The 115343-nt window shown below is 60.4% G+C and carries 109 protein-coding genes and 3 tRNA genes (1 of these 112 running past the window's edge); 71 read left to right on the top strand and 41 right to left on the bottom strand.

Annotation, left to right across the window (positions count from 1 at the left end):
• Positions 1-270, bottom strand: the 5' portion of a protein-coding gene (locus HKD21_RS11210; protein WP_194255778.1) for an HdeD family acid-resistance protein. 294 nt of this gene lie to the left of the window's left edge; the window shows 270 of its 564 coding nt (coding positions 1-270); it begins with the start codon at positions 268-270; the stop codon falls past the left edge of the window.
• A 271-nt stretch (positions 271-541) separates the two neighbouring features.
• On the opposite strand from HKD21_RS11210, the gene accD reads away from it, so the two are divergent.
• The 3 genes from accD to HKD21_RS11195 are packed head-to-tail and all read left to right on the top strand — an operon-like array spanning position 542 to position 4292.
• Positions 542-1411, top strand: a complete 870-nt coding sequence (gene accD, locus HKD21_RS11205) for an acetyl-CoA carboxylase, carboxyltransferase subunit beta (RefSeq protein WP_194255777.1) — start codon at positions 542-544, stop codon at positions 1409-1411.
• Complete coding sequence (locus HKD21_RS11200) at positions 1411-2733, top strand: bifunctional folylpolyglutamate synthase/dihydrofolate synthase (protein WP_194255776.1); 1323 nt, start codon at positions 1411-1413, stop codon at positions 2731-2733. Before accD ends, HKD21_RS11200 begins: the two co-directional genes overlap by 1 nt.
• Before the next feature lie 44 nt (positions 2734-2777).
• On the top strand, positions 2778-4292 hold the full coding sequence (locus HKD21_RS11195; protein WP_194255775.1) for a replicative DNA helicase: 1515 nt from the start codon (positions 2778-2780) through the stop codon (positions 4290-4292).
• 551 nt (positions 4293-4843) lie between these two features.
• Here HKD21_RS11195 and HKD21_RS11190 read toward each other — a convergent pair.
• Complete coding sequence (locus tag HKD21_RS11190; RefSeq protein WP_011252760.1) at positions 4844-5152, bottom strand: helix-turn-helix domain-containing protein; 309 nt, start codon at positions 5150-5152, stop codon at positions 4844-4846.
• A gap of 72 nt (positions 5153-5224) precedes the next feature.
• Here HKD21_RS11190 and HKD21_RS11185 point away from each other — a divergent pair, with 72 nt between their 5' ends.
• The 24 genes from HKD21_RS11185 (at position 5225) to HKD21_RS11070 (ending at position 24973) form a co-directional block, all read left to right on the top strand.
• Positions 5225-5653: a hypothetical protein gene (locus tag HKD21_RS11185; protein WP_228121381.1), complete on the top strand. Its 429-nt coding sequence runs from the start codon at positions 5225-5227 to the stop codon at positions 5651-5653.
• A gap of 53 nt (positions 5654-5706) precedes the next feature.
• A complete protein-coding gene (locus tag HKD21_RS11180) occupies positions 5707-6219 on the top strand; it encodes a hypothetical protein (protein WP_407646571.1) in 513 nt (170 codons plus the stop codon).
• Between the two features lie 192 nt (positions 6220-6411).
• Positions 6412-6759, top strand: a complete 348-nt coding sequence (locus tag HKD21_RS11175) for a hypothetical protein (RefSeq protein ID WP_322782932.1) — start codon at positions 6412-6414, stop codon at positions 6757-6759.
• Positions 6760-6801: 42 nt separating this feature from the next.
• Entirely contained in the window at positions 6802-7254 is a 453-nt protein-coding gene (locus HKD21_RS11170; RefSeq protein ID WP_194255771.1) for a hypothetical protein, read from the top strand.
• The gene (locus HKD21_RS11165; protein WP_194255770.1) at positions 7238-8551 is read left to right on the top strand and encodes a phage terminase large subunit; all 1314 of its coding nucleotides are present in this window, start codon (positions 7238-7240) and stop codon (positions 8549-8551) included. Before HKD21_RS11170 ends, HKD21_RS11165 begins: the two co-directional genes overlap by 17 nt.
• A 46-nt stretch (positions 8552-8597) precedes the next feature.
• Positions 8598-10016, top strand: coding sequence for a phage portal protein (locus HKD21_RS11160; RefSeq protein ID WP_194255769.1), 1419 nt, complete (start codon positions 8598-8600; stop codon positions 10014-10016).
• On the top strand, positions 10013-10528 hold the full coding sequence (locus tag HKD21_RS11155) for a phage scaffolding protein (protein WP_228121379.1): 516 nt from the start codon (positions 10013-10015) through the stop codon (positions 10526-10528). The genes HKD21_RS11160 and HKD21_RS11155 overlap by 4 nt, the downstream gene beginning before the upstream one ends.
• A 70-nt stretch (positions 10529-10598) precedes the next feature.
• Entirely contained in the window at positions 10599-11978 is a 1380-nt protein-coding gene (locus HKD21_RS11150) for a DUF4043 domain-containing protein (protein WP_194255768.1), read from the top strand.
• 54 nt (positions 11979-12032) lie between these two features.
• A complete protein-coding gene (locus HKD21_RS11145; protein ID WP_194255767.1) occupies positions 12033-12434 on the top strand; it encodes a hypothetical protein in 402 nt (133 codons plus the stop codon).
• A gap of 10 nt (positions 12435-12444) precedes the next feature.
• Positions 12445-13044, top strand: a complete 600-nt coding sequence (locus HKD21_RS11140; protein WP_194255766.1) for a hypothetical protein — start codon at positions 12445-12447, stop codon at positions 13042-13044.
• A gap of 12 nt (positions 13045-13056) precedes the next feature.
• Complete coding sequence (locus HKD21_RS11135; protein WP_194255765.1) at positions 13057-14043, top strand: hypothetical protein; 987 nt, start codon at positions 13057-13059, stop codon at positions 14041-14043.
• A gap of 95 nt (positions 14044-14138) precedes the next feature.
• On the top strand, positions 14139-15626 hold the full coding sequence (locus HKD21_RS11130) for a phage tail sheath protein (RefSeq protein ID WP_194255801.1): 1488 nt from the start codon (positions 14139-14141) through the stop codon (positions 15624-15626).
• Positions 15627-16052, top strand: a complete 426-nt coding sequence (locus HKD21_RS11125; RefSeq protein ID WP_062108428.1) for a hypothetical protein — start codon at positions 15627-15629, stop codon at positions 16050-16052.
• Positions 16049-16366, top strand: coding sequence for a hypothetical protein (locus HKD21_RS11120; protein ID WP_194255764.1), 318 nt, complete (start codon positions 16049-16051; stop codon positions 16364-16366). The genes HKD21_RS11125 and HKD21_RS11120 overlap by 4 nt, the downstream gene beginning before the upstream one ends.
• Positions 16367-16925: 559 nt before the next feature.
• A complete protein-coding gene (locus tag HKD21_RS11115) occupies positions 16926-17378 on the top strand; it encodes a hypothetical protein (protein WP_194255763.1) in 453 nt (150 codons plus the stop codon).
• 18 nt (positions 17379-17396) lie between these two features.
• A complete protein-coding gene (locus HKD21_RS11110; protein ID WP_194255762.1) occupies positions 17397-18311 on the top strand; it encodes a hypothetical protein in 915 nt (304 codons plus the stop codon).
• A gap of 4 nt (positions 18312-18315) precedes the next feature.
• Positions 18316-18528, top strand: coding sequence for a hypothetical protein (locus tag HKD21_RS11105; protein ID WP_228121377.1), 213 nt, complete (start codon positions 18316-18318; stop codon positions 18526-18528).
• Positions 18525-19586 carry a hypothetical protein gene (locus HKD21_RS11100; RefSeq protein ID WP_194255761.1) on the top strand — a complete coding sequence of 354 codons (1062 nt, stop codon included), beginning with the start codon at positions 18525-18527 and terminating at the stop codon, positions 19584-19586. The genes HKD21_RS11105 and HKD21_RS11100 overlap by 4 nt, the downstream gene beginning before the upstream one ends.
• The gene (locus tag HKD21_RS11095; RefSeq protein ID WP_194255760.1) at positions 19583-20206 is read left to right on the top strand and encodes a baseplate assembly protein; all 624 of its coding nucleotides are present in this window, start codon (positions 19583-19585) and stop codon (positions 20204-20206) included. Before HKD21_RS11100 ends, HKD21_RS11095 begins: the two co-directional genes overlap by 4 nt.
• A complete protein-coding gene (locus HKD21_RS11090) occupies positions 20203-20562 on the top strand; it encodes a phage tail protein (RefSeq protein WP_194255759.1) in 360 nt (119 codons plus the stop codon). Before HKD21_RS11095 ends, HKD21_RS11090 begins: the two co-directional genes overlap by 4 nt.
• Before the next feature lie 44 nt (positions 20563-20606).
• Positions 20607-21746: a baseplate J/gp47 family protein gene (locus HKD21_RS11085; protein WP_194255758.1), complete on the top strand. Its 1140-nt coding sequence runs from the start codon at positions 20607-20609 to the stop codon at positions 21744-21746.
• A gap of 41 nt (positions 21747-21787) precedes the next feature.
• Positions 21788-23026 carry a hypothetical protein gene (locus HKD21_RS11080; RefSeq protein ID WP_194255757.1) on the top strand — a complete coding sequence of 413 codons (1239 nt, stop codon included), beginning with the start codon at positions 21788-21790 and terminating at the stop codon, positions 23024-23026.
• Positions 23027-23030: 4 nt separating this feature from the next.
• Entirely contained in the window at positions 23031-23717 is a 687-nt protein-coding gene (locus HKD21_RS11075) for a hypothetical protein (protein WP_194255756.1), read from the top strand.
• Positions 23717-24973, top strand: a complete 1257-nt coding sequence (locus HKD21_RS11070; protein ID WP_194255755.1) for a glycine-rich domain-containing protein — start codon at positions 23717-23719, stop codon at positions 24971-24973. The genes HKD21_RS11075 and HKD21_RS11070 overlap by 1 nt, the downstream gene beginning before the upstream one ends.
• Positions 24974-24978: 5 nt before the next feature.
• Here HKD21_RS11070 and HKD21_RS11065 read toward each other — a convergent pair whose 3' ends face one another.
• The 9 genes from HKD21_RS11065 to HKD21_RS11025 all read right to left on the bottom strand — a co-directional run bounded on the left by HKD21_RS11065 (position 24979) and on the right by HKD21_RS11025 (position 35527).
• Positions 24979-26292 (bottom strand): cytochrome c, encoded by a 1314-nt coding sequence (locus tag HKD21_RS11065; protein ID WP_194255754.1) that lies wholly within the window; start codon positions 26290-26292, stop codon positions 24979-24981.
• Positions 26289-28064 (bottom strand): GMC family oxidoreductase, encoded by a 1776-nt coding sequence (locus tag HKD21_RS11060; RefSeq protein ID WP_407646568.1) that lies wholly within the window; start codon positions 28062-28064, stop codon positions 26289-26291. The genes HKD21_RS11065 and HKD21_RS11060 overlap by 4 nt, the downstream gene beginning before the upstream one ends.
• Complete coding sequence (locus HKD21_RS11055) at positions 28064-28774, bottom strand: gluconate 2-dehydrogenase subunit 3 family protein (protein WP_322782931.1); 711 nt, start codon at positions 28772-28774, stop codon at positions 28064-28066. The genes HKD21_RS11060 and HKD21_RS11055 overlap by 1 nt, the downstream gene beginning before the upstream one ends.
• A 146-nt stretch (positions 28775-28920) precedes the next feature.
• Positions 28921-29739 (bottom strand): hypothetical protein, encoded by an 819-nt coding sequence (locus HKD21_RS11050; RefSeq protein ID WP_194255752.1) that lies wholly within the window; start codon positions 29737-29739, stop codon positions 28921-28923.
• Between the two features lie 19 nt (positions 29740-29758).
• A complete protein-coding gene (locus HKD21_RS11045) occupies positions 29759-30718 on the bottom strand; it encodes a hypothetical protein (RefSeq protein WP_194255751.1) in 960 nt (319 codons plus the stop codon).
• Positions 30715-31644, bottom strand: coding sequence for an Hsp33 family molecular chaperone HslO (gene hslO / locus HKD21_RS11040; RefSeq protein ID WP_194255750.1), 930 nt, complete (start codon positions 31642-31644; stop codon positions 30715-30717). Before hslO ends, HKD21_RS11045 begins: the two co-directional genes overlap by 4 nt.
• Positions 31644-32588 (bottom strand): ornithine carbamoyltransferase, encoded by a 945-nt coding sequence (argF, locus tag HKD21_RS11035; RefSeq protein ID WP_194255749.1) that lies wholly within the window; start codon positions 32586-32588, stop codon positions 31644-31646. Before argF ends, hslO begins: the two co-directional genes overlap by 1 nt.
• Positions 32585-33781: an aspartate aminotransferase family protein gene (locus HKD21_RS11030; protein WP_194255748.1), complete on the bottom strand. Its 1197-nt coding sequence runs from the start codon at positions 33779-33781 to the stop codon at positions 32585-32587. Before HKD21_RS11030 ends, argF begins: the two co-directional genes overlap by 4 nt.
• Before the next feature lie 168 nt (positions 33782-33949).
• On the bottom strand, positions 33950-35527 hold the full coding sequence (locus tag HKD21_RS11025; RefSeq protein WP_194255747.1) for a D-aminopeptidase: 1578 nt from the start codon (positions 35525-35527) through the stop codon (positions 33950-33952).
• Positions 35528-35592: 65 nt separating this feature from the next.
• Here HKD21_RS11025 and HKD21_RS11020 point away from each other — a divergent pair, with 65 nt between their 5' ends.
• The 8 genes from HKD21_RS11020 to HKD21_RS10985 all read left to right on the top strand — a co-directional run bounded on the left by HKD21_RS11020 (position 35593) and on the right by HKD21_RS10985 (position 42421).
• Entirely contained in the window at positions 35593-36207 is a 615-nt protein-coding gene (locus HKD21_RS11020; protein WP_194255746.1) for a regulatory protein RecX, read from the top strand.
• Between the two features lie 2 nt (positions 36208-36209).
• Positions 36210-36686, top strand: coding sequence for a CHAP domain-containing protein (locus HKD21_RS11015; RefSeq protein ID WP_194255745.1), 477 nt, complete (start codon positions 36210-36212; stop codon positions 36684-36686).
• Positions 36687-36767: 81 nt separating this feature from the next.
• Positions 36768-37022 carry a twin-arginine translocase TatA/TatE family subunit gene (locus tag HKD21_RS11010; RefSeq protein ID WP_194255744.1) on the top strand — a complete coding sequence of 85 codons (255 nt, stop codon included), beginning with the start codon at positions 36768-36770 and terminating at the stop codon, positions 37020-37022.
• Positions 37022-37648 carry a methylthioribulose 1-phosphate dehydratase gene (locus tag HKD21_RS11005; protein ID WP_194255743.1) on the top strand — a complete coding sequence of 209 codons (627 nt, stop codon included), beginning with the start codon at positions 37022-37024 and terminating at the stop codon, positions 37646-37648. The genes HKD21_RS11010 and HKD21_RS11005 overlap by 1 nt, the downstream gene beginning before the upstream one ends.
• Before the next feature lie 2 nt (positions 37649-37650).
• Positions 37651-38196 carry a 1,2-dihydroxy-3-keto-5-methylthiopentene dioxygenase gene (locus HKD21_RS11000; protein WP_194255742.1) on the top strand — a complete coding sequence of 182 codons (546 nt, stop codon included), beginning with the start codon at positions 37651-37653 and terminating at the stop codon, positions 38194-38196.
• A gap of 9 nt (positions 38197-38205) precedes the next feature.
• The gene (gene mtnC, locus HKD21_RS10995; protein WP_194255741.1) at positions 38206-38889 is read left to right on the top strand and encodes an acireductone synthase; all 684 of its coding nucleotides are present in this window, start codon (positions 38206-38208) and stop codon (positions 38887-38889) included.
• Complete coding sequence (locus HKD21_RS10990) at positions 38886-39809, top strand: bifunctional riboflavin kinase/FAD synthetase (protein WP_194255740.1); 924 nt, start codon at positions 38886-38888, stop codon at positions 39807-39809. Before mtnC ends, HKD21_RS10990 begins: the two co-directional genes overlap by 4 nt.
• A 215-nt stretch (positions 39810-40024) precedes the next feature.
• Positions 40025-42421, top strand: a complete 2397-nt coding sequence (locus HKD21_RS10985; RefSeq protein ID WP_194255739.1) for a TonB-dependent receptor — start codon at positions 40025-40027, stop codon at positions 42419-42421.
• On the opposite strand, the gene HKD21_RS10980 is transcribed toward HKD21_RS10985, so the two are convergent.
• Both HKD21_RS10980 and HKD21_RS10975 read right to left on the bottom strand, forming a co-directional pair.
• Positions 42415-43194, bottom strand: coding sequence for a tetratricopeptide repeat protein (locus HKD21_RS10980; protein WP_194255738.1), 780 nt, complete (start codon positions 43192-43194; stop codon positions 42415-42417). The two genes, HKD21_RS10985 and HKD21_RS10980, sit on opposite strands and share 7 nt — an antisense overlap.
• A complete protein-coding gene (locus HKD21_RS10975) occupies positions 43194-44159 on the bottom strand; it encodes a TraB/GumN family protein (RefSeq protein ID WP_322782930.1) in 966 nt (321 codons plus the stop codon). The genes HKD21_RS10980 and HKD21_RS10975 overlap by 1 nt, the downstream gene beginning before the upstream one ends.
• 182 nt (positions 44160-44341) lie before the next feature.
• On the opposite strand from HKD21_RS10975, the gene ileS reads away from it, so the two are divergent.
• The 5 genes from ileS to dld all read left to right on the top strand — a co-directional run bounded on the left by ileS (position 44342) and on the right by dld (position 52139).
• A complete protein-coding gene (gene ileS / locus HKD21_RS10970) occupies positions 44342-47212 on the top strand; it encodes an isoleucine--tRNA ligase (protein ID WP_194255798.1) in 2871 nt (956 codons plus the stop codon).
• The gene (gene lspA, locus HKD21_RS10965; RefSeq protein ID WP_194255736.1) at positions 47212-47736 is read left to right on the top strand and encodes a signal peptidase II; all 525 of its coding nucleotides are present in this window, start codon (positions 47212-47214) and stop codon (positions 47734-47736) included. The genes ileS and lspA overlap by 1 nt, the downstream gene beginning before the upstream one ends.
• A 77-nt stretch (positions 47737-47813) precedes the next feature.
• Positions 47814-48386 (top strand): DUF3035 domain-containing protein, encoded by a 573-nt coding sequence (locus HKD21_RS10960; RefSeq protein ID WP_194255735.1) that lies wholly within the window; start codon positions 47814-47816, stop codon positions 48384-48386.
• Between the two features lie 99 nt (positions 48387-48485).
• Positions 48486-50327: a DNA mismatch repair endonuclease MutL gene (gene mutL, locus HKD21_RS10955; protein WP_194255734.1), complete on the top strand. Its 1842-nt coding sequence runs from the start codon at positions 48486-48488 to the stop codon at positions 50325-50327.
• Positions 50328-50408: 81 nt separating this feature from the next.
• Entirely contained in the window at positions 50409-52139 is a 1731-nt protein-coding gene (gene dld / locus HKD21_RS10950; RefSeq protein WP_194255733.1) for a D-lactate dehydrogenase, read from the top strand.
• Between the two features lie 31 nt (positions 52140-52170).
• On the opposite strand, the gene HKD21_RS10945 is transcribed toward dld, so the two are convergent.
• From HKD21_RS10945 to HKD21_RS10925, 5 genes are all read right to left on the bottom strand, one after another.
• The gene (locus tag HKD21_RS10945; RefSeq protein ID WP_194255732.1) at positions 52171-54309 is read right to left on the bottom strand and encodes a TonB-dependent receptor; all 2139 of its coding nucleotides are present in this window, start codon (positions 54307-54309) and stop codon (positions 52171-52173) included.
• Between the two features lie 113 nt (positions 54310-54422).
• Entirely contained in the window at positions 54423-54881 is a 459-nt protein-coding gene (locus tag HKD21_RS10940) for a DUF2946 family protein (RefSeq protein WP_228121373.1), read from the bottom strand.
• An 80-nt stretch (positions 54882-54961) separates the two neighbouring features.
• Positions 54962-55852: an EamA family transporter gene (locus tag HKD21_RS10935; protein WP_194255731.1), complete on the bottom strand. Its 891-nt coding sequence runs from the start codon at positions 55850-55852 to the stop codon at positions 54962-54964.
• A 2-nt stretch (positions 55853-55854) separates the two neighbouring features.
• Entirely contained in the window at positions 55855-57870 is a 2016-nt protein-coding gene (gene parE / locus HKD21_RS10930; RefSeq protein WP_194255730.1) for a DNA topoisomerase IV subunit B, read from the bottom strand.
• An 80-nt stretch (positions 57871-57950) separates the two neighbouring features.
• On the bottom strand, positions 57951-58511 hold the full coding sequence (locus tag HKD21_RS10925; protein WP_194255729.1) for a hypothetical protein: 561 nt from the start codon (positions 58509-58511) through the stop codon (positions 57951-57953).
• A gap of 216 nt (positions 58512-58727) precedes the next feature.
• Here HKD21_RS10925 and HKD21_RS10920 point away from each other — a divergent pair, with 216 nt between their 5' ends.
• Positions 58728-59369, top strand: coding sequence for an Ig-like domain-containing protein (locus HKD21_RS10920; RefSeq protein WP_228121371.1), 642 nt, complete (start codon positions 58728-58730; stop codon positions 59367-59369).
• Between the two features lie 137 nt (positions 59370-59506).
• Here HKD21_RS10920 and HKD21_RS10915 read toward each other — a convergent pair whose 3' ends face one another.
• The 9 genes from HKD21_RS10915 to gltX form a co-directional block, all read right to left on the bottom strand.
• A complete protein-coding gene (locus HKD21_RS10915; protein ID WP_194255728.1) occupies positions 59507-60655 on the bottom strand; it encodes an OmpA family protein in 1149 nt (382 codons plus the stop codon).
• A gap of 155 nt (positions 60656-60810) precedes the next feature.
• Positions 60811-61152 carry a DUF1491 family protein gene (locus HKD21_RS10910; RefSeq protein WP_194255727.1) on the bottom strand — a complete coding sequence of 114 codons (342 nt, stop codon included), beginning with the start codon at positions 61150-61152 and terminating at the stop codon, positions 60811-60813.
• 25 nt (positions 61153-61177) lie between these two features.
• Positions 61178-62944, bottom strand: coding sequence for a S41 family peptidase (locus HKD21_RS10905; protein WP_194255726.1), 1767 nt, complete (start codon positions 62942-62944; stop codon positions 61178-61180).
• A 177-nt stretch (positions 62945-63121) separates the two neighbouring features.
• Positions 63122-65818: a type I DNA topoisomerase gene (topA, locus tag HKD21_RS10900; protein WP_194255725.1), complete on the bottom strand. Its 2697-nt coding sequence runs from the start codon at positions 65816-65818 to the stop codon at positions 63122-63124.
• A 25-nt stretch (positions 65819-65843) separates the two neighbouring features.
• Complete coding sequence (gene dprA / locus HKD21_RS10895) at positions 65844-67028, bottom strand: DNA-processing protein DprA (RefSeq protein WP_194255724.1); 1185 nt, start codon at positions 67026-67028, stop codon at positions 65844-65846.
• A 46-nt stretch (positions 67029-67074) separates the two neighbouring features.
• Positions 67075-67707, bottom strand: a complete 633-nt coding sequence (gene plsY / locus HKD21_RS10890) for a glycerol-3-phosphate 1-O-acyltransferase PlsY (RefSeq protein WP_194255723.1) — start codon at positions 67705-67707, stop codon at positions 67075-67077.
• A complete protein-coding gene (locus HKD21_RS10885) occupies positions 67704-68990 on the bottom strand; it encodes a dihydroorotase (protein WP_194255722.1) in 1287 nt (428 codons plus the stop codon). Before HKD21_RS10885 ends, plsY begins: the two co-directional genes overlap by 4 nt.
• Entirely contained in the window at positions 68987-69928 is a 942-nt protein-coding gene (locus HKD21_RS10880; protein ID WP_194255721.1) for an aspartate carbamoyltransferase catalytic subunit, read from the bottom strand. Before HKD21_RS10880 ends, HKD21_RS10885 begins: the two co-directional genes overlap by 4 nt.
• Positions 69921-71339, bottom strand: a complete 1419-nt coding sequence (gene gltX, locus HKD21_RS10875; RefSeq protein WP_194255720.1) for a glutamate--tRNA ligase — start codon at positions 71337-71339, stop codon at positions 69921-69923. Before gltX ends, HKD21_RS10880 begins: the two co-directional genes overlap by 8 nt.
• Positions 71340-71517: 178 nt before the next feature.
• On the opposite strand from gltX, the gene HKD21_RS10870 reads away from it, so the two are divergent.
• From HKD21_RS10870 to HKD21_RS10855, 4 genes are all read left to right on the top strand, one after another.
• Positions 71518-72105 (top strand): cupin, encoded by a 588-nt coding sequence (locus tag HKD21_RS10870; RefSeq protein WP_194255796.1) that lies wholly within the window; start codon positions 71518-71520, stop codon positions 72103-72105.
• On the top strand, positions 72102-72827 hold the full coding sequence (locus HKD21_RS10865) for an NADPH-dependent F420 reductase (protein ID WP_194255719.1): 726 nt from the start codon (positions 72102-72104) through the stop codon (positions 72825-72827). The genes HKD21_RS10870 and HKD21_RS10865 overlap by 4 nt, the downstream gene beginning before the upstream one ends.
• Positions 72828-72899: 72 nt before the next feature.
• Positions 72900-75101, top strand: coding sequence for a ComEC/Rec2 family competence protein (locus HKD21_RS10860; RefSeq protein WP_322782929.1), 2202 nt, complete (start codon positions 72900-72902; stop codon positions 75099-75101).
• Between the two features lie 65 nt (positions 75102-75166).
• The gene (locus HKD21_RS10855; protein WP_194255718.1) at positions 75167-75688 is read left to right on the top strand and encodes a hypothetical protein; all 522 of its coding nucleotides are present in this window, start codon (positions 75167-75169) and stop codon (positions 75686-75688) included.
• 9 nt (positions 75689-75697) lie between these two features.
• Here the strand turns inward: HKD21_RS10855 and nth are convergent, their stop codons facing one another.
• Positions 75698-76396: an endonuclease III gene (gene nth, locus HKD21_RS10850; protein WP_194255717.1), complete on the bottom strand. Its 699-nt coding sequence runs from the start codon at positions 76394-76396 to the stop codon at positions 75698-75700.
• Positions 76397-76573: 177 nt separating this feature from the next.
• On the opposite strand from nth, the gene HKD21_RS10845 reads away from it, so the two are divergent.
• Both HKD21_RS10845 and HKD21_RS10840 read left to right on the top strand, forming a co-directional pair.
• Positions 76574-78412: an ABC transporter ATP-binding protein gene (locus HKD21_RS10845; RefSeq protein WP_194255794.1), complete on the top strand. Its 1839-nt coding sequence runs from the start codon at positions 76574-76576 to the stop codon at positions 78410-78412.
• Between the two features lie 122 nt (positions 78413-78534).
• Positions 78535-79914: an amidohydrolase family protein gene (locus HKD21_RS10840; RefSeq protein WP_194255716.1), complete on the top strand. Its 1380-nt coding sequence runs from the start codon at positions 78535-78537 to the stop codon at positions 79912-79914.
• On the opposite strand, the gene HKD21_RS10835 is transcribed toward HKD21_RS10840, so the two are convergent.
• From HKD21_RS10835 to rph, 3 genes are all read right to left on the bottom strand, one after another.
• A complete protein-coding gene (locus tag HKD21_RS10835) occupies positions 79915-81138 on the bottom strand; it encodes a cation:proton antiporter (RefSeq protein ID WP_194255715.1) in 1224 nt (407 codons plus the stop codon).
• A 173-nt stretch (positions 81139-81311) separates the two neighbouring features.
• Positions 81312-81908, bottom strand: coding sequence for an RdgB/HAM1 family non-canonical purine NTP pyrophosphatase (rdgB, locus tag HKD21_RS10830; protein WP_194255793.1), 597 nt, complete (start codon positions 81906-81908; stop codon positions 81312-81314).
• On the bottom strand, positions 81908-82630 hold the full coding sequence (gene rph, locus HKD21_RS10825) for a ribonuclease PH (protein WP_194255714.1): 723 nt from the start codon (positions 82628-82630) through the stop codon (positions 81908-81910). Before rph ends, rdgB begins: the two co-directional genes overlap by 1 nt.
• An 83-nt stretch (positions 82631-82713) precedes the next feature.
• On the opposite strand from rph, the gene hrcA reads away from it, so the two are divergent.
• From hrcA to HKD21_RS10785, 8 genes are all read left to right on the top strand, one after another.
• Positions 82714-83784: a heat-inducible transcriptional repressor HrcA gene (hrcA, locus tag HKD21_RS10820; RefSeq protein ID WP_194255713.1), complete on the top strand. Its 1071-nt coding sequence runs from the start codon at positions 82714-82716 to the stop codon at positions 83782-83784.
• A gap of 107 nt (positions 83785-83891) precedes the next feature.
• Positions 83892-86537, top strand: coding sequence for a penicillin-binding protein 1A (locus tag HKD21_RS10815; RefSeq protein ID WP_194255712.1), 2646 nt, complete (start codon positions 83892-83894; stop codon positions 86535-86537).
• A gap of 40 nt (positions 86538-86577) precedes the next feature.
• A protein-coding gene (gene prfB / locus HKD21_RS10810) for a peptide chain release factor 2 (RefSeq protein WP_194255711.1) occupies positions 86578-87709 on the top strand; the annotation gives its coding sequence in 2 pieces (ribosomal slippage) (positions 86578-86646 and positions 86648-87709; 1131 coding nt in all).
• 381 nt (positions 87710-88090) lie between these two features.
• Positions 88091-88759, top strand: coding sequence for an energy transducer TonB (locus HKD21_RS10805; protein ID WP_194255710.1), 669 nt, complete (start codon positions 88091-88093; stop codon positions 88757-88759).
• Positions 88760-88897: 138 nt separating this feature from the next.
• Positions 88898-90004, top strand: a complete 1107-nt coding sequence (locus HKD21_RS10800; RefSeq protein WP_194255709.1) for a MotA/TolQ/ExbB proton channel family protein — start codon at positions 88898-88900, stop codon at positions 90002-90004.
• A gap of 4 nt (positions 90005-90008) precedes the next feature.
• Entirely contained in the window at positions 90009-90434 is a 426-nt protein-coding gene (locus HKD21_RS10795; protein WP_062028222.1) for an ExbD/TolR family protein, read from the top strand.
• 72 nt (positions 90435-90506) lie between these two features.
• A complete protein-coding gene (locus tag HKD21_RS10790) occupies positions 90507-90941 on the top strand; it encodes an ExbD/TolR family protein (protein WP_194255708.1) in 435 nt (144 codons plus the stop codon).
• Between the two features lie 3 nt (positions 90942-90944).
• On the top strand, positions 90945-92186 hold the full coding sequence (locus HKD21_RS10785; RefSeq protein WP_194255707.1) for a tetratricopeptide repeat protein: 1242 nt from the start codon (positions 90945-90947) through the stop codon (positions 92184-92186).
• A 55-nt stretch (positions 92187-92241) separates the two neighbouring features.
• Here the strand turns inward: HKD21_RS10785 and flgH are convergent, their stop codons facing one another.
• A complete protein-coding gene (gene flgH / locus HKD21_RS10780; RefSeq protein WP_194255706.1) occupies positions 92242-92988 on the bottom strand; it encodes a flagellar basal body L-ring protein FlgH in 747 nt (248 codons plus the stop codon).
• Positions 92989-93005: 17 nt separating this feature from the next.
• Positions 93006-93269: a hypothetical protein gene (locus HKD21_RS10775; protein WP_194255705.1), complete on the bottom strand. Its 264-nt coding sequence runs from the start codon at positions 93267-93269 to the stop codon at positions 93006-93008.
• 10 nt (positions 93270-93279) lie between these two features.
• Here HKD21_RS10775 and HKD21_RS10770 point away from each other — a divergent pair, with 10 nt between their 5' ends.
• Genes HKD21_RS10770 through HKD21_RS10760 form a run of 3 tightly spaced genes read left to right on the top strand, consistent with a single transcriptional unit; the run spans position 93280 to position 95761 of the window.
• Positions 93280-94194: an NAD-dependent epimerase/dehydratase family protein gene (locus HKD21_RS10770; RefSeq protein ID WP_228121369.1), complete on the top strand. Its 915-nt coding sequence runs from the start codon at positions 93280-93282 to the stop codon at positions 94192-94194.
• Positions 94195-94247: 53 nt separating this feature from the next.
• The gene (locus tag HKD21_RS10765) at positions 94248-94430 is read left to right on the top strand and encodes a DUF4089 domain-containing protein (RefSeq protein ID WP_228121367.1); all 183 of its coding nucleotides are present in this window, start codon (positions 94248-94250) and stop codon (positions 94428-94430) included.
• Positions 94427-95761, top strand: a complete 1335-nt coding sequence (locus HKD21_RS10760; protein ID WP_194255704.1) for an AtzE family amidohydrolase — start codon at positions 94427-94429, stop codon at positions 95759-95761. The genes HKD21_RS10765 and HKD21_RS10760 overlap by 4 nt, the downstream gene beginning before the upstream one ends.
• Position 95762: 1 nt before the next feature.
• On the opposite strand, the gene HKD21_RS10755 is transcribed toward HKD21_RS10760, so the two are convergent.
• From HKD21_RS10755 to HKD21_RS10745, 3 genes are read right to left on the bottom strand one after another with little or no spacing between them, the layout of a single operon-like run.
• Complete coding sequence (locus tag HKD21_RS10755; RefSeq protein WP_194255703.1) at positions 95763-97025, bottom strand: cation:dicarboxylate symporter family transporter; 1263 nt, start codon at positions 97023-97025, stop codon at positions 95763-95765.
• Positions 97019-98611: a gamma-glutamyltransferase family protein gene (locus HKD21_RS10750; RefSeq protein WP_194255702.1), complete on the bottom strand. Its 1593-nt coding sequence runs from the start codon at positions 98609-98611 to the stop codon at positions 97019-97021. Before HKD21_RS10750 ends, HKD21_RS10755 begins: the two co-directional genes overlap by 7 nt.
• Positions 98612-98621: 10 nt before the next feature.
• Positions 98622-99506 carry a LysR family transcriptional regulator gene (locus HKD21_RS10745; RefSeq protein WP_194255701.1) on the bottom strand — a complete coding sequence of 295 codons (885 nt, stop codon included), beginning with the start codon at positions 99504-99506 and terminating at the stop codon, positions 98622-98624.
• Positions 99507-99608: 102 nt separating this feature from the next.
• Between HKD21_RS10745 and HKD21_RS10740 the strand changes: the two genes are divergently transcribed.
• Together HKD21_RS10740 and HKD21_RS10735 are read left to right on the top strand one after the other, a co-directional pair.
• A complete protein-coding gene (locus HKD21_RS10740; RefSeq protein ID WP_194255700.1) occupies positions 99609-100844 on the top strand; it encodes an allantoate amidohydrolase in 1236 nt (411 codons plus the stop codon).
• Positions 100841-102073, top strand: coding sequence for a pyridoxal-phosphate-dependent aminotransferase family protein (locus HKD21_RS10735; RefSeq protein WP_194255699.1), 1233 nt, complete (start codon positions 100841-100843; stop codon positions 102071-102073). The genes HKD21_RS10740 and HKD21_RS10735 overlap by 4 nt, the downstream gene beginning before the upstream one ends.
• Positions 102074-102107: 34 nt before the next feature.
• Here the strand turns inward: HKD21_RS10735 and HKD21_RS10730 are convergent, their stop codons facing one another.
• Positions 102108-102293 carry a hypothetical protein gene (locus tag HKD21_RS10730; protein ID WP_194255698.1) on the bottom strand — a complete coding sequence of 62 codons (186 nt, stop codon included), beginning with the start codon at positions 102291-102293 and terminating at the stop codon, positions 102108-102110.
• A 171-nt stretch (positions 102294-102464) separates the two neighbouring features.
• Here HKD21_RS10730 and HKD21_RS10725 point away from each other — a divergent pair, with 171 nt between their 5' ends.
• The 5 genes from HKD21_RS10725 (at position 102465) to HKD21_RS10705 (ending at position 107562) form a co-directional block, all read left to right on the top strand.
• The gene (locus HKD21_RS10725; protein WP_194255697.1) at positions 102465-103391 is read left to right on the top strand and encodes a 2-hydroxyacid dehydrogenase; all 927 of its coding nucleotides are present in this window, start codon (positions 102465-102467) and stop codon (positions 103389-103391) included.
• Positions 103392-103470: 79 nt separating this feature from the next.
• A tRNA-Thr gene (locus tag HKD21_RS10720) sits at positions 103471-103546 on the top strand.
• A 234-nt stretch (positions 103547-103780) separates the two neighbouring features.
• On the top strand, positions 103781-105265 hold the full coding sequence (locus tag HKD21_RS10715) for a paraquat-inducible protein A (protein WP_194255696.1): 1485 nt from the start codon (positions 103781-103783) through the stop codon (positions 105263-105265).
• On the top strand, positions 105262-106944 hold the full coding sequence (locus HKD21_RS10710; protein ID WP_194255695.1) for an MlaD family protein: 1683 nt from the start codon (positions 105262-105264) through the stop codon (positions 106942-106944). The genes HKD21_RS10715 and HKD21_RS10710 overlap by 4 nt, the downstream gene beginning before the upstream one ends.
• Positions 106945-106947: 3 nt before the next feature.
• Complete coding sequence (locus HKD21_RS10705; protein WP_194255694.1) at positions 106948-107562, top strand: PqiC family protein; 615 nt, start codon at positions 106948-106950, stop codon at positions 107560-107562.
• Positions 107563-107648: 86 nt separating this feature from the next.
• Here HKD21_RS10705 and nusG read toward each other — a convergent pair whose 3' ends face one another.
• The 3 genes from nusG to HKD21_RS10690 all read right to left on the bottom strand — a co-directional run bounded on the left by nusG (position 107649) and on the right by HKD21_RS10690 (position 108582).
• Complete coding sequence (gene nusG / locus HKD21_RS10700; RefSeq protein WP_099286087.1) at positions 107649-108179, bottom strand: transcription termination/antitermination protein NusG; 531 nt, start codon at positions 108177-108179, stop codon at positions 107649-107651.
• Positions 108180-108188: 9 nt separating this feature from the next.
• On the bottom strand, positions 108189-108443 hold the full coding sequence (gene secE, locus HKD21_RS10695; RefSeq protein WP_228121365.1) for a preprotein translocase subunit SecE: 255 nt from the start codon (positions 108441-108443) through the stop codon (positions 108189-108191).
• A 62-nt stretch (positions 108444-108505) separates the two neighbouring features.
• Positions 108506-108582, bottom strand: a tRNA-Trp gene (locus HKD21_RS10690).
• 170 nt (positions 108583-108752) lie between these two features.
• Between HKD21_RS10690 and HKD21_RS10685 the strand changes: the two genes are divergently transcribed.
• Positions 108753-108826: transfer RNA gene (locus tag HKD21_RS10685), tRNA-Gly, on the top strand.
• Between the two features lie 27 nt (positions 108827-108853).
• Here HKD21_RS10685 and HKD21_RS10680 read toward each other — a convergent pair.
• Positions 108854-109390 carry a cupin domain-containing protein gene (locus tag HKD21_RS10680; protein ID WP_194255693.1) on the bottom strand — a complete coding sequence of 179 codons (537 nt, stop codon included), beginning with the start codon at positions 109388-109390 and terminating at the stop codon, positions 108854-108856.
• A gap of 366 nt (positions 109391-109756) precedes the next feature.
• Between HKD21_RS10680 and atpH the strand changes: the two genes are divergently transcribed.
• Genes atpH through atpC form a run of 5 tightly spaced genes read left to right on the top strand, consistent with a single transcriptional unit; the run spans position 109757 to position 114671 of the window.
• On the top strand, positions 109757-110329 hold the full coding sequence (atpH, locus tag HKD21_RS10675; protein ID WP_194255692.1) for an ATP synthase F1 subunit delta: 573 nt from the start codon (positions 109757-109759) through the stop codon (positions 110327-110329).
• Complete coding sequence (gene atpA / locus HKD21_RS10670) at positions 110329-111864, top strand: F0F1 ATP synthase subunit alpha (RefSeq protein ID WP_194255691.1); 1536 nt, start codon at positions 110329-110331, stop codon at positions 111862-111864. The genes atpH and atpA overlap by 1 nt, the downstream gene beginning before the upstream one ends.
• Positions 111865-111873: 9 nt before the next feature.
• Positions 111874-112764, top strand: a complete 891-nt coding sequence (locus HKD21_RS10665; protein WP_194255690.1) for a F0F1 ATP synthase subunit gamma — start codon at positions 111874-111876, stop codon at positions 112762-112764.
• Positions 112765-112786: 22 nt separating this feature from the next.
• Positions 112787-114250: a F0F1 ATP synthase subunit beta gene (gene atpD, locus HKD21_RS10660; RefSeq protein ID WP_194255689.1), complete on the top strand. Its 1464-nt coding sequence runs from the start codon at positions 112787-112789 to the stop codon at positions 114248-114250.
• Positions 114251-114254: 4 nt separating this feature from the next.
• Positions 114255-114671, top strand: a complete 417-nt coding sequence (gene atpC, locus HKD21_RS10655; RefSeq protein WP_194255688.1) for an ATP synthase F1 subunit epsilon — start codon at positions 114255-114257, stop codon at positions 114669-114671.
• The last annotated feature ends 672 nt before the right edge of the window (positions 114672-115343 follow it).

Below are 115343 nucleotides of genomic sequence, written 5' to 3'. Positions count from 1 at the left end.
GCCGCCCAGGATGTAGAGGCCGCCGATCAGTCCGGAGAGCCACTGGTTCGGGACGGGGAGGCCGCGGTGGGCGAAGCTCTGCATGACTTGTGCGACGCCGCCGATGATCATCAGGACGCCGAGGACCACCATGCTGGCGAGAGTGGTGGCGATGGTGTCGAGGGCGGCCAGAATGCCCAAGACGATCAGGACAGCGCCGAAGCCGATGAACCAGCCGGGCTTGAGACCTTGAGGGTTGGGAAAACGAAGCGTGTTGAAGCTGTCGGACATGGTTTTCTCCGTTTGGAAACGTGATCTGTTTTGGCGGGTCTCTGTCGGGAGGCCTGCCGGTTCCGTGACACAACGCGTGATCTTGTGGTTTGTATCAGGGAGGATGACATGTTTTGTGATGCGGGCGGGAGAGATAAGCTGGGGCTGCTGACGGTTGGGCTGGCATAATTGATGCCTCGGCGTTAAAACGCGCCAGAGAATGTAGCCCTTTGCCGGGCTTTACCCCACTCCGTCCTTTGTCCTGAAGGCGGGCAGAAAGTAATGAGACGACATGAGCTGGATGACTGACTACGTCCGACCCAAGCTGCGTGGCCTGCTTCAGCGGGACGTGCCGGACAATCTGTGGACCAACTGTGAATCCTGCGGGCAGATGATGCTCACCAAGGAGCTGGAGCGATCCGAGAAGGTCTGTCCGCATTGCGGTCATCATATGCGCGCGACGGCGAAGGAGCGTCTGGGCTGGACGTTTGATGGGGGAGAATACACCACTATCGAACTGCCGAAGATGCCGGTTGATCCGCTGGGGTTCAAGGATTCCAAGCGATATACGGATCGCCTGAAGGATGCGCGGAACAAGTCCCATCTCGATGAGGGGCTTGTGGTTGCACATGGTCTGATCAAGAGACAGAAGGCCGTGGTGGCGGTGATGGCACCTGAGTTCCTGTTGGGGACCATGGGGGCTGCGCTGGGTGAGGCATTTGTTGCGGCCTGTCGTCTGGCTGTTCTGCAGAAGGCACCGTTGGTGGTCTACACGGCCTCGGGCGGGGCGCGAATGCAGGAAGGCGTTGTCAGTCTGATGCAGATGCCGCGGACGACGATCGGTGTGCAGATGCTTCAGGAAGCGGGTCTGCCGTATGTTGTTGTCTTTACGAATCCGACGACGGGTGGTGTCTCGGCGTCCTTTGCGATGCTGGGAGATGTACATATTGCCGAGCCTAATGCGCTGATCGCGTTTGCCGGGCCACGCGTCATTCAGGATACCGTTCGCGAGAAGCTGCCGGAAGGCTTCCAGCGGTCGGAGTATCTGCGTGAGCATGGGATGGTCGATATCGTGGCCAAACGCTCTGAGCTGCCGGAACTGCTGGGACGGATTCTGGGTATGATGACGCGCCAGAAAACCGTTTCTGACGCAGCGGCCTGATGACTGCGGAGCTTGGGGTGCCGGTTCGGCTGTCCGGTGAATATCAGGGGCGGCCTGGTGCCGTGCTTGCGCGCCTTCAGGAGCTTTATCCGGCGTTGATCGATCTTTCGCTGGGGCGGCTTGAAGTGCTGCTGGCGAAGCTGGATCACCCCGAGCGTCATCTGCCGCCCGTTATTCATGTGGCGGGTACGAACGGCAAGGGCAGTACCTGCGCTAATCTGCGGGCGATTGCCGAAGCAGCCGGGCTGCGGGTGCATGTCATGAGCAGTCCGCATCTGGTGAGCGTGACCGAGCGGTTCCGACTGGCGGGGCAGCTTGTGGACGAGGATGTGCTGGTTGCAGCGCTCGAGACGGTCGAGCGGATCAATGCTGGTGCCCCGATTACGGTTTTCGAGGTTCTGACGGCTGCGGGCTTCCTGCTGTTTTCGCAGGTGTCGGCGGATCTGGTGGTTCTGGAGGTCGGGCTTGGCGGACGGCTGGACGCGACCAATGTGGTGCCGAAGCCTGCTGTCTGCGTGATTACGCCAGTCAGTCTGGATCATGAAGCATTTCTGGGCAGCACTGTCGCGGCGATTGCCGGTGAAAAAGCCGGGATCATCAAGGCGGGAGTTCCGGTTGTTTCGGCGGCTCAGGCACCGGACGCTCTGAATGTCATTCGGCGCCGGGCTGCGGAACTGGATGCGCCGCTTCGGGTGGTGGGACAGGATATTTTCGTCACTGAGCGGGTGGATGGTCTGGATTACCGGGATGCGGACGGGGTTCTTTCGTTGCCGCTGCCTGCGCTGAAAGGCCAGCATCAGGCCGGGAATGCGGCGTTGGCTGTGGCGGCTCTGCGTGTGTCAGGGTTGAAGCTGCCGCTTTCGGCCTATCAGGGGATTGCCCGGACGTTCTGGCCTGCACGTTTGCAGAAGTTGGACGGAACGCTGGCTCGGATGTTGCCTGAGGGGTGGGAGCTGTATCTCGATGGCGGGCATAATCCAGACGCTGGACAGGTTCTTGGGACGGTGCTGGAAGTCTGGAAAGACCGACCGGTACACGTGATTGCGGGTGTGAAGCAGACGAAGGATGCCTCCGGGTTCCTGAGGCCGATTATCGAACGGGCTGCTTCGGTTCAGGCAGTTTCGGAGCCGGGGCAGCATCTGGCGATGCCGGTTGAGGAAATCGTTGCTGCATCGGGCGGGCGGGCGATTGCTGGACCGACTGTCAGAGCTGCGCTGGAGCGACTTGTTTCTGAAGAGGGCGCTCCGGCTCGTGTGTTGATCTGTGGCAGCCTTTATCTGGCGGGTGTGGTGCTGGCAGAGGATGGCTGGATCGCCAGTTAATCCGTTTCTGGTGATGGAGCGGGATGTTAGAAGGACGCGTGAACATGATCGAATCGCATTCCTCTCCGTCCGCCTCTGAGGCTTCCTCGAACGATGGGGATCTGGGTCTCCTGTTGAGACGCAGTCCTCCGTCCAGTGTTGCTGCCGAACAGGCGCTGCTGGGCGCCATCCTGACGAATAACAAAGCTTATGAGCGGGTTTCGGACTTTCTGGAGCCGGCCCATTTTTCCGATCCGCTGAATGGGCGGATCTATGAAGCGATTGCCCGGCGGATTGAGCGGGGGCAATTGGCTGATCCCGTGACCATGCGGGCCGAGTTCGAGCATACTGGTGTTCTGGATGCAGCGGGCGGGCCTGCGTATCTGGCCAAGCTGTTGACGGCGATGGTGGGGATCGTCAATGCGGGTGATTATGGGCGGGTGATCCATGATGCCTGGGTTCGGCGGCAGCTGATCGATATCGGCGAGACGGTCGTCAACAATGCTTTTGGTGCGCGACCGGATCTGGACGGGTCAGATCAGATCGCGGCGTCCGAAGAGGCGTTGTTCAAGCTGGCGACGGAACGGGGCCAGGAAGGCGGTTTCGTTTCTTTTACCAACGCTTTGACGGAAGCGGTCAAGGTCGCGACAAAGGCCTATCAGCGGACAGGCGATGTGGTGGGTCTGACGTCGGGTCTGCGGGACTTCGACAAGCGGACCGGCGGTTTGCATCCTTCCGATCTGATTATCCTTGCTGGTCGTCCTGCAATGGGGAAGACAGCGCTTGCCACCAAGATTGCGTTCTCGGCGGCTCGGTCGATTCTGCGGGATGCTGAGGATAGTGGGGAGAAACCAAAGGGGTCGGTTGCCATCTTCTCGCTGGAAATGTCGTCCGAGCAGTTGGCGACCCGTATTTTGTCGGGTGAGGCTGAGGTTTCGGGTGAGAAGATCCGTCGCGGTGATATCGGGCAGAAGGAGTTCGACCGTTTTGTCCGTGTGGCACGGGAGCTTCAGAGGCTGCCGCTCTATATTGACGATACGCCGGCGATTTCCCTGTCGGCTATGCGAACACGCTGCCGACGGTTGGCTCGGACGCAGGGGTTGAGCCTTGTTGTTGTGGATTATCTTCAATTGATGCGGCCTGCTATCGGCACCAAGCCTGACAGCCGTGTTCTGGAAATTTCGATGATTACACAGGGGTTGAAGGCGATTGCGAAAGAACTTTCTGTTCCGGTGATTGCGCTATCCCAGTTGTCGCGTCAGGTCGAATCGCGTGAAGATAAACGACCGATGCTGTCGGATCTACGCGAATCGGGCTCGATCGAGCAGGATGCGGATGCGGTCATGTTCGTTTATCGCGACGAATATTACCTACAACAGCGTCAACCCAAAGACAGCGCCTATGATAGCAACGACAAGTTTCAGGTTGCGACAGAAGAGTGGCAACGCAAGATGGCGTTGGTGCATAACAAGGCCGAGCTGATTCTTGAGAAACAGCGTCATGGGCCTACCGGAATGATTCAGCTATATTTCGAAGGTGAATATACCCGCTTTGGGGATCTGGATGTTATTCACGAGTGACTCTCCGCAAAGGATGAGTGACTTTGGAAGACGTTGCGTTTTGATAAACATGTCCCGTTGATGGAGCCTGTTTTTGGAGCAGAAAAAACGGCGCGCCTTTTTTTGCTCCCTTCAGTATAAAACAGATACAGAACGTCTTAATTTGTTAATTAATATCAAACAAATATAGATTCTGTAAAAAATCGGTGTCTGAAAAAAGCTGAAATATGAAACTCTTCCCATCAGTTTCGTGAGGAAATGATGAGGGGAAGACTGTGTTTTCTTTCCCCGACTATGGCTGCAATGCAGGGAAAATAGGGCAGCTCAAACCCGTCATAATGGCTCAAAGCCATATTTGTTTCTTGACCCAGTGGCACAGTGCCATTAATTTATCGTTAATCGACGGCTGCCATGGGGGCGGTTGGCGGGGAAGGAAGGGAGCCGGTCATGAATTCAGAAAATCTGATGACCGGGGATGTTTCCGATTTGTTCATTCCATCGATAAAGCGGATTTATCGTGTTGTATCGAATGGGGGGCACCTGAATGCGTATGGAAACCAGTGAAACGGTCACTAATGGATCTCCTCATCTGGTCTCTTGGGCGGATCAGGTGTGTCGGAAGACGTGTTTCTGTCCGTGTTCGGAGCCATGTCTTGCCGCTGGAGCACCAACTCTGGGTGTAGGGCAGCCAGTCGCAGGGCCAGTTCTTCGTCGGTACGACCGTTCAGGACGCCTTTCAGAAGAAAATCGGTCGATACGCGCAGCCGGTTCGAGAGCGCCGCGATGAGAAAGACGCTGGGTGCACGGTCGCCGCGTTCGATCTTGTTTAGCGTGGAAGCATCTACGCCCAGCAGGCGGGCGCACTCGCTCTGGTTGGGCATGACGAGCTCACGGGCCCAGGAAATGCGAGTTCCTATGGCTCGTTGGAGTGTAGTCAGAGAGTCAGGGCGCTTGTGTTTGGCCATAAGGCCTTTTTAGCAATGGCTTTATGCCAAATCCAGAAGAAGTTTTTTTTATCATGCGCTGTGGCATTTTGCCAAAAATATAACGGTTCCGTATTAAGAAAGGATGTTGAAATGAGGCAGGTCAAATCAGGTCCCGTACCGCGTCGTGTGTCTGCAAGTGCTCTTGCTGCCATGCTTGCTTCTGATGGTTGGCTACCGGAGCGTGGAAATGCGCGCAAGGGGCGCCGCCGTTCCGTTCAAAAAACGTCCGGGGCGTCTTTTCCGAAGGCTCGCATAGTGACGGATAGAGAAACTGCTGAGGCCCTTCCTGCGGGACATCCAGTCAGTTGGAATGCATTGTGGGGGGCGGATCTGGTGCCGGTTTTTCCTGGATTGCAGCCGATGGGTGGCCGTGATGTTGATGTGGAGATCAACTGATGCTCGACAGAATACAGGAGGTATCTTCGTTGAGGGGATGCGGTGTGACTGAAATCGTGGTGAAGCCGACGGCGGAGCGATACCATCATTCGGAAATCCGTGAAGTCGGCAAGACGTTTCGGGTCGTGAACGCGGTGCAGTCGATGTACGACGCGGGTGACATTGGGGATGGAGAACTGGCTGCCGCGGATCGTTGGTATCGTGAATACGTCTTTGCGTCTTTGGGAGTAATGGAAAATCCATCGTCTGATGGGCGTGTCAGGGAACGGGGTGACATTCACACCTGGATGATAGGGCGAGGCCAATGTTCTGCGCGGTTGACGCAGATTCGCGATATGCTTGGTCTGTGTGCTCATGTTCGACTGGAAATGCTTCTGGCGCGTGAGATGTCGTTTTCGGCCATGGCGCGACATCTTTACCCGGCTTTGTCGGAGGGGCGTGCGCGGATGAAGGTTTCGGCTCAGTGCGCGTTGCTTTTGGAACAGCTCGCGCATGTTTACGATGTAATTTCTCAAAAGAAGAATAAGAAAAAATCTGTCAACGATAAATTACCTATTGCTATGTGAGCGCGGTTTTGGTATAAAAAATGCATACTGAAGAATTATACATAAATATCCAAAGCCGGTCTTCTGAAAAGAAGGTCGGCTTTTATTTTGGAAGTTTCCTGATCGATGGAAAAATGTGACATTTCTTCTGGTAGCGTTGTATTGTCTGGTCGTCAGACTTTTATTGTCCTTCAAAGGAAATCAGCCTCACTTGTGGGATGTCCTCTTGTGTATGAGGGGGAGCCGGTTCATCGGGCTGATGTCGCTTTGGAATGGCATGAGCTGGTGGAGGCGGGTCTTTCACGCCTGGATGTGAGATGCAGGTCTATTCCTTGTCAGCGTTCGGTTCTGTCAGTTCGGCTGATCGGACAGGTTGCGCCGGAAACTCTGGCGCGCGTGGTTGTGCAGGCCGAGCGGGAGCAGGTGCGGCGTAATGTGGAGGCTCAGGCACGGACAGGAACGTGCCAGAATGTCGCGCGTCTGCGGCAGAAGCCGGTTCGGGCTGTCTGGCTGGAGGGGAGTATGATGAGCCGCAGGGAGGCTGCGTTGAGAGCAGGCTGATGGTTGGTTCTCAGGTCGATCTGAGGAAAAAGGTTGAAGCAGATGGGTGAAGAAATATCCGGCAAATGTTCCTTGCGGCGGGAGCAGTCAGAAGAACGGAAAAAAAGGTTTCTCGAGTATCTGTCTGTAAGTGGGAATATTTCGGAAGCCGGACGTGTTGCGGAGGTCCGGCGAAGTACGTTGTATCTCTGGAAAGAGACGGATAAGGATTTTTCGTCCCGTTGGGAGGATGCTCTGGAAGAAGCTGCAGATGCTCTGGAGGCGGAAGCGCGGCGGAGAGCCGTAGAGGGATATGATGAACCCATTACGTATGCGGGACGTGTCGTCTGCGATCCGGATACGGGAAATCCGATTGTTCGGAAGCGTTACAGTGACGGTTTAATGGCGTTTCTGCTTCGGGCGCATCGTCCGTCCCGTTTCAGGGCTGGTATGGAGGCTGATGGACGTTCGGGGATAATCTCGATCAATATCAGTAGTGATGACAGCGCCCTTTAGACTGAATGACTCGCAGCGTGATGCGGTGCGGCTGCTCGGTGGGCCGGCACGACATATTCTTCTGAGGGGTGGGTCGCGGTCGGGGAAGACCTTTGTTCTGGTTCGGGCCGTTGTGATACGGGCGCTGAAGGCTCCGGAAAGTCGACATGGCATTTTTCGTCATCGTCTGACGGCGCTGAAGGCGTCGGTTTTGCGGGATACGTTTCCGAAAGTCATGCGGATGTGTTTTCCGCAGGTCGGGTGGAAGCTGGACCGGCAGGATTGTGTTGTGACGTTCCCGAATGGATCGACGATCTTTTTCGGGGGGCTGGATGACGAGCAGCGGACCGAGAAGATTCTGGGTCTGGAGTTTGCGACTGTTTATCTGAACGAGGCTAGTCAGATCAGTTATGGCGCGCGGAATATGCTTCTGACGCGTCTGGCGCAGAAAACGGATCTTGCGGTCAAGGAATATATCGATGCCAATCCGCCGGCGATGGGGCATTGGCTTTATGCGCTTTTCGAAAGCGGGATCGAGCCCAAGTCGGGGGAGCCAGTGGGGGATCGGTCGCTTTATGCGACGATGATCCTGAATCCGCAGGCGAACCGGGACAATCTGAGCGAGGATTATCTTGCCAGTCTGGAAACGCTTCCCGAGCGGGAAAAACGGCGGTTTCTGTATGGTGAATATCAATCGGTTGTCGAAGGGGCGCTGTGGCGGCTGGAGATGTTTCGGCGTGAGGCGGCGATTACGGCGCAGAGCCGGACAGATGTGGCAGCTCGGATGCGGCGTATTCTGGTGTCTGTTGATCCTTCGGGGGCGGCGGGGCCGGAAGACTACAGGTCCGACGAGATCGGGATTGTGGTCTGCGGCGTTGACGCGGCTGGTGTGGGGCATGTTCTGGAAGATCTGTCTGCCCGGGATAGCCCGGCGGGCTGGGCTGCCAGGGCCTTGCGGGCATTTGATGACTGGGGTGCTGAACGCATTGTTGCGGAGCGGAACTTCGGGGGGGCTCTGGTAGAGGGCACGATCCGGAGTGTGCGGGCGCATGCTTCCGTCAAGCTGGTAACGGCGGCGCGGGGTAAGGCGGCGCGCGCGGAACCGGTTGCGGCACTCTACGAGGTTGACAGAGTGGTTCATCATGGCCGGTTTACGGCTCTGGAAGATCAGCTCTGTCATTTCTCGGTCAGTGGATATCGCGGGCCACGGTCTCCGGATCGGGCGGATGCGATGGTCTGGGGGCTGAGTGAACTGATGCTTGCCGGAAACGGTGGCATGACGGGCTGGAGCTCGTCTGGATTTTCGCTGGCGCGCTGAGCCGACCGTTTCAGGTCGGCGAGTGGCCTGAAACAATGGAGAACACATGGACTGGTTGTCCCTGCAACAGCGTTATGCTGTTCCTGCGGGTGCGTCCGCGCGGACGGCGCGGCTGCTGGCGCTCAAGCGTGTTCTGGATGGGACGCAGTATGATGCGCTGCCGCATCCGTTCTCGATGGAGAAGTCGGGAGCGGGAGAATATATCCCGCTATCCAGCCGTCGTCCTTCGGTCCGGACCAATCTGTGTCGGACGGTTGTGGATGAGGCAGTTTCGCTCCTTTTTGGTGATACGCACTGGCCCGGTTTGGTGACGGACGAGGTGCGGGTGGCGCATGCCATGAGCACGTTTGCTTCGCAGACCAAACTGGCGTCGCTTCTGATGGAGGCGGCGCGGCTCGGGTCTGTCGGCTCGGTTGCGATCCTGTTTGAAGTGTCGGCGGGGGTTCCGAAGCTGTCTGTTCTGGAAACGGCGTATCTGACGCCGTTCTGGGATGATGCGACGGGCGAACTGTTGCGGGTTGAGGAGCGGTTTCTTGTCCGGGGGCGGGATCTGGCGGCGCAGGGTTATCCGATTGCGGATGAGCTTCTGGGTGCTCAGTTCTGGTGGCAGCGGGTCTGGACGCCGGTGGACTGTGCGGTGTCTGTGCCCTGGCTGGTGGGAATGGATGGCGGCGTTCGGGATGAAAGCCGGTCCGTTCGGCATGGGCTGGGGTTTGTACCGATTGTGTGGACGCGCAATCTGGGTGGACCCTGTGGGCGCGATCCGGAAGGCGAGTGCACGTTTGAGCGGGCCATCGATACGGTGATCGAAGCGGATTATCTGCTGTCTCAGGCGGGGCGGGGGCTGAAATATGGCTCCGATCCGACGCTTGTCCTGAAAACGGGTGGTTTTTCCGATGGAGTGGCGCATCAGGGGGGCGCAGCTTCGGCGCTGACGCTTCCGCCCGAGGGCGATGCGAAGCTTCTGGAGATCAACGGAAATGCTGCGGGTGCGGTGCTCGATCATTATCGGGAACTGCGGCTGGTGGTGTTGGAGCAGCTTCACGGAAACCGTGCGCATGGTGACCGGGTCGGCGGGGCGCAGTCCGGCAAGGCCATGGAAATGATGTGTCAGCCGCTGATCTGGCTGGTGGATCGTTTGCGGCATTCCTACGGGGAAGGTGCGTTGCTGTCGATTTATCGGATGGCGTGTCGCTTTTCCTGTGTTCTGGAGAACGGGCTGCGGCTTGGGGGCGAGCTGGTCAAGGATCTGCCGTATTGCCGCATGAGTTTGCGGTGGCCGGCATGGTTTCCGTCCACGGACCCGGAGTTGCTGTCGCTGGTGCAGGGGCTGGTGGTGGCGGTTTCCAATGGAATTCTGAGCCGCGAAACTGCGGTTCGGATGTTTGCAATGGCATCGGGAAATTCTGATCCGAATACGGAATGGAAAATGCTGGAGCAGTGGTGTGCTTCTGAACAAGCATGAGTGTTGACGGGGGAATGATGTCCGGAACTGATGACACCATTGAGGATGTGGATGCTCTGCGTCAAGCGCTGAATGAAGCGCGGAGCGAAGTTGAGGCGGTCCGTCAGGAAATGACGGATGTTGTGACGCGGCAGGAGACGCTTCAGCGCAGTCATGAAGAAGCGCTGGCACGGGTGCGGGAGGATAGTAACCGGGAGGTTATTGTGTCGGCACTTCGGGCAGAGGCAATCCGGAATGGTGCGCATAATCCTGATGATGTTGTGCGGTTGATTGATCTTAGCGGGATTGATCGGGGCGAAGATGGGTCGGTGATCGGTGTGTCCGAGGCTTTGCAGCAGGCCCGTCAGGAGCGGGCTTATCTGTTTGGCGAGGTGCTGCGGCCTGGATATTCGAGCGGGACGACGGTCGGGCAGGCAGCGCCTCGTCCGGGTGGGATCGAAGCGTTCAATGCGCGGGCCGTCAGCGAGGCTGATTACGAAACGCGCAAATGGCAGTTTCTGGCTCAGAAGTGAGCCTCGGGACGATATTTGACCGGGTCTGATGGCAGACCGGGTTCAGACAACACATTTACGGAAAAAATACATGAGCATTGATAATTTTCCTGTTCAGCTTCAGGCCGCCATTCAGCAGGGTTTTCTGGCCCGAGAATTCGAGAATGGTCTGAAATCCCGTTTGGGTTTCCGTCAGGTTGCTGATCGCGAAGTATTCCCGAACGCCATTGGTGAGACGCTGACGAAAACACGCAAGAGCCTTAAGGCGCCTGTAACGACGCCGCTTAATCCGACGGGGAATACCAATTTTGATAATGGTCTGAGCCCGTCTGGGTGGGCCGTTGAACAGTACACGCTGTCTATCAACCAGTATGGCGATACGATCGACCTGAACATGGTGACCAGTGGCGTGGGGATTGCGTCGCAGTTTCTGGCCAACGCCAACACCAATGGTGTGCAGGCGATGCAGTCTCTGGATCGTCTGGCGCGCAATACGCTGTTTGGTGGTGCGCAGAATGGCGTGGGCGGCTATCTGGGCGGCAATACGCGCGTGACGACGACACTGGGGAGCGCTGGGAATACCATTTCGGTTGATGACATCCGGGGCTTCCAGTCCGTGATCGTCAATGGTCAAGTCACGGCGATCAGTGCGACTCATGGCATGACTGTGACAGTGGGTAGCGATGTCTACACGCTTGTCAGCGTGGCAGCGGACGGGATGAATGTGTCTACAGCGCCGGGCGGTGTTTCTGGGCAGATGACATTCTCGGCATCCGTTTCGGTTGCGGATGGTACGGAAGGTCAGGCGGTTGTGGCATCCACGGCGCCTATGGTGATCCGTCCAAATGGTCGTCTGACGACGGCTGCGTTGCAGACGGCGAGTGCGAACGGTCTGGCGGATACGCTGGGTATCCAGCAGGTTCTGGCGGGTGTGGCGACGCTGCGGCGCAACAACGTGCCGATGATTAATGGTGCGTATCACTGTTATCTGGATGATCTGCAGCTTCTGTCGATGTTCCGCGATCCGGATTTCAAGCATCTGTATCGTGGTGCCTATGGTTCGGAAGAGTATCGTTCCGGTCAGGTGATTGAACTTCTGGGCGTGCGGTTTATTCCGACGACGGAAGCGCCGCAGCAGGCGTCGCTTGGTGCGGGTTCCATTCATCGTGCGCTTTTGCTGGGGCAGGGTGCTCTGATCGAAGGTGACTGTGCGCTGACGGGACATTCCGACATTCCGGATGCCGAGCGGGCGCTGATCGAGATGGTGGACAGCGTGGCGATGGTGACGCGTGAACCGCTGGATCGTCTGCGCCAGATTATTGCGCAGTCCTGGTACTGGATTGGCGGTTTTGCTCTGCCGACCGATGTGACGGCGGACATGACGGTCATTCCGACGGCGACGAACAGCTATCTCAAGCGGGGTGTTGTGATCGAGAGCCTTGGTACGGATGCTCTTGGTCTGACGTTCTGACCTATTTCCGGCCCCTGTCTTTGAGGCGGGGGCCTTTCTTGCGGGGGGAATGACATGTCCGGAACGGTTGGTTTATCGACGGATATTCTCTCGGAAGGAGAGAAAATGGATATCCGGCGGTTCTGTGGGTATCCCGCGGTCGGATCACGGGAGAGAAACCAGGAATCCTGGCGTTTCTTTCAGGTTGAGGGCGCGCTGGAATGGCGGATGAATTATCTGTCTGCGGCGGAGTTGCAGCAGATCCGGCTTTATCTGTCGCAGCTTTATCCGCTCGAAACCGCAATTACGGCGTCGTCGGACAATTTGGATACGGCGCGGGCGGCCAGTTGGTATCGCAATGGTCGTGAAGTGCAGGATCGGATGATGCTGTTTACGCTGTGGCGTCGTCGTCTGTGTGCGTTTCTGGGCGTGACGGGTGGACTGGAGTTGCAGGACGGCCGGGCAATCGTGGTTTGAGGAGTGCGGTGTGCAGCAGGCAATGATCGCAGCCCGGCTTTCCAGAGGATATGCCAAAGCAGCACAGGTTCTGGGAGCTTCGGGCGAGCAGTATCGTCCTTCGAGCGGTCTGTCGCCGATGAGGGTGGTTTATGCGCAGCCGATGCTGGCTTTCGACGTAGATGCCGGGTTTTCGTTTGAGCGTCCGATCGGATGGGGGATCCCGACGGAATATGTTCTGACGGATCACCGGGATGATACGCAGGTGGGCGATATTCTTGCTGCGAGTGGCCGGACGTATTTCGTAGCGTCCGTGGAGCCTCTGCGGCCACCGCTCTGTGTGGTGTGCAGTCGCACCGTGTCGGTCAGTGGTGTTACGGGAGTGGTGCAGACGCTCGTCTCGGAGTGTCCGGCGGCCATCATCATGCGTGCGAAGGGAGAATCTTCGGGAAGTGGTGTTCCGGGGGCGACACGGCCGGGTCAGTCTGCGATGTATCTTCCCCTTCTGCCGGGAGTTGTTCTGACGCCGTATATGACGGTTACGACCGATTTGGGGACGACCTATACGGTCAATGCGGTGGAAATATCTGGGTTCGGTATCCGGTGTACCATGTCGTTTCAGCAGGTCTGAGGGGGGAGAAGAATGACGGATGCCTCCAAAGTCGGGCTGGCGCTGGCTTATAATTGTGCACAGATTCTTTATCCGCAGGGGCTGTCGGGTGTTTCGGTGACGGGTCGGCAGGTGGTGTTGCGGCGGGGATGGCTGTTGCCGAGCGATCTTTTTGCGGCTCAGAATATTCGCAACAACATCGATTTCGTAACCGTTACGATGGCGCCGCGGAAAATGCCGGACTGGGCGGAACCACTGGGACGGCCCTGGCGGGTGCAGCAGAAGGTTGAGCCTACGGTCGGAGTTGTCGTAACGAATGGGGCGGTTGAGATCGTTTTTTCCGGAACTGCGACGCCGGCGGGAGTTGTGGCGATCTGGCTGGATGATATGCCGCAGGGAGGAGAATCGTCTGCGGCTTATGCTGTGACGGCGCAGGATACGCCCGAGACGGTTGCTGCGGCTTTGGCGGCGGCGCTGACTGGCGGTGTGGCGACTGGTGCGGTTGTCAGTGTGCCGGGGCGGGTTCTGAATGGTCGTGCCGGTGGGTACGGCCAGTCGGTGCGGGTGACGCGGCGTCAGGCGCAGCTTTACCGGGTTTCGATCTGGACGGCAGATGCGACGGCGCGGGAAACGCTGGCATCTGTTCTGGATACCGCGCTGGCAGAGCAGAGCTGGATCAGTACTCTGGACGGGCGGGAGGCTCAGCTTCGCTTTCAGAGTGTGGAAGACGTCGACACGATGCAGAACGAGGCGTTGTATCGGCGGGATTATTTCTATGAACTGGTATTCGACACCCTGCAGGTGCAGTGGGCGTCCGAAATGCTGTGCGGGATCAGAAACCTGTCCGCAGGGGAGGGGCTTTCGGCACCGTTCGGAGTTCTGGCTCCTGGGGCGGCGAACCAGACGGTGACGGCGGCTCTGGAGGCCATGCAGGTTGTGGTTGCGGCACAGGCAGCCGCTTCGGCCTATCCGGGCCTGAGTGTTGACCGTTTTGGAACGGTGGTTGCGCTCGGCGGCTGACGAAGAAGCTGAATCACAAGGCTGAAATTTCATCAGGAAAGCGGGTAACCTTCATGGAGGTGCCCGCTTTCTGCATTTTGGAGAGCGATCCGGGGATGTCTCTGGTCTATCAGGCGGGAACGCTGAACACCACGGCACTGACCGTGCCAAATCTTTATGTGCAGATTGCCCAGCCGCAGACGCTGGCCCTCTCGGGTGCGTCGTCTTCGGTGTTGGGGATTGTGGGAACCGCTGGCTGGGGCCCGGTGGGGATGCCGCTGCCGATCGGGGGCATGAGCGACTATATCGCGGCGTTTGGCGCCAAGCAGAACAAGACGACGGATGCGGGGCTGGCGGTCAATATCGCCGTGATGCAGGAAGCGTCGACGTTCGTGGTTGTTCGGGTGACGGACGGAACGGATGTGGCGGCTTCCGGTGCGCTTGACGGGGTGACGATTCAGGCTGTCTGCACTGGAAGTGCGGGTAATGGCATTGTTGCCGCAGTGACGGCTACGGGGTCCGGCTATGCGCTTGCAGTGACGCATGCCGAGCTGGGTTCAAGGACTTATGCCGGTGCGGAATGGTCCGGGATTGCCGCTGCTGTGGCGCAGGATCTGAGTGCGCTCGTGAAGGTTGTGTTGCCGGAAACGGTGCCGGCTGTTGCGGCTGCGAGTGTGATGCTTTCAGGCGGAACGGATGGTGGCGTTCCGACCACGGCGCAGTTCCTGGGTCAGGACAGCACGGTCCGGACGGGCATGTATGCGCTGCGTGGGCAGGGATGTGCCGTCGGACTGCTGCATGGTGTGTCGGACAGTACGTCCTATACGGCGCAGGCAGCGTTCGGAACGTCCGAAGGGGTCTATATGATCGCCGTGGGTCCTGCCGCGGATACGGTGACGAATGCGATTGCGGTCAAGGCATCGAGTGGTCTGGATGCGGCGTCGGTCAAGCTCATGTTCGGGGACTGGCTGTGGTGGAATGATGACAGCAATGGCGTGATTCTTGTGAGTCCGCAGGCATTTGCGGGTGGCAGACTGGCCGCACTTTCACCTGAACAGTCCAGTCTGAACAAGGCGCTGTCGGGGGTTGTGGGAAGCCAGAAGGCCGGTCTGACGGGAAGCAGTGCGACATATTCCACGGCGGAACTGTCCGTGCTGTTTACGGCTGGAATTGATGTGATCTGTAATCCGGCTCCGGGCGGAAGTTACTGGGCGGTACGGTGTGGACATAATTCGTCCAGCAAGAGCACCATGAATGGCGATAACTACACGCGTCTGACAAACTATATTGCGTCTTCGCTTGCAGGCGGCATGGGTGGTTATGTCGGCGAAGTTATTAACGACACGCTGTTCAGCGATATTCGCTCGACGCTTCTGGGTTTTCTGTCGTCTCTGCTGTCTCAGGGTATTCTGGGCGTTCAGAATGGTGAATTACCCTACAGTGTGATCTGTGATTCGAGCAATAATCCGCAATCCCGCACGGCGCTCGGGTATGTGCAGGCGGATGTGGCTGTTCGATATCAGGGCATCAACGAGAAATTCATTGTCAATCTGCAAGGTGGCGCATCTGTCACTGTATCGTCTGCTTCAGGGAGTGTCGGCTAAATGGCAAATCCATACAGCATTGGCCGGGATTGCCGGATTACGGTTCTGTGGAATGGTCAGCGGGTGGATCTGAGGGATGTGACGTCTTTCAGTGCGGCTCAGGAAACGCATGCTCTGCGTGCTAATCCGCTGAATGGTGTTCCGCTGGAATTCAATGTTCCGAATGGCTGGCGGGGAGCGTTCCAGATTGCCCGGGCCAATGCGGCGTTGGACAATCTGGTGGCGGCTGTGGAAGCTGCCTACTGGAATGCGGGGACGGTCGGAAGCGGGACGATCTACCAATACGTTACGGAACCGGATGGTTCGACGAGCACATGGGAATTCAGCAATGTTTCCATGCAGTTGAAAAGTGATCCCTGGCAGGCGGATCATATGATCCATCAGACGGTTCAGTTCTTTGCTTCTACGAGGACAAAGATTTCGTGAGTGATTTTCCGCGGGAAATTGTTCTGTCAGATAAGCGCCGTCTGACGTTGCGCGAGATTGATCCGGCGGACATGCTGGATCTGATCGAAGCGGCGGGAAGTGCGATCAATGGGGCTTCGGCGACTGCGTGGCTGGGCTATGCGGAAATGATCTGTTCCGTGACGGCGATTGATGATGTGCCGGTTCAGATGCCGCAGAGCAAGGACGAAATCCGGGATCTTGCGCGGCGTGTCGGAAAATCTGGGATTGCTGCGCTGACGCCGCTTTTTGAACGTGATGCGGATGAGGATATCCGGGACGTCGCAAAAAACTGAGTCGGCACTCCGGGTTTCAGGAGATGCTTTATCTTCTGGATCACGGGGTGCCGTGGGATGTTTTGCGGGGGTGGTCAGGGGCGCGGCGTCTGGCTGCGTGTGTCATTACCGGTGAACGGGAAGGACACTGTTTTGACTGGGAAATGATGCGGTATCAGGGAGAGATATGATGCGGGAGGACATCTGGCGGAATATTCTCTTGGTCAGGACATTTTTCGGTCAGTCTGCCAGTGGGATGCTGCGAAGGGGGGCGCTGGTTTCGGCTGTGCCCCGTTTGCGGAAATCGGGATGGGCGACGACGCTTCGTGCCCGAAGACCTCCGGGGTTTGCGGTCAGGATGGCGCATTCCGGAAGTCGGGAAACGTCCAGTACTCGGAGCGTGCCCGGCGCAGGGAAGCCGACGGGGTCGCGGTATGGGGCGCTCTTTTCAAAGCGGAGAGAGCCTCAGGTTTCAATGCCGCGCTCTTTTTCTGTCCGATCTGTTGTTGCTCTTGTCGGGAATAAAGGGCGGATTAAGAGAGTATCTGCCCTTCCGGTTTCTTCGCGGCAGAGGTCTCAATTGCGTGTTGAAGAAGATCAGTACGTTTCTAAAAAGAAACGAATTGATCTTGATTTCGGACGAGGCCTGTCATCGGAAAGACGGGCGGGCGTGCTCAAAAAAATATCCCATTCGAAGCCTGTGAGACGTGTGGGGAGTGATGTGCATTCTGAGATTCGTGGGGTGGCGAGGGCGTCTGGAAAGTCGCTGTTTGTGCCGCCTCCTCGATCTTTGCCTTTGACCGAGGAAGCATATGGAACGATCGGGCGGGAACAGAATTCGCAGCATGTTTTTTCAGGGGCTCGACCATATCACGATACTGAAGTTGTGAATGATCGTCTGGAGCATGAGGTGAGGAGCGGGGATTTTCTGCTGGGTCATCGTGATGCCCGTTTGGCGGCGCGTCGTTCTGGCGGAGGTGTGGATGAGATCATGCAGCCTCAGTATCCCGGTCGCAGTATCGGATTTTTCTGACAGAGGAGATGTTCCCTGATGGGTATTGGCCTTTCTGACATAGAAAATGCCATTGGCGCTGTGGGGCGTTTGGGGGCGTCGTCGCCTGTCATACTGGGAAATCTGGTTCTGACGGGAATTGAGGTTCCGGACACGCTGCAGGTTGGCGGTCGTCAGATGCTGGTTGTGCATCGTTTGCCAGGTGGTGGGCGGGTTGTGGACGCGCTGGGCAACGATCCGGGGCGGCTGGAATTGCGTGGGCGTTTTCTCGGTCCTGACGCGCAGAGGCGCGCGCAGGCAGTCGAGCGTATGCGCATGGCGGGACAGCAGGTTGCTTTCTCGGCGGCGGGTCTTTCTGTACAGGTATGGATTGCGCAGTTCACTTACGTCTATCAGGCGAAGGGGGCGGTCTGTTCCTATAAGCTGGTTCTTGAGAGGCCTCAGGAAACGACGTCCGTTCAGAGCCTGTCGACTCTGTCCGGTTTGCTGGGAGATGACGTCGGGAGTGCTCTCGATAGTTTTTCCGGGACCGTTTCGGGTATCTCCGAAGGTGTCTTTACGGCAGCGGGGCAGGTGTCTTCGGTTGTCGGGCAGGTGATGCCGCTGGCCAGTCTGGTTGGTGCAGGCGGTTTTGCTTCGAAAGTCACGGACGCACTGGGGACGATTAATGGCGTGGCGCAGAGTGGGATGAATCTCGCGACCGTTCCTTCTGCACTGGCGTCTGTTGCTGGGGGGCTGCAAAATGCGGGAAGTGGTTTGCAATCTATTATTGCCGGGACGGGACAGAATGTTGAGGCCATCCAGCCGGTCAACAGTGTTTCGCTAAAGACTCTGGGTCAGAATGCAGCGCTTCTGAGTGCGGCGGCGGATGCGGGGGGACTGGTCAACCGGTCTGCGGCGAATATTGCGCTGGCTCAGGGGCAGGAGACGGCTTTGCCGTCGATTTTCGCATGAGGGAATGATGCAGGATATTATTGTCAGTGCTGCGGATATTTCCCTGTTTCATGTGGCGGCGCGTGAACTTGGAGATGCATCCCAATGGTGGAGAATTGCGCAGGTTAACGGGATGATTGACCCGGATCTGGGCAGGATTTCTGAGACGGTTGTTCTGAAGGTTCCGTCGGTTGAACCTGATCTGGTGTCCGGCCTGCCTGATGGAGCATTGGAATGAATGTCAGAAACCTGGAGGTTCAGGTTCTTTTTGACGGGCGGGTCGATCCTGTTCTGGCGCTTATGCAGTTTGAAATCGATGCCAGCCGTTATGAGGCATGCGATGTTGCTACTCTTCGTCTGGCTGTTAGAAAGCAGGGAACAGAAAAGCCATGGTTCGAGGCGGAGCAGCCTGCGCGAAAATGGGTGACGCTTCAAATGCGGGATACCCAGAATATTGCGGCAGCCTGGACGACGCTATTTCAGGGGCGTCTTGATCATATCGACTATGTGGCTGAGCATTCCATTCTGGAGATGGAATGTCGCGATGCGTTGGCTGCGTTAATGGATCTGCGTGTTCAGGATGGATGGCTCAACCATACCCAGCAGGAACTGCTGGAAATTATGGCGCAGGCGGCGGGGCTTGAGGCGCAGATTACGTTGCCTTCGGATCAGGCGACGTTGATGGCGGGTCAGTTTTGGCAGATTGAGCATAAACGGGGTGCTCTTATGGGGCAGCACCGTTTTCAGACTGCGGCGGATCTGGCGTTTACGATCGCAAGGGATGCGTTCTGCGATCTTTATGCCGAGGGAACCTCTCTTGTCTGTCAGCCGCTGGGGTCTGCTTCGGACAAAAGTGCGCAGGTGACGGATATGCGTCAGGCGGTTCTTGAGACTGGAATTGCGCGCGATTTGCAGTTGCTGGCGGGTGTGGTCGTTCATATGGCGTCGTGGGATTCCCGGCAAAGAAGTACGACTCACGTCTATTACGATGGTGTTTCTTTTTCTCAGGATGCACCTTCGGGAAATTCTACCATTCATACATTCCGTGTTCCCGGACGTCGGCTGGAAGACTTGCAGAGGCTGGCGCGGGGAAAACATGCTCGCATTGCTGCTCATGCATTGTCTGTCCGAATTAAAATTCCTGGAATTATCGGAGTTTCGCCACGGAATTTCATGACCGTGGCGGTGGGAAATGGTGAGAAAACCCTGGGGATCGATCAGGTTCTCTCACGCTTTTCCGTAGAGCATGGATTTGTGCAGCATGTCGTTCTAAGGGATCGGGGAGGTGAGGCATGAATGATGCACGTTTTGATGCGGCCGCTTTGCAAGGTCGAACGTCACATACGATGTTTGGGATCGTGTCTGCCGTTGATCCGGTCAATCATGCCGTCAAAGTCCGCATTCAGCCTGAAAACATAGAAACAGGCTGGATTCCGGATTCGTGCGGTGTGCATGCAGGGGATTTGCGGATTGCACGTCCGTCTTCTCCGGGAACCCATGTTGTGTTGCAACCGATTGAGGGAGACGGGGAGCATCTGGTCGTGACGGGAAGTGTGTACGACACGGTAGTTATGGCGCCTCTATCTCCTTTGACCGGCAAGGTGGCGCAGCCTGGAGAACTTCTCGTCAAAGGCGGGTGTGGTCTTCCGCCGTTGTCTGCTTCCGGAAAAGTTGGTGCATCGTCTTCCGGTGCGGGCTGGTTACATATTGGTCTGGATGGTGTTGCGGTGGGTGCGGGTAATGCGTCTTTTGTTATCAAAGACGGGACGATAATTCTTTCTGTTGGTGGAACGGAAATGACGCTGACATCTGCCGGACTGACACTTTCGGGGGGGGATATTCGCACCGATCAGCATTCTCTGAATGAGCATATTCATCTGGCAGGAAGCCAGAAAACGGGAGGGCCGCTTGGATGATCGCTTTTTCGCATGTTTTCGGGAATGATCTGGTTCTGTCCGCCGGAGGGCTTCAGACAGTTTCGGGATCGGAGCTTACGAGGCAGGGATTGCTGAGGCGTCTGCTGACGGTTGCGGGAAATTACGTCTGGCAGCTCGATTATGGAGTGGGGCTTCCGCTCATGGTGGGGCAGGTCATTGCTCCGGAAGCCATGGAATCTGTCATCCGGACGCAGGTCCAGGAAGATGCCAATGTGGACTCTTCACAGGCCGTGAGCGTGACCGTGACGGATGAGGGGCTTGGCATCTGCAGATGTGATGTTTCCTATGTCGACGCCGGGTCCGGCCAGCAGCAGAGCCTGTCTTTTTCCTACTGAAATTACGAGAGCGGCACGGTATTAAACCGCTCCAAGAGGATGCGATGTCTCTCTCCCTACGTTCCTTTTCCACGATTGTTTCTACTGCAGTGACAACGGCTCAGGCATCCTGTTCCCAGTTGCTGGACGTTTCCATCGGTTCTCCCGTTCGGGCCTTGATGGAGAGTGTAGGCGGTGTTGGTTTGTGGTTGCAGTATCTGGTGTTGCAGTTACTGTTACGGACCCGATTGTCGACATCTACTGGGTCGGACTGCGACAGTTTTGTCTATGATTTTGGCATGAGCCGACTGCCTGGTACGGCAGCGACAGGTGTTGTGACGTTTACCTCCTTCATGGCTAGCGAGCAGTCAGCGGTTGTTCCTCCCGGAGTGATCGTGCGGACAGTAGGAGGGATTTCCTTTGCGGTGACGCAGGACCAGACTTTGCCGACATGGTCTGCATCTGCGGGAGGTTATGTGCGTGCGGCCGGTGTTTCGACGCTATCGGTCCCTGTGTCGTGTCAGGTGATCGGATCGGTCGGAAATGTTTCTGTTGGTGCACTCTGCCTAATGGGAACGGCGGTTGCGGGCTTGGATACGGTGACGAACGGTGCACCTTTTCTGAATGGTTCCGATCAAGAAACGGATAGCCAGTTAAGATCACGCTTTCCGCTCTGGCTGGCGGCGAAAGCCTCCGCCAATCGGGCTGCGATCGGTAATGCCATTGTCAATGTCCAGACGAATCTGAGTTATTCACTGCGGGATGGTCTTAATACGGTAGGGAATGCGCGGAGCGGTTATTTTACGGCTGTGGTGAACGATGGAAGCGGCGTTCCTTCAGACCAGCTTTTATCGACTGTCTATGATGCCGTTGATTCTGTGCGGGCTCTTGGGGTCGGCTTTGCTGTGCAGGCGCCACAGGATTTGACGGTGAATGTGTCCATGGATGTCGTGGTGCCTTCCTCTGTTCCGGTTCAGCAGGCCGCGAGCACCATCCGATCGGTTGTGTCCAAGGATATTGCTTCAATGACGGTGGGTGATGGTTATCCGTACAGCCGCCTGTCGTATCTGGCTTATGCCGGTGCGGGCGTTAGCGTGACGTCTGTTCTGAATGTTCGATTGAATGGCGGGCAGGCTGATATTCCCGCAAATGGCAATCAGGCTCTCATGGTTGGAAGTATTCAGATCAATGTCACTCAGGGTTGAGGGGGTGAATTCTGAACTATTGGGTCGGATGAGGAATTTTCATGGCTGTATTTAACACATATCCCAAACTCGACTCCCTGACAGGGGAAGAAGTTGTTGTTCTGGCGGATTCCAGCGGCACAAGAACCGTTACTGCGACGGTCTCGCAGATTATTGAGGCGCCTGTTAGTGTTACGGCAAGCGGTCAATTTTATTCGGACAAAGGCGCACAGGTAAAGCGGTTTGCGGATCGGCTTCTGGTGGGTGTTGCAGCCGACAATCCCACTCTGAGTGACAGGGCCAGTTCATCGCAGGATGACTGGCTTTCAGAAACCATGGGGGCAACGTCGATTGGTCCCTGGGCGTTGCAGGATGCCCAGTGTGCGTCCCTTGCCCAGTTTGGCAACAGTGCGTTTGTTGCAGGGTCGCGTACATCTGATGCTGTGACTGGTAAAGCGCTGCTGGGCTTTCAGCCGAGTTCCATCGGGGTGGCGTCATGGGGGGTTTCCGATGACACGTCCAGTCCGACAACCACGACCGCTTATGCTTATTATGGCGAAGCGTGGCGTCTTGCTGGAGTGAATTATCAGCCGACTTTCGGAATGGAACTTGAGGCTGTCAATTTTGGTGGCCTTGCAGTGGGACAGTCGACGCCTTATGCGCCGAATGTTGGCGGTGGTGTGTACGGTATCCAGCTTGGTGCGGGTGGTGGCCAGACATCGGGCACTTCCGATGCAGCAGCAGGTATGGTGTTCGTTTCTAATCCGAATTCATGGCAGGTGGGTATTGTTTTCGGTGCCCAGTCTCTGACCGGAACTGATGGCAAGGATTCCGGATACGCATCGGCTGTTTCTCTTGCGCGCAACCAGGCTTTGGAGTGGCATACGCCGGAAACCGTTTCCGGTGTGGCCGGGTCTAATGTCGGAGCTTTTGTCCGCTCCACCGTGACGGAACGTACCAACGGTATGCGTCAGGAATTTACGGATAACGGAATCCTGTTTGGCAATATCGAAGGTGAGACGCTGTTCTCGGTTGCTAGTATGCCCAGCCCGACCAATGCGCTTCAGGTTCAGGCTGGCGCTGCAACACAGGCGGCGGGCCTGTATGTGCAGGAAGGGACAGGTGGATCCGGCAATCTGGGTCTTTTCCCAGCGAGCGGCGGGGAGCTGCAGATTACGTCTCCAGTGACGGGAACGGGTGGGACGATGCCGACTGTTGCCAATGGGGGGTTTCTGCATATCAACATCAATGGTGCTGATTATCGTATTCCGCTGATGGCTCCAGACCAGGTCGGGGGGTGATGGGATGGCGGTTCTCTACGATGAAGACAAGGACATCATCCGTGCTTCTGATGGGAGCGTTTTACTGGATACGGGGCCAGCTCCGGGATCGGTAGAGGATTTTGCCGGGCGGTTCCGACGTCTTTTGCCGACAGGGTGGTTTCCGCCGGAACCTCAGGGCCTGGAAGCAGAATCCGCACCGGTGCTGGCGGCGATTTTGCGCAGTTTTGGTACTGTTCTGGCCGAAATCTGGCAGTTGATGCAGCAATGTTCCCTGCAGATGCGTTTTGCGACGATGAGCGGCGCTTTTCTGGATATGGCTGCCGAAGATTATTTCGGTGACGGTGGATTGGTCCGTCAGGCATCCGAGCCGGATGTCGTGTATCGCAAACGCATCCGTGCTACGCTATTTGCCGAACGCAACACACGGCAGGCCGTAACGAATGCGCTTGTCGCGGCGACGGGTGTGCAGCCAGTTATTATCGAACCCCTGAACGCGTCCGACTGTCATGCTCTTGCCTGTGCGTCGCTTCCTGCCATGGGCGGGGGCTACGGTTATGGTGCGCAGGCCCTGCGTTACGGCAGCCTTCAGGGTGGTCAGTTTTTTGTAGAAACGAAGTTGGGAAAAGCCGCAGATCTGGCAACAGTCTGCCGTGTTGTCGATCAGACGGCAGCCATGGGCGTTACCGGCTGGATCAAGGTGAAAAATTAATGGATCGGGCCATCGTTTATGCGGGATCAATCCCGCTTGATACGGATCTTCTGCGCGCAGGGCGCTACACCAAGGCGGCGTTTGGTAATCTGGCGTCCATGCTTTACGGACCGAATGTCATGGCGGCGTCAGGGCTGGGGTGTTCGGCGTCTTATAACAGCCTGAACCTGACGATTGAAGCAGGTTCGATTGTCGCTCCTGGTGTCATGGATGTTGCGACTATTGGTGGAAACGGTGGTGGCCTTGGAGCGGATACGACCGCTCTGACATGCCAGTATATCAGCACGATACCGCAGACCATTACTCTGCCCGGCACAGGCAATACTTACACGATTTATGCTCGCTGCTCCGAGCAGGATGCTGATCCGACGGTGCTTCCGTTCTTCAATGCCAGCAATCCGTCCCAGACACAGGCTGGCATTCAAAACGGCGGCGGCGCGCTGCCTGTGCGCCGGACTGGCGTTATTTCCCTTGTCGCTGCGACCAACCCTCCCGTTCCTCCGGCGGGTGGATGTGTTGTGGCGCTTTACACGATTACGGTGCCGCAGGGTGCATCTACTTTGGCGGGTGTAACGGCTCAGCCGGGGCAGGTATTCTGGCCAACCATTCCTGAATTGGCCACGCAGGCGCTTCTAAAGGCGTCCACCGAACCCATGACTCTCGTGACCGGGAATGGTTCGGTCTCCATCCCGGCCTGGGCGTCGAGGGTGGAGTTGCGGGTTATTGGTGCTGGTGGTGGTGGTGCTGCTTCGCAGGCGACAACCACCGTCAGTTCGTTTTCTGGTGCCGGTGGTGGCGGTGGCGGGGATGCGTGGGGCATTTATGCCGTCAGTCCGACGCAGGGCACCGGACTGGCGATTACGGTCGGAAATGGCGGCGGCTCCGAACAGACGGGTGGTACGTCTCTTGTCAGCTATCTCGGACAAACACTTTTGCAGGCCGAGGGTGGACAAGGCGGAACGTTCTATTCCACGACGGGATCTGCGGGTGGAGTTGGTGGGAACGCATCGGGTGGTACCGTTTGGAACCAGAGCGGAACGTCCGGTGGTGACGGGCAGTGTAACGCCTACACATTCTCAGGTTATGGAGGCGACGGCCCTTGGGGTGGTGCAGGGCGTTGCGGCAATCAGGGCGGCCGGAATGCCACCCGTTATGGCGCGGGCGGCGGCGGCTCCTATTCAGCGGCGACCGACGGCGCCTCGTCCAGTGGGGGGACGGGGTATCAGGGTTGTGTTCTCTACCGTTTCCTGCCGTGATGGGTTCAGTTCAGCGCAGGGGTGTCATCCGGCATATCAGACGGTGGCATGCTTTTGCTGAACTGTTTCACATCTTCCGCCGAAACAGCGGAGGCGTTGTTTCCCCATGCGTGGCGGATGAACGTCACGACATCGGCAATCTGCTGATCGGTCAGCTTGTGGTTGAACGCAGGCATCGTGAAGGAAGAGGGCGCGGCGGTCATGGAAGGAAGTGTCGCGCCAGCCTGAACAATATGAACGAGCGACACCGGGTCGGTCTGCATCACGACGGGATTGCCCGCCAGTGGCGGAAAGACGGCAGGATATCCCTTGCCGTCCGTACGATGGCATGCGGCGCAGCGATCAATATAGACGCGGGCACCCCTCAATGAGAGATCGGCTTTGTGAAGCTGGTCCGTAATGGTGGAGTCGTATGTCCAGGGTGTCTGTGACTGGTCGGCCGCCTGAAGACTTTTAAGGTAATGCGCAATGGACCGCAGGTCCTCATCCTTCAGTTTCTGTGTGCCATGTAGAACGGCAGATGTCATGGAGCCGAAGACACTGCCGGTTTCGGCGCGGCCTGTTTTGAGAAAGGCTACTATGTCCTCTTCACGCCACCGGCCCAGTCCGGTCCGGTTTTCCTGACGCAGGGACGGAGGCGTCCAGCCATCCACTACGCCCCCGCCAGACAGATAAAGACTGCCACTATCGGCTGTCAGGGCTTTTTCCTGCATGGTAATGGCGCGTGGAGAATGACAGGCCCCACAATGGGCAGGTCCTTCCACGAGATAAGCACCTCGCGCCAGTTGGGGATCGGTGAATTCTCCGGCGGTCCGGGATATGGCCGTGTGAAGCGTGGGCGCGAAGACCCAACGCCAGACTGCCAAGGGCCAGCGCATGGATAGCGGCCACTTAATCTCGTTGTCCGGCGTCGGAACAGAAGCCGCTGGAACACCTTTCCTGAAATAGACAAACAATGCGTGAATATCGCTGTCTGTCATCCGGGCATATGAGGGAAATGGCATGGCGGGATAAAGGGTTGAGCCATCCCGGCGAATGCCTTCCCGCACTGCGCGGCTGAACTGTGCTTCCGTATAATGTCCGATGCCGTGTTCGGGATCGGGTGTGATATTGGTGGAGTAGATTTTCCCCATAGGGAGAGAAAATGATACTCCTCCGGAATATTCAGGTTTTCCATGAACGGAGTGGCAGGCCGCGCAGTCAGAGGCGGCTGCCAGGTAACGTCCTTTTTCCAGAGTGGCTGTGTCAGCATCTTGCGCGATCGCAGATCCCGTCAGCCCTGCTCCGAGAATGATGGCGACAAAGAGAGGTCCCTTCATGCTTTCACCAGCGGACCAGGGGATTTGAGATATGTCGTCCGAATGTGGTGTGCAGCCCAGTATGCGAGCGCAGCTACCATTCCCGTCGGGTTGTATCCCATACCCTGCGGAAACGCATTCGATCCGATGACGAAGACGTTGGACACATCCCAGCTCTGAAGGTAACGGTTGAGCGCGCTGGTCTGTGGATTATCTCCCATGATGGCACCGCCTCCCAGATGTGTGGTCTGATAGGTGCGCGTGTCGAAGGGCTGACCCGCATTGAGATGGACCAGATTCATTTTCGTCGCCCCCATGGCGCGGGCGATGGGTTCGATCTTGCTCACGACATACTGGTTCATGCGGATGTCGTTGTCCTTCCATGTGAAGGTCATGCGGAGCAGCGGCTGTCCGTAAGCGTCTTTCCATGTAGGATCGAGATCCAGATAGACATCCCGATACGCCATGTTGCTGCCATGGGCGTCGATACCGAGCGAATGCTTGTAAGTATTGACGAGGGAGTCTTTGTAGGCGGAACCCCAGCGTGGCGTGCCTCCCCCTCCGGCGCCGAGTGCGGCCGCAATGGGCTTTACGCCCGCCTGATTGACCCAGACAGGCGATCCCCCCACAAAACCGAGCGGCCCGTGATCGAAATTCATGCTGTTGAAATCATCAATGGCAACTCCGGCGCCACCGGCCCCTACAAACTGGTTGGTATAGGTCGAGGGCGGCAGCCAGACGCGTGAAGACGTGATCGTCTGATAGACGAAATTGCGTCCGACCGTTCCGGTATTGCTGACAGGGTCGTAGGGTTTTCCGATGCCCGAGACCAGCATCAGATGAACATTATTAAACTGAAACGCTCCCAGAATGATCAGATCTGCCGAGAGCGAGTGTTCTTTTCGGGTTTTCGTGTCCAGATAGGTGATGCCGGTCGCTTTTGTTTTCGTGCTGTCGAGATCGACGCGTAGAACATGGGCGTTCGGGATAAGGGAAAATCTTGGCTCCTGCCGCAGGACAGGCAGAATGTTCACGTTGGGCGAGGCTTTTGAATACAGGTAGCAGTCATACCCGCTGCAATAACCACAGAAATTGCATGGCCCCATCTGGCAACCGTAAGTATTGGTATATTGCCGTGATGCATTGGCCGCAGGAAGTGAGTAGGGATGATACCCGGCATTTTTCGCGGCATCCCTGAAAACCGATGCTGAGAAAGTATCTTTCATTGCGGGGAGTGGAAAGTTATCGGAACGATCCGAAGAAAAAACATTCCCGTTTCCGACAATTTTTCCCTGAACCCTGTAAGCTTCTCCTGATGTTCCGAAAACCTTTTCAGCTTTGTCGAAGAAAGGCTCAAGCTCTTCATAGCTGACGCCATAATCCTGAAGGTTCATGCCTTCAGGAATAAATTTCTCGCCATATCGTTCGATCACGGCGCTTCGGAGCCTCAGGTCCTCAGGTGCAACGCGGAAATGGACACCAGACCAGTGAAGGCCCGCACCGCCGACGCCTTCGCCGGGCAAAAATGCCGCGAGCTGTCGGTACGGCAGGGCCGTCTGGTCGATGGTATTGCGGATCGTCACGGTCGATTGGGATAGATTCTGGAAAAGTCGTTTGCGGATGGCTCCACGCAATTCATCAATGGATTCCGGGTAAGCCCCTTCGACAGGCGTCGTTCTTTCTGATCCCCGCTCAAGCATGACGACCGATAGACCGGCTTCGGTCAGTTCCTTGGCCATGATCGAGCCAGCCCAGCCTGCCCCCACAATGATCGCATCAACATGTTTGACCATCAGGCAGTCTCCCCGGAAATGGAGACCGGACCGATGGGGTAGGACGCTCCTTCCTGATTGACCCAGTCCATGAAGTCTGCCCGTGCGCCGGGAAAGCCCAGCATGATCCAGCCCCCAAGGCCGCGATTGCCACCGTAAAGCGGGTCAGCAAAAGCGCCTTCAAGTGTGTTGGTCCGAAGCTGTTCGAAAAAAACCCGTCCGGGGATGTCGCCGAGCTGCACGGAGCCACCCTCCAAGGCTGTCAGGATTTCATCCTGCTGTAAAGCGGACAGAGCCGCAAATCCCTTCCCGTATTGCTGGCGGGCATAGCGTTCCACGCCTGCAATCCCTTTGCGATACAGATCTTTGGGAACGAAAGGGAGCTGGTAACCCAGATTGGCTGGCCCCTGTTCGAACGGGCCGGACATGTACCAATTCTCGCCCCGTGCGTATGGGGTCTGCATCTGCCGGTCCAGAAACTCCGCGACACCGAGCGTCTTTGCGCCCGGGCCGTTATGGTCGGCGGGAAACAGACGTTCGCAGGCGGCTTCGAGGAACTGATATTCCGCAATGTCGAAAAAAATCGGTCGATAGGGTTGGGCCGCTTCATCCGCCAGAGCCTCGCTCCAGCGGGCATTTCCCGACGCCAACCAAAAAGACGTAGTTCCCAGAAGTCCTTTCACGACACTGCGGCGGCGTGGAGCGTTCAGTGTCGGTTCCATGGGGGGCACAGCTTTCTCCGGGGATAGAACCAAGGGGCATAGAAGAATCTGGAAATGGGTGATTTACAAAACCTATTCCCTAACGAAGACGGACGAAGGCCGCCAGCCGCTCGTTCATCACAACATGACGAGAGGTTGGAACCCGCTGGAGAATTTTAGTGGGTTCCGGAACTGGCCGTTGAAGGAAGTTGCAGGGTTCCGGGCTGGGGCGAGCGTTGAACAGTTGCGGGAGTGGTTGTCGTGTCGGTTTCCGCGCCTGTCGGGAAAATGGCGTCCGGAGCGCTGGAGGCCGCAACAGACGTTGCGGTTTTCGCGGGAACAGGAGAAGCCGTGTCCGGTGTGGTCAACGCCGGCGTTGTGGGTGCAGCCACCGGCTGTGCGCCCGGAACGCCCAGTGCCTGCTGCTGTACGCCTCCATTGACGATCGGCGTCCCCGCAGCATCCGTCATCCAGGACAGGAGCTTTTTGCGGATCTGGAATTCCAGTTCCACATTCATGTCCTGCATCATCTGGTTGGTGAAGGTGTAGAGTTCCCTGCGGGATGTCGGATCTCGGTCTCCGGCGTCCAGCTTCCGCGTGATTCGTGCATGCACGAATCCGGCATGCTGGTTGCCGGCATCAGCAACATTCAACTGCACGTCCATGGCCCCCGTCACCGCATTGTCGCCTGCGCGGTTCAGATAAGCCTGCTTGATGATGAAGTCCGCCTTGCCCGAGGTTCCGCTTGCGACCAGACGTTGCCCGGCCATGTTCTTAAGTGCCTGATCCGGCGCGATCGGCGCCTTGGCCGACAGCGAATCCGGTGCAGCGGGCGCTTCGTCCTGAACGTCGATCGAGGCTACGTTCAGATGGATCGGGGAAAGGTAGCTGTAATCAATCGGAGGAAATGCTTCGTCCGCAGTCCCGCCCGAGCACGCAGTCATGCCCACAGACAGCATCAGAGCCCCCAGACCAGTCCAGTAGCGTATGCGCATATTCTGTCTCCTGAAGACGTTACCGACGACTGAAAAGGGACTTGATCCGGCTTTTCAGTCTCTGTCCAGATGCTGGAGGATGAGAAGTCGGGAGCGATTGCTCTGCCGGGATGAAAGAGGAAACCGATGTGGCGGAGGATGATTGTGAGGCTTCGTCCGGAATATTCGGGCGAAAACCAGAAGCCTGTCCGACACCGAAATCTTCTGCTCTGAAAGGGCGGGCCGCCCGGATCAGCGATTCATGTTCGGGATGACGGGCATACCAGCCCAAAATCAGCCCCGGAATCATCGCGGCTGCGGGATCATCACTGACCAGTAGCGGAGCGTCAGGATAGTAAAAAGAAGGACGCAGAGCCGGAAGGGTTTCGTTCCAGATCAGATAAAAGACCGTATCGGCGTCCTGAAAGCGGCTTACGCTGAATGAGCCCATCTTAAAGGCGATCTGGGCCAGAAGCGGGAGCGCCGTGAAGGGGGACGAGACGATCAGCGGACCGTGACCCCGCTGGGCCGCCAGCAGGGCTGCGATCCGGTTCTCACCGATCTGTCGCCCGTTCGGGCAGGGGAGCGCTTCACCGCTATCGGCATGACCCGACGGCAGAAGAAGCGTATGTGGCGCAAAGCCTCCGAGCCAAGAGCCTGACAGTTCGTTGACCGCAATTTCAGGCAGTGCGCCGCAGGACGGCCCAACCTGCGGAGGGAGCGGAGCTCCCAGTACCCCGGTCGCCAGCGGCCAGAATACTCCGTCCATTGCCACCAGAAGACGCTGCCGGACGGATTCATCGAGCGTTAGAACATGGCTCGCGCGGTAGTCGTCCCCTTCAAGCCACCAGCAGGCCTGTTTGCCGGTCGCGTCCTCTTTAAAAACCACAACGCTGAATTCATCCGCCACACTATCCCGACTGCTCGGACTCCAGCCGGGATAAAGCTGCTCGACCGGAAAGCCATCGAGCTTCACGCCATCAAGCAGGGGGAGCGTCATGCAGTCCGTTCTCCAAGTTCACCGCGTGCAAAGCGGAAACCGACATTGCAGAATTCACAGTTCATCGTGATGGCGCCGTTTTCAACCATGTGATCAAGATCGTCCTCCGGGAATGTCTCCAGAACGGACGCCAGCCTTGCCCGGTTGCATCGGCAGCCATAAGCTAGCGCGCGTGGTGTCCCGACACGGACGTCCAGCGTGCCGAAAAGCCGCTGGATCAGGCGTTCGTTGGACAGGTCCGGGTCAAGGACTTCCTGCTCCGTCACTGTTGCGGCCAGCGTACAGGCGGTTTCCCAGGCGTCTTCATCCTGTTCTGAGGCCTCGATCCCGCCTTCTGCCGCGATCCGTTCCAGAACAAGCGCTCCAGCCTTCCATCCATCCGCCGATTTCGCACAGAACAGCCGGATCCAGCAGTCATGCTGCTCGCTGGTCTGGAAATAGTTCACGGCCATGTCTGCCAGCGTCGTGCCGGTCAGATCCACGATGCCCTGATGCCGGTCCATATCCGGCCCCTGATCGATGGTGAACGCCATATAGCCGTCCCCCAGAAGGCCCTTGGCCGTCTCAGGAAGGGCGTCCCGGTCTGCATCCTCGCGCAGACGCGCGAAGAACCGCAGATCTCCGCTGTCCGTCGCGTCTGCCACGAGCATGGAAACCGGGCCATCGCCTTTGATCTGGAGGGAGAAAGCCCCCTTGAATTTCAGGGCCGACACCATGGCCGCCACGAGCGCCAGTGCCTCCCCCCCAAGCTGCGAGACCGCATCGGGATTATCATGCCGTGACAGGATGGCATCTGCCAGAGGCCCAAGCCGCACCAGACGCCCCCGCACCGGAGAGCGTTCCAGATAAAAGGGTGTGACGCCGCCTGAGACGACCATGTTCGGAACGTCAGGCCGGTTCATGTCCAGGAAGGGTGGCGTATCCATCAGTCGTTTTCTTTCCCAAGGGCCCAGAGCAGCAGGCCCTTCTGCGTGTGCAGGCGGTTTTCCGCCTCATCAAAGACAACAGACGCCGGGCCTTCAAAGACCTCCGACGTCACTTCTTCTCCGATATGGGCAGGCAGGCAGTGCAGGAACAGGGCATCAGGCGCGGCTTTTGCCATTAGCGCCGTATCGACCTGATAGGGCTGGAACACTTTGAGGCGGGTTTCACGATCCTTGTCGCCCATGCTGACCCAGGTATCCGTCAGGACGGCATCGGCTCCGGCTACGGCTTCCGCAGGGTCGTGGAAAACCTCGATCGTCGCACCATGAGCCTGTGCCCATGCTACGGCTTCCGGGTTGGGCGCAAACTCTTCCGGCGTTGCGAGGCGGACATTGAAGCCCAGCAGGGCCGCGCCTTCCATCAGGGACGTCGCGACATTGTTGCCGTCGCCGATCCAGGCCAGCGTCTTGCCGCGGATCGGCCCGCGATGTTCTTCGAACGTCAGAACATCCGCCAGAATCTGGATCGGATGAGAAACAGGTGTCAGGCCATTAATAACCGGAACCGAACTCCACCTCGCCAGTTCGCGTAGATTGGCGTCATTCCCGGTCCGCAGAACGATCACGTCCAGAAAGCGCGACAGAACGCGGGCGGTGTCGGCCACCGTCTCGCCCCGGCCAAGCTGCATGTCGCCCGGTGAAAGCACCGAAACGGACCCGCCAAGCTGCCCCATCCCGACCTCGAACGACACGCGCGTCCGGGTGGAAGGCTGGGCGAGAATCAGGCCGAGGGAGCGACCTTCCAGAGGACGGTCCGGATGCAGGGGCTGACGGCGCCCGTTCTGCATGGCTTTGACCTTCGCCGAAAGGTCGATGATCTGACGAATGGTTTCGGGGCTGAAATCGCGCAGATCCAGAAAGTGCCGGGGGGCTGTTGTCGCGCTCACGAGGCTTTCTCCTGCATGGCAGAGGCTTTCAGGGACAGGGCGGCCTTCACCAGTCGCTCGCACGCTTCACGACACTCGGCTTCCGTCACGACCAGAGGCGGAACGAGACGCAGCACATTGTCTCCCGCGCCTACGGTCAGAAGGCCCTGATCCAGAACGGCCTGCATGACATCAGCGACAGGCGGCACGCAGTGCAGTCCGCGCATCAGTCCAAGCCCGCGGACATTGTCGAAAACGCCTTCCGAACGGCTGACAACATCTTCCAGCATTTTGCCGAACGCATCCCCAACCGTGCGGACATGCTCCAGAAAACCGGGGCTCAGGATTTCTTCCAGAACGGTCACACCGGCTGCGCAGGCCAGCGGATTGCCGCCAAAGGTCGTCCCGTGGGAGCCCGGTGTCAGGTGCCGCGCCAGTTCTTCCGTCGCAAGCACGGCACCAAGAGGGAAGCCGCCGCCAATGCCCTTGGCCACCGAAATCACGTCCGGACGGATGCCATACCACTCATGCGCGAACAGCTTGCCTGTGCGTCCAACGCCGGTCTGGACTTCATCAAAACCCAGATACAGCCCGTATTCGTCACAGACGGCGCGCAGACCTTCCATGAACTCGCGGGTTGCAGGCTTGATGCCGCTCTCGCCCTGAACAGGCTCGACGATAATGCCCGCCGTGTGCGGCGTAATGGCCTCACGCAGCGTGTTGGTGTTGTTAAACGGCGCATGGTCGAACCCTTCCACCACAGGGCCAAAGCCCTTCTGATAGGCGGGATTGCCCGTCGCCGAGATCATGGCGAGCGTCCGGCCGTGGAACGCCCCATCAAAACACAGGATGCTGGTCCGTTCCGGGTGCCCGTTCTCGAACTGGGCGCGGCGGATCATCTTGACCATGCCTTCATTGGCTTCCGCGCCCGAATTGCAGAACAGCACGGAATCCGCGAACGTGTTCTGCACCAGCAGTTCCGCGAGCTTTTCGGCCTGTGGTACCCGGTACAGGTTCGAGACATGCATGACCTTTGCGGCCTGTTCCGCAATGGTCTTCACCAGTTTCGGATGGGCATGTCCCAGCGAGGTCACGGCAATTCCGGCCCCGAAATCCAGATATCGTCGCCCGTTCGTCGCCGTCAGCCAGACGCCTTCGCCCTGCTCGAAAGCGAGGTCGGCACGTTTGTAGTTCGGCATCAGCGCGGGGATCATGATGGATCTCTGAATATCTGGTTGAAAACGAAACGGTTCATGCGGAATCGCAAAACCCTGCTCCGGTTGCCCGGAGCAGGGCTTCAAATTCCGCCAGCGCATAGTGAAGGGCAGAATGGGGTTCCGTCAAACCCCGGCGTGCCGGAATGTCGCGGTTAACCCGGCTGATCAGACCCGCTGATACAGCAGATCCCGCGCCAGCCAGCACCCGACCCGTACCGCCGTTACGCTCCCGCCCTGCCGTTCGAACGCCAGTGTCCAGTCTCCGGGAGCCGTATGATCCAGTGCGCGCGGGCAGGGCAGAACCCACACATCCTTTGCCAGACGCTGAAGCATTTCCATCCGTCCATCGCCCAGAATTCCCGAAAAGCCGCCATAAACCACGCCGCCTGCCAGTGTGATGGTGACTTCGGCCTCGTCCAGTTCCTCGCAGCGATAGACGCCCGCCAGTTCAGCAATATCCTCGCCGGGCGTTTCGTCGCAGCGGGTGAGGATGCTCGTCCGGTTTTCGCTCGGACGCTCCACCACGACTTCCGGCCCTTCCGCAGTCTCCTGCGCCTTCACCACAACCGATCCGGCTTCGGCCCGCGCTGCCGAAACCCCTTCCAGAAGCTCCGGCACCATCAGATAGCGCAGCGTTGCTCCACCGGGGGCAGGTTCGATTCGGGCCGACAGTCCCGTCTCCTGCTCCAGATAGGTCCCATACAGCGCGGTCGGAGGCTGCGTGTTGCGGTCCGGCTCGTATGGAACACCCAGAGCCGCTGCCAGAATCTGCGCCGCCGCAACCTGTGCCGCGCTCATGTGATTGAACATCACCACGACTGACAGACGCTCGGACGCGACATGCAGCCGATGGGACCGCCAGCCTCGCAGCGCGCCGCCATGCATCGTGACGTCCCGCCCGAACATCGTGCTCCGTTGCAGACCGAATCCATAAGGCGCGGCCTGACCGTCGCTGAACGTCACCGGTGCGGTCAGACGCCGGTACAGACTGTCCGCCGCGTCGCGGGTTTCATCAATGAACCGCTCCCAGGCGATCATGTCGTCCAGAGATGCCCCAAGCCCGGCATCCCCCGTCCAGATGACATTGTTGACCGCCGGACGGAAGCCGCTCTCCACGGTGCCTTCATAGCCGACTGTCCCATCCGGCATGGCACGCGTATCGGCGGCCAGAATGGCGCGTTCCATGCCAACCGGATTGAAGATCGACGTCTGGAGCAGTTCGGCGAAGCTGCGCTCCGTCCGGTCCTGAAGAATATCGGAAATCAGCCGAAAATTCTGGTTCACATAAGAATAGGACGTGCCGGGCTGGAACTGGAGCGTCCGCGTTCCTTCAATGACGCGCCGGGCCTCGCGGTCCCCGAAATCCCCTTCGATGGGCGCGCCATGCAGCATCGCTACAGCCCAGTAGTCCCGCAGGCCGGACTGGTTATGCGCCAGATGCAGCATTCCCGGCGAAGGCTCGTCGAGCTGCGGCAGGCGCGCATCCACATCCGCGTCCAGCTCCGACGGATCGTCATACAGATCGAGCAGCGTGCCGCAGGTGAACTGCTTGGTGATGGAGCACATGCGAAACAGTGTGGACGGCGTAAACGGAATGCGACACTCCACATTCGCATAGCCCCAGCCATGCCGGATCAGAACCTCGCCGTCCTTCAAAACGGCCACGGCACCGCCGGGGCCGGGAAAGCGGGCAGGGAGGGCGGAGACGGCCGCTTCAAGACGGGTAAAAAGTGAATCGCTCATGGATGGAATGATGGCTCCAGACCGTCTTGCCGTAAATGCCTTTCACCCGGCATAATTGTCCCATCATGGAGGACAATCCCGCCCCGCCCCCCGTTCCGGATGCCGCGTCCCTGCGTGAGGCCGCGCTGGCGCATCTCGCCCGCTTCGCCACGACCGAGCAGGGCCTGCGTCAGGTGCTGGACCGTCGCCTGCGCCGTTGGGGCGTGCGTGCGTCGCATGCCGGTCTGCCGAACGAAGATATCGAATCCGCCATTGCTGCCCTGCGCCCTGCCATAGACGGAATCGTCGCGTCCATGACCGATCTGGGCGCCGTGGATGACGCAGGGTTTGCACGCAGCCGTGCCGCCAGCCTGACCCGCACCGGTCGATCCCGTCGTGCTGTGGAAGCGCATCTCGCCAATAAGGGCGTCGATCAGAACACTGTCCGAGACGCCCTCAACGACTCGCTGGGCGAACGCTCGGACAGCAGTGCACGGGAGGCGGAACTCGCTGCGGCTCTCGTTCTGGCCCGCAAACGCCGTCTCGGTCCGTTCCAGCGACCCGACCGCGAAGACGATGATCCCCTCAAGACCCTTGGAGTCTTTGCCCGGAACGGTTTTTCCCGCGATGTTGCGCAGAGCGTGCTCGACATGGACCCTGATGAGGCGGAAGACCGCATCATCGCTTTTCGGAGTCTGTGAGCATGACATCCCGCTTCCTGCCGCTCGGTCTTCTCGTGATGCTCGCGGCCTGTGGCAACCGCTACGAATACAGCCGCGCCAGCTTCAACGGCCCGCTGCAATGCGCGCCCTACGCCCGCGAACGCACCGGCCTGAAACTGAGCGGAAGTGCGGCTTCATGGTGGGGGCAGTCCAGTGGACGCTATGCCCACACCCATACGCCCCGTCCCGGAGAAGTGCTGGTTTTCCGCGCCACATCCCGCGTTCCGAGCGGCCATGTCTCCATCGTGCGCCGCCAGGTTTCGGACCGTACAATCCTCGTCGATCACGCCAACTGGGAACCGGGCCGCATCGACCATGCCGTGCCCATTACGGATGTGTCCGCCCGTAATGACTGGACGCTGGTGCGGGTCTGGTGGATGCCTATCCATGGTTTGGGAAAGCGCGCTTATCCGACTTACGGCTTCATATCATCTCATGACAGTGACGATGCTTCCTGAGAGGAATGCTTGCACAATCGTTCAAGCCTTGCCACATGATGAGACCTCGGGTGGATCCCTCGCTTTTCGGAGTAACACACTATGGGTAGCATGAGCCCCGTTCACTGGCTGATTCTGGCGGTTGTCCTGCTCGTCGTGTTTGGCGGCGGCGGTAAGATCAGTGGCCTGATGGGAGACTTTGCGAAGGGCATCAAGTCCTTCAAGAAGAACATGGGTGAGGATGAATCCATGACCACGACGGATGCCCCGCAGGCTCCGGGTCATATTTCGCCGCCGAACCAGAATCCCGGCTACAGCCAGACGACCAGCAGCGAAACGCACCGCAATCAGGTCTGATGCAGACTCTCACGGTTGATGAAAGCTGGGGCAATACCTGCCGCCAGATAGTAAGCGCTGGCCAGCGGCTGGACCAGCGCGGCTGGGTCCCGGCCACGGCAGGCAACCTGTCGTGCCGCCTGCCGGATGGCAGGATCGTCATTACGCGCTCGGGTGGACATAAGGGTTTCCTGACGGACAGCGACGTCATCGAAATTACGCCGGACGGCGTGCCGGTCGATCCCGCCAACCGCGCCAGCGCGGAAACCCTCCTTCACACGCAGCTTTATGCCCATGATCCCGCGATTGGGGCCGTCCTGCATGGTCATTCCGTTGCCGCGACCATCCTGTCCATGGATGAGCCGTCTGACGCGATCACGCTGGCAGGCTACGAGGTCCTTAAGGTCTTCGAGGGCCAGACGACCCACGACACAAGCCTTGAGCTGCCCCTGTTCCACAACGATCAGGACATCGCGCGTCTGGCTACCGTCGTCGCGCCCAAACTTGCGGATATGCGCCTTGGCTATCTGATCCGCGGTCATGGCGTTTATGTCTGGGGCAAGGACATGTTCACGGCTCTGGCGCGCCTCGAAGGACTTGAGTTCCTGCTGGCCTGCGAACTCGCCCGTCTGCAGAGAAAGGCCTGATCATGAGTCGCCTGACCGTTTACCGCGATGATGCTCCAGACACGATCCTGCTGGACGTCACCACACCCGGCGAGATTGCGGAGACCCTGCGTCCCCACAACATCCGCTTCGACCGCTGGTCGGCACCCGTCACACCGGCCCCTGACGCCCCGGCGGAAGAGGTTCTGAAGGCTTATCGCCCCTATCTCGACACGCTGATGGGCGAGACGGGCGCGGGCAGTGCGGATGTGGTGCGGATCAACGCATCCACGCCGAATCTTGCGGAAATTCGGAAAAAATTCCTCTCCGAACACACCCACAGCGAAGACGAAGTCCGCTTCTTCGTACACGGGCAGGGGGCTTTCGTTCTGCATATCCGCGGGCGCGTCTATTCCGTCCTGTGCACCCAAGGAGATCTGATCTCCGTCCCAGCCGGAATCCCCCACTGGTTCGATGCCGGTCAGAACCCGGACGTGGTGGCCCTGCGTGTCTTCACCGACACGACCGGCTGGATCGCGCAATATACCGGCGATGACATTGCCAACCGCTTCCCCGCTGAAGTTCCCTGAAAGTCCCCCATGATCCGTCTCGTCCTGCTTGATATCGAGGGCACAACCCTGCCGATCTCTTTCGTGCGGGACGTCATGTTCCCCTATGCTGCAAAAGCCCTTCCGGCCCTGATGCAGGACCATACGAACCCGACGGTCGCGGCGGCGCGGGCGGATATCGTCATGGAATATCCGGGACAGGACCCGCTGAAAGTCTGTCAGGACTGGATGAAGGCGGACGTGAAGGCAGCCCCCCTCAAGACGCTGCAGGGCCTGACCTGGCGTCAGGGGTTCGAGGACGGCACCCTTCAGGCCGATCTGTACCCGGATGTCCCGCCCGCCTTGAAGGCATGGTCGAAAGGCGGGCTGCGTCTGGCCGTCTATTCCTCCGGCTCCATCCCGTCGCAGAAACTGCTCTACGGCTATACGGCACAGGGCGATCTGACGCCTCTGTTCGAAGACTTCTTCGATCTTTCGACCGGCGGGAAAAAAGACGCCGAATCCTACGAAAAGATTACCGCCGCCGTCGGCCTGCCCGCAGACGACATCCTGTTTCTGTCCGATATCGGCGCGGAACTGGACGCCGCCCGGACGGCGGGCATGAGCGTCTGCCAGCTCGTTCGCGAACAGGACGGCACCGTCCCACATTCGGGTGTCGCACAAGCGCCAGACCTGACCTCGGTCTCCAGCCAGTTCGGCCTGCCCGTCGCATGATCCTGCACACGGATTGGCGCAATATCCCGGCCTCCGCCCGCAATACGGTGGCGGCACTCGGTAACTTCGATGGCGTGCATCGCGGCCATGTCCACCTTCTCGACACATTGCGGATGGCACGTCCCGATCATCCGCTGTCGGTCGTCACGTTTGACCCGCACCCCCGCACGCTGTTCCGCCCGCAGGACCCGCCGTTCCGCCTGATGCTGCCGGATGTCCGCGCCGCAGCCCTCGGTGGACAGGGCGTGGAACATGTCTTCCAGATTCCGTTCGACGCGGAGTTCTCCCGTCTGAGCGCCGACCGGTTTGTGAACGATGTTCTCGTGAAGGGCCTCGGCGTGACGCATGTGGCCTGTGGTGCGGATTTCGCATTCGGCCACCGTCGTCACGGCAATATCGATCGCCTCGAGGCTCTTCTCGTGCCTCATGGAATCGGTCTGACCATCGTGCCTCAGCTTGTCGATGACGGCGGCCCGATTTCCTCCAGCCGCATCCGTCGCCTGTTGCAGGAAGGCTATCCAGAGCGCGCCGCTGAAGAACTGGGCCGTCCCTGGAGCATCACCGGCCCCGTCATGCACGGAGATCAGCGCGGGCGTCTTCTCGGCTTCCCGACAGCCAATATTCCCCTGACCCAGCATCTCGAACCCGCGCGTGGCGTCTACGCCGCCCGCGTTACGCTGCCTGATGGCCGGGTGATCCCTGGCGTTGCCAATATCGGCCGACGGCCCACGATCAATGACGGTCGGGAAAGCCGTCTTGAAGTCCATCTCTTCGATTTCAACGAAGATCTGTACGGCCAGATCCTCAGCGTCGCCCTGATCGCGCTGCTGCGTGAGGAAAAGCGTTTCTCCGGTCTGGACGAACTCAAAGCCCAGATTGCCTCCGATGCCGCGCAGGCCCGTTCCATTCTGGCCAACTGAGCCTTCTTCTCAATCACCTGAACCTCGGCGGACTGCGGCCCTTCTTCGATTTCGGAGGAGGGCTTTTTTGTGCTGTATGACATTGTGTGTCATTTCGGTCACTTCTCCAAAGAGAGAATGAGAATCCTTCGCATTTTTGCAGAATGTGTATTGAGAATAATTCTCAATAAATCTTTAAGGGCAGCATCAGTTTTCGTTTGCAGGATCGTGATCCGATGTCGTCCAGAATACCTCGCCCTCCTCTGGGCTCGCTCTCTCTGGCCGCTGGTCTGACGCTCGTCTGTAGCGCAGCCCATGCCCAGCAGACTGATGCCCGGCATCATCACAAAGCCCGCCGTCAGTCCGTTTCCAAAAATACCGCACTCCCTCCGCAGGCCGCTAAATCCGCAGCCCCGAAGAGCGCAACACCCGCTCCGAAAACAGCTGATAACAGCATCAGCGCCGCCCCCGGTGAGGACGAGCATCTTCAGGTGGTGGGCTCGCCCATGAACATCCTGCACGAGACCATGGGTCTGAGCCGGGTGCCGGAAGATGCGCTGCATACGCCGCAGACGATCAACATCGTCCCCCAGCTTCTGATGCAGCAGCAGAACGTCAAATCCCTCGACGAAGCCCTGCGCAACGTGCCGGGCATCACAGCCTCTGTCGGTGAGGGCGAGGGTGGCATGGCGGGCGACCAGTTCCTCATCCGCGGCTTTCAGGCCCAGAACGACATCTACGAAAACGGCCTGCGCGATTTCGGCGTTTATACCCGTGACAGCTTCGATTACGACCATGTCTCGGTCATCAAGGGACCGTCTTCCGAAGTCTTCGGCAATGGCACGACGGGCGGCGCCATCAACATCACCACCAAGGTCGCCCATCTCGGTGACAGCTATGGCGGCAGCTTCTCGGGAGGCGCCGCTGATTATTATCGCGGCACGCTCGATTTCAACAAACAGATCGGGGATTCCACGGCCATCCGCATCACCGGCATGGGTAACGAGAACAACACGGTCGGCCGCGACAACGTCTATTCGCACCGCTGGGGTCTCGCACCGTCGATTGCGTTCGGTCTGGGCAAACGCACAACGTTTACGCTGGAATATTTCCATCAGACGGACAACCGCGTGCCGGATTATGGCGTACCGGTCGGGACAAAGCCGGGCACCCGCATTGCAAAGCCTCTGACGGAATACGGCCTGAACCGCAACAACTGGTATGGCACCACCTACGATCAGGATGCTTCGAATGTGGACATGCTGACAGGCCGTCTGAAATTCGACCTGAACAAGCATATCACGCTGTATGACGACCTGCGTGGCGGCATGTACAGCCGGTATTTCTCCGCCTCACAGCCCGGCTGCGATACAACCTGCGTGGCCAATTATTTCAACAATCCCGAGGCCGCGACCGTAAACCGACGGGGCCATCTGGGCGGCCCCGAACCCTATCAGCAGGACGACTGGTCCGTGCAGAACGTCTTTTCGGGCGTTGCAAAGTTCTCCACAGGCAGTATCCGCCATCAGATTATCGCAGGCGTCGACGTTGCGCATATCTATGACCGGCGCACCAACTACGCCTATAATTTCAATGGTCAGAATGGCACACGTGCAGACAAAACAAGCCTGACCAATCCTTCCGCCACACAGCCCGGCCTGCTGCTCGGCACGCTTGGCCAGTATAGCGGCACACTCGTCAACATTCCCGGTGTCGGCCGTGCGCTCTACAAGACGGGCGATGCCACCGATGTCGGCGCGTTCTTCTCCGAACAGGTCTGGCTTCTGCCCGAGTTCTCGATCCGTGGCGGTTTCCGCTGGGATCACTGGAACAGCCATTATTCGGCCAATGGCGGGATGGTCGGCGCAGGCGTGGCCTACGGACAGCAGCAGGACACGTTCAATCCGACCGTCAGCCTGATGTACACGCCGACCAGCGATCTCATGGTCTATTTCAACTGGGCGCAGTCCACCACGCCGCTCGGCCTGTATGTGACGAACAGCTCCGAACCCCTGAAATCCTCAACGCAGGGTTTCAGCCCCGAGCGCAGCAGCCTGTACGAACTGGGCGCGAAGTATAACGCCTTCCACGGCCGCATGGGCTTTACGGCTTCCGTGTTCCGTCTGGAGAAGGGCAATGCCCTCATGACCGATCCTTCGACGGGAGATGTGTCGTCCTCCAGCGATCGCCAGCGAAATCAGGGTGTCGAACTGAGCGTCTCGGGCGAGATCCTGAAGAACTGGACGATGATCGGCACCTACGCCTATTACGACGCCACGACCGTCTGGTCCCAGACGGCGGCCGATCTCGGCAAGCGCATCCAGTACGCCCCGAAAAACTCGGCCACCATCTGGTCCACCTACACGATCGCGCCCAATCGCCCGTGGAACGTCACGTTCGGCGGTGGCCTGACATGGCGTGATGGCGTCTATCTGAACGCTGCCAATACGGGCCGCGTGCCCGCGACAATGGAGTGGGATGCCGTTGTCTCTCATAATTTCGGCAAGCGCTGGCGCGTGGCCATGAACGGCTACAACCTCGACAACCGTCTGAATTACAGCAACCTGTTCAGCGACCGCGCCACCCCGTCCGTCGGCCGCTCTTTCCTCTTCAATCTTTCGGCAAATTACTGAGCCGAAACAGTCTTGCCTGAGGGGGCAATTCCCATCTCCTTCAGGCGTTCGCGGACCCGCTCCAGCAGGTCCGCGTCGCCTTTTGGTCCCAGCGCCGTGAGCTTCTGGTCCATCGCCAGCAGGATGTCGGACGTCGCATCCACAACAGCCTTGCGCCACCAGCCCAGCGCCTCTTGGGTGTTCCCGGCATCCACGAGAGCCGTCGCGTAATTATGCTGCCCCCGGTAATCGCCGCCCTCGGCCGATTTTCGGTACCAGTCCAGCGCCGCCACCCGGTCCTGCGGCACAACCCAGCCTTCTTCCAGAAACCTTGCATAGAGGTTCATGGATTTCGCATGACCATGACCGGCGGCCGTGCGGAACAGGTCCAGCGCCTGCGCCAGATCCGCCTCCATGCCGATCCCGCGCATGGTGAGGATGCCCAGATTATACCGGCCCCATTCGTCGCCCGCAGCAGAGGCGGCGGCGTAACAGTGTGCCGCCTGTTGCAGATCCTTCTCGCAACCCCAGCCGAACTGGAAGCACCGGCCGCGCATGTTGTGCCCCGGCCCGAACCCGGCACTGGCCGCGATCGTGAACCACTCCAGCGCACCCGCCGGATCGCGCGGAACATGCACGCTGTCCAGAAGCACCTGCCCCCATTGCACGATCTGAAGATGCTGCCCCTTCAGTGCACCTTGCCGGATCTCTTCGATCTGCGGCGGCAGGGCCGGGGCCTCAGGACGACGGGGACGGGTTTTACGGCCCAGAAATTTCTGAACGATCCGCTTCATCAGAGCGCCGGCACGACCTGCTGGACCGTGAATCCGTCTTTTCGCAGAAGGGCGGGCAATCCCTGCGGTCCTGCCATATGCAGAGACCCAACCGCCACAAACAGCGAGGTTCCGCTTTCATGGATTTTCGCAATTTTCGCGGCCATGCCGACATTTCGCTCGTCCAGAAGCCGGGACATGAAGCGTCGTTCCTGCGCGGTGTTCAGGCAGTCGCACCAGTCACGGTAAGCGTCTAACCGCTTTATGTCACTGGAGGCCCACATTTCCGCAAGTCGCCGGTTTTCGGCCTGCGTCTTGCCTGATGACACGCCTTTGATGATGTCGTCGATGAACGCATCTTCCTCCGCCTGTTCCGGCCCGATCAGCAGATCGCGCTGCATCTGCACCGTCTCCAGCCCGATCAGCGGTTTTTTCAGACTGCCTGCCATGCCCTGAAGCACCGCATCCACGGCATAATCCGGATAATATCCGTCCCCACGTGCCGAAAGCGCCTCGACCCCGGCGGCCTCTACGCCCACAGCAACATGCGCGAACGCTGCGCTCGGCACGCATTGCTGATCCATGAGCGCGTCTACCTTCGCCTTGCGTCCGGACTGCACGAGATGTGCCCAGCGCGCCGCATCTTCGGGCTGACGCAGGCTGGTCGCGGTATCGGGGGCGTTCAGATCAAGCTCCAGCGCGACCTCACTGCTGTGCAGGATCGCAGCCCGTGTCAGCGGACCGGGCATCAGCCAGTCCTGTTTCGCCACATGGAGCGTCCCGTACAGCCAGGATGAATGGCCGTCTTTCGTCACTTTCCACAAAAAGCCCCGGTCCGGAGCAGTCCTGAACATCTGCCCCATCAGGGTCTTGTCCGGCACGCTCGCCGCCACCGGACAACGGGGCGCCTGCGCGAAGGTCCCGCTCGTCGCACAGAAACCCAGAACAAGCACGGCAACAGACTGAAAGAGATGGCGTTTACGCACGGATCTGCCTTCTGAAAAAAGCCTCATATCTCCCATCATCCGTTACTCCCGCCGCCCCCGCAACCCGCTCCGCTCACGAGCCTCGTGCAAGCCTGCTCTGCAACCCGGACTTGACCGGATTGGCCCGCGATCTCCATATGGTCCCTACTTTTGTGTGAATGACCGAAACTGGCCCGTCCCTGATGTCCAACAGCCCTTCCGACAAGACCCCCGATCCTTCTGCCGCCGCGTTCAAGGAACAGCAGGATCGCTACCGCGACACCGTGTTCCTCCCCCGCACCGGCTTTCCGATGCGTGGCGGCCTGCCCAAGCGCGAGCCCGAGACGCTCGCCCGCTGGGCTGAGACGGGACTGGACGATCGGATACGTGAAGCCGGGAAGGGACGTCCCGTCTTCACGCTGCATGACGGCCCGCCCTACGCCAACGGTCACATTCATATCGGACACGCCCTGAACAAGGTGATGAAGGACGTGGTTAACCGCGCCCATCGCATGTCAGGCTACGAGGTCCGATATCTTCCGGGCTGGGACTGTCACGGCCTGCCGATTGAATGGCGGATCGAGGAGCAGTATCGCAAGGCCGGCAAGGATAAGGATCAGGTGCCGCTGCTCCAGTTCCGTGCCGAGTGCCGCCAGTACGCTGCCGAATGGGTCCAGAAACAGGCTGAAGACTTCAAGCGCATCGGCGTGCAGGCCGAATGGGCCAATCGCTATGTGACGATGGACTTCAGCTCCGAAGCCAAGATCGTCGATGAAATCGGCAAGTTCCTGCTCAACGGCAGCCTCTATCGCGGCCTGCGCCCCGTCATGTGGAGCCCGGTCGAGAAGACCGCCCTGGCTGAAGCCGAAATCGAATATCACGACATCGACTCCACCACGATTTTTGTGGCCTTCCCGGTCATCAAGGACCCGACACCCGCCCATGCCCTGAGCGGCGTCTCCGCCGTCATCTGGACGACCACGCCCTGGACCATCCCGGCCAACCGCGCGCTCGCTTATGGCCCGGATATCACCTATGTCGTCTTGCGGATCGACGAGACGAACGAAAACAGCATCGTCCCCCAAGGCGCAAAGCTGCTGGTAGCCGAAGACCGTGTGGAAGCGTTCTGTACGGAAGCGGGCATCATCGCCCATCACACGCTCTACACCCTTCCGGGCACGGCCCTCGAAGGCGCGGTCTGCGCCCATCCGCTGCGTGGCCGTGGTTATGAATATGACGTGCCGATGCTGCCGGGCGAGTTCGTCACGACCGATGCCGGTACGGGCCTCGTCCACATGGCGCCGTCGCATGGTCAGGACGACTTTGCACTCTGCCGCCAGTACGGCATCGAAGTCCCCGAACTGGTGGAAGACGACGGTCGTTACGCGCCGTGGGTTCCACATCTGGCCGGCATTCACGTCTTCAAGGCCGCCGATCCGGTCTGCGACCTGCTGACAGAAGCCCGCCAGTCCGCCGAACATGATGACGCCCCCGCCACCGGCCTCATGGCCCGTGGCTCGGTCCGTCACTCCTACCCGCATTCCTGGCGCTCCAGAGCCCCAATCATTTTCCGCGCCACCCCGCAATGGTTCATCGCGATGGATGGCGAGACGAAGCTGCGCGAAAAATCCCTGAGCGCGCTGGACAACGTCACCTTCGTCCCTGAAGCGGCCCGCCGTCGCCTCACATCGATGATCGAACAGCGTCCGGACTGGTGCATCTCCCGCCAGCGCGCCTGGGGCGTGCCGATCGCGGTCTTCGTTGAGAAGCGCACCGGCGAGGTCCTGCGCGATGCTGCCGTCATGCAGCGTATCGTCGACGCCTTCCGCGAGAAGGGGGCCGATGTGTGGTATGAAGCCGACCCGGCCGTGTTCCTCGGCGCCGACCGCAATCCCGCCGATTACGAACAGGTCTTCGACATCGTGGACGTCTGGTTCGAAAGCGGTTCGTCCCATCGCTTCGATCTGGGGCAGGAGGGGCTGAACTTCCCCGCCGACGTCTATCTTGAAGGCTCCGACCAGCATCGCGGCTGGTTCCAGTCCTCCCTGCTGGAAAGCGTCGGCACAATGGGCGTTGCGCCTTACAAGGCGCTCGTGACCAACGGCTTCGTCATGGACGAGCAGGGCCGCAAGATGTCCAAGTCGCTGGGCAATGTCGTGGCCCCGTCTGACGTGACCGACAGCTTGGGCGCGGACATCCTGCGTCTGTGGGTTCTGAATTCCGACACGAACGAAGACCTTCGCATCGGGCAGGAAATCCTCAAGCAGCAGGGCGAGCTTTACCGCCGCCTGCGCAACACGCTGCGCTGGCTCCTTGGTGCGCTCGATGGCTTCACGCCTGAAGAGGCTGTGCCTTATGCCGATCTGCCGCCGTTGGAGCAGTATATCCTGCACCGCCTGTCCGAACTGCGCGGCCTGATTTCCAGCGCGGTCGAAACGCATCAGTGGGTCGGTGTCTATCCGGCGCTGCACGGGTTCTGCACCACCGATCTCTCGGCGTTCTATTTCGACATCCGCAAGGACGCGATCTATTGCGACGCCAAATCCGATCCGACGCGCCGCGCGGCCCGCACGGTTCTGGATGTCCTGCACCGGGCGCTCTGCACCTGGCTGGCCCCTGTTCTCGTCTTTACGGCGGAAGAAGCCTGGCAGGCCCGTTTCGGCGAAAACGACAGCGTGCATCTCGCGCAGTTCTTCGAGCCGGATGCGGAGTGGAACGACCCCGAACTCGGCAACCGCTGGGAAGACATCCGCGCCTATCGTCGCCTTGTCACGACCGAGTTGGAAACGGCCCGCCGTGACGGCACGATCGGTTCTTCGCTCGAAGCCAGCGTTACGCTGCCGCTGTCGCAGGAAGAAGCCGGAATTCTGGGTGGTCTAGACTGGGCCGAACTTCTCATCACGTCCCATGCCGAAACCGAGCTGCTGCCGGGCGACACGGCCCATGGCGGCCCGCAGGTCGAGCGTGCGCCGGGCCATAAATGCGCCCGCTGCTGGAAAGTCCTGCCGGAAGTCGGGGAAGACGCCGAACATCCAGCCCTGTGCCGCCGCTGCATCGATGTGGTGAGCGCCTGATGTCCCTGTGGCATGACGGTATGAGCCGTACGGGGCGCATGGTTCTGGGCTTCGCTCTGCTGGTTCTGGTTCTCGTTCTGGATCAGGCCAGCAAGGACTGGATCCTGTATACCTACCACCTGCCGGATCGTGGTTCGGTCGAGATCCTGCCGTTCCTGAACTTCACGATGGTCTGGAACCATGCCGTGACCTTCGGTATGTTCGGCGGCCTCGGCAGCCGGGGGCCGTGGATTTTCTGCGCGATCTCGCTGATCGCGGTGGGGCTTCTGGTCTGGACCCTGACCCGCACGAAACGTACGCTGGTTGCTGCGTCCTGTGGTGCGATCGCAGGCGGGGCCATCGGCAATGTCATCGACCGCCTGCGCTATGGCGCGGTCGTGGATTTCCTGCACGCCCATGCGTTCGGCTGGTCATGGTATGTCTTCAACGTCGCGGATTCCGGGATCGTCTGTGGCGTGGCCGTCTGGCTGATCGACTCCCTTCTTGCCGAACGTCAGGCTGCCAGAGCTTCGAACGCGAAGTGATGCACAGCCGGAACTTTTTCTCACGCCCCGCTCCGGCCTTGCTCCCGCGCCGCGTGAACTGTAGGAGTGTTCCAATCATGATCGCGTCCCAGGGGCCCTCCATGCGCCGTAACCGTCTTTTCGTTGCCCGTCTCAGTGTTCAGATGGGTGCCATGGCTTCCGTCGGCCTGCTGCTTTCGGGCTGCACGGGCGCCGATGTCTCCCGCGCGATCGGCCTCGAACGGGCCATGCCCGACGAGTACACCGTCACAACCCGCGCCCCGCTCTCCATGCCGCCTTCGGAGCAGATGCAGCTCCCCGGCGCCGCGGACGCCCATCGCCCGGACGAAAGCCCGCGCATGCAGGCGCTCGAAACGCTCTCGCCGGACACGGCCCTGCATCCGGATTCCGGCAAGGGTAGCACCGGCCAGACCGCACTGGTCGGACAGGTGGACAAGTCCGCCAATGCGCCGAACAATGCCGAACTCGGTACGGCCGATGCCGGTTTTGTGGACAATCTGATGTTCTGGAAAGGTGGCAATGCCGGGTCCGTCGTCGATGGTGACGGCGAAAACCGTCGCATCCGCGAGAACTCGGCTCTGGGCCGCAACCCTGCAACGGGCGCCACCCCGACGGTCCGCAAGAAGAAAGCTTTCCTAGGCGTTCTGTAATTCTGCCAGTCCCGACCGCTCCCACACCAGCCTGTTGATCGGCTGGAAGGGACGGTCCCGTCTGCCGTCCGGCTGTTGCCCGGACGATGAGGAGGCATCGTGACCGAGGCCCCGTCCTTTCCCCGCCCCACGATCCGTCGCCTGTCCGGCCACGTCATTGACCTGATCGCAGCGGGCGAGGTCATCGAACGTCCTGCCGCTGCGCTCAAGGAACTGGTTGAAAACGCCATTGATGCTGGTGCGACACGTATCGTGGTCGCGCTGCGTGCAGGCGGAACGGACCGGATTGACGTTACCGACAATGGCTGCGGCATGAACCCGGCCGAGCTGGAACTGGCGGTCGAGCGGCATTGCACGTCCAAACTTCAGGACGACCATCTCGTCCAGATCCGCACGCTCGGGTTCCGGGGCGAGGCGCTGCCCTCCATCGGCGCCAGCGCACGGCTTTCCATCACGTCCCGGACGCCGGAGTCCGATACCGCCTGGTGCATCCGCGTGGATGGCGGCGTCATTACCCTGCCACAGCCCGCTTCCGGCCCAATCGGTACGCGCATCGTCGTAACAGACCTGTTCTTCGCCACTCCGGCGCGGCGCAAGTTTCTCAAGAGCGCACGCGTCGAGAGTGGTCATGCCGAATCCGTTATGCGGCGGCTGGCTTTGTCCGCGCCTCATTGCGCCATGCGTGTGCTGCTGGACGACAAGGTTCTGTTCGACCTGCCCGAACAGAGTCCGATCAGCCGTGCGGCCTCTATCCTCGATACCACGCCCGATACGCTGATCCCGCTCGACGAACAGCGCGGGGCCGTGCGTCTGTCGGGTTTTGCCTGTGGTCCGGCCCGGACCCGCGCCACCGGATCGGGCCAGTTCATTTTGGTCAACAACCGCCCTGTAACCGACCCGATGCTGCGGACAGCCATTCGCGTGGCCTATCGTCCCGTCATTGAGCGCGGCCGTTTCCCGGTCATGGCGCTGCATCTGAAAGTGCCGCTGGAACGGCTGGACGTGAACGTTCATCCCGCCAAGACGGAACTGCGTTTCGCCGACGAAGCCGAAATCCGCTCCCTTGTCATCGGTGGTCTGGGCCGGGCGCTCGGGCATGGCTCGAAGGGCGGAGGTGGCATTCATGCGAGTTTCGCCCCGCGGCCTTCCATCGTCTATCCGCCGCGCCCGCCGGAACCCCGTGAGGCTGTGACGTCGCTTCCGTTACAGACCACTCTGCCCACGGCCTCAGCGCCCCAAACCCCGCAAGCCGCCTCTCGTCAGGGCTTCGCGGAAACGGACCCGGCTTTCGCTCCTGCCGCCCGTGCCCCGCAGCAGCCCGAGGCACTCGATCCGGCGTTCCCGCTCGGCGCGTCCATCGCGCAGGTCTTTGACACATACATTCTCGCGCTCGCACCCGATGGCGACCTGATTCTCGTGGACCAGCATGCGGCCCATGAACGCCTGACCCATGAGCGCCTGCGCGAACAATATGCGAGCGGCGGCACTCTGCGTGCGCAGGCCCTGCTCCTGCCCGAAGTGGTAGACCTGCCTCGCCGCGAGGCCGAAGCCCTCATGGCGCGGGCGGAAGATCTTGCCAAACTCGGGATCGACCTTGAATCCTTCGGCCCCGGCAGCGTGCTGTTACGGTCGGTTCCGGCCCTTCTGGGCGCGCAGGATATTCAGGGTCTTCTGAAGGACGTTGCCGACGAACTGGCCAGTGATCCGGATCTGGACGCTGCCAGTACGGGAAGTTTCGCGCATCATCTGGACGCCATTCTGGCGCGCATGGCCTGTCATGGCAGTATCCGTGCAGGTCGTCGTCTCAAGCCCGAAGAAATGGACGCCCTGCTGCGAGAGATGGAACGTACCCCTCGTGCCAATACCTGCTCTCATGGGCGGCCCACATGGCTCAGACTGACGCGGCGTGAACTTGAACGTCTTTTTGGGCGCGTTAAATAACACGCAGGGTTGAAGAGTGGTTTCTTGCAGCCCCATGTTAGGACCAGCGGCGATCACTTTGCCGGCAGGAAAGACAACAGAATGTCAGCGTCACTACAAGGCAGTTCGGAGGCAACTGATGCCTCGCTTATCCACTCCCTCCGCGCCATTCTTGGCGCGCGACATGTCCTGACGACACCCGCCGCGACCTATCGCTTCCGCAAGGGATTCCGTTTCGGCATGGGAGACGTGGTGGCGGTGCTTCAGCCGGGCAGCCTTGTTGAACTGTGGCGTGCCGCGAAGCTCTGTGCCGAGTCCGGCCGGATCATTATCATGCAGGCCGCCAATACGGGCCTGACGGGCGGCTCTACCCCTGACGGCAACGACTACGACCGTGGCGTGGTCATCATCAGCACGAACCGTCTGGACGGTATCCACCTGATCGGCGAGGGCAGGCAGGTCGTGTGTCTGCCCGGCTCCACCCTGCACGATCTGGAAGACAAACTTGCCGCCATCGGCCGCGAACCACATTCCGTGATCGGCTCGTCCTGTATCGGTGCCTCGGTTCTGGGTGGTGTCAGCAACAATTCCGGCGGTGCGCTGGTCCAGCGTGGCCCAGCCTTCACCGAAATGGCGCTGTTCGGCCAGATGGGCCCGGACGGCAAGCTGCATCTCGTCAACCATCTGGGTATTCGTCTGGAGGGCAATCCGGAGCAGATCCTCGCCGCCGTACAGGCAGGACAGCTTCCCGAAGCCGCCATCGACTGGAACGCCGGACGTGGTCACGACGAGAACTATGCCACCCATGTCCGGGACGTGGACGCCGACACGCCCGCCCGCTTCAATGCCGATCCCAACCGGTGGTATGAAGCCGCGGGATGCGCGGGTAAGCTGGTCGTATTCGCGGTCCGTCTGGACACGTTCGAGGCGAATAAAAATCCGGCCGTGTTCTATATCGGAACGAACAGCACGTCCGATCTCGAAGACCTCCGCCGTCATGCCCTGACCCATTTTGACGAACTGCCGATCGCGGGTGAGTACCTGCACCGCGATGCGTTCGATATTGCCGAGAAATACGGCAAGGACACGTTTGCGGTCATCCGCTATTTCGGCACGAAATACCTGCCGAAATTCTTCTCGATGAAGTCCCGCTTCGACGTTTTCGCGCAGAAACTGCCGTTCCTGTCCGATCATTTCAGCGATCTGGCGATGCAGGTCCTCAGCCGCTTTCTGCCGAAGCAGCTCCCCAAGCGCATGTGCGACTACCGCGACCGTTTCGAGCACCACCTCATGCTCAAGGTCTCGGCTCCCATGACCGCGCCCGTTCGGGCCTATCTGGAACAGTGGGCCTCAAGCACGGGCGGGGCTTTCTTCGAATGTACGCCCGAAGAAGGCAAGCTCGCCTTCCTGCACCGCTTTGCCGCGGCCGGTGCTGCCGTGCGGTATCGCGCAATCCATACGAAAACCGCCGAAGACATCGTGGCGCTCGATGTCGCCCTGCGCCGCAATGATCGTGAGTGGTTCGAGGTTCTGCCGAAGGAGATCGAGGACAAGATCATCGTCAAACTCTATTACGGCCATTTCTTCTGCCACGTGATGCACCAGGATTACGTGATCAAAAAGGGCTACAACGCCATGCAGGTGGAGCATGACATGCTCCCCGGACTGGACGCCCGTGGCGCGCGCTATCCGGCGGAACATAATGTCGGGCATCTCTACAAGGCGCAGGACGAGATGGTCGCCCATTACCGCAGCCTCGATCCGTGCAACTGCTTCAATCCGGGCATTGGCCTTGCGACAAAGACCCGCAACTGGGTTGCCGAGAGCGTCTGACGCTCCCGGTTCTGTTGCGGCCCAGTTTTTTTCAGAATGCGGCGGTCAGGTTCATGTTGAAAGACCGCCCCAGTCCCGGCAACGGCCCCAGAACACCCGTAGCGTCGTAATCCCCCAGTGAGAGGCCGCCGAGCGGCAGGTAGTAGCGCTGGTTCAGCACGTTCGCGAGTTCGGCATTGAGCGTAAAATACCGCCAGCGATAGCTCCCCCCAAGCCCCAGCAGCGCATAGCCGGGCGTGCGGGGCTCGTTGCGCAACCAGTCCACGGTGTCCTTGGATTTTACGAGCGTCACCTCGACGCGGCCTGTCCAGTTCTCATAGGTCTCGTGCAGCCCGATCAGGCCGTTCGCAGGCATCTGGTGATACAGCCCCGAATGCGTGACCAGATCCACACCGCGCACCCAGTTGATGTTCCCGACCAACTCGCCACGGCCATAGGTTGTCCTGTCCCACAGGCGCACGGAGCCTGAGGCGTTGATGCCATAACTCTGGGCGTTGTGATTGACGAACCCCAGCATCGACAGGCCGTTGGAGAAGCTGCTCAACCGCCGGACGTTAATGTAGTTGTGCGTGTACGTATAAAACGGCTGAATTTTCAGATCCCAGCGTTGGGTCGGGTTCGGATCATGCCAGTCCACCGTGACACTGGCCGTATTCGCGACCTCGGGCGACAGGTTCAGGTTCCCCACATAACCGTTGCCATCGCCAAACCAGCCGATCATCCGCGTCGCCATGCTTCCCATGCCCCAAGCATAACGCTCATACAGGTTTGGCGAGCGCGTCTTGCGGGCATAACCCCCTTCGATGGACAGGCTGTCCATCGGCTTCCAGCGGCCCGTCGCAGTCACGTCGAAATTGACGTCCGTGCGCCCGCGTGACGCCTGATTGAACCGTTCCGCCGCCATCGCATCGGCCATAGACATCATGCCGGTCCAGGAATAGGGCGCGACTTTTCCCGTATTCATCATCACCAGATCGTTGCGAAATCCAAGCTGTGTGGAAAAACGGGGTAGCCACTGCGCGTCCCATTCCGCGAAATGTCCCAACCGATCCCGATGACCGTTATTGATGTTGTGATAGGTGCCCGGCCCCATCATCATGCTGCCCTGAAGCGGCGGCCACCAGTCGTTCAGTCCATTATGGTCGAAGGAGCTGCCCAGTTTGAGCGTGTGCTTCAGCCCGAGCGGAATGGTCGCCTTGATCGCATAGGTCGCCGTCCGCGCATCCGTGTTCATCGGCATGCCTGTGGTCGCGCTGTGACCGCCCTTGTCCGAGAGCATGTCCATGACATGCGTCACCCGCTGCCACGAGCCACGGACATCGAGCGTGCCCCAGTTGAAGTCGCCTTTGTACTTGCCGTTCACGAAGGTGGAGCGGTTGTTCGTCATGTCCATGTACTGGTTGGGAAAGCCCTCATAGGGAATATCCTGCTGACCGAAGGTCAGGGCCAGAAGATGGTTGGCCTTCTTCACGCCCAGCGTCACGGCATGATTGAAGCTCAGATAGTCCGTGGACCGCACGCGCTGCCCGTTCCCACCGGCCTGATAATCGCTGGCGTGGGAATAGGACGCGGTATAACGCAGGCTGAACATGTCATTGGCGACCGTCAGGGACCCCGAAGCCCCCGAACCGCCGCCATTGCTGCGATAATCGCCCCGCACATGCCCAGTCACGAGGATATCGCCCGTTTTGGCAAAGAGCGGGTCCTTGCGCTCGATCTCGACAGTCCCGCCGATGCTGTCTCCGCCCAGACTCACGGGTGTGATCCCTGCAATCGCCACGGCGCGCGAGACGCTGTCCGGATCGACATAGGACATGGCGGGATTCATATGATTCGGACAGGCGGCATCAATCCGCATTCCGTCCACGAGCGTCGCCACCCGGTCGTCGGCCATGCCGTTCAGGACGGGCAAGGCAGAGACGCCGCCTGCGGAATAGGTGCTGTAACCGAGCGCATGGTCCAGAAGATGCGCCGTATCCGCGCTGGTCGTCTGCGGTTGGTGTACGCCGATGACACGCAACTGTTCGGCCTTGGTAGATTCGACGGAGTCCGGCTGAGACAGAACGTCCTGTGCGGACGCCCCTGAAAAGGCGGTCAGGGTAAAGAAAATCGCCGTCAGGCACGGGTGCGCATAACCTGCGCCCGCGCGGGCACTGTAAAGGGGGAGCATGATTCACATCCTCGACTGATCTGAAATCCAGTCACGGCGGATCACGCCCCACGGCTGCCTCGAAAAAGACAGACCGCCGGCACCTTCGTCCTCCGCCATGACCACAATGAGGTTCAGACGAGGCGAGGCGGCCCTCGGGACGGGGGAAGCAGACGCCAGACTACGGGCGGCGCGCGTGGCGCACCGGGTGTCTGTCGGATCTGACGCCCTATGGTTCCACAGGCTGGCAGTACGGGCAGGCTGGCAAGGATGACTGCCAGAAGCTGCAACAGCGGACAGAGTGGGCAGGTGCCGTCATGCGAGTGGTGATGATGCTGATGTCCGGCAGTCATGCCGTGCATCGATCCGGACATGTGTTCCGTCATCATCATGGGGGACGGTGCAATGTCGATCCCCGTCAGGCGCTCGATCGTCGCCCGGGGGCTTTCTTCAGGATAGGAACATCCCTGAAGAACAAGCTGTCCCAGAAACCCCAGAAGAACCACGGCGATGACTGCAAATGCAGGCAGACCGGACCGTCGGTTCGAAGGGGGAAAGAGGCAGGACATAACGCCCGCATCTGGCGCCGACATCCCCTGCCGGTCAAGAGAGCGGAATACGTCCCGACCCTATATTTCTGTCTGTTTTCAGCCGATTATGGATCGGTGTTGCGTCAATGCAGGGACTTTTGCCGTCCGGTCAGCACATTCCCTGCCGAGGCGGCGGCAATACACAGCACGCCCATCCAGCGCATTGCGGACAGGGCCTCATGCAGGAATACGAATCCTGAAAGAGCACCCAGCATCGGCTCCATACTCAGCAGGATGCCCAGATCGCGCGGACTCAGGCTCCGCATCGCCATCATGTCCAGAATATACGGCACTGCAGAAGACAGGACTGCCACGCTCAGCGCCGCACCACCCTGCCAAGGATGGGTCAGAACCGCTGGAATCGTCGGGATCAGACAGGGCAGCAGCAGGATGGCCGCCGTGCTCATGCCCAGGGTCGTGGCCACGGGCGCGGGGAACATCTTCCCCATCCGTGTGCCGGTCAGAATATAGACCACCCAGCCACAGCCGCTCAGCAGGGCCGCCGCCACGCCGAACAGATTGAGCGACGCCAGACCCACCGTCGGCCCCTCAGGCCGCAGCAGCAGGAACAGCCCAGCCACCACAAGCCCCGCCCAGCACAAATCCAGCCAGCGACGGGAGCCGACCAGCGCCAGCGTCAGAGGGCCAGTAAACTCAAGGGCGACGACCACGCCTAGCGGCAGCCGGACCAGCGCCACGTAAAAGCAGAAATTCATGATCGCGACAGAGGCGCCATAAGGCAGCAGCAGCTTCAGTCGCTCAACCGTCAGCGTGCCTGGCGTCGGTCGCCAGATGCACAGCAGGATAACCGCGGCCAGACAGACGCGCAGCCCCACCATGCCGGTCGGGCCGAACAGCGGAAACAGCCCCTTCGCAAGCGTTGCGCCGATCTGAAAGGAGGAAATCCCCCCGATCAGACAGCCGATGGCCTTAAGCTGGCTATCCGGTTCCGTGGCACTGGTCGGTGATGACACGCTCAGACGTCGAGTTCGTCAACGGAGCGGGCGTGTTCCTGAATGAAGCGGAAGCGTAGTTCCGGCTTGCGGCCCATCAGACTTTCCACACGCTCACTGGTTATCAGACGGTCCTCAGGCGGCGTGATGACGCGCAGAAGCGTCCGCCGGGCCGGGTCCATGGTCGTTTCCTTGAGATCCTTCACCGGCATCTCGCCCAGACCTTTGAACCGGGAAACCTCGACCTTCGCATTGGCTTTGAAATCGATTTTGATCCGCCGCAGCCGGTCCTGATCGTTCATCGCATAGACCGTCTTGGGGCCATGCGTGATGCGATAGAGCGGCGGCTGCGCCAGATGCAGATGACCCTGACGAATCAGTTCCGGCATTTCGCGGTAGAAGAACGTCATCAGCAGCGAGGCGATATGCGCCCCGTCCACGTCGGCATCCGTCATGATGATGACGCGCCCATAACGCAGACGGCTGATATCGAACGACGTCCCAATGCCGCAGCCCAGAGCCTCCGTCAGATCGCGGAGTTCCTGATTGGCCCGCATCTTGTCGTTGGTTGCGGAAGCCACGTTGAGGATCTTGCCGCGCAACGGCAGCACCGCCTGCGTTTCGCGGTCGCGCGCCTGACGGGCGGAGCCACCTGCCGATTCGCCCTCCACGAGGAACAGTTCCGTCTCGGCGGCATTTTCGCGCGTGCAGTCCGTCAGCTTGCCGGGAAGACGCAGCTTGCGTGTGGCGCTCTTGCGGGCCGTGTCCTTGACTTCACGGCGGCGCAGACGCTCTTCCGCGCGCTCCACCATGAAAGCCAGCAGGCTGTCCGCCTGTTGCGGATTGCCACCCAGCCAGTGATCCACGCGGTCGCGTAGCGCGCCCTCGACCAGCCGCGACGCTTCCTGAGAGGTCAGCTTGTCCTTGGTCTGGCCCTGAAATTGCGGGTCCCGGACGAAAACAGACAGCTTGGCGGCGACAGACCCCAGAACATCTTCTGCCGAGATAGCCGCAGCCCGCTTGACCTTGCGCTGATCGCCCCAAGCGCGCAGCCCCTTGACCAGAGCAGAGCGGAATCCGGCTTCATGCGTGCCACCTTGAGGGGTGGGAATCGTGTTGCAGAACGAGGAAAGCGATGCTGTTCCGCTCTCCAGGAACGCCACTGCCCATTCCACGCGTCCGCCCGTGCGGCCATCGGCCGCAACCGGCAGTTCCACATCCCCTGCCCAGAGTGGCGTCAGCAGATCCGGATCGGGTCCGAGTTCCGCCGAAAGGGCGTCTTCCAGACCGTTGGGGAACTGGATGGTGGCTTCAGCCGGCGTTTCGTCGCCCGCTTTGATCAGGGAAGGTTCGCATTTCCACTGGATCGTCACCCCCCGGAATAGCGCGGCCTTGGAGCAGCACATCCGGTAGAGACGGGCAGGGGAGAAATGATGGTTACCGAAAATTTCCGGATCGGGCGTAAACCGCACCGTCGTACCGCGCCGATTGGGCGCGTTGCCAACTTCCGCCAGCGGCGCCAGCGAGACGCCGCGCACGAAGTCCTGTCGGTACAGCGTTCTGTCCCGTGCAACTTCGACTTCCAGCTTTTCGGATAGCGCATTGACGACCGAACTGCCCACGCCGTGCAGGCCGCCGGAGGTATCGTAGGCTTTACCCGAGAATTTTCCGCCCGCATGCAGGGTGGTGAAAATCACTTCAAGCGCGGATTTGTCTGGAAATTTCGGATGAGGGTCGGTCGGGATGCCGCGGCCGTTGTCGCGCACCATGAGCGTGCGCGGGCCTTCCAGCCGAACGTCGATGGTGGTGGCATGACCTGCCACCGCTTCGTCCATCGCGTTGTCGAGGATTTCGGAGGCGAGGTGATGATACGCGGTATCATCCGTGCCGCCGATATACATGCCCGGACGGCGCCGGACGGGCTCAAGCCCTTCCAGCACCTCGATGTCGTGGGCACCATATTCCGTATCGACCGGCCCCTTACGGGATGTGCCGGTCTTGGGTTTGCCTGTCTTGCCTGACTCGAACAGATCGCTCATGTCTGCGTTGTCGCCGCCCCGCTACGGAACGTCAAGCAAACGCTTCGAGGCAGGGCGACCGTCGGCTTCAGAGCAGGCTCTCAGGCGCGGTTGGCACGGCGTGTGGCAGCCTTTTTCGTCACGCCCTTGCGGGAATGGCGGTCCACGGTCGCCGGGGCTTCGCAGCTCTCGTAAGAGGCTGGCTGGGCCACGTCCTTGGCTTCAGCGTAATGGGCCAGGTCTGCAGAGCTTTCGAGAGCATTGATCTCGTCGAACATCGCTTCGCGCTGTTGGCAAAAGACCGTGCCGGATTTCAGTCCGCCGAGCGACTGGATATCGGCAAGCTGCGTGATGTAGTCGTCATGCTCGACCTGCGCGCGACGACCATAGGTCGTGCGGAAATAGCTGTTCAGACGCTCGTCTGCATTCAGCAGGGTGGGGCGGAACTTGTTGACGAAGGCGTTGTAGCGATCCTGAGCTTTGCAGGACAGCGCCGTCACCATCAGCTCGGACTTCAGTCCGGCCACATCGAAGGCTTCATGAGCCGGCGAGTTGCCGCAGTCCGCAGCGCGGGCGGACAGGGGATGAACGGCAGCAAGCGTAGCGCAGGAAAGTCCCACAGCAAGCAGGCCCTTGACGGAACGACGGAAGATCAACGGCATTGACAGACTCCACAAGACCGGATCGACCGGCCACAACCACTGGAACAGACTACCCGCGGTCGACCCCTGGCGAAAGCTGATTCTGCATCTGAGGAACGTGCGGCAAGCCCTTCATCCGAAACATGATTTCATGGCAGAAAAGGGGCGCCATGCCACTTGGAGTCAATTTATCGGCCTTACGGCACAAAATACCGTCAAAATGGCTGGAGCATCCGGATGCAGCCTTTCGCCTCGTGCCGTCCTGCTCTACATGCGAACGTCTGTCTGCTGCGGAAACGCGGCCTGTCCTGTCACGATGCGTTGGAGTTGACCGTGCGTCTGCAAGGTTCTGCCATTACCCTGGGTTCGGCATTGGCCGTATCCCTGCTTCTCTCCGGCTGTGCTCAGCAGCCGATCGTTCAGCGTTCCGTGGCTCCGAATCCTTTCGGCTACCAGCGGACCTCTGCTGTCTGCCACGTCTCTGCCGTCAAGAAGGCCGCCGATGGCACGATGAGCGTGGACATGACGGTTCGTAGTGATGACGGTCTGTGCTCCATCGCCATTCAGAAACCGCTGGGCGGCAATTATGCCTCCTTCGGTGTCAATCCTCCGCCGTCGCACGGCAAGGCCTTCCTCTACAATTATGACGGCAAGACGTACGTGGACTATACGCCCGCGACGGCTTACGCCGGAACGGATTCGTTCACGGCTGAGTTGATCCCCGGTGGCGGTCAGAAGCGCGAGCATCTGACGATCCATGCCACGGTGGATGCAACCGGTGTGGTCGTCGCAAAGCCGCCTGCTGCCGTCGCCCCTGCGCCGACCAAAGCAGTGACCAAAAAGGCGCCTGTCCGTCATACGACGCGTCGCAAGAAATAAGACCCATTCCAGTAGCGGAGCGGGTTAGGGCGGAGAGGCTTCTCTCCGCCCTTTTTTGTGCCTAACAGATACAAAAAAACCGGCGGCTCCGAAAGAAGCCGCCGGTTAACCGGAAAGGCAGGGCCTGTTCGCAGGTCTTACTTGAAGTCGATTTCCACGCGCCGGTTCTGCGGCTCACGCGTATTGGCTGCTGTGACCACCAGCGGATGGCTCTCGCCAAAACCCTGTGTCGCAATCATCCCCGCAGCCACGCCATCACGCACCAGCTCTTCCTTGACGGCGCTCGCACGACGCTGCGACAGCGCTATGTTGTAGGCTTCGCCACGATGTCCCGGATGGGCCGCCGAACTGTCGGTATAGCCGTTGACCTCGATATGCGTGACCTGAGCGGACGTGGAGTTGCGTGCCGCTGCGGCCACCACTGCCTTCGCCCGTGCGCTCAGCGTGGCTGAATCCCAGTCGAAGAATACCAGGTAGGTGCGGGTGGGCGCAGGTCCCGGAATCGGCATTGGAGCCTCAACCGGCTTTGGCGGCGGAGGAGCCGGATTGAACTCGTAGCGCAGGCCCAGCATCAGCGAATGGTTGAAGTCCGTCCGGGTGTCACGGTTGCCGCTGGACACACCGAATTCCTTCGTCTTGTCCCAGCCGCCATAGATTCCGGTGGCGGTGGCATGGTGTCCGTTCGGCCCCATCAGCGTGTAGAATCGGTATTCCGCCGTGGCCGACAGGCCCACGACCCAGGGAACAGGGAACGAGAGGCCGAAGATGCCCTGATAAGCGAAGTTCCCGGCTGTTCCGCCGACATGCTGGTCAAAAGCGCCGTTCGGGGCATGAACATAGGCGTTCATCGCCTGCCACCCATAGCCAATACCTGCGCCGAAATACGGGAAGACCCAGGACTTGCCGATGTCCATGTCGAACAGCGCGTTGGCCATGACGCCATAGCCCTGCTGACGGCCACCGACGGAGGACGGGAATGTGCCTGAACGGAACTGCTGCAAACGGTTGTTGCGGTAGTTGCCCTCGACCTCGACGCGGAAGCCGTTCCCGAGTCCGTAACCCAGACTGCCGATTCCGGTCACGCCCGCCTGATAGTGGTCACGCCCACTCGGGAAGACGGGCGAAAGCCGTACCGTCTGGTCCTGGTTGAAGCTCGCGCCGCCCTCACCTGCAACATACAGTCCTTTGACAGGCTGTGCGGTTGCGGCCCCCATGACGAGCATCGAAACGCCTGCAGTGAACCCGGCTCGGGTCAGCCAGGTCCTGACAACGGATCGGTGCGTCATGTCCATTTTTCTCCAACCAGCCAAATCTGCCAACCTTACCGTGTGTGTTCTTGCCGAAAGCTCGGACGATGGCAACGCATCACACAGCATAATGCCGCATCATGCGGTTTTCTTTATGGCAGGTTCGCCATGTGCTGTGTCTTCACTCCCACAGTTTACGCCTCTTCGTCCAGATCGAGCCTGCGTGATCCGAGAGTCCGCTCGATGGGCTGGGAGACGTCGCGCATCTCAAGCTCGACGATCCACAGATCGGGATCATACTGTTTCTGTCGCTCCAGATAGGCGTCCACACTGGCGGCATCGGTGGCATCCACGCGGGTCCAGCCTGATCCGTCCTCCCGCAGGACGCCCGTTCCACCTGAGCGGTCGGTCAGGACGATCAGGACCGCACCGGCATCCTCGTCTCCCTTTTTCAGAACCATGGCCGAGGTTCCGTCCGAGGAAATACGGCGCAGGACAGCCCGTACCCAAAGTCCCGTTTTCAATCGTGCGCCCATAACCGTTTCCGTTCGTCCTGCAAGGTTAGTGGAGAGGCGCGCTGTTCTCGTCGGGAACAGACTCCAGAGCCGCCTTGTAAGCGGCAGGGGAAGACAGCAGCGCCTTTGCTGCGTCCATGTCGGCATCCGAGCCGATGGCGGCCGGACAATGCTTGCGGATCTCGAGGATTTTCGCCACCGGGACCGGATAGCGGGCGGCACGGGCGGTTTGCACCGCTTCGCCCTGAAGGCTGTTTCCCGCTTTCAGGGCGGAGAGCTGCGCCTGAAGCGCCTCCGCTCCAAGCGATGTGCAGATCTGCGGCATGACGCCCAGTCCCTGAATCGGCCAGCCCAGAGGGGCCTGGTTGCGACTCCATGTCACGAACAGTTCGCCGCCATTCGGCATCTGGCCGATCACCTGAACCAGTCCCTTGCCCAGCGTTTCGCTCCCGATCACGACGGCGCGCCGGTGGTCAGCGAGGGCGGAGGCCAGAATTTCGGCAGCACTCGCCGTCCGTCCGTCCACGAGAACCACCACGGGGGTTCCGTTGGTCATGTCTCCGCCCTGAACGGCCCAGATGTGGTTGGCCAAGGGATTCCGGCCTTGCGTGGTTACGGCTACGCCATGATCCAGCAGGAGGGCCGCCGTCGTTACAGCCTGTTGCAGGACGCCTCCGCGATCGCCGCGAAGATCGAGAATGATGCCCGCAGCCTTGCCCTTTCCCGGAGGTGGGGCGGGGGCGTCCGGGGTCGGCTGCTCCACGACCTGATCGATATACTGGCTGATTTCCTCCGCCGTCTGGGTCGAAAAGGACGTGACGCGCAGAACGGTGAAAGGGCCATCGGTAGAGGCGAATACGGTTTCGGGCGGAACCTGAACCCGTTGCAGTTTGAAGGTCGTGGGCCGGTGTCCCTTTGCGGCGATTCCCAGCGTGACGGAGCTGTGTTCGTCGCCTTCCAGCCAGTCCTGAACGGTTGCGGCATCCTGACCATGCGTGGAGCGTCCGTTGACGGACACCAGATGCTCGCCCGTATCGACGCCTGCTTCCCAGGCGGGACCGTTGGCGTTGACCGCTGTAATCACGATGTTCCGTCCGTTCTGCCCGAGGCTCAGGCCGACTGTGCCTGTGCTGCCCGTGCGCCGCGTCCGGTCCGATGTGGCGGGAGAGGGGCCAAGGTAACGGGAATAGGGATCGAGATGATTGAACAGCTCGTCAAAGAATCCCTGCAACAGTGCATCTGACCCGGCATCCCGCAATGTGGAGGAATGCTGCCATGCCGCCTGCATGGCCGCGGTGACCAGATCCGCCCATGCAGAATGGCTGTTCCCCGCTGGCAGGGCGCGACTGAACAGCACCGTCTGGCCCTGAAGAACGCTCAGCGTTGCCGGGAGCGAAGCAATGGCAGATTTTTCAGCCGCGACGGCTGTTCCTGGCGCGTGGACGGCGGGAGAAGATGTGGCCGTAGGTGTTACCGTGACGGACAGTGTTGGGTCGATGGCGGTCAGACCATCCAGTCCCCAGACGCAGAAATCCCGCGCGGAATGGGCCTCCAGCGTTCGCGGTTCCAGAAAGCCGAGGGCTGCGACCAGAACATCCCGCGTGCTGGATGCTGAAAAGACGGGAGGTGAGGGCGGGGGTGGAACGGATGTTGCCGTGGCGGGAGCCTGAGCCGTTCCCGTAGGGCGGGCAGCATCTGGCCCGGCACCGGTTGGTGTCTGGGCGTCTGCGCCGCCGCTCTGAAGGGCGAGGACCAGAATGCAGAACGCCAGACACAGCGCTACACGACATGCCGCCTTGCGGCTGCGCGGCATGAAAAAGGTCACAGGGCGGGCGGCATGACGCAAGACGGGGTCCTTGGAGACGGGACGGCAAAAGACGGCTGCTCCCGTAACGCGACCACGCCACAAACTTCAGCCACGGTAAAGACTCGCCAGATCAAATCTGGGGTCGGCAGTGCCATCTGGCAACACTGCCGACCCGATCTGTTTTCAGTCTTCCGACGACGTGTCGGAAACAGTCTTACGCTTCCGCGGCGTTGTGGTTTTCGTCTTTGTGGCGGATTTGGCCGGGATACGCTTCGTTACCGTCTTTGGAGCGGCCTCATCCCCTTCCGTAGATGCAACGGCTTTCTTGGCCTTTGTGGTCTTCGGAGCTGCTTTTTTCGCCGAAGTTTTTTTTGCGCCACCTTTCAGTGGTTTGCCCTTTTCCGCCAGAAGCGCCACGGCTTCATCGAGCGTGACGTCCTCCATGTCCTGCCCCTTCGGCAGGTTGGCGATCAGTTGACCATGCTGGGCGTAGGGGCCGAACCGCCCCTTGCGGATCATGACCGGTTCGCCGTCTTTCGGATGCGCTCCCAGATTGCGGATGGACGCCAGCTTTTTGGCCAGCGAATCCACGGCCCGGTTTAGCCCAACGGTCAGAACGTCGTCGTCCTTGTCGAGCGTGCCATAGATGGCACCCATCTTCACATACGGCCCGAAACGCCCCAGACCGGCCTCGATCTTCTCGCCCGTTTCAGGATGCAGTCCGACCAGACGCGGCAGGGACAGCAGCCCCAGCGCCTGTTCCATGGTCATGGTGTTGCCGTCGATTCCCTTGGGAATGGTCGTCCGCTTGGGCTTGGCCTTTTTGTCTTCCGGGTTGGGTTCGCCCCGCTGGATGTACAGCCCGTATGGGCCGCGACGGATCGAGATATCCTCGCCGGTATCCGGGTCCTGCCCCAGAATTTTCGGACCATCGTTCAGCCCTTCGGTGTCGCCATCCTCGGCGACCAGACGGCGTGTGAACTGGCAGGTCGGATAGTTCGAGCAGCCGATGAAGGCGCCGAACTTGCCCAGCCGCAGCCCCAGACGCCCGGTTCCGCAGGATGTGCAGACGCGCGGATCGCCACCATCAGGGCGGGGTGGGAAGAAATGCGGTCCGAGATCTTCGTCCAGAGCGTCGATGACGTCCGAGATTTTCAGATCCTTGGTCTGTGCCACAGCCGCCGAGAAATCATGCCAGAACGCGGCCATGACATCATGCCAGTCCGCACGACCACCTGAAATGTCGTCTAGCTGCTCTTCAAGCGAGGCCGTGAAGCCCGAATCCACATAGCGCTCGAAGAAGAAGGTCAGGAAGGCCGTGACCAGCCGCCCACGGTCTTCGGGGATGAAGCGCCGCGCATCCAGCCGCACGTAATTGCGATCCCGCAGCACGCCGAGAATGGAAGCGTAGGTCGAGGGACGGCCGATGCCGATCTCTTCCATCTTCTTGACGAGCGAGGCTTCCGAATAGCGCGGCGGCGGCTGGGTGAAATGCTGTTCGGCATCCACGTCCCCTGTCGTCAGGCGGTCGCCTTCCTTCATCGGCGGCAGGAGTTTGCCGTCTTCATCCTCGACCTTGGTGTCGTCCCGGCCTTCGATATAGAGCTTCAGGAAGCCGTCGAATGCGATGGTTGAACCTGTGGCGCGCAGAAGCGTCTGGCCGCTGGCATCGGCCAGCGTAACCGCCACCTGATCCAGTTCCGCCGACTGCATCTGCGAGGCGACGGAGCGCTTCCAGATCAGTTCGTACAGTTTCTTCTGCTCAGGGCTTAGTGCATGGCCGACCTGCTGGGGTGTCAGGAAGACATCCGTCGGGCGGATGGCCTCATGAGCTTCCTGCGCGTTCTTGGCCTTGGTGGAATAGGCGCGCGGGAAATCCGGCACATAATCGCCCCCGAATGCCTCGCCGATATGACCGCGGATAGCCCCGATGGCTTCTTTTGCCATCGTCACACCGTCGGTTCGCATATAGGTGATCAGGCCGGTGGTTTCGCCGCGCAGATCCACGCCTTCATAAAGCTGCTGGGCCGTGCGCATCGTGGTCTGCGCACTCATGCCGAGCTTGCGGGACGCTTCCTGCTGAAGGGTCGATGTCGTGAACGGCGGCGGAGGATTGCGCTTGGTGCGCTTGCGCTCGACGGAGCGGACCGTGAACTGCCCACCCAGAACCGTATCGCGCGCTCCGAATGCCAGCTCTTCGTTATTCAGATCGAACTGGTCGAGCTTTTCGCCCTTCAGGTGCGTCAGGCGGGCCTGGAACGCGGCCTTGCCGGGCGTCGTGAAGCCGCCGGTGACGGTCCAGTATTCTTTCGGGCGGAAAACCTCGATCTCGGCTTCGCGCTCACAGATCAGACGCAGCGAAACCGACTGCACACGCCCGGCGCTCTTGCTGCCGGGCAGCTTGCGCCACAGGACCGGGGAGAGCGTGAAGCCTACCAGATAGTCCAGCGCGCGACGGGCCAGATAGGCGTCGATCAGCGGACGATCCAGCTCACGCGGAGCGGCCATTGCCGCGGTAACGGCTGATTTGGTGATTTCGTTGAAGGTGACGCGATGGACGTCCACGTTCTTCAGAAGATTTTTTTCTTCCAGAACGCTGCGGACATGCCAGGAAATCGCCTCACCTTCGCGATCCGGGTCAGTGGCGAGGTAAAGGTTTTTCGCCCCCTTCAGCGCCTTGGTGATGGCAGAGATCTGCTTTGCGCCGCGCTCGTCCGTCTGCCAACTCATGGCAAAGTTCTCGTCCGGGCGCACGCTCCCGTCCTTGGGCGGCAGATCCCGCACATGTCCGAATGAAGCGAGCACGGTATATCCGCTTCCCAGATACTTGTTGATCGTCTTGGCCTTTGCCGGGCTCTCGACCACCACAACGTCCGTCATCGCCACTCCGGTATTCCGCGTCACTTCAGTTCGGCAGCAACGCCACGCGTCCGCCGGGCACAAACTCCACGACCCCGCCAAGCTCCAGCTCAGCCAGCGTCGCAAGCACTGCCGACACGGAGAACTGGCAGCGGCGCACCACATCGTCAACTGCTACAGGCGTCACGGAGAGAAGAGACCGCACGCTTTGCTGCACCAGATCGGGATCAATCCAGCCTGCTTCAGAGATGTCTCCCCATATGGTCGAGGGTTCGGAAAAGCCGGTCAAAGGCGGGGTGTGGCGTGCTGCACGCTGCCACGGCGCGGGTTCAGGTTTGGGAAGCTCCGGCGGCAGGACCTGAAGAATATCGGCAATATTTTCTGTCAGGGCTGCCTGACCCGTTTTTAGCAGATGGTTTCCGCCCCGTGACCGCGGATCGAGCGGCGAACCCGGCACGACCAGAAGCTCACGGTTGTAGGACTGGGCGAGATCGGCCGTGATCATCGTGCCGGAGTCCAGTGCTGCCTCGATGATCAGGCATGCTGACGAAATCCCGGCAATCAGGCGGTTGCGGCGCGGAAAATGGCGGGCCTGCGGTGCAGTTCCGAGCAGCGCTTCGGTCACCAGACAGCCTCTTTCGGCAATCTGCTGCTGAAGGGATGCATTCTCCGGTGGATAGACATGATCCAGCCCTCCGGCGATCGCACCGACCGTCAGGCCGGGATGCAGTGCGGCGGCGTGTGCTGCCGAGTCGATACCACGTGCCAGCCCGGAAACCACGCAGATCCCGGCATGGGCCATCTCGGCCGCAAGACTCTCCGCAATCCGGATTCCCGCAGCTGAGGCATTGCGTGCGCCTACAACCCCGACAGACCGCATCGACAGCTTTCGGACGCCCCCAAGCGCGAACAGCACCGGCGGTGCATCGGGCACACGGGACAGAAGCAGCGGATAGTCCGCATCTCCCCGGAGCAGCATCTTTCCGCCCAGTTTTTCAAGGCGTTCCAGCTCGTCCGTCATGCGCGAAACGGACGGAATGACAGGGGCGTCCCGTCGCCCTGCTTTGCGCATCCGTCCGGGCAGCGCTGCCAGAGCGGCTCCCGCGCTGCCATACTGCATCATCAGTCGCGCAAAGTTGACCGGACCGACACCCATTGTGTGCGACAGGCGCAGCGTATCGATTCGGTCTGCCGTTGATATGACGGGAAAAGCATTTGCGGAATCTGTCATCAGGTCTTTCTCCTTAGGGCAGATTCCTTAATTGACGCTTAAAATTCTAGGAACGGGGTGCCTGATCCACGTTCACGCGCGGCTCCTGTCCCGTCAGAAGGCGTGCAATATTGCTCCAGTGCCGGGCCCAGATCAGCACCGAGACGAGGAGCGTCGCCACCGGGATGGGGGAGTGCAGCGCGCGTCCGGACAACAGCACCATCAGTACCGGTGCGAGCAGGAACGCTGCCAGCGCGCCTGCTGAGGAAATCCGGCTCAGGCGTGCGACCAGCAGCCACACCACGCAGCAGGCTAGCCCTACTGGCCAGGACAGAACCCAGATCGTCCCGAGACCCGTCGCAACGCCCTTGCCGCCCTTGAAACCGAGCCAGACCGGAAAACAGTGCCCGATAACGACGGCGACGGTCGCAACGGCCATGGTCATTTCGCTCGCGCCCGGAAAGAAAAACCGTGCGATCAGGACAGCGGCTGCCCCCTTGAGCGCATCCAGTAGCAGCGTGGCCGCAGCCAGTCCGCGTCGCCCCGTGCGCAGGACGTTTGTTGCGCCGATATTGCCCGATCCGATCTTGCGGATGTCCCCGCCGCCGGAAAGTGCCGTCAGCAGCAGCCCGAACGGGATGCTTCCGATGACGTAGGACACGAGGAACAGCAGGATGAGCTGTGCCTGAAAGCCGCTCACGAGCGTGCCTCCGCCAGCCCGTCAGCCGTGAAGACTTCCACACCGCGCTTGAACGTCCGCAGGACACGGCATTTCAGATCCCGACCGTCAAACGGTGTGTTCTGCGCGCGTCCCGGCAGGTCTCCGGCGACCACAGTCCACGAGCCTTCCGGATCGAACAGGCACAGATCGGCATCGCTTCCGACCGCCAGCGTTCCGGCGTTAAGGCCCAGCAGGGCGGCCGGAGCGGAGGTCAGGAGACGCAGCGCATCCACAAGCGGCAGCCCCGCGCCAAGTGTGACGCCTAGCAGCGTGACCAGTCCGGTGCCGCCAGCGCGGGCCTGCGCGAAAGGCAGGCGCTTGTCATCCGGGTCTGCCGGAGCATGGTCGGAGGCCACGGCGTCGATCGTTCCATCCGCCAGCGCGGCACAGACGGCCTGTCGGTCCGCGTCGTTGCGCAGGGGCGGCGAGAGTTTCGCGTATGTGCGGAAGTCGCCGATATCGTCTTCGGTCATGGCGAAATAGGGCGGTGCCGTATCGCAGGTCACACGTACGCCCTGCCTTTTGGCCGCCCGGATCAGGTCCAGCCCTTCTGCCGTCGAGACATGTGCGAAATGCAGTCGCGCACCGGTCATGGCCGCCAGACGCAGATCGCGGGCGATCATGATGGACTCGGCTTCGGCCGGAACCTGCGGCAGACCCATCCGCACCGCCCGTGCTCCGGCCGTGGCACACGCGCCTTTAGCCAGAGACGGATCTTCCGGATGCTGCACCACGATGGCGTCCAGAAAGCGCGAATAGGACAGCAGGTTACGCATCTGCTTGGCGTCTGAAATCGCGCGGGTTCCGTCTGTGAACGCCACGGCTCCGGCGTTGCGCAGCAGCCCGAGTTCGGCCATCTCGCCGCCCTCGCAGCCACGCGTTAGCGCGCCGTAGGGATGGATCGAGACCATGCCCGTCTCTTCGCCCCGGACCCGCAGCAGATGCACGAGCGCCGGGTTGTCGATCGGGGGGGAGGTGTTGGGTAGAACCGCCATGGTCGTGATGCCGCCTGCCACGGCTGCCCGCGCCCCGGACGACACACTCTCGCGGTATTCCGAACCCGGCTCTCCGAGTGCAACGCGCATGTCCACCAGACCGGGACACAGGACGGCTCCAGCGCCATCAATGACCCGCGCGCCTTCAGGAAGCGACCCATCGTCGCAGGCGACGATCTTGCCCTGACGCACCACGAGACGTCCGGTCTCATCGCGGCTCGAAGCCGGGTCGATCAGGCGGACATTTTCAAAAACGATATCAGTCATACCGGCATCCGTGCCCGGGACAGACGGTCCAGAACCGCCATCCGCACAGCCACGCCCATTTCAACCTGTTCGGAAATCACGCTCTGATCCGAATCCGCCACGTCCGAGGCGATTTCGACGCCACGGTTCATCGGCCCCGGATGCATGACGAGCGCGCCAGGCTTTGCCAGCCCCAGACGGCGGCGGTCCAGCCCGAAGAAATGGAAATATTCCCGCGCACTCGGCACTAGACCGGCCCCCATGCGCTCCTTCTGAAGCCGCAGGGACATGACAACATCCGCGCCGTCCAACGCCTTGTCCATGTCCGAATACATTTCGACATTGCCGAGGCTGGCCATGGCGCCCGGAAGCAGCGTCGGCGGTCCGACCAGCCGCACCCGGTTTCCGAATGCCGTCAGCAGATGGATGTTGGAACGTGCCACCCGGCTGTGCCCGACATCGCCGCAGATCGCGACCGTGAGGCCTTCCAGACGCCCGAAATGCCGCCGGATCGTCAGGGCATCCAGTAGCGCCTGCGTCGGATGTTCATGCGTGCCATCGCCCGCATTGACGACGCTGGCCTCGACTTTCTGTGACAGCAGGGCGGGCGCGCCGGACTGAGCGTGCCGGATGACCAACAGATCGCAGCGCATGGCGTTCAGCGTCGCGGCCGTGTCCAGAAGCGTTTCGCCCTTGTTCACTGAACTTGTGGCGACGGACATGTTGATGACGTCCGCCCCAAGCCGCTGGCCCGCGAGTTCGAAACTCGTGCGGGTGCGGGTGCTGTCTTCATAGAACAGATTGATGACCGTCCGTCCCCGCAGCGCATCACGCGGCGCGGAGCGCGAGCGGCTCAGCAGCGCATAGCTCTCCGCCAGATCGAGGAACGGCACGAGCTGTTCGGCCGACAGCCCCTCGATTCCCAGGAGATGCCGGGGGACGGAAGGCCGCTCAGGCATCGACGGCCCCGGAAGTCAGAACGGCAGCAATACGGGCCAGAACCTCGTCCTGTCCCAGCGCCGCAAGCGTCAGATCAATGCCCGGAGACGTCGTGGAGCCCGTCATGGCCGCGCGCAGCGGCTGGGCGACGGAGCCGAGCTTGATCTCGTGTTTTTCAGCATAGGCGCGCAGCGTTGCATCGACGGTTTCGGGCGTGAAGTCCGAAAGCGCGGCCAGATCTTTGCCTACGCCCTGCAGAACCGTGCGCCCGTCGTCACCCAGCATCTTCTCGGCCTTGGGGGTGAAGGTCAGTGGCAGCGTGAAGCCAGCGAAAGCGGCATTGTCTGCCAGTTCCACGAGCGTCTTTGCGCGCTCCTTGAGGCCCGGCATCATCGCAAGGATGCGCGCGCGGGTCTTGTCATCCGTCACAACGCCGTCGCGGCCTGCAAGACGCTGCATGACGTCATCCGTCAGACGCGTATCATCGGCCACACGCATCCAGATCCCGTTCAGATGCGCCAGCTTGACGTAATCCATCCGGGACGGGGAGCGGCCCACGCCATCCAGATCGAACAGCTTGATCTGCTCCTCGCGGGACAGGACTTCGGCATCGCCATGACCCCAGCCCAGACGCAGCAGGTAGTTGCACAGGGCTTCCGGCAGATAGCCTTCCTCACGGAAATCCACGACGGACTGTGCGCCATGGCGCTTGGACAGCTTGGCGCCGTCAGGGCCGTGGATCAGCGGCAGATGTGCGAAATGCGGCAGGTTCCAGCCCATGGCGCGATAGATCATGGCCTGCCGGAACGTGTTCGTCAGATGATCGTCACCGCGCATGACATGGGTGATGTCCATATCGTGATCGTCGACGACCACGGCATGCAGATAGGTCGGCGTGCCGTCCGAGCGCAGCAGGATCAGGTCGTCCATTTCGGAATTCGCGACCCGGACTTCGCCCTGCACCAGATCCTTGATGATCGTCTCGCCGTCACGCGGCGCCTTCAGGCGCACGACATAGGGCGCGCCAGCGGGCGCTTCGGACGGATCGCGGTCCCGCCAGGTGCCGTCGTAACGGGGCGGGCGTTTCTCGGCCATGGCCTTCTCGCGCATGGCGGTCAGCTCTTCGGGGGTGCAGAAGCACTTGTAGGCCTGACCTTTTTCCAGAAGCTCAAGCGCCACTTCCGTATGGCGGTCCTGCCGGGCGGACTGGAAAACCGGTTCCGCATCCGCCTCGATTCCCATCCAGGCCAGACCGTCAAAAATCACGTCCACGGCTTTTTGAGTGGAGCGTTCCTTGTCGGTGTCCTCGATCCTCAGGAGGAATTCGCCGCCGTGATGACGGGCAAAGAGGAAATTGAACAGGGCGGCGCGGGCGTTGCCGACATGCAGCAGACCCGTCGGGGAGGGGGCAAATCGCGTACGGATGGTCATGCCGCCGTCATATCATGCTCTGACCCGCGCTTCCATCCGCCTGCGCCAGCGGGGCGGCACTGCTTCGTTACAGGCGGGCGCTTTACAAAAAGCTAAGGTTCTTCAAGCGCGTGTGATTTCCAGCGGCCTCCCGAAGCAGCCTATTGTGACGTTCAATAGTCCGGGTGGTGCCTTTTCCATGAACAGACGCGATTTCAATGCCCTGCTGGCAGGGCTGGGTCTGACCTTCGGAGAGGGTACGGTCCGTCACGCCAGCGCCACGACATCCCGCGTGGATGTCTTCACGCTGCGCGCCAATGACTGGGTTCCGAACAATCTGGATCTGCCCGTCATCGTCTATCGCAATGCGCTCGAAGCCGGGCCGGAGCGTGAGGCGGTATATGAAGACCTGTTCAGCCGGAACGGCTGGCCGCCGCAATGGCGAAACGGTGTGTATCCGTTTCATCACTATCACAGCCTTGGCCATGAAGTTCTGGGCTTTTCCAACGGGTCTGCGCGCCTGATGCTGGGAGGGCCAAACGCCCGAACGGTCGAGGTGCGTGGTGGCGACATCGCCGTGCTTCCGGCTGGGACGGGGCACTGTAATCTTGGATCGGACACGGAGTTTACCGTTATCGGCGCTTATCCGCCCAACCAGTCTTTCGACATTCTGCGGGCCGCGCCCACGGCGGAGCAGAGTGCGCGCATTCATGGTCTGCCATTCCCGAAAACCGATCCGGTTCAGGGTGCAGCAGGCATCCTCGCACGGGAGTGGCACCCATCATGACGGGCTTCCCTCTGAGGCGGCGTCCTTTCCTCGCAGCACTCGCGGGTCTGGCTACGGTCAGCAGCGCTAGTGCGGTCGAGGCGACGAGCCAGAAAATGCGGATCGGCATTATTGGTACGGGCCATGTCGGCACAACGCTGGCGGAACTCTGGGTCCATGCGGGTTATCCCGTCATGGTGTCCTCCCGCTCCCTGACCGAGGCCCAGTCGCTGGCGACGTCGCTGGGTCCGCTTGCCACGGCCGGAACTCCGGCGCAGGCGGCGGCCTATGGTGATGTTGTGGTACTCGCCGTTCCCTATGGCGCGATTCCGCAACTTGGTCCGCAGCTTAGTCGGACGCTGTTGGACAAGGTCGTGCTTGATCCGTCCAATCCCTATCCCTGGCGGGATGGTGCGATTGCGGATACGGCGCAGCGGGATGGAGCAGGTGTGACGACCCAGCGTTACTTCCCCTCGGCGCATGTGGTGCGGGCGTTCAACTCCATCGACATGACCACGTTGCGTTCCGAGGCGCATCGGGCAGCGCCGCTTCTGGCCGTGCCGGTGGCGGGGGATGATGCGCAGGCCGTGTCGCAGGTAACGACGCTGGTGAAGGCGGCTGGATTCGACCCTGTCGTGACCGGCAATCTCACCACCGCAAGGCTGTTTCAGCCGGGGAGTGCCGGGTTCGAGCTTGAGCGGGATGCTACGGGTCTGAAACAGGTTCTGCATCTTCCGCAGTAGATTGGGGCGCAGGAGGCGCTGGCCTTAATCGGGGAGGCGCGAGCTGCGGAAAAATCCGTTACGCTTCTATGCGTGAAGACAGAGACCCTCTCCGTACCGGACCTTGATCCGCGCGAACTTCTGGACAGCGCAGAAGATTCCGACTTTGTGCCGAAGCTGCCTTCGCCCCTGATTCGGTCTGTTCTGGATCAGGGGCGTCAGATGATCTGCTGGCTTCCGGTGGTTGTTGGGCTTGGGGCCATGCTCTACCTTGCCCTGCCGTTCGAGCCCTCCATTGTGTCGGTCGTTCTTGCCACCCTTCTGGTCGGGCTGTCAGGAGGCGGGTGTCTTTGGCTGGGCTGGCAGCGGCTTTTTCCGCGCCTTCTGGGGTTTGCGCTGCTTGCTTTTGCAACCGGTTTCGGTGATCTGGCTTTTCAGGCCCGGATGCAGCCACCCATGCCGGTTTTGCCGACCCATGCCACCGTCCTGACGGGTCGCGTGCAGTCACTGGAAATTCTGCCGCCCCGGAATGATGACGAAGATGACGGCCATCGCATCACTCTGGCGGAGGCCGTGTTCGATACGCCTGTCGATGCTGGAATGGCGCCACTACGTCGCACGCTGCACATTCGTCTGCGGGACGATGACGACCTGTTGCCCGAGCCGGGAAGTACGATCAGCCTGCGCGCGATGCTGCGACCGCCGCCGCCGCCGTCATGGCCGGGCGGACGCGATCTTCAGCGTGAGGCATGGTTTTCGGGGCTGGCGGGAAGTGGTTATGCGTTGGGCCCGGTCAGTCTATCGGGTGTTGAGGCCCGGCCGTCATGGATTGAGGCCCTGCGCGAGGCTGTCGCTTTCCGTACGGCGGCTGTGCTGCCCGACCAGACCGCCGCGATTGCGGCCACGCTTCTGGCGGGTGAAGCTGGGGGCATTGATCAGCAGACGCGGGAGGCGTTTTCCGCGTCCGGGCTGGCGCATCTTCTTGCTGTTGCGGGGCTGCATCTGGGTCTCGTGATGGCCGCCGTCATCGTGACGTTGCGCTGTGGTCTGGCTTCGATTGAGTATGTCGCCCTGCGCTGGCCCTGTCGGCAGATCGCAGCCGTTTGCGGGCTGCTGGCCGGGGCGGGTTATGTTCTGTTGACGGGTGCGCATCTGCCCAGCCTGCGGGCGCTGGGCATGGCGAGCCTCGTGACGCTGGCCATTGTGACCGGGCGTCGCGTTTTGTCCATGCGGTCTTTGTCCATCGTGGCGCTGCTGATCCTGCTGGTCTCCCCGGTTTCGGTTGTTGATGTGTCGTTCCAGATGTCTTTTGCCGCCGTGATGGGGTTGATTGCGGGGTATGGCGCGCTGCGCGAGCCGCTTATGCTGCTGCGCGGGGAGGGGGAATGGTACAGGGTGGTTGCGTCGTATGGCGCGGCCCTGACGCTGACGAGCCTTCTCGCCGGGTTGGCGACGCTGCCGGTCAGCATGGCGCATTTTGGCGCGCTTCAGCCGTGGTTTGTGCTGGCCAATCTCGTGGCCGTGCCGCTGGCGGCTGTCTGGATTATGCCGGTTGGGCTTCTGGCGCTTGTTGCCATGCCGTTTCATGCCGAAGCGCCGTTTCTGAAACTCATGGGCGTGGGCATCCGCGTCGTGCAGGTGCTGGCAGAGCGGGTGGCAGCTTTTCCGATGGCGCATCAGCCCGTTCCAGCTATGCCGGGCTGGGGGCTGCTGCTCGTGATGCTCGGGCTCTGCTTCCTGTGTCTGTGGAAAGGCCGGATTGCTCTTGCCGGTCTGCTGCCGGTTGCGATCGGGGTGGGGTCGATTTGGGTGGCTCCGAAACCGGATATTTTCGTGTCGGCGGATGCGGGGCTGATGGCAGTGCGTCGTCCGGATGTTCTGCTGGTTGGTCCGCATTCTGGTCTGGAGCGCCGCACGCTGGAAGACTGGCAGCAGGCTCTTACGCTTCCGGTGGCGCCTTTGCCGCCGGATTGTCTGGCCGGTTTGTGCCGGGTCAGCATTGGCGCGCAGACCGTTCTGCTGCGTCCCCACGATTCTTCGGATGGCGCTCTCCTCCCGACGGCGCAGCAATGCGATGGGGTGAACCTGTTCATCAGCGCGTCTCCCGCTCGCAAAGGCTGTGCGGACGTGCCGTCCATCGACCGGTTTTCGGTTTGGCGCGACGGGGCTTATGCCGTGTTCGCCGGGCATACGCTCACGGTTGTTTCGGACAGGAGCTGGCGGGGCAACCGGCTCTGGGTTCCGCCAGTGGGCTGGCACGGCATGCCCAATCTGCCTCTGGCCCAATCGGAGTAAGACGCGTCTCAACTTTTTGGAAAGCAATCGACCTGTAGGATCGCCGCACAAGGAGATCCGTTATCGTGGCTCATAAAACCGCAAGGGTTGTTCTAGGGGCTGTTTTGTCTGGCCTGTCACTGATGGCCGCCAGCCCGCTCCGTGCTGCTCCCGTTGCGATCTGGGAGGGGCTGACTTTAGGCATGAGTGTTCCGGAAGCACAGATCAGCCATCCGCAACTGACCGCGCTGCCTTCTCCGGTGCCGCGTCCGGGTTTTGCGCGCTACGTTATGCAGGGGCCGTTTATCGGCTCCTGTCTTTCGACCGTGGATGTGAATTTTCTGGGTGGGCGTCTGGCCTCTGTTGAGGTCCATGCCCTGACGGACACGGATTCCGGTGATGTCCGCATCTGTGCCGAGGAATGGGGCCATGCCATCCGCCAGAAATACGGTCAGCCCCTGTTCGATGTTCGTGTGCCGATGATGGAAAACATCACCTGGAATGCGAACGGCTTTTCCGTGACGACCCATATGCGCGTTCTGAACAGCATCGTGCTCTATTCCGTGTCCTATCAGGCACCGCGCCGGACAGCCGCCCAGATTTTTTGAGGGGGCGTTTTAGCTCGCGGTAGCTTTTCGTGTCGCCGGAGCCACCATGCGCTTGTCCGGATACAGGCACCATGTCGTCGCCGGGCAGCGCCAGCATTCTGGCGTGCGGGCCTTGCAGACATAGCGCCCGTGCAGGATCAGCCAGTGATGTGCGGGGCGGAGCATGTCTTTTGGGATGCGCGCGACTAGCCCGTCCTCGACCTGCCGCACGGTTTTGCCGGGGGCCAGGCCGGTGCGGTTGCCGATGCGGAAAATGTGGGTATCGACCGCCATCGTATCCGCGCCGAATGCGACGTTCATCACGACATTTGCCGTCTTGCGCCCCACACCGGCCAGCGCTTCGAGCGAGGCACGGTCGGAGGGCACCTGTCCGCCGTGACGCTCCAGCAGCTGATGGCAGAGCAGGTCCACATTATGCGCTTTCGCACGCCATAGGCCGATGGTGCGGATATGCCGCGCAATGCCCTCTTCGCCGATGGCCGCCATGGAGGCCGGGTCGGGGGCTTCCTCGAACAGGCCTTTCGTCGCCTTGTTGACGGATTTGTCCGTCGCCTGTGCTGAGAGCACGACGCTGACCAGAAGTTCGAACGGATTGCGGAACACCAGTTCGCTTTCCGCATCGGGATTGGCTTCGGCCAGTGCGGTGATGAAGGCTTTGGCGGCCGCCTTGCTCATGGCCCGCTTTGCGGTTGCGGGGGCATCGGTCATGACGGGCACTCCAAGAGGGTGTGTTGCCGGGGGTGTGTTGCGTCTGGTCCGGACACACAGCAAGATACGGCAAAGTTCTGAAAACTCCATGCCATCACACCTCATGCCATTACACCGTGGCCTGTTCTGCATGACATCGCAGACCGGCAGACGGCGGAGCGCCCTGTGTCTGATATTGTGTCCGATACCCCTCTTCCCCTGACCCGCCAGCAGCAGGAGGGCCGCAAGCAGGATGTGTCCTTCACGGACGTCCTGTCTTTCGTCTGTAGCCGCTGGTGTGACCATCCTTTTCTGCTTGCGAAGACGCTTGGCGGTGTTGGTCTTGCCACGCTGGCCGATGTCTGCACGCCCATTCTCGCAGGCCGTCTGGTGGAGGATATTTCCCGCCATGCTGCTGGTCCTGCTGTGGAGAAAACCTCGGAACTGCTGCATTTGCGCGATGATGCGTTCCTGATGGTCACGGGTTTGATCGTGCTGGGGCTGGTGGGGCTGTTCGGCCGCCGCTCCTCCTTCATCGGGATTTCGCATCTTACACTTGCTATCATGCACCGCGTTGCCAATCAGGCGTTCGATCGGGTGCAGCGGTTCTCGACGGACTGGCATGCCAATAACTTTGCTGGCTCGACTGTCCGTAAACTGACGCGCGGGATCTGGGCCATCGATACACTGGACGATACGCTCCTGCTTCTGATCGCACCGGAAGTACTGGTTCTGGGCGGGACGACGGCAGTGCTTATGGTCCGTTCGCCGCTGATGGGCTCGGTTCTGGCCGTTTCAGTGGTGCTGTTCGCTGCGCTCTCCATCATGCTGACGCTGCGCTATGTCGCGCCGACGGCCCGCGCGTCCAATGAATGGGACACGAAAATGGGTGCAGCCATGGCGGATGCCGTGACCTGCAATCCGGTCGTCAAAGCATTTGGTGCTGAAAAGCGGGAAGGCGCCCATCTCGACCGGATTATTCTTGGCTGGCGCGAGCGGACCCTGACAACCTGGGTGCGCGGGACCAACAGCGCCAATCTTCAGGCTCTGGCCTCGCTCGCCATGCGCATGCTGCTGATCGGGCTGGCCGTCTGGCTGTGGTGGGGAGGGAACGCTGGTCCGGGAGATGTGGCCTATGTCCTGACCATGATGTTCCTCGTGCAGGGATATCTGCGCGATCTGGGACAGCAGGTCAGTCAGGTGCAGCGTTCGGTCAATGAGATGGAAGAACTCGTGGCGATTTTCCGCCGCGATCCCGCCATTCAGGACGCAGACGATGCCCAGACGGCCCGTTTCACGACAGGGGCGATCCACTTCGAGCATGTGGACTTCCAGTATCCGGGTCAGGTCAAACCGCTTTACAACGACCTGAGCATCGACATCGCGCCGGGCTCTCGCGTGGCGCTTGTCGGGCCGAGCGGTTCGGGCAAGACGACCCTGACCAAGCTGCTTCAGCGCCTTTATGATGTGAACGGCGGGCGGATCGTGGTGGACGGGCAGGATATCGCGCATGTCACTCAGGACTCCCTGCGTTCGCATATTGCCATCGTTCCGCAGGAACCGGTGCTGTTTCATCGCACGCTTGCGGAAAACATCGCCTATGCACGCCCTGATGCGAGCCGTGCCGAGATCGAGGAGGCTGCCCGTCTGGCCAATGCGGCGCCATTCATCGAGCGGCTGCCCGAAGGTTACGAAACCATGGTTGGCGAGCGTGGCGTGAAGCTTTCGGGCGGCGAGCGCCAGCGTGTTGCCATCGCCCGCGCCTTTCTGGCCGATGCGCCCATCCTGATTTTCGACGAAGCGACGTCCAGTCTTGATTCCGAGTCCGAATCCCTTGTGCAGGATGCGATGCGTCGCCTGATGCAGAACCGGACCGTCATCGTCGTGGCGCATCGTCTCTCGACCGTCATGGAACTGGACCGCATTCTCGTGTTCAGTCAGGGCGCGCTGAAAGAAGACGGAACGCACGCCGAACTGATTACGCGCGAGGGCGGGATCTACCGCCGCCTGTTCGAGCTTCAGTCGCTGGAGGGATGAGGCCGGAAGGAAATCGGCATCTTTCCCGGTCTGGCGGCGTTTCGTCATTCATGCACGTTTCCGCCCGGAGCACAGGATGCCCGATAAAGAAGCTCGGCGGGAGCCACACAGGAGACCGCCGCATGACCATCCGTTCCGCCTTCACTGCACTGCTGCTCGCAACGCCTGCCGCTTTCAGCATTGGAGGTGCGCTGGCTGAACCGGTCGCGTTCGAGCATGCGCGGCTGATTGACGGGACCGGGGCTTCGGCGCAGCCAGACGCCACGGTGGTCATCGATAATGGCGTGATTCTTTCGGTCGGCATCCCGGCTCCCGCCGATGCGCGGCATGTGGACCTGACGGGCAAGACGCTGATGCCCGCTCTCATCAGCGATCACAGTCATGTCGGCCTCGTGAAAGGTACGGGGGCCAGCCGCGACAACTATACCCGCGCCAATATTCTCGCCGCCATGAAGCAGTATGCGGATTATGGCGTCCTGACTGTCACGGCGCTGGGCCTGAACCGTTCTCCGCTGTTCGATAAGCTGCGTCAGGAACAGCATGAGGGACGCAATCCGGGGGCGGATCTGTATGGTGTGGATCAGGGGATCGGTGCGCCGGATGGTGTGCCGCCAGCCGCCATGGTCAAGGGCGTTGGTCCCGATCAGGTCTTCCGTCCGACCACGCCGGAAGAGGCGCGCAAGGACGTGGATCAGATGATTGCGGAACACACGGATCTGGTGAAGGTCTGGGTGGACGATTTCCGCAATGACGTCCCGGACGGCAAGACCTATCCCATGCTGCCGCCCGCTATTTATCAGGCCGTTATCGACGAAGCGCATCAGCACGACACGCGGGTTGCGGTGCATATCCACGATCTTGCGGTCGCCAAGGCCATCGTGGCGGCCAAAGCCGATATCCTTGCGCATGGCGTTAGGGACCAGCCGGTGGATCATGATCTGATCGCGGCGATGCTCCGTCAGGGCACATGGTATATTGCGACGCTGGATCTGGACGAGGCGAATTATCTCTATGCCGAGCAGCCGGAGCTGCTCTCCAATCCGTTCATTCTGGCAGGCATGGACCCGGCCCTGCGTCGCCAGTTCACGGACCCGAAATGGCGTGCGGAGACACTGGCCAAGCCTCTGACCAAAGCCTCGCATTACGCGCTATCGGTGAATCAGAAGAACCTCGCCGTGCTGTATAGGGCGGGGGTGAAGGTCGGTTTTGGGACGGATTCCGGGGCCGCACCGACGCGCATTCCCGGCTTTGCAGAGCATCGCGAACTGTATCTGACGGTGCAGGCCGGGCTGTCGCCCGTTCAAGCCATCAGTCTGGCCACGGGCAATGCTGCGGCCCTGATGAACCTGTCAGACCGTGGGGTGATTGCGCCGGGTCGCCGGGCGGATCTGCTGATCGTGGACGGCAATGCGGATGAAAACATCGCCGCCGTGGACCAGATCGATCAGGTCTGGCAGCGGGGCGCGCTTGTCAGCCACGGCCCCGTCCGTTCGAAGGACTGATTATGCCGCAGTCTCAGGGCGCGAACGCCCTGAGACGAGCCGGAACATCGGCCCGGTCAGCGTCGTGGAAATCACGGCCAGAACCATCAGCGAGGCGAAGGCAAATTCCGAAATCATGCCATGCGCATGCAGGATGGTCGCCGCCACGATTTCCATCAGCCCCTTGCACTGCAACAGGGAGCCAACCCCCAGCGCCTGACGGTGTGTCAGGCCCCGAGCGGGCGGGAAGACCCAGACGGCGAGGATTTTCGTGACGATCGCAATGACGACCAGCAGCAGGGATGCCAGAACGGACGGCCATGTCAGCGCATCGCCGTCGATCCGCAATCCGCTATGGCCAAAGAACATCGGGGCCAGCCAGATCAGCGAGAACGTTCCCACAGCTTCGACCGGCAGGCGACGGACCCAGCGCGGCGGCATGAGAGCGCCTGCGAAATAGGCGCCGATCAGCTCGTGCAGTCCGAGTTCGTGGCTCGCCCAGGACCCGGCGGCCAAATAGGCCGGAACGGCGGCCCAGATGATCCAGATCGGCGGGTTTTTCAGGTTCCGCGTGGCCCAGCTGCTCAGCAACGCCATGCCGACCAGAAGCAGGACTGCCAACCCTTCAAACCCGGTCCAGCCATGCAGTGCGTCGGTTCCGCGTGCCGCGAACTGGAGAACGGCTAACCCGATCCATAGGGCCGCGTCGTCCACGACCGCGAGTTTAAGGGCAAGCTGTCCGATGGGGCGATGTACAGGCTCCAGTTCGCGGACGATTCCGATCAGGACCGGCAACGCACTGACGGAAATGCACAGCCCGATCGACATGGCGCCGATCCAGCTATTGCCGTGCGGGGCCTGCCAGCCATGCAGTGGCAGGAAGAACAGTTTGACCAGAAGGGTGCCGATGACGAACGGAATTCCGAGCGCGACCAGAGCACCGCCCAGCAGGCGCCCCAGCGTCGGGGAGGGGAGGCTTTCTGCTTCGGGAGAATGGGTGGGGTTCTGCCACATTTCCAGTCCGGCGGTGAACGCCAGAACCAGAACGGCCAACCAGCCGATATAATCGCCGTAAAGCGAGGGAATACCGACCTTTGAAGCTGGAAAATGCAGGACTGCCAGAACAATGCCCACCAGAATGGGCAGGATGGCAATGGGAATGGAACGCCTGAGCAGTTGCCATAGTCCCCACGGAACGAGGACAAATATAAATGCATCCGCAAACAGTGCTGTTACATTTCCCATGATGATCCCTTTTTTGTTTCAGGTCCGATCAGGGTAACATGGATCACAATTCCGAGAGTAATTTTTTATTTCTATGTAATAAATAATTCTATGTTTCTTTTTTTGAAGAACTGTTTTTGAAGGGAATGAAAACCCGGAATTTTCTTTTAAAAATACCGGGTTTTTTCCAGTCATCAGGCGATGAAATTCTTCAGGAATTGCTCCAGCGCCCGGCCGCGATGACTGATGGCATTTTTCTCGGCTTCGGTCATTTCAGCAAAGGTCCGGTTTCCGCCTTCGGGCACGAACATTGGATCATAACCATGTCCATGATCGCCCCGTGGGGGCCAGACGACTTTGCCGTGACATTCGCCCTGTACGGTCCGGGTTTCGCCATCCGGCCAGGCCAGACACAGGGCTGCGACGAAAAAAGCCCGATGATCGGCGCTGTCGCCCATCTCCTGATGTACGCGGTCCATTGCGATCTGCATGTCTTTGGTCGGGCCGCCCCAGCGCGCGGAATAGACGCCCGGACGATTGTCCAGCGCTGCGACGCAGAAGCCTGAATCATCGGCCAGCGCGGGCAGCCCTGATGCTCGGGCCGCGGCCAGAGCCTTGATGGCGGCGTTGCCGGTGAAGGTCTCTTCCGTCTCTTCGGGTTCTGGTAGGTCCAGTTCCGCTGCGGAGATGACGGTGATCCCGCTCTCGGCCAGCAGGGTGGAGAATTCGCGCAGTTTGCCCGCATTATGGCTGGCCAGAACGATTTTTGAGCCTCGGGACAATGTCCGCATCATGCAGTCTCCAGTATGTGATTCTGGGCGTCGAACAGTCGCGCCGTGCCGAGCTTTGCCAGTCGGAGGAGTTCGAAAAATTCGCTCTCCTGAAACGGTTTGTCCTCGGCGGTTCCCTGAATTTCGATGATGCCACCATCCGCAGTCAGGACGAAATTCGTATCGGCCTGCGCGTTGCTGTCTTCAATATAGTCCAGATCCAGCACGGCTCCGGCATCCGTCAGCCCGCACGAGACCGCTGCGACCTGAGCCGTGAGGGTCTGCGAACGCTTGATGGTCTTCAGCGCGATCGCCAGTGCCACCCAGGCGCCCGTGATGGAGGCGCAGCGCGTGCCGCCATCCGCGTTCAGGACGTCGCAATCGAGCGTGATGGTCCGCTCTCCCAGCTTTTTCAGGTCTACGCAGGCCCGGAGCGACCGGGCGATCAGCCGCTGGATTTCCTGCGTGCGGCCGGACTGCTTGCCTTTGGCCGCCTCGCGCTGGCCGCGATTATGCGTCGCCCGGGGGAGCATTCCGTATTCAGCCGTGATCCAGCCCTGTCCCCTGTTGCGCAGAAACGCCGGAACACGCTCCTCGACTGTGGCCGTGCACAGGACTTCCGTGCCGCCCACGCGGATGAGCGCGGAGCCTTCGGCATGGCGGGCAAAGCCCGTTTCGATTGAAACAATGCGGTTTTCGTCCGGCGCACGCCCGGATGGACGCTTGCGTGCGGTGTCAGTCATGTCAAAAAAGATCCCGTGGAAGAATATGTCCCGCCTCTAGCGCGTTTGACGCAGACCCATCCAGCCCCGACAGTGGGTTTACCATGATGCGACCACAGCCTCCCCTGTTCCGCCCTTCCATCCCGATGCCGCACGGTCTGGGGGATCGTGAAGCCGCGATTTTGCGTGAAATCGTTGAGGAATATGTTGAAACGGGTGAGCCTATCGGCAGCCAGACGCTGGCCCAGCGGCTGCAACCTGCCTTGTCTCCAGCCACGATCCGCAATGTCATGGCGGATCTGGCGCGGGCCGGGCTGCTGTTCAGCCCGCATGTCTCGGCCGGACGTCTGCCGACCGAAAAGGGCGTACGTTTGTTTGTGGATGGGCTGCTCCAGTTCGGCGCCCTAACGGAAGAAGACCGCGCCAGCATCGACAGTCGGCTCGATATTCACGGGCGGTCCTATCAGGACATTCTGTCTGAGGCGTCGTCCTTGCTATCGGGTCTGTCTTCCGCTGCCGGGTTGGTGCTCGCGCCGAAATCGGATGCTGCGCTCAAGCATATCGAGTTCGTAGCACTTGGTCCGGGGCGGGTTCTGGTCATTCTGGTCGGCTCGGACGGGCAGGTGGAGAACCGCATCATCGAGACCCCGCCCGGTGTGCCACCTTCCGCTCTCGTTGAGGCCGGGAACTACCTGAACGCCCGTCTTGGAGATCTGACGCTCGGCACGCTGCGAGAGCGGGTCCGCGGCGAAATGGATGCCAGCCGCCACGAACTCGACGCCCTAACGGCCAGTGTGATCGAAAGCGGTCTTGCGACATGGGACGCTGATGGGGGGACGCTGTTCGTGAAAGGGCAGGGGAAGCTGCTGGCCGACATCACGGAAATCGAGCGTCTGACGACGATCCGCATGCTGTTCGACCATCTGGAGACGCAGGAGACCATGCTTCAGCTGTTGCAACTGGCGGATGCGTCCGAAGGGGTGCGGATCTATATCGGGCGTGAAAGCGGCATGTTCGGGATGTCGGGCGTGTCCATGATCGTGGCGCCTGCGCGCAACGAGGCCCAGAAAATCGTGGGGGCGATCGGCGTGATTGGTCCGACCCGTCTGAATTACGGGCGGATCGTGCCTGTTGTGGACTACACCGCGCGGATGGTCGGTCGTCTGCTTGGCTGAAGGCTTCTGAACGTTTCGGGGTGATGGTCCCGGGGTTACGCCTCTTTCATGAAATGACCTTTTTAGACGGGGCGACGGAAGGGGCGGAATAATGCTATGCAGGGGGCATGACGCGACGCTCTTTCCGCTCCCGTAGCCCCCAGGGTTCTCGTAACCCTCAAGGTCCGGGCGCCACGCCACCCCGCCCTCCCCGTTTTCGCCGCTACCGGCAGTCCCTGGCGATTATCGCCGGTGTAGGGCTTGTGGGTGTGGCCGGGGCGGGCGTTCTGGGCTGGACGACCTATGCCAAGCTGGTGGCGGATCTGCCCAGCGTGGACAGCCTGCGCGCCTATCAGCCGCCGACCGTCAGCCGCATCTATGCCGCCGATGACCGGCTGATGGCGGAACTGGCGAACGAGCGCCGGATCTTTGTGCCGATCAACGCGATCCCCGAGCGCGTGAAGAATGCTTTCATCGCTACGGAAGACCATAATTTTTACACGCATGGCGGCGTGGATTTCATGGCGATCGGCCGTGCGGGCCTGACGGATATTTTCGCGCGTCATGGCCGCCGTCCGCTGGGAGCTTCGACCATCACCCAGCAGGTGGCGAAGGTCATGCTGCTTAACAGCAACGTTCTGAGCCTTGATCGCAAGATCAAGGAAGCCTTGCTCGCCATGAAAATGGAGCAGGTGCTGTCCAAGGACAAGATTCTCGAAATCTACCTGAACGGCATCTATCTCGGGAACGGTGCCTATGGTGTCGCCGCGGCCGCGCAGAGCTATTTCAATAAGCCGCTTGATCAGCTTGATGATGCCGAAGCCGCCTCTTTGGCAGCCCTTCCCAAATCGCCCACGAACTATAACCCGTTCCTGCATCCGCAGGCCGCGATGGGCCGCCGCAATCTTGTACTGGACCTGATGGTCGAGGCGGGCGTTCTGACCCGCGAGCAGGCCGATCAGGAAAAGCAGGAGCCGCTGGTTCCGCAGCAGAAGCAGCGTTTCGGACCTTTGCCGGATTCAGAGTGGTTCGGTGAGGAAGTCCGTCGTCAGCTCATCGCCCAGTATGGTCAGGACCGTGCGGCGCAGGGTGGTCTGGAGGTCCATACCAGTCTGGATCAGAATCTTCAGACCACCGAGACGCGCCTGCTGCATGAAGGGTTGATGAATTACGACCGCGCCCATAGTGGCTGGCGGGGGCCGTTGCGCAACCTGTCGGATATTCAGGATGACGGCTGGGAAAGCGCGCTCGATCATGTCACGCCGCCCGGCGGGATGTTGCGCGAGTGGCGTCTGGCGGTCGTGCTGCCGGGTGGCACGCATGTTGGCTGGATCGAGGACGGCAGCCCCCGCAAAGGCGCGCTTCTGGCGACCGACATCGGCTGGGCGCGCCGGGCGCATCCGCTGCGTGCAGGGGACGTCATTATGATTGAGCCGCAGGAAGGCGGTTCGGCGGCATTGCGCCAGATCCCGCAGGTCGAAGGGGCGGCGGTGACGCTGGATGTGCATACGGGCCGGGTTCTGGCGATGGTCGGCGGCTGGTCGTTCCATGAAAGCCAGTTCAACCGGGCCACACAGGCACTGCGTCAGCCGGGGTCGTCTTTCAAGCCTTTCGTCTATCTCGCAGCGATGGAACAGGGGATTTCCCCGTCCGAGCGTTTCGACGATTCGCCCATTTCCTATGGCGACTGGCACCCGCAGAACTATGAGCACGACAACTGGGGTCCGACGACGCTGCATGACGCGCTGCGCGAAAGCCGCAACCTCGTTACGATCCGTGTTGCAGCCCATCTCGGCATGAAAGCGGTTGCCGATACTGCCATCCGGGCCGGGCTGGTGGCGCAGATGCCGCATGTTCTGCCTGCGGCGCTTGGGGCCGTCGAAACCACCGTCATGCGCGAGGCTGCTGCCTATGCCACGATCGCCAATGGTGGCCACATCGTCACGCCGACTCTTGTGGACGATATTCAGGACCGCTCCGGGAGCGTGTTGTGGCAGGCAGGGGGGCTGAAGCTCGGCACTGCGATGCAGGCTCCGCCCAGCGAACAGTCCGCTCCTGCGGACGGTACCCCAGTGGATGGCACGACGCCTCCGGCCTCGATTCCGGCTCCGGCGACACCTGCGCCCGGTAGCGTGTCTGTCCCCTCCCTGACCGATACGCGCCCGACCCTTGCCAGCGAACAGAGTGCGTTCCAGATCGTCAAGATGATGCAGGACGTGATCGCCCATGGTACCGGGCGCATGGCGGGAGTCGGCATTGATCGTCCTATCGCGGGCAAGACCGGTACCAGCCAGGACTTTCATGACGCGTGGTTTGCCGGTTTCTCGCCCGATATCGTCACGGTGGTCTGGGTCGGTTTTGACACGCCCCAGACGCTGGGCCGCAATTCGGATGGTGGCCGTGTCGCGGGGCCGATCTGGAACAAGATCATGAAGGTCGCCATGGCCAGCCGCCCGAAGCTCGATTTCCGTGTGCCGGATGGCATTACGCTGGCCAGCTACGATACGGGACGTATTGCGGCAGTGGATGGCTTCAAGGCCGATCAGGTTCCGGGTGCGTCCGTTGAACTGCATGGCTTCGGCGCGGGCACCGAAGCCCTGACCGCTGCCGACACGGGTGCGGATAGCGTGATTTCGGATTCCGAAAGCGGTATGGCCCAGATGCCGGGCCAGACTGGAAGCGGGACATCTGGAGTCGGGCCTTCCGCAGTGCCGGGGCAGGCCCAGAAACCTGCTCCCTCCGATGGTGACATTGGCGTGGGCGGCCTATACTAAGACCCACCAGAACAGACCCCCCTTATGAGTGGAGGAACCTATGTCGGCCGAAACCGAGGCCCTTTCAGTGCAGATCAAGCAGTCGGTGGCACTGCTGAGGAGGCATCTTTGACTGGGATGTCGCAACAACACGCCTCGCGGAACTGAACCACCGCGTTGAAGACCCCGACCTGTGGAACGATGCGGAAGCCGCTCAGAAGCTGATGCGCGAGCGTACGACGCTCGCTAACCAGATCGAAGGCGTTCAACAGATCGAAGCCGAAGTTGAAGGCACGCTCGAACTGGTCGAACTGGCGGAAATGGAAGGGGATGACAGCCTCGTTCAGGATGCTGTCCGGACCTTGCGCACCATCGCCGAAGACGTCCGCAAGCGCGAAATCGAAAGCCTGCTTTCGGGTGAGGCGGACAGCAATGACTGTTACGTCGAGGTGAATGCGGGCGCCGGTGGTACGGAAGCTCAGGACTGGGCTGAAATGCTCCTGCGCATGTACACGCGCTGGGCCGAGCAGCATGGCTACAAGGTCACGTTCATCGAAGGCAGCGAAGGCGAGCAGGCCGGCATCAAGTCCGCCACCATTCAGGTGAGCGGTGCGAACGCCTATGGCTGGCTCAAGACCGAAGCGGGCGTGCATCGTCTGGTCCGGATCTCGCCGTTCGATGCGGCAGCCCGCCGTCAGACGTCGTTTGCGTCTGTGTGGGTCTATCCGGTCGTGGATGATTCGATCGAGATCGACATCAATGATTCGGACCTGCGTGTCGATACCTTCCGGGCCTCGGGCGCAGGTGGACAGCACGTCAACAAGACGGATTCGGCCATCCGGATCACCCATATCCCGACCGGAATTGTGGTGGCCTGTCAGACTGACCGCTCCCAGCATCGCAACCGTGCCAAAGCGATGGAAATGCTGCGGGCCCGGATGTACGAGGCGGAGCTACAGAAGCGCGAAGCCGCCGCTGCCCAGACCGAAGCCTCCAAGACCGATATCGGCTGGGGACACCAGATCCGATCCTACGTTCTGGCGCCCTATCAGTTGGTCAAGGACCTGCGGACAGGCGTTGAGAAGGGAAATCCGGGTGCGGTGCTCGATGGCGCTCTGGACGACTTCATGTCGGCCTCGCTGGCGCAAAGCGTCGGGGCGACCCGGTCGGAAGCCAGCGCGTCGGCCCAATAAGACCTGTCGCCCTTCAGACGGATTCGCTCAGACGCCGGAACAGTCAGACTGTTCCGGCGTCTTTTTCTTGAATCTGTCATAACCTGGTGTGGCAAAGTTGCGTTAGCGGGATTCTGGGCGATATTTTTATTTGTCCCTGCTGGGGGCTGGCAGCAGAATATGTCGTTAATATGAAAAAATCGTTTCGATAGAGGCAATCACCGACTTGACAGCATGCGGGTTAGACTGCCCAATCAGCATATCGGGTATGTTCTCACGGCATATAACGTATTTGTTATGCGGTTGCAGTGGGAAAGCCTGATGGCAACACAGAAATCGGGACACCGCACCCGGCAGATGTGGATAAATGCCGGTGTCAGTGAGGGGTAAGAAGGTTTCGACATGAAGAGCTACGCCGCACAGCAGCGCAAGCCGACAGACTACATTGTCGCGATCGTCGTGGCCGTGCTGGCTATGGGCGCTGTGATCTATGCGCTTATGAGTGGTGCTGTGAGCAAGCTGGTCCAGGAAAAGCCGCCTATCAAGACGGAAGTCATCAAGGAGCAGCCCAAGCCACCGCCGCCGCCACCGCCGCCGCCGCCGCCGCAGATGGAGCAGCCGCCGCCGCCGTATATTCCGCCGCCCAAGATCTCCGTGCCGCCGCCGCCCAAGGCGATCCAGCGTGTCACGCACGCCAAGCCGCCACATCCGGTTCCGCCCAGCCCGACTCCCTCGCCAGAGCCCGTTCCGGCTCCGCCGCAAGGGCAGCCGACTGATGCAGTTCCTGATCATTCGGCTGGTGCACGACCGATCAACGGCGCACAGGCAGTTTATCCGGATGAGGCTATGGAAGAAAACCGCGAGGGTCATGTGACAGCTTCGTGTGATATTCTTCCGACAGGCAAGACGGCAAACTGTACCATTGTAAGTTCAAGCGGTGGTCATGAGTTCGTGGAAAGTGCGCTCGACTTCCTTCGTCGTGCCCGTTACCAGCCCGCGATCGTCAATGGCGCTCCGGTAACAGAGCATCACCACGTTCTGCACATCGACTTTACGATGGGCGACGACTGATCTTTCGACTGCCGTCAAACAGAATTGCCCCGTCAGGTTTTTAAAGCCTGACGGGGCTCAGAAAAGGGCCGGTCTCCATATGGCCGACACCCCATTAAAGCTCCGAAAACGGGCATCGATAACGAGGATATGGAGTTCATGACCAGACTGTTCCGCCTTCCTGCCCTTGCCGTTCCGACGAAGGCGCGTGCCGTCCGGGCCAGCGCGCTGGCTCTGACGCTGGCCCTGGCTTCCGGTGCAGTCGCACCGGCCGTCGCTTTCGCCCAGCCGGCTCCTGCTGACCAGAGCGCTCCCGCAGCTGCTCCGGTTGACCCCTCTGCCAACCCGGCATCCCCGGCAACGTCCGCCGATCCGGCTGGTGCTCCGGCTGTTGCCGCTCCGAACGATCCGGGTGCTCCTGCTGCTCCTGCCGGCGCTCCGACTGACAGTGCTGCTCCGGCAACGGCTCCGGCCGATCAGTCTCCCGCAGCGGCCGCCACGCCGGGCGAGAGCGCAACCGCGACGCCGGAAGCTCCTGCTCCGCAGGGCAACCCGTACGGCCTCGGCGCTCTGTGGGCCAATGGTGATGCAATCGCCCGTGGCGTTCTGATCATCATGGTGATCATGTCCGCTGGCACCTGGATCATCATGGTCATGAAATTCTTGGAGCAGGGCCGTCTGTTCGCAGCCTCCAAGGAAGCTGCCCGCGAGTTCTGGACCAAGCCGTCCGTTCAGCAGGGTGCTGCATCCCTGAAGGCGTCTTCTCCGTTCCGCTACATCGCAGAGACGGGTATCGTTGCCGCCGAGCACCACGAAGGCTCCATGCGTGACTCGATCGACCTGCCGTCCTGGACCGAAATGTCCATCTCGCGCTCGGTCGACACCATCAACACCCGTATGCAGGGTGGTCTTGCCTTCCTCGGTACGGTGGGGTCCACGTCGCCGTTCGTTGGTCTGTTCGGTACGGTCTGGGGTATCTATCACGCCCTGACGGCCATCGGCATCTCCGGCCAGGCATCCATCGACAAGGTTGCAGGCCCGGTTGGTGAGTCGCTCATCATGACGGCTATCGGTCTTGCTACCGCTGTTCCGGCCGTGCTGGGTTACAACCTGCTCGTTCGCCGCAACAAGGGTGCCATGGATCGCGTTCGCAACTTCGCGGCCGACATCCAGTCCGTTCTGATCGGCGGCTTCCGTCACGGCGTCAGCCCGGAACAGGGCGGCATGGCCGTTCCGACCACAATCACCACCAGCGAGCGGATCTGATCCTATGGGAATGAACGTCGGAGGAGGCGGCGGTGACGACGAGGTGGTGTCGGCAATCAACACCACCCCCCTCGTCGACGTCATGCTGGTGCTGCTGATCATCTTTCTGATCACCATCCCGGTCGCCACACACTCAGTGAAGGTTAAGCTGCCGGTTGATGCGAATACGCCCACCCAGACCAGGAAGGGCAACATCGTTCTGGCAGTGAATTCGAACGGGCAGGTCTTCTGGGACACGACGCCGGTTGCGAACCATACTGACCTGCTGAACCGCCTCGTCGAGGTGGCAAAGCAGAAGCCCCAGCCGCAGATCCAGATCCGCGGTGATCAGGCTGCCAAGTATCTGGCAGTCGGCCAGGTGGTCGCGACCTGCCAGGAAGCTGGCATCGCCCACGTGGACTTCATTACCGAGCAGCCTCACTCGAACTGAGGTCGTGTCGGGCCGTTTCATACAGAACGGCCCGACGAAGCTTTCACGTCACCTTTTTGGAGAACCGCCGTCATGGGCATGAGCGTCGGATCTGACAGCACGCACGAAGACGAAGGCATTGTCGATATCAACACCACGCCGTTGATCGACGTGATGCTGGTGCTGCTGATCATGCTGATCATCACCATTCCGCTTCAGACACACTCGGTGGCGATCGATCTGCCTCAGGGCAATCCTCCCCCATCGACCGTACAACCCAAACTCGTGACCGTCAGCATCGGCTACGACAACAGCATTTCCTGGAACAACGAGCCGATTACGTCCGAGGCGTCGCTTCAGGCTCATTTTCAGGCCGCAGCAGCAATGCCGGACCAGCCTGAAATGCATATCCACCCGGATCGTCTTGCGGACTACAAGACCGTGGCGCATGTTATGGCGGACGCACAGCGTCTCGGCATGACCAAGCTGGGAATTGTTGGTCTGGATCAGTTCATGGAAGGACAGTAATTCGTGTCTTTGTCCCTTTACCGCCGTCTGAGCGCCCGTAATCTTCTGCTGGCCGGTGTCTTTGGTATCGCCGCACTTGCTGGCTCCGCCCAAGCCGAGGATGTCCTCGGCCAGGCCGTTGGCAAGGATCTGCAGCAGGCCCAGAGTGCTCTGGCATCCAAAAACTATGCCAAGGCCATGGAAGCCGTCGATGCCGCGGACGCGGTTAAGGGCAAGACCGATTACGAAGCCTACACCACGGCCCAGATGCGCGCGGCGATCGCTGCACAGTCCGGCAACACGGATGCGGCGATCAAGGCCTATGACGTTCTGATTAACAGCTCGCGTACGCCGAAGGCTGCGAAGGGCCAGATGCTGATGGCACAGGCTACCATGGCCTACGGTGCCAAGCAGTACGCCCGCGCCATTCCGGCGACCGAGCGTTATCTGAAGGAATACGGCGCCGACCCGCGCATGCAGACCATGCTGATCCAGTGCTACTATTTGCAGCAGGACTGGAAAGGTACGGCCAAGGCCGCGCAGGAGCAGGTGGATGCCACGATCAAGGCTGGCAAGGTGCCGGCCGAAAATCAGCTTCAGATGCTGGCAACGGCCTACACGAACCTGAAGGATGCGGATGCCAAGACGCATGCCTATGTCCTTCTGGCCAAGTATTATTCGAAGCCTGATTACTGGTCGATGCTGATCCATGATCTGGTCGCGAACCCGAATCTTTCGCCGCCGCTCGTGTTCTATGTCGAGCGTCTGCGTCTTGCGACCGGCGTGTTGAAGGATCCGTCCGACTATCAGGACATGGCCGAGCGTGCCGTGCAGATGGGTCTGCCCCAGCTTGCGCTGAACCTGTTGAACCAAGGGTATGCGAATCATTCGCTTGGCAACGGCCCGACTGCGGCCGCTGATGCGAAGTTCCATGCGTTTGTTGCCCAGCAGGCAGCTACGAGCCGGAGCCAGCTTGCTGCCTCGGTCACGCAGGCCGCTTCTGCGCCGAATGCAGGTCCGGCTCTGACCGCGGGCTACAATCAGGTTCTGAATGGACAGGTTGATGCTGGTCTGGCGCTGATGAAGGCAGGTTTGGCGAAAAAGCCGCGTTATCCCGATCTGGCACAGGTCGAATACGGAATGGCGCAAATGGATGGTGGCCAGAAGGCCGAAGCCATCAAGACCTTTGGAGCTGTTTCCGGGAACGGAGCTGCTCGTGATGTGGCGGAACTCTGGTCGCTGCTGCTGTCGCGTCCTGTGAAGTAAGACACGACTTTTCGACTAAAGAAAAAGCCGGGGTCTATCCCCGGCTTTTTTTTGTTCAGAATGGCAGGACCGTATCCATGAACTGCTGTCCGTAGCGCGGCGTCTGAAGTTGCGTGAGGGTCCCGCGTCCTCCGTAGGAAATCCGTGCTTCGGCCATTCGATCATGCGTGACCGTATTGTCGGCTGTGATATCCTGGGGGCGGACAATGCCGCTCACGCCCAGTTCGCGCAGTTCGCTGTTCACCCGGACTTCCTGTTTTCCCATCACGACAAAATTGCCGTTGGGCAGGACCTGAGTGATGGTTCCGGCCAGGCGCAGCGTGATGGTTTCGTTGCGTGCGATTTTGCCTGTCGCGCTGGAATCGCTGCTGCTGGTGGTATTCAGGCTGTCTGCACCGGTGATTGCACTGATGATCTTGCCTTTGATGCCGAACAGATTGGGAATACCAAACTTCTCGTCAGCGGCCCTGTTGGCTGTTGTCCCATTGTTGAAGGCGGCGTTGTCGGTGATGTCCACGATGATCGTGACCAGATCTCCGACCTGCGAGGCGCGTTGATCTTTGAAGAACGCCTTGCTGCCGGATCGCCATAGACTTGCCGCCTCATCAGGGGGTGGCTGAAGGGATGGCATCGGCATACTGACAGGACGATAAGCGGCCGCAAGCGTTGGATTGGTGATGGATGTCATGCGGGGTGGTCGTCCGATTTCGGACATTTGCGCAAGGGAGTTACAGGCTGACAGGATCGGCAAAAGGCCAAGCAGCCCCAGAGTACGCACAGAATATCGAAAGTGGTGCCGCATGGGAAAGTTGAGATCCATCAGTTCCGTATGATCTCAAGCAAACACGTCAGCGGTAAAAAACCTGTTAAGACGGCCGGATTGTCACGCATTGGAAGAGTTGGTGGATGCCGGTTTCCGATCATAAGGCCATCTGTTTTTGATGTTCTCTTGCCCTGTTCCCGGATGTGGCCGAAAACAGTCGGGTTCGGAATGACATTCAGCCAGTCCGGGCCATCCTGCAGGGAGAATGCCCCATGTTGATTATTTTCGCCCTTTCTGTTGCGAACAGCGTGTTCGCTCATGGGTCCTGACATGGGATTGCGGATTCTGCTAACGGGTGGACAGGGATTTGTTGGACAGCATCTCAAGGCGCGGCTTCAGGATCGTCTGCCCGGTCATATCCTGCTGGAAGATCCGATGGATATCCGCGACCGGGCTGCCGTGGAACGTTTTGTCCGCAACGAAAAGCCCGATGCCTGTCTGCATCTGGCTGCCGTCTCTTCGGTTGCACGCGCCGAGGCCGGGGCTGACGATGCATGGACCGTCAATCTGGATGGGACGCTCATTCTGGCCGAGACTTTCGAGACTTACGCCCCACAAGCCAGTTTTGTGTTCGTCTCGACAGCCGAGATCTATGGCGCGAGTTTTTCATCAGGGCAGCCGCTTGATGAGAGCGCCGTTATCGCGCCGGTCAATGCCTATGCGTCCAGCAAGGCGGCGGCGGATCTGGCGGTCGGCAATCTGAGTCGGGAAGGATTGCACGGCGTACGCCTGCGCGCTTTTACGCAGGCAGGGACGGCGCAGGATGAAGGGGCAATTCTCCCGTTTCTTGCCGCACAGGTTGCGCAGATCGAGGCTGGCCAGCAGCCTCCCGTCATTAGTGTTGGCCAACTGGATGCGCGTTTTGACGTCACCGATGTGCGCGATGCCTGCGACGCCTATGTCAGTGCGCTCGTTCCGCCTCGTCCGCTGCCTAATGGCACCGTTCTGAATATCTGCTCCGGCGTGGCGCGGACCGTTCGTTCGATGGCGGAGGATCTGCTGGATGTGGCCGGGATTTCGGCTTCGCTCAGGGTAGACCCGACTCTTGCCTCGCCCTCCGGTCTTGCGTCCATGCAGGGTAATCCGACGGCGGCGCGTGAGGCATTGGACTGGTCCGTACGGATTCCGTGGAGCGAGACGCTGGTAACGGTTCTCAATGACTGGCGTTATCGCATCACGACCTGAGACCCTGCGGCGTAATCAGCAACTACCATTTTCTTCGCAAAACCGGAGTTCGTATGATGACAGATCCTCATGACACTGAAATCACGGTGCTCGCTAAAGCGAACGGGCTGGTTATTCCGGTCGAGTTCCATGCAGGTGTGCGGAGCAATCTGGATCTTTTGCGCAGTTATGGTGCGCTGATCGAAGGGCTGGAACTGCCTGATCGTCTTGAACCTGCATTCCGGTATGAGCCATGAGCGGCCTTCAGCAGCGCACCGTCGCGCTCGCCGCCAGCGTTCGCAAGGGCGAAATTTCCGCCCGCGAACTCGCGGTGAAGGTTCTGGCTGATATCGAAAGCCGGGACGGGGCCTATGGCTGCGTCACGCGTCTTCTGATGCAGCGCGCGCTGGAGGCCGCCGAACGCGTGGACCGTCTGGTGCTTCAGGGGCAGGACCCCGGACCGCTCGCGGGTGTGCCTTTCGGCATCAAGGATCTGTTCGATGTTCGTGGAGAGATCACGACGGCGGGGTCCAAGGTCCTCGCCAATGATCCGCCCGCCACGCAGGACGCGGTGCTCGTCGCGCATATGATTGCGGCCGGAGCCATTCCGGTGGCCCTGACGAATATGGACGAGTTCGCCTACGGGTTCGCCACGATCAACGCGCATTACGGCAATACCCGCAATCCGCATGCGCCGGACCGTCTGGCCGGTGGCTCTTCGGGTGGGTCGGCGGCGGGTGTGGCGGCGCGGCTGTTTTCCATCGGGCTGGGGTCCGATACGAATGGCTCGATCCGCGTTCCGTCCTCGCTCTGCGGTATCTGGGGGCTGCGCGCGACGCAGGGGCTCCTGTCGACCGAAGGCAGTTACCCGTTCGTGCCGAGTCTCGATACGGTCGGACCGTTTGCGGACAGTGCAGGCGGGCTGAAGGCCTGTTTTGAGGCTCTCAGCGCAAAGGCGCTTCCGGCTGTGGAGGCTGGTAGCCTGCGGATTGCCCGGCTTGGCGGTTGGTTCGGTGAAAACATGTCCCCTCCGATGCAGACAGCCATCGACAGGCTCTCGATGGCGCTGGGGGCGACGGATGTGGTTGAACTGCCCGAAGTGGCGCGGGCCCGTGCGGCGGCCTTCGTCATTAGTGCGTCCGAAGGGGCAGGGCAGCATCTCGGTCGGCTGCGGACACAGGCTGCGGACTATGATCCCGCCGTGCGCGACCGCCTGCTGGCCGGTGCGCTTCTGCCCTCCACGCTCGTTTTTCAGGCACATCGTCTGCGGCACTGGTTTCGGGACCAGATGCATGAGGCGTTTGCAAAGACCGACATCCTGCTGGCTCCGGCACTTGTCGGGGAAGCGCCGCGCTTCGATCAGCCGGAAATCGAGATTGGGGGCAGGATGGTCTCCGCCCGTGCCAATCTGGGGCTGTATACGCAGCCGCTGACGCTGGTTGGATTCCCGGTTCTGACGGTTCCGATGAAGGTTCCGGGTCTGCCGCTCGGCGCGCAGCTCATCGCGCGTCCGGGGCGGGAAGACCAGCTTTTCGCACTGGCGGAAAAGCTGGAAGCGGATGGGCTGGCGGAGGCCCGTCTGGTCTGACTCAGGGCTGTTTCAGCGCCTCGGCCATTCTTGCGTGGTCGAGGCGTTTTTCCCACGCGGCGATCAGGACCGGGGCCACGCAGTTTCCAGCGAAATTGCCTACAGCCCGGGCGATTCCCACGAACCAGTCCACGGCCAGAAGCATCACCAGACTTCCGGGCGGAATGGACGGAACGCTGGCCAGCGTCGCCGCCAGAACGACGATCGCAAAACCCGGAATGCCGTGCGAGCCTTTGGACGTGATCAGGGCGGTCACCAGCAGGGTTGCGATCTGCCAGAATGTCAGATGCGTTCCGGTGGCATTGGCCAGAAAAATGACGGCTAACCCCAGATAGATCGACAGCGCATCCAGATTGAGCGAATAGCCCGCAGGCACTACGATTCCGACGACCTGACGCTCGACGCCCAGCTTTTCGAGCTTGGTCATGAGGCTGGGCAGAACCGCATCGGACGCCGTGGTGGTGGCGACGATCAGCAGCTCTTCACGGAAATATCGTGCAAATCGCAAAGGGTTTACGCCTGCGAGCCGAAGGCCCCCGCCCAGTGCGCAGACGACAAATGCGCCGACCAGCAGGAAATACAGGACTGTAAATCCGGCCAGATGCCCGATCGTTCCGAGGCCATATCGTGCCGTCGTCGTCACCATTGCTCCGAAGACGCCGAGTGGCGCTACGCGGATGATGAGGCCCATCATGCGTGAAAACAGGTCGGACACGCTTTCGACCAGTCGGACCAGCGGCAGGCCCCGGTCTCCCATGCCGCTCAGGCAGCATCCGACAAGAATCGCGAAGACCAGAATCTGAAGGACATTGCCCTGCGCAAACGCATCGGCCGGGGTGTGGGGGACGAGCGAGAGCAGAAATCCGCTAAAGCCTTCCGCACGCAGATTTTGGGCATGGCCGCCATAGGAGGCGATCATCCGCGCGTCGCTCGCTGTAGGGACGAAGCCTACGCCCTGTCCGATTCCCAGCCCCATTGCCACCATGACCGCCACGACAAGCGCCACTGTGGTCATGAGTTCGAAATAGAGCATCGCGCATCCGCCCAGCCGCCCTACTGTTTTCAGGGAGCCCGCACCCAGAATGCCGAGTGTTACGATGCAGAACAGAAGCGGCCCAACGGCCATGATGATGAGGCGCATGAACAGTGCTGTCATCCAGCCCACGTCATCAGCCAGAAAAGGGAAGAATAGTCCGGCGCCAAGCCCCAGAAGCGTTGCCAGAACGACCTGCGCGAACAGGCTCTCTGCAAAATACTTTACCATGCTGCAACAGCTCCGTCGCTACGAGGGTCGGTTGCGCCTTCAAGTCGTCCGTTTTCATGGCGGATCAGTGCGCCGGCGTGACCCATGATGATGGACTGGTGTTCAAGCGCTTCGACGACATGCCCTGCCGTTTCAAGCTGCGACATCACATCTGGGCTGAAGCCCGGCTCCACCTTGAGCGACAGGCTCTCTTCCCCCCATGTTCGTCCCAGCAGCCAGCGCGGACGACGGATGGCTTCCTGAAGCGGAACGCCGTGGCGGACGTGACGGCTGAAGACGGCCGCCTGTGTCTGGGGCTGCCCTTCGCCGCCCATGGTGCCGTACACCATCGTCCGTCCGTCGCGGAGTCGGGCCGCAGCCGGATTGAGCGTATGAAACGGTTTGGCGCCGGGGCGCAGGATGTTCCAGCCCGAATGGGCCAGACGGAAGGACGAGCCCCGGTTCTGCCAGAACAGCCCGCTCTGCGGCAGCATCACACCGGAGCCGAACTCGAAATACAGGCTCTGGATCATGCTGACCGCCACGCCATTGCGGTCGATCGCGCCCATCCAGGTCGTGTCGCCCCACTGAGTCTGTTCCGTCCAGGGCATGGCATGGGTCATGGACATCCGGGCTGTCATCGCCTCCAGCCGTGCCGGGTCGGCAAGAAGGCTCCGCGCCAGTGCCTCGGAATGCTCGCTGCCATCCGTGTGGCTGTTGCGATAGAGAAACGCCTGTTTGGTCGCCTCGACCAGCCCGTGGATGTGCGAAAAGCTCTCCGGCCCGCCGTCGCGGCTCAGATGATCCGAGAGCGCAAGGATCAGAAGGGATGCCACGCCCTGTGTGGGAGGCGCGGTGTTGTAGAGAGTGCCATCGCTCGTTTGGGCCTGAAGGGGTTCCTTGACCTCCGCGCGATGCGCCAGCAGGTCCAGCGATCGGACCGGGCTGCCCGCCGCCGCCAGATCCGCCGCCAGACTGCGGGCGAGTGGACCGTTATAGAAGCTCCGCAAGCCGTCCCGGTTCAGCATTCTCAGCGTCTGGGCCAGTTCTGGCGATTTGCGGATGCTTCCTGCTGTCCAGGGTTTGCCTTCGGGAAAGCAGATCCGCGCCAGCGTTGGATCTGACAGCAGTTCGTGCTGCTTCTGTGCGAGCAGGGCGCCCTCGCTTTCGGAAACCACCCGGCCATATTCGGCGTAATGGATGGCGTCGCGGAGCAGGCGGTCTAGCGGGAGGGGTTCGCGGAGTTCAGCGCTCAGGCCCAGCGCGGTTTCCCAGCCCGAGACCGTGCCTGCAACCGTATTGGCCGCAAGGCCGCCCCGGCAGGGAATGACGCTGTGCCCGGCTTCGGTATAGATCGCATGTTCGGCACCCATCGCCAGCGCCCCGCAGGCGTCAATCGCCACGGTGCGGCCGTCCGGGTGGCAGATCAGCCAGAATGCATCGCCGCCCAGCCCCGTCATGTGTGGATACACCACGGCCAGTGTGGACGCCGTGGCGACGACGGCTTCAAGGGCCGTACCGCCTTCGCGCAGGACATCCAGCCCCGCCTGACTTGCCAGATGGTGCGGTGACGTCACCATTCCGCCAAGAGCGTTGGGTGTGAGCATGGTTTTGTCCTTAAAGAGGCATAAGTTCGGGCTGAAGGCGCGGGACATGCGCGCATAGCGTCCGGATCAGCAGGTCTTCGGGGCCCTGCGCGGTCTGATGGCGGGTGGAAGCGATGAACTCTACCTGCGGCATGTCCGGCAGAAGGCCCGGCGTGCAATGCGGCAGATGTTCCACGTTTCGCAGAAACGCAGGTTGCGGTGTGACGCCATATCCTGCCCGGACAGCAGCCAGAAGTGCTCCGAGACTGCCACTGGTAAAGGCCAGATGCCACGCCCTTCCGGCCTTGTTGAGCGTCTCGATCGCCAGTCTGCGCGTTACGCTGCCGTCGGGAAATGTGACGAGCGGAATGGATTGTTCTGCCGGAAATTCCGTACCTGCGGGGGCGTACCAGCGCATGTCCTCGGTCCAGAGTTTTTGTCCGCGTGTTTCGCTTGTGCGTCGCATCCCGCACCAGACATCCAGCTCCCCCTGTTCCAGCAGGTTGGCCAGATGCGCCGACAGCCCCACGGTCAGCGTGATCTGAAGGGAGGGGTGTGAGGCGCGGAATGTGCCGAGAATTTCGGGAAAGCGCGTCAGGAGCAGGTCTTCCGTCACGCCCAGCCGGATCGTCCCGCGCGGTGCGTCCTGCCGGAAGCGGGACAGGATGCTGTCCTCGCATTGCAGAAGCTGCCGGGCCAGACCGATCAGAGCCATGCCGTCTCCGGTCAGACGCACGCTTTTGGTGCTTCGGGCCAGCAGGCGCGTGCCAAGCTGCTCCTCCAGCCGACTGACATGCTGGCTGATGGTGGACTGGCTTACCCCCTGACTCTGCGCGGCTGACGTGAAATGCAGCGTTTCCGCGACGGCGAGAAAGGATTGCAGATGGAACGGATCGAGATGCATCTGATCTTTCATGCCAATATGTGGGACCATATTTATTGGCAGGTCAACTTGATCTGATTCCGTTATGAGCGCAAAGTTTCCCCGCTTGACCCATCACCCCGGACAGGAGCCCCCATGACAGCCCACGGAGCCCGCGCCGTCGAGCGGTGCCGTATTCTCGCGGATGGTCCTTTCAGCGAGACGCCGGGCAGTCTGTTCCGATTCTGGCTCGGTCCTGCCTATCAGCGCACCCTCGCACAGGTCGCAGAATGGATGGAAGAGGCTGGTCTCAGCACCCGTCTGGACGCTGCCGGGAGCCTTGTTGGCCGTTACGAGGGTCTTGTGCCGGGTGCTCCGGCCCTGATGATCGGTTCGCATCTCGATACTGTCCGTAATGGCGGTGCGTTTGATGGCAATCTGGGCGTCATGCTGGGGATCGAGCTTGTCTCCGCCCTGAAGGAAAAGGGCACTCGCCTGCCATTCGCCATTGAGGTCATGGGGTTCGGGGACGAAGAGGGGTCTCGTTTTGCCGCCCCCATGATCTGCTCCCGCGCCATGGCCGGGCTGATTGAATCCATTCCCGAAGACATGACGGATGCGTCCGGCGTGACCATGGCCGAAGCCATGCTCCGCTCTGGTCTCGACCCGGCGCGCCTGACCGAAGCCGCTCGTCGGCCGGATGAGCTGATCGCTTATATTGAGCCTCATATCGAACAGGGTCCGGCGATCGAAAGCGTGGACGGAGAAATCGGTGTTGTCACCGCCATCGCCGCCCAGACCCGCCACCGGGTGACCGTCACCGGCCAGTCCGACCATGCGGGCACGACGCCCATGACCATGCGTCAGGATGCCTTGACGGCGGTGGCTGAAATGATTCTTGCCGTTGAACGCAATGGTGGGGCCGGAGGGGCCACGCAGGTTGCCACGGTCGGACAGGTTGAGGTTGTGCCCAATACTTCGAACGTTATTCCGGGCGAAGTCCGCTTCTCGCTGGACATGCGCGCCGAAAACGACGCGGCGCGAGATGCGATGGTGAACGCCATCCGCGCGGATCTGCGCGCCATCGCGGCCAGTCGGGCTGTCGGCATCACGTTCGACACGCCGCAGATTTTGCCTGCCGCCGCCTGCGCGCCTGCACTGGTGGAGCGTTTGTCCCGGGCCGTGACGACCGTGACCGGCCGTCCGGCCCAACGCGTTCTCAGCGGTGCGGGGCATGATGCCATGGCCATGGTCGATCTGTGTCCGATGGGCATGCTCTTCATCCGCAGTCCTGGTGGCCTCAGCCATCATCCCGACGAAACAGTTCGTGTGGGAGACGTCGCGCTCGCCCATCGCGCCCTGCTTGCCTTCGTCAAGGAGTTCCAGTCATGAGCCAGCTTTCAACTTACGCACAGCTTGACCTGCCGTCCCGTCTGCTGATGGGTGCAGGCCCAACCAATGTCCATCCGCGCATCCTGCGTGCCATGTCCTATGACGTGATCGGCCAGATGGACCCGGAAATGACCGCCTATATGGACGAGGTCATGGCCCTGTATCGCGAGGTCTTCCGTACGAAGAACCACTGGACGCTGCTGGTGAACGGCTCGGCCCGGTCAGCCATTGAAGCAGCTCTGGTGTCTCTGGTCTCGCCGGGCATGAAGGTCGTCATTCCGCGTTTTGGCCGCTTTGGCCTGCTGCTGACGGAAATCGTCCATCGCTGTGGCGGTATTCCGTGCACGGTGGATGTGGAATGGGGAGAGGTTGTTGATCCGGCTCGCATCGAGGCCGCCATCATCGAACACAAGCCGGGTCTGGTCGCCTGCGTGCATGGTGACACGTCCACCACGACCGCCCAGCCGCTCGAAGAGATCGGCCGGATCTGCCGCAAGCATGACGTACTGTTCTATGTGGATGCCACTGCGACCCTCGGCGGCATGACGTTTGAGACCGATGCCTGGAACATCGATGTCGCTACGGCAGGGCTTCAGAAATGCCTGAACGGTCCTCCGGGTTCCGCGCCGATCACGCTGTCGGACCGTGCTGTCGCCGCCATTCTCAAGCGCCGCCATGACGAAGCCGGGATTGCGACCGGTCAGGAACAGGGGAGTGGGCCTGTCATCCAGTCGAATTATTTCGATCTGGCGATGCTCATGAACTATTGGTCTCCGGCCCGGATGAACCATCATACCGAAGCGACCTCCATGCTTTACGCCGCGCGCGAGACGGCGCGTCTGGTCGTGGAAGAGGGCGTGGAGGCCCGTGTTGCGCGTCATGTCAGGGCAGGACGCGCCATGGTCGCAGGTCTGCGGGCCATGGGGCTGAAGGTCTATGGCGACGACACCACCCGCATGAGCAATGTCACCGGCGTCTGGGTGCCGGATGGCGTGGACAATGCACGCATCCGCGAACTGATGCGCGACGATTTCGGGATCGAGATCGTCTCGTCCTTCGGTCCGCTGACCGGGAAAATCTGGCGCATCGGGGCAATGGGTCTCAACGCGCGCAAGGACAAGGTGCTCCTTACGCTGGCGGCGCTCGACTCCGTTCTGGCTGGCGAAGGCGTAGCGCTCAACCGTGGTGCGGGCGTGGATGCCGCCCGTGCTGCCTGGGACGCGGCCTGAGCAATTTTCGGGCCGGCAACTCTATCCGGAAGCTCTATTTTGGATGATTCTTCCGGCCTGAACCACTTTTCTTTCCGCCGCCGTCTTCCTTGTTGACCGTGGCCCAGGCGCGGCGCTCCGCTTCTTTTTCGGAGACACCACGCTTTTCGTAGCTCTCTTCGATATGCTCCGCTTTGCGCTTCTGTTTGTTGGTATAGGCTGACTTGTCCCCACGAGGCATGATCCTACCCTCCTGCATGAGATCCGGTCCTCATCTACGTCCGACCCCGGCACGCGTTCCCCGGGTCTTTGTCTCTACACAAACAGGTGTGAGGGCAGGGGAGCGGGGTTGATCAGAAGCTCGCATGGGGCGACCATCTCCGGACATATTTCCGGCCGGAGAACACGCAGAATGTCGCTCGTCTTTCATCACACGCCCGAACGCGCTGCCATCTGGCGAGAGAAATTCGCCAGCGCCCGGCCGGATATGCCGTTTCATGTCTGGCCCGAAACTGGCCCGAAAGAAGATGTCCGTTATCTTGCGGCGTGGAAGACGCCAGATGATCTCGGCACGCTTTTTCCCAATCTGGAAATCCTGTTCTCGCTGGGCGCGGGGATCGACCAGCTTAATCTCGCCAATATTCCTCCCGGCGTGCAGATCATTCGTATGGTGGAGAATAGCCTGGTTGAAGGCATGATCGAATATGTCCTGTGGGCGGTGTTTTCCTTCCACCGGGATATGTTCCGCTACGCCCGCCAGCAGCGGGAGCATGTCTGGAGCGGTTCGCATAACCGCCCTGCGCGGCTTTATCGCGTCGGCGTCATGGGGATGGGAGAACTGGGCAGCCCGGTTCTGGAGAAGCTCGTCTCTTTCGGGTACGAATGCCGGGGCTGGAGCCGCAGCCGCCGGGAAGTCGCGGGCGTGACATCTTTCGCCGGAGAGGCGGAGCTGGACGATTTTTTGGCTCAGACTGACATTCTGGTCTGCCTCGTCCCGTTGACGGAGGCCACGCGGGGCATTCTCAACAGCGCCCTGTTTTCGAAACTGCCGAAAGGCGCGTGCGTCATCAACTGTGGCCGCGGTGGCCATCTGGTTCAGGATGATCTGATCCCGGCGCTCGATAGCGGTCAGCTTTCACAGGCAGTTCTCGATGTCGCGACGCCCGAACCGCTGCCGCCCGAGCATCCGTTCTGGGATCATCCCCGCATTTTTCTGACCCCCCATATCGCCAGTGCCGCTCAGTCGGACAGCGCTGCTGAGGTCGTTCTGGCCAATCTGCGTCGCTACGAAGCGGGTGAGTCCATGACCGGCGTTATCGATACAGGGCGCGGTTACTGAAGATGCGGAACGGTTTTTGCATTTTCCGGCTTGCCAACCTTCAAGGGCTCGGTTAGAACGCGGCCACCTTGATGGGTGCGCCGGTGTAGCTCAGCTGGTAGAGCACGTCATTCGTAATGATGGGGTCGGGAGTTCGAATCTCTTCACCGGCACCATCAAGGTCTTCTCAAAATCCGGATCTGATGTTCCGTGTCCCGCCTGTCGGACACGGCAAGGGCTTTATGCTCCGGATCTTCACGATTTTTCAAAACATTGCAGATAAAACCGGCTTCCTCTGGGCAATTCGCCCGCAATGGGACTACGGTAAGTGTCGATATTCCGATGCAGAGGACTGTCCGAAGGAGGGCAGACTGTCAAAAGACGGCTCCCTGCGCTAGGTTAGGAGCCCGATGTCTGACCGTTTCCATAAACGACTGTGGCGTAACGCCGTCAGCTTTTCCCGCAGTCAGGAGCCTCACGCTTCCATCCACGCGGTGGAAGGGCTGCGTGAATGCCCGACCTGCGGCCTTTTCCAGCATGTTCCGCGCCTGAAGCCCGGTCATCTGGCGGAGTGCCTGCGCTGCGGCTGTCAGCTTGCCCGTCGTCGCAAGACATCCCTGATCGGCGCCCCTGCCGCCTTCTGCATTACGTCCGCCGCGCTTTACGCGACTCTCCTCATCAGTTCTCTCATGACGCTGAACGTTTATGGGCGCGAAAATACCGTCTCTCTCATGAGCGGTCCGATTGAACTCGGGCATCAGGGGTACGGCGCGATCGGCGTTCTCGTCGCGCTGGTAACGGTGCTTATGCCCGGCGTCATCATCGCCCTGATGGCAGCCATCCTGTACGGAGCCTCTCGCCCGCAGATGCCGGACTGGACCCCGCGTCTTCTCACCTGGTACGATCGCCTGCGCGGTTGGTCGATGGTAGAAGTCTATGTCCTCGGCGTGCTCGTGGCCTACACCAAGCTCGTTGACCTCGCGCTCGTCATCCTTCAGCCTGGCGTTTATCTTCTGGGTGGTTTGATGCTCAGTATGGCCGCTGTGGATTCGACGTTCGATGCCGAGCGGATCTGGCGCAGCCGCGATATCCGTCCCACGATCGAAGGCCATCAGGGACATCTTCTGGATGTTGCGCATCTGGATGCTCGCAATGGTGTTATTCCGCCCGCGGAAAACATGCTCTCCTGCCATGCCTGCGATCTGGTTCTGGCGTTTGATCATGCCGTGCCGCAGGAACAGGATATGGGCGACTGCCCCCGCTGCGGCCAGATTCTGCGTCGTCGCAAACCGCAGAGCCTTATCTCGGGCACTTGCCTTCTGGTGGCTGGGGTCGTGTTCTATCTGCCGGCCAATATCCTGCCGGTCATGACGTACACCAAGGTGGGGCAGGGTGCGCCCAGCACCATCATAAGTGGTGTGATCGAGCTGTGGAAGGCGGGGATGGTGCCGCTTTCCCTGCTGGTGTTGTTCGCGAGCATCACGGTTCCGGTTCTCAAGATCGTCGCCCTGTCCATCATGATCATCGGCACCCGGCTCCGCTCCCGCTGGCATCTGCGCAACCTCTCAAAGCTCTATCGGCTCGTCGTTATCATTGGCCGCTGGTCGATGATTGACGTTTTCATGATTTCCATCCTCGTCGCCGTTGTGCATTTCGGCTTTCTCGCCAATGTCACGGCTGATCCGGGGATGGTGTGCTTTGCTCTGGTCGTGATTCTGACCATTTTCGCGGCAGAGCTTTTCGATCCCCGCAGTATGTGGGATGCAGCCGGTCTTAACGGTGTGGTCGCACCGCCTCTGGCGAATGGGACGCCTCCGGAGACAGACTCTCTGACCGCGCCCGTTCCGCAGCTGCCTTCTTCTGACCCAAACGACATGGAGCCTGAACGCGCGTGAGCGATTCCCGAAACACCCGGGGGGAGCAGCCGGTCTCGCCCAAGGAAGCCCCGGTACGCCGTACCCGCTTCTCCCTTATTCTGCTGATCCCGGTGGTGGCCATCCTTATTGCCGGGTGGCTGGCGTGGGAGCATTTCGCCACGCGCGGTCCCGAAATCACCATCACGTTTGAAACAGCCGACGGTCTTACGCCGGGTCAGACGCAGGTGAAAAACAAGGCCGTGACGCTCGGCACTGTGCAGGACATCACCTTGAGTGACGATATGCAGCATGTCGATGTCACCGTGCAGATGAACGCCAACAGCGCCCATGTCCTCACCGATCACACCCGTTTCTGGGTCGTACGCCCGCGCATCAACGGCGCCAGCATTACGGGTCTCGATACGCTTTTCTCTGGCGCCTATATCGCTCTGGACCCCGGTACGGATGATGGCCACTACCAGAAGTTCTTCAAGGGACTGGAATCACCACCGGGCGTCCGATCGGACCAGCCAGGGGAGACGTTCTGGCTGGTGTCTCCATCGTTGGGCTCGCTCGGCCCGGGCTCGCCGGTTTTCTTCCGCGATCTTCAGGTGGGCGAAGTGCTCGGCTACACGATGCCGCCGGGGGGCAGAGGTCCGATCGTCATTCAGGCCTTCGTCAAGGCTCCTTATGACCACTATCTGCGTACGGACAGCCGTTTCTGGAACGTCTCGGGCGTTCAGGTCGGCCTTGGTGCGGGAGGGTTGAAGGTTCAGCTCAAATCGCTTCAGGCCCTGTTCTCTGGCGGTATTGCTTTCGGCTTGCCTGAGCAGCGCCTTGCTATTGATCTGCCCAATGCTCCCGCCAATTCCGTCTTCAAACTCTATGCCAGCGAAGCGGACGCCGATAACGCCCGTTATCACAAGCGTCTGCGGGTCGTGACTTACATCAACTCGTCCGTCAAAGGTCTGACGACCGGCAGTCAGGTCACGATGTTTGGTTTGCAGATCGGCACCGTTACGGATGTCCGACTCCTTCTCGAAGGCCCGACGAAATTGCCTCGTGTCCGCGTGGATATGGAGCTTGAGCCCGAGCGCATGCTGTCAAACTGGGATGACCGGATCGAGAACAGCAGGGATGCACCCGTCGAGAAATATCTTCAGGCCTTCGTTGCCGAAGGTCTGCGTGCCTCGGTCCAGAGCGCTAGTTTCCTGACCGGCGAATCGATGATCGCCCTGCAATTCGTCAAGGGGACATCTGCCACTACCCTGACTTATGAGGGCGATGTCGCCGTTCTCCCCAGCCAGGCTGGTGGCATGGATGGGATCATGGAGTCTGTTTCCACCATTACCGACAAGATTGCCGCAATGCCGCTGACGGAAATCGGTGGGCATGTGAACGATCTTCTGGCGCATGCGGATGGCCGTTTGAACAGTCCTGAGGTTACGCAGTCCCTCGCAGCCCTGCGCGATTCGCTCCAGAACCTGAACAAACTGACGAAAACCGCCAACCAGAACCTGCCGGAACTGATGAAGAGCCTTCAGACGACGATGAACAGTGCGCAATCAGTTCTGGGTTCTTATGGCGGAGATACGGATTTCCACCGCAGCCTTCAGGGTATGATCGTCCAGTTGACCCGGATGTCGCGTTCCTTGCGCTTCCTCACGGATTATCTGGACCATCACCCTTCCGCTCTCATTACCGGCCGCAGGAACTGAACCATGACACAGTCTTCGACGCCCCGCCTTCGTCTCCTGTCCCTGATGGGCGCTCTGGGGATGACAGGTCTTCTTGCGGCATGCAGCAGCGATCCGACGCTCTATACGCTGGCTCCTGTGCCCGGAGTGGCGCAGGCGGGCGGTCCTGTCGTGGTCGAGGTCCGGACACCCGTTGTTAGCGCACGGCTCGATCGTGATACGATTGTAAGGGCGAATGAGGATTATCAGACGCGCCTCGCCACAGGCACAAGCTGGAGCGAGGCACTTCCAGATATGGTGGGTCATACGCTGGTGAGCGATCTGGCCCAGCGCCTGCCGGGCACGACTGTTTTTGCCGAGAACGACGCGGTGAGCACGACTCCGTCGGCCTATGTCGAACTGACCGTCCGGAATTTCGAAGGCGACTCGGCCGGGCATGCGCTCGTGACGGGCACGCTATCGGTTCATCCGGCGGGGAAGATGATTGGTCCCGTGCTGACATCGCCTGTCGTCTGGCAATCGCAGGATATCGTGGCGTCCAATACGACAAAGCTGACTGCAGCTCTGAGTCAAGGTATTGCCGCGATCGCTGATCAGGCCGCTGAAAAGCTCCGTCTTCTTCCCCCCGTCACGAACTGACGGGAATCAGGAGAAGGCATCAACAACAAAAAAGGCTCCCGGAGAGGGAGCCTTTTTTGTTGGAAGAAGCAGCAGAATGAGAAGGGTCAGAGCTTCTCAACCTGTGTGAAGTCGAGATCCACAGGTGTGGAGCGACCAAAGATGGAGACGCTGACCTTGAGGCGCTGACGCTCGTCGTCGACGTCTTCGATCATGCCGCTGAAGGACGTGAACGGGCCATCGGCCACGCGAATCTGTTCGCCAATTTCGAAAGACAGGCTGGAACGAGGGCGTTCGACGCCTTCCTGGGCCTGCTTCATGATGCGGTCGGCTTCAGCCGCTGTAATGGGGGTCGGACGGTTGCGGGTTCCGAGGAATCCGGTGACCTTGGGAGTGTCCTTGACGAGATGCCAGGCTTCGTCCGTCAGTTCCATCTTGACGAGAACATAGCCCGGGAAAAACTTGCGTTCCGCATTCACCTTACGGCCGCGGCGCATTTCCGTCACGTCCTCGGAAGGAACAAGGATCTGCTCGAAATGATCGGAGAGGCCCTTCTGTGCAGCCTGTTCCTGAATATGACTCGCGATTTTTTTCTCGAATCCAGAATAGACATGCACAACATACCAACGCTTCGCCATGGTGCGAACCTAGCCTCCAACGCCAAAAAGTCCGCGGACGCCGAGGCCGATCACCTGGTCCACGATGAAGAAGAAGATGCAGGTCACGGTTACCATGGCCAGCACGGCACCTGACGTGATCAGGGTGTTGCGACGGGTCGGCCACGTAACACGCTTGGCTTCGGCGCGGACGTCACGGACGTAAGCGACCAGATTGAAGCCGGATCCGCTCTTTTGAGGCGCTGGTTTGCGCGACTCGTCTTTCCGGGTACTGACCGACACCATCGTCCTCGAATCAAGTGAAAATCCCGTTCCCGGTGTCGGGGAGGACATCCGGCGAAAAGGAGTGGCAGGGGCGGAGGGTCTCGAACTCTCAACCTCCGGTTTTGGAGACCGGCGCTCTAGCCAATTGAGCTACACCCCTATCGTCGAGCAGGGCGTCTTGCAACGTCATGCCAGCGACAGTGGCCGCAAAAGAGAATGTTCAGGAATAAAAGTCAAGTGCCCTGAACATCTTTGTTGTGGAATTTCTATTTTGGATTTTCCCCTCTTGCGGGTTCGACAGGAGATGGAGTAAGCACACTCCCAATCCGAGCGGGCGTAGCATAGTGGTAATGCAGTAGCCTTCCAAGCTTCTTAGGAGGGTTCGATTCCCTTCGCCCGCTCCAGATTTCCAGAAAATTCAATCCCTGCATTCACTGCCACTGGCAGGGAATATGCGATGGTTTTGCGTCTCCAAACTGGAGAACCTGAAGTGCCACTGCTGTGTCACCAACATTTCCGGATAAATGTCCTTTGGGATCCGAACCGTGAGCGATTGGCGCCACGTCCTCGCTGAGCAGGATGTCTCCTGGATTGAGTTCGACGCTGGTTCCGTCCATGGCCTTGACGAAATAGATTCCCGAAAGCGGCACGATCCACTGGACCTGGTGGCTTTCGCTCCATCCGCTTTTCCAATGTGGGGGCTGAACGCGCAGTGTCACGGTCGTCGGTCCGTCATGAGAACTGCTGAGCATCACCTTCTCGCCATCTGGGGTGAGGGAATCCTCATGGAATGTCGACATCTTGCACTTGGTCAGATGTGTGGTCCCCTGCGGGTCGGTCCAGTTGTCCCAGTAAGCAATGGTAGGGAAAGAGGGTTTGTCCTCGATGGATGCCGCATGAGCCGCTGCGCCCAGTACAGGAACGGACAGGGCGCCGAGTAGGGAAAAAAGGCGCTTGTGGATGGACATCGGATCTCCGTTGTTTGCGGTTATGGGGGCTTGATGAGTGTCCTGCGCGGAAGACCCTGCGGGAGCGTGCAGCGGGTCGGGAAAAAATCCGCCGGAAAGCCGCTGTGAAGCGCCCGTCATGCCAGTTTGGCAGCATAAAACGCAAACCCTCGTCATGATCCTTCTGTCTGACGGGTCTATTTGCGATCCTCTTGGTTGCGCAGGGCTGGGACAGCGTGCTAGAGGCGGCCCCAAGTGGAGGACCGGGTTTCAGACGAATCCTGCGCAGGGACGTCTATGCCCGGTCCGGACAGTTTTGATGCAAGGGACCGGATAAGCCGGTTCCGGCCGCACTCTGCGGCGGATTTAGTGAGACGGAACACGCGTGTGACGGTGACACAGGTGCCGCAGGTTGGACAGACAGGGGGCTTGGCCCAGCGCTACGCCCGTGCGCTCTATGATCTTGCTTCGGAACAGGGAAATCTTCCCGATGTTCTGGGTGAAGTGGAGGCGCTGCGTGCCGCCATTTCTGAAAGCGATGACCTGCGGAAATTTCTGGCTGATGCCCGGATAGACATCCGCCAGGGCCAGACGGTTTCGAATGTCCTGATGTCGAAGCTCGGCTTTGGAGACGTCCTGCGCCGGTTTGTTGGCGTTGTCGCTGACAATCGTCGTTTGCCTGATCTTGCATCCATTCTGGACGGTGTTCTGGCGCTCGATTCCGCCCTGCGTGGCGAAGTTGTGGCCGAAGTCCGCTCCGCACAGCCTCTTAACGACACGCAGCGCAGCCAGCTTCAGGCTCGACTGGCCGAAGCCGGCTACAGCCGCGTGTCCATGACCGAACATACGGACGCTGCTCTTCTTGGTGGCATGACCGTACGCATCGGTTCCACACTGTTTGACACTTCGATCGCCGGGCGCCTGACCCGCCTGCAGAACGCCATGAAGGGAGCCGCGTGATGGATATCCGTCCCGCCGAGATTTCGGACATCCTCAAGCAGCAGATCGCGTCGTTCGACCAGGTCGAGACCGTTTCCGAGACGGGTACGGTCCTGTCCATCGGCGACGGTATCGCCCGCGTCTACGGCCTGAACAACGTCATGGCCGGTGAAATGGTCGAGTTCGAAGGAACCGGCCTCAAGGGCATGGCCCTGAACCTCGAGGCCGATAATGTCGGTGTGGTTCTGTTCGGCGATGGCGACGGTATCCGCGAGGGCGACACCGTCCTGCGTACGAAGTCCGTGGTTGAAGTTCCGGTCGGCAAGGGCCTGCTGGGACGCGTGGTTGACGGTCTGGGTAACCCGATCGACGGTCGTGGCCCGCTGACGGACGTTGAATACCGCCGCGCCGAAGTGAAGGCACCGGGCATCATGCCGCGCCAGTCGGTCAGCGAGCCGATGCAGACGGGCATCAAGGCCATCGATGCCCTCGTCCCCATCGGACGTGGCCAGCGTGAGCTGATCATTGGTGACCGCCAGACGGGCAAGACCGCGATCCTGATCGACACCATTGTCGCCCAGAAGCCGGTCAATGCTGAAGGCGATCCGAAGAAGTCCCTGTACTGCATCTATGTCGCTATCGGCCAGAAGCGCTCCACGGTGGCCAACCTGGTTCGTACGCTGACCGAACATGGCGCGATGGAATACTCCATCGTTGTTGCTGCAACGGCCTCCGATGCGGCTCCGATGCAGTATCTCGCACCGTACACGGCCTGCGCCATGGGCGAGTATTTCCGTGACAATGGCATGCATGCTCTCGTGTGCTACGACGATCTGTCCAAGCAGGCTGTGGCTTATCGCCAGATGTCGCTGCTGCTGCGTCGTCCGCCGGCTCGTGAAGCGTTCCCGGGTGACGTGTTCTACCTGCACTCCCGTCTTCTGGAACGTGCGGCCAAGATGTCCGATGCCAATGGCGGCGGCTCTCTGACGGCTCTGCCAGTCATCGAGACGCAGGCTGGTGATACGGCAGCTTACATCCCGACCAACGTGATCTCCATCACCGACGGTCAGATCTTCCTTGAGACGGACCTGTTCTACAAGGGCATCCGTCCGGCCGTGAACGTCGGTGGCTCCGTGTCCCGCGTGGGTTCCGCAGCCCAGATCAAGGCGATGAAGCAGGTTGCCGGCAAGATCAAGCTGGAACTGGCACAGTATCGTGAAATGGCTGCGTTCTCGCAGTTTGCTTCCGATCTGGATGCCGCAACGCGCAAGCAGCTTGATCGTGGTGCCCGTCTGGTCGAACTGCTGAAGCAGCCCGAGACGTCCCCGCTGCCCGTCGAAGAACAGGTTGTTGTTCTTTACGCCGGTACGCGTGGCTATGTTGATCCGATCGCCGTGGACAAGGTTGTGGCCTACGAAGCCGCTCTCCTGTCCGAGCTGCGCGGTGCGGGCTCTGACATCCTGACGGCCATTCGTAATGACCGCCAGATCAAGCCGGAGACGGAAGGCAAGCTCAAGAAGCTGCTCGAAGCATTCGGCAAGCGCTTTTCGGCCTGAGGATAGCCCATGGCTTCGCTGAAGGAACTGCGTGGACGGATCACGGGCGTCAAATCGACGCGCAAGATCACGAACGCGATGAAAATGGTCGCAGCCTCCAAGCTGCGACGCGCCCAGATGCAGGCCGAAGCGGCTCGCCCCTATGCCGACGCCATGCGTCGCATGATGGCTGAGCTGGCGACGGCAACCCGTGGGGAAGACGCGACAAGCCTGCCGCGCCTTCTCGCGGGAACGGGCAAGGACCAGACCCATCTTGTGGTGGTGCTGACCTCTGACCGTGGCCTTGCTGGCGGCTTCAACGCCAATATCGTCCGCAGTGCCCGTCAGCTGGTCGATACGCTGGTATCGGAAGGCAAGACGGTCCGCATCCTGCCGGTCGGCCGTAAGGGGGCAGATATCCTCGTGCGTCACTATCCGGACATGATCGTTGATCGTCTAGCCGGAACCGAAGGCAAGGATGTCGGGTTCGACAAGGCTACCGACATCGGAAGCCGGATCGCGGCAATGCTGGAAGCGGGCGACATCGACCGCTGCACGCTGGTCTATAACCGCTTCCTCAATGCCATGACGCAGGTTCCGGTGCAGGCGCCTCTGGTTCCGCTCGCGGTTCCAGAGAACGATAATGCCGTTCTCGATGCCGACACTGCCCAGTACGAATTCGAGCCGGACGAAACGACGCTTCTGACGCAGCTTCTGCCGCGCAATCTTCAGGTCCAGATTTTCTCGGCTCTGCTAGAAAGTGCTGCTGGCGAGCAGGGCGCGCGCATGACCGCAATGGACAATGCCAGCCGCAACGCGAGCAAGGCCATCGACCGTCTGTCGCAGAAGTATAACCGTACGCGTCAGGCCAACATCACCAACGATCTGATCGAAATCATCTCCGGCGCAGAAGCCGTTTGAGATCACGCAGGAGACGAATTTGATGTCTGAAACCCTTACCCCTTCTGCCGGAGCTGCCAACAACGTGGTCGGCCGCGTTACACAGGTGCGTGGACCCGTCGTGGACGTGCAGTTCGAAGGCGATCTTCCCTTCATCCTGAACGCCCTGCATGTCCAGAACGGCGATCACACGCTGGTTCTCGAGGTTGCTCAGGAAATTGGCGAGCGTCAGGTCCGCTGCATCGCCATGGACACGACCGATGGTCTGGTTCGCGGCTCTGAAGTGCGTGACACGGGCACGCAGATCATGGTGCCTGTCGGACCGGCAACGCTCGGACGTATCCTGAACGTCGTTGGCGAGCCCATTGACGATCGTGGTCCGATCCACAGCGAACTGCGCTTCCCGATCCATCGTCAGGCTCCGTCTTTCGAAGAGCAGGCGGCTGCGTCCGAGATCCTCGTGACCGGCATCAAGGTCGTCGATCTGCTCTGCCCGTACCTTAAGGGTGGTAAGATCGGTCTGTTCGGTGGCGCCGGCGTCGGCAAGACGGTCATCATTCAGGAACTCATCAACAACATCGCGAAAGCCCATGGCGGCGTGTCCGTCTTCGCTGGTGTCGGTGAGCGTACGCGTGAAGGTAACGACCTGTATTTTGAAATGCAGGACGCAGGCGTCATCAAGATCGCCGAAGACGGCTCGACCGAGGGTTCCAAGGTTGCGCTGGTCTATGGCCAGATGAACGAGCCGCCGGGAGCCCGTTCGCGCGTCGCCCTGACGGGTCTGTCGCTTGCTGAGTACTTCCGTGACGAAGAAGGTCAGGACGTGCTGTTCTTCGTGGACAACATCTTCCGCTTCACGCAGGCCGGTTCCGAAGTCTCTGCACTTCTGGGCCGTATTCCGTCCGCAGTGGGTTACCAGCCGACGCTGGCTACCGAAATGGGCGCCCTGCAGGAGCGTATCACGTCCACGAAGAAGGGCTCCATCACGTCTGTCCAGGCCGTGTATGTCCCCGCCGACGATCTGACCGATCCGGCCCCCGCCGCGACATTCGCACATCTTGACGCAACGACGGTTCTGAACCGTTCGATCGCGGAAATGGGCATTTACCCGGCTGTCGATCCACTGGACTCCACGTCCCGTTCGCTCGATCCGAAGATCGTTGGTGAAGAGCACTATCAGGTCGCCCGTCAGGTTCAGCAGACGCTCCAGACTTACAAGGGTCTGCAGGACATCATCGCGATTCTTGGAATGGACGAGCTGTCCGAAGACGACAAGAAGATCGTTGGCCGCGCCCGTCGCATCCAGCGTTTTCTGTCCCAGCCGTTCCACGTGGCTGAAGTCTTCACAGGCGCACCGGGCAAGCTGGTCTCGCTGGAAGACACGATCCGCTCCTTCAAGGCTGTTGTGGCTGGTGAGTACGATCATCTGCCGGAAGGTGCCTTCTACATGGTCGGTGATATCGACGAGGCCATCGCGAAGGCCGAGAAGATGAAGCAGGAGGCCTGATCCGATGCCGCTTCGCATCGAGATCGTCAGCCCGGAAAAGCGCCTTGTCGAACGTGAAGTCGACATGGCCGTGGTCCCGGGCATGGAAGGCGATATTGCGGCCATGCCGGACCGCGCACCGCTGATGCTTCAGCTGCGGGGCGGCGTTGTGGCCCTTTATCAGGGCGACAAGATCGTGGACCGTTACTTCGTGACGGGCGGTTTTGCCGATATGGGCGCAGATCATTGCACCATTCTCGCGGATTCCGCCCAGCTCATGAGTGAGTTGTCTGTGGACGAGGCCAAAGCCCGTCTGCGGGATCTGGAAAGCCGTTGGGCCGAAATCGGTCCGAACGACGTCGATATGCATGACCAGATCAGCCGCGAACTTCAGTCTGTTCGTGCTGAACTGGAGGCCGTTCAGGATCGTAGTCCGGTCTAAAGGGTCTTTTCAGATCAGGTTTGCAAAAACCCGCTTCATCGTAAGGTGAAGCGGGTTTTTCTTTGCCATTTTTTCCAAGGTTCTTTTTCCGCAGACATGACTCCGTGCTCAAACAACAGGCGTATTATCCGGGCCTGTATAGGAGCTCTTGGAAAGTGAGGACCTGGCTGACTTATTTTCAACGCCTAATGCCTACGGGTCTATCCCGCAGGCAAGAGAGGGCTTTCTCTCCAAGAACGCTGTGCGAGGCGTAAGACGCTTCTCGGGGAACCCGGCAGATGTTGAAAAAGCGCCGTTTAGGTGCTTTTTTCATATTTTTATTATTTTGGTTTGTGAATGGATTATGGGGATAAGTTGGATTTGCGAGGGATTTTTGGGTGTTGGGAGTGTGAGTAAGTGCGAGTCTGATTCTATTTGACACTATGGGGTGTCCCCCGTATAAGCCCGTTCACCGACGCAGCGGGGCTCACCTGAGGGGCTCTGGAGTGGCGGGGCAGATGGTCTTTGAAAATTGAATATGGAATTGGAAGGGATATGTTGGCGGCGTTTTGGTGCTGGTGATCTGGGATTAAGTTCCTGGGTCTAAGTATCGGGATGTTGGTTGATGTATTCTTTAATTAGATGCTTCGAATAGCCTAACGTTTTTGATATTTGGGTTTGTGGGATTGAACC

Origin of the sequence: Gluconobacter cerevisiae, from assembly GCF_015244675.1 — a bacterium.
GTDB lineage: Bacteria > Pseudomonadota > Alphaproteobacteria > Acetobacterales > Acetobacteraceae > Gluconobacter > Gluconobacter cerevisiae.
Note: the sequence above shows the minus strand (reverse complement) of the source record. Positions and strands in the feature narration are given on the sequence as shown.

Excerpts from the sequence above, each read along its gene's own strand:
- accD (WP_194255777.1), top strand. The coding sequence starts at position 542 with ATGAGCTGGATGACTGACTACGTCCGACCCAAGCTGCGTGGCCTGCTT.
- HKD21_RS11200 (WP_194255776.1), top strand. The coding sequence starts at position 1,411 with ATGACTGCGGAGCTTGGGGTGCCGGTTCGGCTGTCCGGTGAATATCAG.
- HKD21_RS11195 (WP_194255775.1), top strand. The coding sequence starts at position 2,778 with ATGATCGAATCGCATTCCTCTCCGTCCGCCTCTGAGGCTTCCTCGAAC.
- HKD21_RS11190 (WP_011252760.1), bottom strand. The coding sequence starts at position 5,152 with ATGCCCAACCAGAGCGAGTGCGCCCGCCTGCTGGGCGTAGATGCTTCC.
- HKD21_RS11170 (WP_194255771.1), top strand. The coding sequence starts at position 6,802 with ATGGGTGAAGAAATATCCGGCAAATGTTCCTTGCGGCGGGAGCAGTCA.
- HKD21_RS11165 (WP_194255770.1), top strand. The coding sequence starts at position 7,238 with ATGACAGCGCCCTTTAGACTGAATGACTCGCAGCGTGATGCGGTGCGG.
- HKD21_RS11160 (WP_194255769.1), top strand. The coding sequence starts at position 8,598 with ATGGACTGGTTGTCCCTGCAACAGCGTTATGCTGTTCCTGCGGGTGCG.
- HKD21_RS11155 (WP_228121379.1), top strand. The coding sequence starts at position 10,013 with ATGAGTGTTGACGGGGGAATGATGTCCGGAACTGATGACACCATTGAG.
- HKD21_RS11150 (WP_194255768.1), top strand. The coding sequence starts at position 10,599 with ATGAGCATTGATAATTTTCCTGTTCAGCTTCAGGCCGCCATTCAGCAG.
- HKD21_RS11145 (WP_194255767.1), top strand. The coding sequence starts at position 12,033 with ATGTCCGGAACGGTTGGTTTATCGACGGATATTCTCTCGGAAGGAGAG.
- HKD21_RS11135 (WP_194255765.1), top strand. The coding sequence starts at position 13,057 with ATGACGGATGCCTCCAAAGTCGGGCTGGCGCTGGCTTATAATTGTGCA.
- HKD21_RS11130 (WP_194255801.1), top strand. The coding sequence starts at position 14,139 with ATGTCTCTGGTCTATCAGGCGGGAACGCTGAACACCACGGCACTGACC.
- HKD21_RS11125 (WP_062108428.1), top strand. The coding sequence starts at position 15,627 with ATGGCAAATCCATACAGCATTGGCCGGGATTGCCGGATTACGGTTCTG.
- HKD21_RS11110 (WP_194255762.1), top strand. The coding sequence starts at position 17,397 with ATGGGTATTGGCCTTTCTGACATAGAAAATGCCATTGGCGCTGTGGGG.
- HKD21_RS11105 (WP_228121377.1), top strand. The coding sequence starts at position 18,316 with ATGATGCAGGATATTATTGTCAGTGCTGCGGATATTTCCCTGTTTCAT.
- HKD21_RS11100 (WP_194255761.1), top strand. The coding sequence starts at position 18,525 with ATGAATGTCAGAAACCTGGAGGTTCAGGTTCTTTTTGACGGGCGGGTC.
- HKD21_RS11095 (WP_194255760.1), top strand. The coding sequence starts at position 19,583 with ATGAATGATGCACGTTTTGATGCGGCCGCTTTGCAAGGTCGAACGTCA.
- HKD21_RS11090 (WP_194255759.1), top strand. The coding sequence starts at position 20,203 with ATGATCGCTTTTTCGCATGTTTTCGGGAATGATCTGGTTCTGTCCGCC.
- HKD21_RS11085 (WP_194255758.1), top strand. The coding sequence starts at position 20,607 with ATGTCTCTCTCCCTACGTTCCTTTTCCACGATTGTTTCTACTGCAGTG.
- HKD21_RS11080 (WP_194255757.1), top strand. The coding sequence starts at position 21,788 with ATGGCTGTATTTAACACATATCCCAAACTCGACTCCCTGACAGGGGAA.
- HKD21_RS11075 (WP_194255756.1), top strand. The coding sequence starts at position 23,031 with ATGGCGGTTCTCTACGATGAAGACAAGGACATCATCCGTGCTTCTGAT.
- HKD21_RS11070 (WP_194255755.1), top strand. The coding sequence starts at position 23,717 with ATGGATCGGGCCATCGTTTATGCGGGATCAATCCCGCTTGATACGGAT.
- HKD21_RS11065 (WP_194255754.1), bottom strand. The coding sequence starts at position 26,292 with ATGAAGGGACCTCTCTTTGTCGCCATCATTCTCGGAGCAGGGCTGACG.
- HKD21_RS11060 (WP_407646568.1), bottom strand. The coding sequence starts at position 28,064 with ATGGTCAAACATGTTGATGCGATCATTGTGGGGGCAGGCTGGGCTGGC.
- HKD21_RS11050 (WP_194255752.1), bottom strand. The coding sequence starts at position 29,739 with ATGCGCATACGCTACTGGACTGGTCTGGGGGCTCTGATGCTGTCTGTG.
- HKD21_RS11045 (WP_194255751.1), bottom strand. The coding sequence starts at position 30,718 with ATGACGCTCCCCCTGCTTGATGGCGTGAAGCTCGATGGCTTTCCGGTC.
- hslO (WP_194255750.1), bottom strand. The coding sequence starts at position 31,644 with ATGGATACGCCACCCTTCCTGGACATGAACCGGCCTGACGTTCCGAAC.
- HKD21_RS11030 (WP_194255748.1), bottom strand. The coding sequence starts at position 33,781 with ATGATCCCCGCGCTGATGCCGAACTACAAACGTGCCGACCTCGCTTTC.
- HKD21_RS11025 (WP_194255747.1), bottom strand. The coding sequence starts at position 35,527 with ATGAGCGATTCACTTTTTACCCGTCTTGAAGCGGCCGTCTCCGCCCTC.
- HKD21_RS11020 (WP_194255746.1), top strand. The coding sequence starts at position 35,593 with ATGGAGGACAATCCCGCCCCGCCCCCCGTTCCGGATGCCGCGTCCCTG.
- HKD21_RS11015 (WP_194255745.1), top strand. The coding sequence starts at position 36,210 with ATGACATCCCGCTTCCTGCCGCTCGGTCTTCTCGTGATGCTCGCGGCC.
- HKD21_RS11010 (WP_194255744.1), top strand. The coding sequence starts at position 36,768 with ATGGGTAGCATGAGCCCCGTTCACTGGCTGATTCTGGCGGTTGTCCTG.
- HKD21_RS11005 (WP_194255743.1), top strand. The coding sequence starts at position 37,022 with ATGCAGACTCTCACGGTTGATGAAAGCTGGGGCAATACCTGCCGCCAG.
- HKD21_RS11000 (WP_194255742.1), top strand. The coding sequence starts at position 37,651 with ATGAGTCGCCTGACCGTTTACCGCGATGATGCTCCAGACACGATCCTG.
- mtnC (WP_194255741.1), top strand. The coding sequence starts at position 38,206 with ATGATCCGTCTCGTCCTGCTTGATATCGAGGGCACAACCCTGCCGATC.
- HKD21_RS10990 (WP_194255740.1), top strand. The coding sequence starts at position 38,886 with ATGATCCTGCACACGGATTGGCGCAATATCCCGGCCTCCGCCCGCAAT.
- HKD21_RS10985 (WP_194255739.1), top strand. The coding sequence starts at position 40,025 with ATGTCGTCCAGAATACCTCGCCCTCCTCTGGGCTCGCTCTCTCTGGCC.
- HKD21_RS10980 (WP_194255738.1), bottom strand. The coding sequence starts at position 43,194 with ATGAAGCGGATCGTTCAGAAATTTCTGGGCCGTAAAACCCGTCCCCGT.
- ileS (WP_194255798.1), top strand. The coding sequence starts at position 44,342 with ATGTCCAACAGCCCTTCCGACAAGACCCCCGATCCTTCTGCCGCCGCG.
- lspA (WP_194255736.1), top strand. The coding sequence starts at position 47,212 with ATGTCCCTGTGGCATGACGGTATGAGCCGTACGGGGCGCATGGTTCTG.
- HKD21_RS10960 (WP_194255735.1), top strand. The coding sequence starts at position 47,814 with ATGATCGCGTCCCAGGGGCCCTCCATGCGCCGTAACCGTCTTTTCGTT.
- dld (WP_194255733.1), top strand. The coding sequence starts at position 50,409 with ATGTCAGCGTCACTACAAGGCAGTTCGGAGGCAACTGATGCCTCGCTT.
- HKD21_RS10945 (WP_194255732.1), bottom strand. The coding sequence starts at position 54,309 with ATGCTCCCCCTTTACAGTGCCCGCGCGGGCGCAGGTTATGCGCACCCG.
- HKD21_RS10940 (WP_228121373.1), bottom strand. The coding sequence starts at position 54,881 with ATGTCGGCGCCAGATGCGGGCGTTATGTCCTGCCTCTTTCCCCCTTCG.
- parE (WP_194255730.1), bottom strand. The coding sequence starts at position 57,870 with ATGAGCGATCTGTTCGAGTCAGGCAAGACAGGCAAACCCAAGACCGGC.
- HKD21_RS10925 (WP_194255729.1), bottom strand. The coding sequence starts at position 58,511 with ATGCCGTTGATCTTCCGTCGTTCCGTCAAGGGCCTGCTTGCTGTGGGA.
- HKD21_RS10920 (WP_228121371.1), top strand. The coding sequence starts at position 58,728 with ATGCAGCCTTTCGCCTCGTGCCGTCCTGCTCTACATGCGAACGTCTGT.
- HKD21_RS10915 (WP_194255728.1), bottom strand. The coding sequence starts at position 60,655 with ATGACGCACCGATCCGTTGTCAGGACCTGGCTGACCCGAGCCGGGTTC.
- HKD21_RS10910 (WP_194255727.1), bottom strand. The coding sequence starts at position 61,152 with ATGGGCGCACGATTGAAAACGGGACTTTGGGTACGGGCTGTCCTGCGC.
- HKD21_RS10905 (WP_194255726.1), bottom strand. The coding sequence starts at position 62,944 with ATGCCGCGCAGCCGCAAGGCGGCATGTCGTGTAGCGCTGTGTCTGGCG.
- topA (WP_194255725.1), bottom strand. The coding sequence starts at position 65,818 with ATGACGGACGTTGTGGTGGTCGAGAGCCCGGCAAAGGCCAAGACGATC.
- dprA (WP_194255724.1), bottom strand. The coding sequence starts at position 67,028 with ATGACAGATTCCGCAAATGCTTTTCCCGTCATATCAACGGCAGACCGA.
- HKD21_RS10885 (WP_194255722.1), bottom strand. The coding sequence starts at position 68,990 with ATGACTGATATCGTTTTTGAAAATGTCCGCCTGATCGACCCGGCTTCG.
- HKD21_RS10880 (WP_194255721.1), bottom strand. The coding sequence starts at position 69,928 with ATGCCTGAGCGGCCTTCCGTCCCCCGGCATCTCCTGGGAATCGAGGGG.
- gltX (WP_194255720.1), bottom strand. The coding sequence starts at position 71,339 with ATGACCATCCGTACGCGATTTGCCCCCTCCCCGACGGGTCTGCTGCAT.
- HKD21_RS10870 (WP_194255796.1), top strand. The coding sequence starts at position 71,518 with ATGAACAGACGCGATTTCAATGCCCTGCTGGCAGGGCTGGGTCTGACC.
- HKD21_RS10865 (WP_194255719.1), top strand. The coding sequence starts at position 72,102 with ATGACGGGCTTCCCTCTGAGGCGGCGTCCTTTCCTCGCAGCACTCGCG.
- nth (WP_194255717.1), bottom strand. The coding sequence starts at position 76,396 with ATGACCGATGCCCCCGCAACCGCAAAGCGGGCCATGAGCAAGGCGGCC.
- HKD21_RS10840 (WP_194255716.1), top strand. The coding sequence starts at position 78,535 with ATGACCATCCGTTCCGCCTTCACTGCACTGCTGCTCGCAACGCCTGCC.
- HKD21_RS10835 (WP_194255715.1), bottom strand. The coding sequence starts at position 81,138 with ATGGGAAATGTAACAGCACTGTTTGCGGATGCATTTATATTTGTCCTC.
- rdgB (WP_194255793.1), bottom strand. The coding sequence starts at position 81,908 with ATGCGGACATTGTCCCGAGGCTCAAAAATCGTTCTGGCCAGCCATAAT.
- rph (WP_194255714.1), bottom strand. The coding sequence starts at position 82,630 with ATGACTGACACCGCACGCAAGCGTCCATCCGGGCGTGCGCCGGACGAA.
- hrcA (WP_194255713.1), top strand. The coding sequence starts at position 82,714 with ATGATGCGACCACAGCCTCCCCTGTTCCGCCCTTCCATCCCGATGCCG.
- HKD21_RS10815 (WP_194255712.1), top strand. The coding sequence starts at position 83,892 with ATGACGCGACGCTCTTTCCGCTCCCGTAGCCCCCAGGGTTCTCGTAAC.
- HKD21_RS10805 (WP_194255710.1), top strand. The coding sequence starts at position 88,091 with ATGAAGAGCTACGCCGCACAGCAGCGCAAGCCGACAGACTACATTGTC.
- HKD21_RS10800 (WP_194255709.1), top strand. The coding sequence starts at position 88,898 with ATGACCAGACTGTTCCGCCTTCCTGCCCTTGCCGTTCCGACGAAGGCG.
- HKD21_RS10795 (WP_062028222.1), top strand. The coding sequence starts at position 90,009 with ATGGGAATGAACGTCGGAGGAGGCGGCGGTGACGACGAGGTGGTGTCG.
- HKD21_RS10790 (WP_194255708.1), top strand. The coding sequence starts at position 90,507 with ATGGGCATGAGCGTCGGATCTGACAGCACGCACGAAGACGAAGGCATT.
- flgH (WP_194255706.1), bottom strand. The coding sequence starts at position 92,988 with ATGCGGCACCACTTTCGATATTCTGTGCGTACTCTGGGGCTGCTTGGC.
- HKD21_RS10775 (WP_194255705.1), bottom strand. The coding sequence starts at position 93,269 with ATGAGCGAACACGCTGTTCGCAACAGAAAGGGCGAAAATAATCAACAT.
- HKD21_RS10770 (WP_228121369.1), top strand. The coding sequence starts at position 93,280 with ATGGGATTGCGGATTCTGCTAACGGGTGGACAGGGATTTGTTGGACAG.
- HKD21_RS10765 (WP_228121367.1), top strand. The coding sequence starts at position 94,248 with ATGATGACAGATCCTCATGACACTGAAATCACGGTGCTCGCTAAAGCG.
- HKD21_RS10760 (WP_194255704.1), top strand. The coding sequence starts at position 94,427 with ATGAGCGGCCTTCAGCAGCGCACCGTCGCGCTCGCCGCCAGCGTTCGC.
- HKD21_RS10755 (WP_194255703.1), bottom strand. The coding sequence starts at position 97,025 with ATGGTAAAGTATTTTGCAGAGAGCCTGTTCGCGCAGGTCGTTCTGGCA.
- HKD21_RS10750 (WP_194255702.1), bottom strand. The coding sequence starts at position 98,611 with ATGCTCACACCCAACGCTCTTGGCGGAATGGTGACGTCACCGCACCAT.
- HKD21_RS10745 (WP_194255701.1), bottom strand. The coding sequence starts at position 99,506 with ATGAAAGATCAGATGCATCTCGATCCGTTCCATCTGCAATCCTTTCTC.
- HKD21_RS10740 (WP_194255700.1), top strand. The coding sequence starts at position 99,609 with ATGACAGCCCACGGAGCCCGCGCCGTCGAGCGGTGCCGTATTCTCGCG.
- HKD21_RS10735 (WP_194255699.1), top strand. The coding sequence starts at position 100,841 with ATGAGCCAGCTTTCAACTTACGCACAGCTTGACCTGCCGTCCCGTCTG.
- HKD21_RS10730 (WP_194255698.1), bottom strand. The coding sequence starts at position 102,293 with ATGCCTCGTGGGGACAAGTCAGCCTATACCAACAAACAGAAGCGCAAA.
- HKD21_RS10725 (WP_194255697.1), top strand. The coding sequence starts at position 102,465 with ATGTCGCTCGTCTTTCATCACACGCCCGAACGCGCTGCCATCTGGCGA.
- HKD21_RS10715 (WP_194255696.1), top strand. The coding sequence starts at position 103,781 with ATGTCTGACCGTTTCCATAAACGACTGTGGCGTAACGCCGTCAGCTTT.
- HKD21_RS10705 (WP_194255694.1), top strand. The coding sequence starts at position 106,948 with ATGACACAGTCTTCGACGCCCCGCCTTCGTCTCCTGTCCCTGATGGGC.
- nusG (WP_099286087.1), bottom strand. The coding sequence starts at position 108,179 with ATGGCGAAGCGTTGGTATGTTGTGCATGTCTATTCTGGATTCGAGAAA.
- secE (WP_228121365.1), bottom strand. The coding sequence starts at position 108,443 with ATGGTGTCGGTCAGTACCCGGAAAGACGAGTCGCGCAAACCAGCGCCT.
- HKD21_RS10680 (WP_194255693.1), bottom strand. The coding sequence starts at position 109,390 with ATGTCCATCCACAAGCGCCTTTTTTCCCTACTCGGCGCCCTGTCCGTT.
- atpA (WP_194255691.1), top strand. The coding sequence starts at position 110,329 with ATGGATATCCGTCCCGCCGAGATTTCGGACATCCTCAAGCAGCAGATC.
- HKD21_RS10665 (WP_194255690.1), top strand. The coding sequence starts at position 111,874 with ATGGCTTCGCTGAAGGAACTGCGTGGACGGATCACGGGCGTCAAATCG.
- atpD (WP_194255689.1), top strand. The coding sequence starts at position 112,787 with ATGTCTGAAACCCTTACCCCTTCTGCCGGAGCTGCCAACAACGTGGTC.
- atpC (WP_194255688.1), top strand. The coding sequence starts at position 114,255 with ATGCCGCTTCGCATCGAGATCGTCAGCCCGGAAAAGCGCCTTGTCGAA.